General features: G+C 45.9%; 114 protein-coding genes and 1 riboswitch (2 of these 115 running past the window's edge). Of the genes, 47 read left to right on the top strand and 67 right to left on the bottom strand.

Annotated features, from left to right (window positions below; translation table 11 throughout):
• A protein-coding gene (gene queC, locus DYB02_RS09275; RefSeq protein WP_017448988.1) for a 7-cyano-7-deazaguanine synthase QueC crosses the window boundary here: on the bottom strand, positions 1-52 show its start. Its footprint begins 647 nt before the window's first position; only the first 52 of its 699 coding nucleotides appear in the window; it begins with the start codon at positions 50-52; its stop codon lies off the left edge, out of view.
• 14 nt (positions 53-66) lie between these two features.
• Positions 67-717: a 7-carboxy-7-deazaguanine synthase QueE gene (queE, locus tag DYB02_RS09280; protein WP_029805835.1), complete on the bottom strand. Its 651-nt coding sequence runs from the start codon at positions 715-717 to the stop codon at positions 67-69.
• A gap of 165 nt (positions 718-882) precedes the next feature.
• Between queE and DYB02_RS09285 the strand changes: the two genes are divergently transcribed.
• Positions 883-1,692 (top strand): Cof-type HAD-IIB family hydrolase, encoded by an 810-nt coding sequence (locus tag DYB02_RS09285; RefSeq protein ID WP_021453162.1) that lies wholly within the window; start codon positions 883-885, stop codon positions 1,690-1,692.
• Positions 1,693-1,788: 96 nt separating this feature from the next.
• Here DYB02_RS09285 and DYB02_RS09290 read toward each other — a convergent pair whose 3' ends face one another.
• From DYB02_RS09290 to DYB02_RS09335, 10 genes are all read right to left on the bottom strand, one after another.
• Positions 1,789-3,252, bottom strand: a complete 1,464-nt coding sequence (locus DYB02_RS09290; RefSeq protein WP_025611082.1) for a bifunctional NUDIX hydrolase/phosphatase PAP2 family protein — start codon at positions 3,250-3,252, stop codon at positions 1,789-1,791.
• 306 nt (positions 3,253-3,558) lie between these two features.
• Positions 3,559-5,109 (bottom strand): trypsin-like serine protease, encoded by a 1,551-nt coding sequence (locus DYB02_RS09295; RefSeq protein ID WP_029804436.1) that lies wholly within the window; start codon positions 5,107-5,109, stop codon positions 3,559-3,561.
• Between the two features lie 199 nt (positions 5,110-5,308).
• Positions 5,309-5,791 carry a GNAT family N-acetyltransferase gene (locus tag DYB02_RS09300; protein ID WP_020903727.1) on the bottom strand — a complete coding sequence of 161 codons (483 nt, stop codon included), beginning with the start codon at positions 5,789-5,791 and terminating at the stop codon, positions 5,309-5,311.
• A 195-nt stretch (positions 5,792-5,986) separates the two neighbouring features.
• Positions 5,987-7,864 (bottom strand): propionyl-CoA synthetase, encoded by a 1,878-nt coding sequence (locus DYB02_RS09305; protein ID WP_025575482.1) that lies wholly within the window; start codon positions 7,862-7,864, stop codon positions 5,987-5,989.
• A gap of 57 nt (positions 7,865-7,921) precedes the next feature.
• Entirely contained in the window at positions 7,922-9,118 is a 1,197-nt protein-coding gene (prpF, locus tag DYB02_RS09310) for a 2-methylaconitate cis-trans isomerase PrpF (RefSeq protein ID WP_029804433.1), read from the bottom strand.
• A gap of 9 nt (positions 9,119-9,127) precedes the next feature.
• Positions 9,128-11,719: a Fe/S-dependent 2-methylisocitrate dehydratase AcnD gene (acnD, locus tag DYB02_RS09315; RefSeq protein ID WP_029804432.1), complete on the bottom strand. Its 2,592-nt coding sequence runs from the start codon at positions 11,717-11,719 to the stop codon at positions 9,128-9,130.
• A gap of 227 nt (positions 11,720-11,946) precedes the next feature.
• A complete protein-coding gene (prpC, locus tag DYB02_RS09320) occupies positions 11,947-13,089 on the bottom strand; it encodes a bifunctional 2-methylcitrate synthase/citrate synthase (RefSeq protein ID WP_029804430.1) in 1,143 nt (380 codons plus the stop codon).
• Positions 13,090-13,220: 131 nt separating this feature from the next.
• Positions 13,221-14,117, bottom strand: a complete 897-nt coding sequence (gene prpB, locus DYB02_RS09325; RefSeq protein ID WP_005464610.1) for a methylisocitrate lyase — start codon at positions 14,115-14,117, stop codon at positions 13,221-13,223.
• Between the two features lie 12 nt (positions 14,118-14,129).
• On the bottom strand, positions 14,130-14,843 hold the full coding sequence (locus tag DYB02_RS09330) for a GntR family transcriptional regulator (RefSeq protein WP_005464619.1): 714 nt from the start codon (positions 14,841-14,843) through the stop codon (positions 14,130-14,132).
• Between the two features lie 265 nt (positions 14,844-15,108).
• Entirely contained in the window at positions 15,109-15,507 is a 399-nt protein-coding gene (locus DYB02_RS09335) for a GFA family protein (protein ID WP_005477765.1), read from the bottom strand.
• 267 nt (positions 15,508-15,774) lie between these two features.
• Here DYB02_RS09335 and DYB02_RS09340 point away from each other — a divergent pair, with 267 nt between their 5' ends.
• The 4 genes from DYB02_RS09340 to DYB02_RS09355 all read left to right on the top strand — a co-directional run bounded on the left by DYB02_RS09340 (position 15,775) and on the right by DYB02_RS09355 (position 20,067).
• Positions 15,775-16,746 carry a tripartite tricarboxylate transporter substrate binding protein gene (locus DYB02_RS09340; protein ID WP_029804429.1) on the top strand — a complete coding sequence of 324 codons (972 nt, stop codon included), beginning with the start codon at positions 15,775-15,777 and terminating at the stop codon, positions 16,744-16,746.
• Positions 16,747-16,987: 241 nt separating this feature from the next.
• Complete coding sequence (locus DYB02_RS09345) at positions 16,988-17,482, top strand: tripartite tricarboxylate transporter TctB family protein (RefSeq protein WP_029804428.1); 495 nt, start codon at positions 16,988-16,990, stop codon at positions 17,480-17,482.
• A gap of 19 nt (positions 17,483-17,501) precedes the next feature.
• Complete coding sequence (locus DYB02_RS09350; protein WP_005464542.1) at positions 17,502-19,028, top strand: tripartite tricarboxylate transporter permease; 1,527 nt, start codon at positions 17,502-17,504, stop codon at positions 19,026-19,028.
• Positions 19,029-19,296: 268 nt separating this feature from the next.
• A complete protein-coding gene (locus DYB02_RS09355; protein WP_025509900.1) occupies positions 19,297-20,067 on the top strand; it encodes a sulfite exporter TauE/SafE family protein in 771 nt (256 codons plus the stop codon).
• A gap of 127 nt (positions 20,068-20,194) precedes the next feature.
• On the opposite strand, the gene DYB02_RS09360 is transcribed toward DYB02_RS09355, so the two are convergent.
• The 13 genes from DYB02_RS09360 to vopN all read right to left on the bottom strand — a co-directional run bounded on the left by DYB02_RS09360 (position 20,195) and on the right by vopN (position 31,054).
• Entirely contained in the window at positions 20,195-21,166 is a 972-nt protein-coding gene (locus DYB02_RS09360; protein WP_021448581.1) for a TAXI family TRAP transporter solute-binding subunit, read from the bottom strand.
• Positions 21,167-21,394: 228 nt separating this feature from the next.
• The gene (gene vopD / locus DYB02_RS09365) at positions 21,395-22,399 is read right to left on the bottom strand and encodes a type III secretion system translocon subunit VopD (protein ID WP_005464399.1); all 1,005 of its coding nucleotides are present in this window, start codon (positions 22,397-22,399) and stop codon (positions 21,395-21,397) included.
• An 11-nt stretch (positions 22,400-22,410) separates the two neighbouring features.
• On the bottom strand, positions 22,411-23,610 hold the full coding sequence (gene vopB, locus DYB02_RS09370) for a type III secretion system translocon subunit VopB (protein WP_005464635.1): 1,200 nt from the start codon (positions 23,608-23,610) through the stop codon (positions 22,411-22,413).
• A gap of 3 nt (positions 23,611-23,613) precedes the next feature.
• Positions 23,614-24,102, bottom strand: coding sequence for a SycD/LcrH family type III secretion system chaperone VcrH (gene vcrH, locus DYB02_RS09375; protein ID WP_005464462.1), 489 nt, complete (start codon positions 24,100-24,102; stop codon positions 23,614-23,616).
• 12 nt (positions 24,103-24,114) lie between these two features.
• A complete protein-coding gene (gene vcrV / locus DYB02_RS09380; protein ID WP_077345640.1) occupies positions 24,115-25,938 on the bottom strand; it encodes a type III secretion system needle tip protein VcrV in 1,824 nt (607 codons plus the stop codon).
• Between the two features lie 4 nt (positions 25,939-25,942).
• Positions 25,943-26,227, bottom strand: a complete 285-nt coding sequence (vcrG, locus tag DYB02_RS09385) for an LcrG family type III secretion system chaperone VcrG (protein ID WP_005464408.1) — start codon at positions 26,225-26,227, stop codon at positions 25,943-25,945.
• Between the two features lie 60 nt (positions 26,228-26,287).
• Positions 26,288-26,701, bottom strand: coding sequence for an LcrR family type III secretion system chaperone VcrR (gene vcrR / locus DYB02_RS09390; RefSeq protein ID WP_029845686.1), 414 nt, complete (start codon positions 26,699-26,701; stop codon positions 26,288-26,290).
• Positions 26,701-28,827 carry a SctV family type III secretion system export apparatus subunit VcrD gene (vcrD, locus tag DYB02_RS09395; protein ID WP_074534441.1) on the bottom strand — a complete coding sequence of 709 codons (2,127 nt, stop codon included), beginning with the start codon at positions 28,825-28,827 and terminating at the stop codon, positions 26,701-26,703. The genes vcrR and vcrD overlap by 1 nt, the downstream gene beginning before the upstream one ends.
• Positions 28,811-29,155: a type III secretion system chaperone VscY gene (gene vscY, locus DYB02_RS09400; RefSeq protein ID WP_005464454.1), complete on the bottom strand. Its 345-nt coding sequence runs from the start codon at positions 29,153-29,155 to the stop codon at positions 28,811-28,813. Before vscY ends, vcrD begins: the two co-directional genes overlap by 17 nt.
• A 5-nt stretch (positions 29,156-29,160) precedes the next feature.
• Positions 29,161-29,538, bottom strand: a complete 378-nt coding sequence (gene vscX / locus DYB02_RS09405; protein ID WP_005464441.1) for a type III secretion system protein VscX — start codon at positions 29,536-29,538, stop codon at positions 29,161-29,163.
• On the bottom strand, positions 29,538-29,909 hold the full coding sequence (sycN, locus tag DYB02_RS09410) for a type III secretion chaperone SycN (protein WP_017448973.1): 372 nt from the start codon (positions 29,907-29,909) through the stop codon (positions 29,538-29,540). The genes vscX and sycN overlap by 1 nt, the downstream gene beginning before the upstream one ends.
• The gene (locus DYB02_RS09415) at positions 29,896-30,180 is read right to left on the bottom strand and encodes a TyeA family type III secretion system gatekeeper subunit (RefSeq protein WP_005464474.1); all 285 of its coding nucleotides are present in this window, start codon (positions 30,178-30,180) and stop codon (positions 29,896-29,898) included. Before DYB02_RS09415 ends, sycN begins: the two co-directional genes overlap by 14 nt.
• Positions 30,161-31,054, bottom strand: a complete 894-nt coding sequence (vopN, locus tag DYB02_RS09420; RefSeq protein WP_029804584.1) for a SctW family type III secretion system gatekeeper subunit VopN — start codon at positions 31,052-31,054, stop codon at positions 30,161-30,163. The genes DYB02_RS09415 and vopN overlap by 20 nt, the downstream gene beginning before the upstream one ends.
• Positions 31,055-31,240: 186 nt before the next feature.
• Between vopN and vscN the strand changes: the two genes are divergently transcribed.
• The 8 genes from vscN to vscU are packed head-to-tail and all read left to right on the top strand — an operon-like array spanning position 31,241 to position 38,113.
• Positions 31,241-32,563, top strand: coding sequence for a SctN family type III secretion system ATPase VscN (vscN, locus tag DYB02_RS09425; RefSeq protein ID WP_029804583.1), 1,323 nt, complete (start codon positions 31,241-31,243; stop codon positions 32,561-32,563).
• Positions 32,560-33,021: a type III secretion system central stalk protein VscO gene (gene vscO, locus DYB02_RS09430; protein ID WP_029804582.1), complete on the top strand. Its 462-nt coding sequence runs from the start codon at positions 32,560-32,562 to the stop codon at positions 33,019-33,021. Before vscN ends, vscO begins: the two co-directional genes overlap by 4 nt.
• Positions 33,022-33,030: 9 nt before the next feature.
• A complete protein-coding gene (vscP, locus tag DYB02_RS09435; RefSeq protein ID WP_029853108.1) occupies positions 33,031-34,371 on the top strand; it encodes a type III secretion system needle length determinant VscP in 1,341 nt (446 codons plus the stop codon).
• Entirely contained in the window at positions 34,347-35,333 is a 987-nt protein-coding gene (gene vscQ, locus DYB02_RS09440; RefSeq protein ID WP_011105899.1) for a SctQ family type III secretion system cytoplasmic ring protein VscQ, read from the top strand. The genes vscP and vscQ overlap by 25 nt, the downstream gene beginning before the upstream one ends.
• Positions 35,330-35,980, top strand: a complete 651-nt coding sequence (gene vscR / locus DYB02_RS09445) for a SctR family type III secretion system export apparatus subunit VscR (RefSeq protein ID WP_005377232.1) — start codon at positions 35,330-35,332, stop codon at positions 35,978-35,980. The genes vscQ and vscR overlap by 4 nt, the downstream gene beginning before the upstream one ends.
• 13 nt (positions 35,981-35,993) lie before the next feature.
• On the top strand, positions 35,994-36,260 hold the full coding sequence (gene vscS, locus DYB02_RS09450) for a SctS family type III secretion system export apparatus subunit VscS (protein ID WP_005464497.1): 267 nt from the start codon (positions 35,994-35,996) through the stop codon (positions 36,258-36,260).
• Positions 36,257-37,042, top strand: a complete 786-nt coding sequence (vscT, locus tag DYB02_RS09455; RefSeq protein WP_005464642.1) for a SctT family type III secretion system export apparatus subunit VscT — start codon at positions 36,257-36,259, stop codon at positions 37,040-37,042. The genes vscS and vscT overlap by 4 nt, the downstream gene beginning before the upstream one ends.
• 15 nt (positions 37,043-37,057) lie before the next feature.
• On the top strand, positions 37,058-38,113 hold the full coding sequence (vscU, locus tag DYB02_RS09460) for a SctU family type III secretion system export apparatus subunit VscU (RefSeq protein WP_017448968.1): 1,056 nt from the start codon (positions 37,058-37,060) through the stop codon (positions 38,111-38,113).
• 110 nt (positions 38,114-38,223) lie between these two features.
• On the opposite strand, the gene DYB02_RS09465 is transcribed toward vscU, so the two are convergent.
• Positions 38,224-39,141 (bottom strand): LysR family transcriptional regulator, encoded by a 918-nt coding sequence (locus tag DYB02_RS09465; RefSeq protein WP_025605359.1) that lies wholly within the window; start codon positions 39,139-39,141, stop codon positions 38,224-38,226.
• A gap of 128 nt (positions 39,142-39,269) precedes the next feature.
• Between DYB02_RS09465 and DYB02_RS09470 the strand changes: the two genes are divergently transcribed.
• From DYB02_RS09470 to DYB02_RS09480, 3 genes are all read left to right on the top strand, one after another.
• Positions 39,270-40,184 carry an alpha/beta hydrolase gene (locus DYB02_RS09470; RefSeq protein ID WP_025605357.1) on the top strand — a complete coding sequence of 305 codons (915 nt, stop codon included), beginning with the start codon at positions 39,270-39,272 and terminating at the stop codon, positions 40,182-40,184.
• 71 nt (positions 40,185-40,255) lie between these two features.
• Positions 40,256-41,194, top strand: coding sequence for an alpha/beta hydrolase (locus DYB02_RS09475; protein WP_025605355.1), 939 nt, complete (start codon positions 40,256-40,258; stop codon positions 41,192-41,194).
• A gap of 87 nt (positions 41,195-41,281) precedes the next feature.
• Positions 41,282-41,920, top strand: a complete 639-nt coding sequence (locus DYB02_RS09480; protein WP_023584202.1) for a flavodoxin family protein — start codon at positions 41,282-41,284, stop codon at positions 41,918-41,920.
• Between the two features lie 106 nt (positions 41,921-42,026).
• On the opposite strand, the gene DYB02_RS09485 is transcribed toward DYB02_RS09480, so the two are convergent.
• Positions 42,027-43,022: a LysR family transcriptional regulator gene (locus DYB02_RS09485; RefSeq protein WP_123766437.1), complete on the bottom strand. Its 996-nt coding sequence runs from the start codon at positions 43,020-43,022 to the stop codon at positions 42,027-42,029.
• A gap of 1 nt (position 43,023) precedes the next feature.
• Between DYB02_RS09485 and DYB02_RS09490 the strand changes: the two genes are divergently transcribed.
• The gene (locus tag DYB02_RS09490; protein ID WP_021453256.1) at positions 43,024-43,941 is read left to right on the top strand and encodes a DMT family transporter; all 918 of its coding nucleotides are present in this window, start codon (positions 43,024-43,026) and stop codon (positions 43,939-43,941) included.
• 30 nt (positions 43,942-43,971) lie between these two features.
• Positions 43,972-44,463, top strand: a complete 492-nt coding sequence (locus tag DYB02_RS09495) for a GNAT family N-acetyltransferase (protein ID WP_025556889.1) — start codon at positions 43,972-43,974, stop codon at positions 44,461-44,463.
• Positions 44,464-44,522: 59 nt separating this feature from the next.
• On the opposite strand, the gene vopQ is transcribed toward DYB02_RS09495, so the two are convergent.
• The 20 genes from vopQ to DYB02_RS09605 all read right to left on the bottom strand — a co-directional run bounded on the left by vopQ (position 44,523) and on the right by DYB02_RS09605 (position 60,646).
• Complete coding sequence (gene vopQ / locus DYB02_RS09500; RefSeq protein ID WP_017448963.1) at positions 44,523-46,001, bottom strand: type III secretion system effector VopQ; 1,479 nt, start codon at positions 45,999-46,001, stop codon at positions 44,523-44,525.
• Between the two features lie 9 nt (positions 46,002-46,010).
• Positions 46,011-46,469, bottom strand: a complete 459-nt coding sequence (gene vecA, locus DYB02_RS09505; RefSeq protein ID WP_029804579.1) for a CesT family type III secretion system chaperone VecA — start codon at positions 46,467-46,469, stop codon at positions 46,011-46,013.
• 226 nt (positions 46,470-46,695) lie between these two features.
• Entirely contained in the window at positions 46,696-47,673 is a 978-nt protein-coding gene (gene vopR / locus DYB02_RS09515; protein WP_005464656.1) for a type III secretion system effector VopR, read from the bottom strand.
• A 10-nt stretch (positions 47,674-47,683) separates the two neighbouring features.
• On the bottom strand, positions 47,684-48,133 hold the full coding sequence (locus DYB02_RS09520; RefSeq protein WP_005464342.1) for a type III secretion system chaperone: 450 nt from the start codon (positions 48,131-48,133) through the stop codon (positions 47,684-47,686).
• 225 nt (positions 48,134-48,358) lie between these two features.
• Positions 48,359-49,522, bottom strand: a complete 1,164-nt coding sequence (gene vopS, locus DYB02_RS09530) for a T3SS effector adenosine monophosphate-protein transferase VopS (protein WP_041955100.1) — start codon at positions 49,520-49,522, stop codon at positions 48,359-48,361.
• Between the two features lie 3 nt (positions 49,523-49,525).
• Entirely contained in the window at positions 49,526-49,954 is a 429-nt protein-coding gene (locus DYB02_RS09535) for a CesT family type III secretion system chaperone (RefSeq protein WP_029804327.1), read from the bottom strand.
• Positions 49,955-50,166: 212 nt separating this feature from the next.
• Positions 50,167-50,805, bottom strand: coding sequence for a SctL family type III secretion system stator protein VscL (vscL, locus tag DYB02_RS09540; protein ID WP_005464499.1), 639 nt, complete (start codon positions 50,803-50,805; stop codon positions 50,167-50,169).
• A complete protein-coding gene (gene vscK / locus DYB02_RS09545) occupies positions 50,784-51,449 on the bottom strand; it encodes a SctK family type III secretion system sorting platform protein VscK (RefSeq protein ID WP_021448596.1) in 666 nt (221 codons plus the stop codon). The genes vscL and vscK overlap by 22 nt, the downstream gene beginning before the upstream one ends.
• Positions 51,442-52,188: a SctJ family type III secretion inner membrane ring lipoprotein Vsc gene (gene vscJ, locus DYB02_RS09550; protein WP_005500485.1), complete on the bottom strand. Its 747-nt coding sequence runs from the start codon at positions 52,186-52,188 to the stop codon at positions 51,442-51,444. The genes vscK and vscJ overlap by 8 nt, the downstream gene beginning before the upstream one ends.
• The gene (gene vscI / locus DYB02_RS09555; RefSeq protein ID WP_005464519.1) at positions 52,188-52,532 is read right to left on the bottom strand and encodes a SctI family type III secretion system inner rod subunit VscI; all 345 of its coding nucleotides are present in this window, start codon (positions 52,530-52,532) and stop codon (positions 52,188-52,190) included. Before vscI ends, vscJ begins: the two co-directional genes overlap by 1 nt.
• Positions 52,533-52,540: 8 nt before the next feature.
• Positions 52,541-53,167, bottom strand: a complete 627-nt coding sequence (gene vscH, locus DYB02_RS09560) for a YopR family T3SS polymerization control protein VscH (RefSeq protein WP_029804326.1) — start codon at positions 53,165-53,167, stop codon at positions 52,541-52,543.
• Entirely contained in the window at positions 53,164-53,523 is a 360-nt protein-coding gene (gene vscG, locus DYB02_RS09565) for a YscG family type III secretion system chaperone VscG (RefSeq protein WP_005477707.1), read from the bottom strand. Before vscG ends, vscH begins: the two co-directional genes overlap by 4 nt.
• Before the next feature lie 3 nt (positions 53,524-53,526).
• Positions 53,527-53,775 (bottom strand): type III secretion system needle filament protein VscF, encoded by a 249-nt coding sequence (gene vscF / locus DYB02_RS09570; RefSeq protein WP_021448600.1) that lies wholly within the window; start codon positions 53,773-53,775, stop codon positions 53,527-53,529.
• 11 nt (positions 53,776-53,786) lie between these two features.
• Positions 53,787-53,996 carry an EscE/YscE/SsaE family type III secretion system needle protein co-chaperone gene (locus DYB02_RS09575; RefSeq protein WP_005464594.1) on the bottom strand — a complete coding sequence of 70 codons (210 nt, stop codon included), beginning with the start codon at positions 53,994-53,996 and terminating at the stop codon, positions 53,787-53,789.
• Positions 53,983-55,284: a SctD family type III secretion system inner membrane ring subunit VscD gene (gene vscD, locus DYB02_RS09580; protein WP_029804324.1), complete on the bottom strand. Its 1,302-nt coding sequence runs from the start codon at positions 55,282-55,284 to the stop codon at positions 53,983-53,985. Before vscD ends, DYB02_RS09575 begins: the two co-directional genes overlap by 14 nt.
• A gap of 5 nt (positions 55,285-55,289) precedes the next feature.
• Entirely contained in the window at positions 55,290-57,134 is a 1,845-nt protein-coding gene (gene vscC, locus DYB02_RS09585) for a SctC family type III secretion system outer membrane ring subunit VscC (RefSeq protein ID WP_225878878.1), read from the bottom strand.
• Between the two features lie 41 nt (positions 57,135-57,175).
• A complete protein-coding gene (gene vscB / locus DYB02_RS09590; RefSeq protein WP_029804323.1) occupies positions 57,176-57,604 on the bottom strand; it encodes a YscB family type III secretion system chaperone VscB in 429 nt (142 codons plus the stop codon).
• 12 nt (positions 57,605-57,616) lie between these two features.
• Positions 57,617-58,615, bottom strand: a complete 999-nt coding sequence (esxD, locus tag DYB02_RS09595) for a type III secretion system regulon anti-activator ExsD (protein ID WP_074534445.1) — start codon at positions 58,613-58,615, stop codon at positions 57,617-57,619.
• Positions 58,616-58,746: 131 nt separating this feature from the next.
• Entirely contained in the window at positions 58,747-59,607 is an 861-nt protein-coding gene (gene exsA / locus DYB02_RS09600) for a type III secretion system transcriptional regulator ExsA (protein WP_005464548.1), read from the bottom strand.
• Positions 59,608-60,229: 622 nt separating this feature from the next.
• Positions 60,230-60,646, bottom strand: coding sequence for a YscW family type III secretion system pilotin (locus DYB02_RS09605; RefSeq protein WP_029804318.1), 417 nt, complete (start codon positions 60,644-60,646; stop codon positions 60,230-60,232).
• Between the two features lie 388 nt (positions 60,647-61,034).
• Here DYB02_RS09605 and exsC point away from each other — a divergent pair, with 388 nt between their 5' ends.
• Both exsC and exsE2 read left to right on the top strand, forming a co-directional pair.
• Complete coding sequence (exsC, locus tag DYB02_RS09610) at positions 61,035-61,481, top strand: type III secretion system regulatory chaperone ExsC (RefSeq protein ID WP_005464682.1); 447 nt, start codon at positions 61,035-61,037, stop codon at positions 61,479-61,481.
• A 7-nt stretch (positions 61,482-61,488) separates the two neighbouring features.
• Positions 61,489-61,800, top strand: coding sequence for a T3SS regulon translocated regulator ExsE2 (gene exsE2 / locus DYB02_RS09615; protein ID WP_021486476.1), 312 nt, complete (start codon positions 61,489-61,491; stop codon positions 61,798-61,800).
• A gap of 108 nt (positions 61,801-61,908) precedes the next feature.
• Here the strand turns inward: exsE2 and exaC are convergent, their stop codons facing one another.
• On the bottom strand, positions 61,909-63,429 hold the full coding sequence (gene exaC / locus DYB02_RS09620) for an acetaldehyde dehydrogenase ExaC (RefSeq protein ID WP_029804316.1): 1,521 nt from the start codon (positions 63,427-63,429) through the stop codon (positions 61,909-61,911).
• Between the two features lie 235 nt (positions 63,430-63,664).
• Between exaC and DYB02_RS09625 the strand changes: the two genes are divergently transcribed.
• Positions 63,665-65,425 carry a sigma-54-dependent Fis family transcriptional regulator gene (locus DYB02_RS09625; protein ID WP_029804315.1) on the top strand — a complete coding sequence of 587 codons (1,761 nt, stop codon included), beginning with the start codon at positions 63,665-63,667 and terminating at the stop codon, positions 65,423-65,425.
• A 61-nt stretch (positions 65,426-65,486) separates the two neighbouring features.
• On the opposite strand, the gene DYB02_RS25655 is transcribed toward DYB02_RS09625, so the two are convergent.
• Positions 65,487-65,624, bottom strand: coding sequence for a hypothetical protein (locus DYB02_RS25655; protein WP_005464410.1), 138 nt, complete (start codon positions 65,622-65,624; stop codon positions 65,487-65,489).
• A gap of 579 nt (positions 65,625-66,203) precedes the next feature.
• Here DYB02_RS25655 and DYB02_RS09635 point away from each other — a divergent pair.
• On the top strand, positions 66,204-66,407 hold the full coding sequence (locus tag DYB02_RS09635; RefSeq protein ID WP_005464314.1) for a hypothetical protein: 204 nt from the start codon (positions 66,204-66,206) through the stop codon (positions 66,405-66,407).
• A gap of 85 nt (positions 66,408-66,492) precedes the next feature.
• Here the strand turns inward: DYB02_RS09635 and gnd are convergent, their stop codons facing one another.
• The 5 genes from gnd to DYB02_RS09660 form a co-directional block, all read right to left on the bottom strand.
• On the bottom strand, positions 66,493-67,941 hold the full coding sequence (gene gnd, locus DYB02_RS09640; RefSeq protein WP_015296824.1) for a decarboxylating NADP(+)-dependent phosphogluconate dehydrogenase: 1,449 nt from the start codon (positions 67,939-67,941) through the stop codon (positions 66,493-66,495).
• Between the two features lie 39 nt (positions 67,942-67,980).
• Positions 67,981-68,697 (bottom strand): 6-phosphogluconolactonase, encoded by a 717-nt coding sequence (gene pgl / locus DYB02_RS09645; protein ID WP_029804314.1) that lies wholly within the window; start codon positions 68,695-68,697, stop codon positions 67,981-67,983.
• Positions 68,694-70,196: a glucose-6-phosphate dehydrogenase gene (gene zwf / locus DYB02_RS09650; protein WP_005500460.1), complete on the bottom strand. Its 1,503-nt coding sequence runs from the start codon at positions 70,194-70,196 to the stop codon at positions 68,694-68,696. Before zwf ends, pgl begins: the two co-directional genes overlap by 4 nt.
• Before the next feature lie 652 nt (positions 70,197-70,848).
• Complete coding sequence (locus DYB02_RS09655) at positions 70,849-71,535, bottom strand: response regulator (RefSeq protein WP_029804312.1); 687 nt, start codon at positions 71,533-71,535, stop codon at positions 70,849-70,851.
• Positions 71,532-73,151: an ATP-binding protein gene (locus DYB02_RS09660; RefSeq protein ID WP_025508073.1), complete on the bottom strand. Its 1,620-nt coding sequence runs from the start codon at positions 73,149-73,151 to the stop codon at positions 71,532-71,534. Before DYB02_RS09660 ends, DYB02_RS09655 begins: the two co-directional genes overlap by 4 nt.
• Positions 73,152-73,646: 495 nt before the next feature.
• Between DYB02_RS09660 and DYB02_RS09665 the strand changes: the two genes are divergently transcribed.
• The 6 genes from DYB02_RS09665 to DYB02_RS09690 all read left to right on the top strand — a co-directional run bounded on the left by DYB02_RS09665 (position 73,647) and on the right by DYB02_RS09690 (position 80,132).
• On the top strand, positions 73,647-73,874 hold the full coding sequence (locus tag DYB02_RS09665) for a hypothetical protein (protein WP_005500455.1): 228 nt from the start codon (positions 73,647-73,649) through the stop codon (positions 73,872-73,874).
• Between the two features lie 134 nt (positions 73,875-74,008).
• Positions 74,009-75,424 (top strand): TolC family protein, encoded by a 1,416-nt coding sequence (locus tag DYB02_RS09670; RefSeq protein WP_029845820.1) that lies wholly within the window; start codon positions 74,009-74,011, stop codon positions 75,422-75,424.
• A gap of 3 nt (positions 75,425-75,427) precedes the next feature.
• Positions 75,428-76,408, top strand: coding sequence for an HlyD family secretion protein (locus DYB02_RS09675; RefSeq protein ID WP_005500450.1), 981 nt, complete (start codon positions 75,428-75,430; stop codon positions 76,406-76,408).
• Positions 76,409-76,428: 20 nt separating this feature from the next.
• On the top strand, positions 76,429-77,595 hold the full coding sequence (locus DYB02_RS09680) for an ABC transporter permease (protein WP_029806508.1): 1,167 nt from the start codon (positions 76,429-76,431) through the stop codon (positions 77,593-77,595).
• Complete coding sequence (locus tag DYB02_RS09685) at positions 77,592-78,743, top strand: ABC transporter permease (RefSeq protein ID WP_029806510.1); 1,152 nt, start codon at positions 77,592-77,594, stop codon at positions 78,741-78,743. The genes DYB02_RS09680 and DYB02_RS09685 overlap by 4 nt, the downstream gene beginning before the upstream one ends.
• A 402-nt stretch (positions 78,744-79,145) precedes the next feature.
• Positions 79,146-80,132 (top strand): cytochrome-c peroxidase, encoded by a 987-nt coding sequence (locus tag DYB02_RS09690; protein WP_029806785.1) that lies wholly within the window; start codon positions 79,146-79,148, stop codon positions 80,130-80,132.
• A gap of 71 nt (positions 80,133-80,203) precedes the next feature.
• On the opposite strand, the gene DYB02_RS09695 is transcribed toward DYB02_RS09690, so the two are convergent.
• From DYB02_RS09695 to DYB02_RS09725, 7 genes are all read right to left on the bottom strand, one after another.
• Positions 80,204-81,628 (bottom strand): aspartate kinase, encoded by a 1,425-nt coding sequence (locus DYB02_RS09695; RefSeq protein WP_015296832.1) that lies wholly within the window; start codon positions 81,626-81,628, stop codon positions 80,204-80,206.
• Between the two features lie 91 nt (positions 81,629-81,719).
• The gene (locus DYB02_RS09700) at positions 81,720-82,106 is read right to left on the bottom strand and encodes an ectoine synthase (RefSeq protein WP_005464385.1); all 387 of its coding nucleotides are present in this window, start codon (positions 82,104-82,106) and stop codon (positions 81,720-81,722) included.
• Positions 82,107-82,121: 15 nt separating this feature from the next.
• The gene (gene ectB / locus DYB02_RS09705) at positions 82,122-83,387 is read right to left on the bottom strand and encodes a diaminobutyrate--2-oxoglutarate transaminase (RefSeq protein WP_029805985.1); all 1,266 of its coding nucleotides are present in this window, start codon (positions 83,385-83,387) and stop codon (positions 82,122-82,124) included.
• Positions 83,388-83,421: 34 nt separating this feature from the next.
• Entirely contained in the window at positions 83,422-83,955 is a 534-nt protein-coding gene (gene ectA, locus DYB02_RS09710) for a diaminobutyrate acetyltransferase (RefSeq protein ID WP_025505030.1), read from the bottom strand.
• 301 nt (positions 83,956-84,256) lie between these two features.
• Positions 84,257-85,918 (bottom strand): BCCT family transporter, encoded by a 1,662-nt coding sequence (locus DYB02_RS09715; protein WP_021448619.1) that lies wholly within the window; start codon positions 85,916-85,918, stop codon positions 84,257-84,259.
• A gap of 188 nt (positions 85,919-86,106) precedes the next feature.
• A complete protein-coding gene (locus DYB02_RS09720; RefSeq protein WP_029805987.1) occupies positions 86,107-86,853 on the bottom strand; it encodes a 3'-5' exonuclease in 747 nt (248 codons plus the stop codon).
• On the bottom strand, positions 86,850-88,730 hold the full coding sequence (locus DYB02_RS09725) for a DUF294 nucleotidyltransferase-like domain-containing protein (RefSeq protein ID WP_029805989.1): 1,881 nt from the start codon (positions 88,728-88,730) through the stop codon (positions 86,850-86,852). The genes DYB02_RS09720 and DYB02_RS09725 overlap by 4 nt, the downstream gene beginning before the upstream one ends.
• Positions 88,731-89,168: 438 nt before the next feature.
• Between DYB02_RS09725 and proV the strand changes: the two genes are divergently transcribed.
• The 13 genes from proV to DYB02_RS09790 all read left to right on the top strand — a co-directional run bounded on the left by proV (position 89,169) and on the right by DYB02_RS09790 (position 102,360).
• Positions 89,169-90,356, top strand: coding sequence for a glycine betaine/L-proline ABC transporter ATP-binding protein ProV (proV, locus tag DYB02_RS09730; protein WP_025521681.1), 1,188 nt, complete (start codon positions 89,169-89,171; stop codon positions 90,354-90,356).
• 3 nt (positions 90,357-90,359) lie between these two features.
• On the top strand, positions 90,360-91,445 hold the full coding sequence (proW, locus tag DYB02_RS09735) for a glycine betaine/L-proline ABC transporter permease ProW (RefSeq protein WP_021823169.1): 1,086 nt from the start codon (positions 90,360-90,362) through the stop codon (positions 91,443-91,445).
• Positions 91,438-92,445: a glycine betaine/L-proline ABC transporter substrate-binding protein ProX gene (gene proX / locus DYB02_RS09740; RefSeq protein ID WP_023584220.1), complete on the top strand. Its 1,008-nt coding sequence runs from the start codon at positions 91,438-91,440 to the stop codon at positions 92,443-92,445. Before proW ends, proX begins: the two co-directional genes overlap by 8 nt.
• Positions 92,446-92,722: 277 nt before the next feature.
• Positions 92,723-93,334, top strand: a complete 612-nt coding sequence (locus tag DYB02_RS09745; RefSeq protein ID WP_015296838.1) for a thermostable hemolysin — start codon at positions 92,723-92,725, stop codon at positions 93,332-93,334.
• An 80-nt stretch (positions 93,335-93,414) separates the two neighbouring features.
• Positions 93,415-94,974 (top strand): AMP-binding protein, encoded by a 1,560-nt coding sequence (locus tag DYB02_RS09750; protein ID WP_029805464.1) that lies wholly within the window; start codon positions 93,415-93,417, stop codon positions 94,972-94,974.
• Between the two features lie 25 nt (positions 94,975-94,999).
• On the top strand, positions 95,000-95,683 hold the full coding sequence (locus tag DYB02_RS09755; RefSeq protein WP_025524691.1) for an iron-containing redox enzyme family protein: 684 nt from the start codon (positions 95,000-95,002) through the stop codon (positions 95,681-95,683).
• An 8-nt stretch (positions 95,684-95,691) separates the two neighbouring features.
• Complete coding sequence (locus tag DYB02_RS09760; RefSeq protein ID WP_015296841.1) at positions 95,692-96,486, top strand: SDR family oxidoreductase; 795 nt, start codon at positions 95,692-95,694, stop codon at positions 96,484-96,486.
• Positions 96,487-96,500: 14 nt separating this feature from the next.
• Positions 96,501-97,136, top strand: a complete 636-nt coding sequence (locus DYB02_RS09765) for a tetratricopeptide repeat protein (protein WP_029805467.1) — start codon at positions 96,501-96,503, stop codon at positions 97,134-97,136.
• A gap of 3 nt (positions 97,137-97,139) precedes the next feature.
• Positions 97,140-97,796 carry a response regulator gene (locus DYB02_RS09770; protein WP_029805468.1) on the top strand — a complete coding sequence of 219 codons (657 nt, stop codon included), beginning with the start codon at positions 97,140-97,142 and terminating at the stop codon, positions 97,794-97,796.
• Entirely contained in the window at positions 97,786-99,198 is a 1,413-nt protein-coding gene (locus tag DYB02_RS09775) for a sensor histidine kinase (RefSeq protein WP_029805470.1), read from the top strand. The genes DYB02_RS09770 and DYB02_RS09775 overlap by 11 nt, the downstream gene beginning before the upstream one ends.
• 203 nt (positions 99,199-99,401) lie before the next feature.
• On the top strand, positions 99,402-101,351 hold the full coding sequence (locus tag DYB02_RS09780; protein ID WP_029805472.1) for an LTA synthase family protein: 1,950 nt from the start codon (positions 99,402-99,404) through the stop codon (positions 101,349-101,351).
• Between the two features lie 158 nt (positions 101,352-101,509).
• Entirely contained in the window at positions 101,510-101,875 is a 366-nt protein-coding gene (locus tag DYB02_RS09785) for a VOC family protein (protein ID WP_029805606.1), read from the top strand.
• A gap of 101 nt (positions 101,876-101,976) precedes the next feature.
• Positions 101,977-102,360, top strand: a complete 384-nt coding sequence (locus DYB02_RS09790; RefSeq protein WP_005464338.1) for a hypothetical protein — start codon at positions 101,977-101,979, stop codon at positions 102,358-102,360.
• An 81-nt stretch (positions 102,361-102,441) separates the two neighbouring features.
• On the opposite strand, the gene DYB02_RS09795 is transcribed toward DYB02_RS09790, so the two are convergent.
• Both DYB02_RS09795 and DYB02_RS09800 read right to left on the bottom strand, forming a co-directional pair.
• The gene (locus DYB02_RS09795; protein ID WP_025550837.1) at positions 102,442-103,176 is read right to left on the bottom strand and encodes a hypothetical protein; all 735 of its coding nucleotides are present in this window, start codon (positions 103,174-103,176) and stop codon (positions 102,442-102,444) included.
• Between the two features lie 31 nt (positions 103,177-103,207).
• Entirely contained in the window at positions 103,208-103,366 is a 159-nt protein-coding gene (locus DYB02_RS09800; protein WP_005477734.1) for a hypothetical protein, read from the bottom strand.
• 528 nt (positions 103,367-103,894) lie between these two features.
• Positions 103,895-103,996, top strand: a riboswitch (glycine riboswitch).
• 117 nt (positions 103,997-104,113) lie between these two features.
• Here DYB02_RS09800 and DYB02_RS09805 point away from each other — a divergent pair.
• Positions 104,114-105,490, top strand: coding sequence for an alanine/glycine:cation symporter family protein (locus tag DYB02_RS09805; protein WP_029805609.1), 1,377 nt, complete (start codon positions 104,114-104,116; stop codon positions 105,488-105,490).
• Positions 105,491-105,598: 108 nt separating this feature from the next.
• Here the strand turns inward: DYB02_RS09805 and DYB02_RS09810 are convergent, their stop codons facing one another.
• A complete protein-coding gene (locus DYB02_RS09810) occupies positions 105,599-106,165 on the bottom strand; it encodes a hypothetical protein (RefSeq protein WP_029805610.1) in 567 nt (188 codons plus the stop codon).
• The gene (locus DYB02_RS09815) at positions 106,166-106,801 is read right to left on the bottom strand and encodes a LysE family translocator (RefSeq protein ID WP_005464660.1); all 636 of its coding nucleotides are present in this window, start codon (positions 106,799-106,801) and stop codon (positions 106,166-106,168) included. It abuts the gene before it with no gap.
• A 221-nt stretch (positions 106,802-107,022) separates the two neighbouring features.
• On the opposite strand from DYB02_RS09815, the gene DYB02_RS09820 reads away from it, so the two are divergent.
• Complete coding sequence (locus tag DYB02_RS09820; RefSeq protein ID WP_029805611.1) at positions 107,023-108,495, top strand: carboxypeptidase M32; 1,473 nt, start codon at positions 107,023-107,025, stop codon at positions 108,493-108,495.
• Between the two features lie 86 nt (positions 108,496-108,581).
• Here the strand turns inward: DYB02_RS09820 and DYB02_RS09825 are convergent, their stop codons facing one another.
• Entirely contained in the window at positions 108,582-109,541 is a 960-nt protein-coding gene (locus DYB02_RS09825; protein WP_029805613.1) for an LpxL/LpxP family Kdo(2)-lipid IV(A) lauroyl/palmitoleoyl acyltransferase, read from the bottom strand.
• Positions 109,542-110,224: 683 nt separating this feature from the next.
• Here DYB02_RS09825 and DYB02_RS09835 point away from each other — a divergent pair.
• Complete coding sequence (locus tag DYB02_RS09835) at positions 110,225-111,652, top strand: APC family permease (RefSeq protein ID WP_029805615.1); 1,428 nt, start codon at positions 110,225-110,227, stop codon at positions 111,650-111,652.
• Positions 111,653-111,764: 112 nt separating this feature from the next.
• On the opposite strand, the gene DYB02_RS25660 is transcribed toward DYB02_RS09835, so the two are convergent.
• Entirely contained in the window at positions 111,765-112,124 is a 360-nt protein-coding gene (locus DYB02_RS25660) for a DUF6559 family protein (RefSeq protein ID WP_005485673.1), read from the bottom strand.
• Between the two features lie 377 nt (positions 112,125-112,501).
• On the opposite strand from DYB02_RS25660, the gene metA reads away from it, so the two are divergent.
• From metA to DYB02_RS09860, 3 genes are all read left to right on the top strand, one after another.
• Positions 112,502-113,443, top strand: a complete 942-nt coding sequence (gene metA, locus DYB02_RS09850) for a homoserine O-acetyltransferase MetA (RefSeq protein ID WP_005464332.1) — start codon at positions 112,502-112,504, stop codon at positions 113,441-113,443.
• 149 nt (positions 113,444-113,592) lie between these two features.
• The gene (gene pilW / locus DYB02_RS09855; RefSeq protein ID WP_005477819.1) at positions 113,593-114,318 is read left to right on the top strand and encodes a type IV pilus biogenesis/stability protein PilW; all 726 of its coding nucleotides are present in this window, start codon (positions 113,593-113,595) and stop codon (positions 114,316-114,318) included.
• A gap of 330 nt (positions 114,319-114,648) precedes the next feature.
• Positions 114,649-115,343, top strand: partial view of a phosphate/phosphite/phosphonate ABC transporter substrate-binding protein gene (locus DYB02_RS09860; RefSeq protein ID WP_021486610.1) — the 5' portion only. 235 nt of this gene lie beyond the right edge of the window; the window shows 695 of its 930 coding nt (coding positions 1-695); the start codon lies at positions 114,649-114,651; the stop codon falls past the right edge of the window.

Raw genomic sequence — 115,343 nt, forward strand, 5'->3', positions numbered from 1 at the left:
GACAGGTTGTCGAGTCTTGCCCGCCACTGAAAACAACAACAGCTTTTTTCATTTTACTCTCCGAGCTTAAGCAATACTTAGGTATTTATGAGTTTGAATAGATAGACGCCAATTGCGCGCGATGCACGTTTCGATACACAACTGAGTTGCGCGAGGCTTCTGGCTGATTGGTTGTAAAGCGATCACCGTTTCTGTCTTTATATCAGCGTTTGCAAGTAGTTCATCAAGATGATCGATGTCTTTTTGCGTACCGACTGGGTGCTTGATTTCATTAGCACGCTCCAAAGCACTTTTCAGTACGGGCAATTTACCTTTCATCGCCACTTTTGGTGACACTGTCACCCACGTTTTTTCAGACGTGACGACTTCTGATGTCCCACTGGTTTCAATCTGGCACTGACAGCCCATATCTTCAAACGCTTTGCTCAACGGACGCAAATCGTAAATGCACGGTTCACCACCAGTGATAACAATATGCTTCGCATTGAAGCCTTGCTGTTTGTATTGTTCTACGATGTCTTCAGCCGATGCCTTGCACCAAGTCGGAGAATCTTCCGTCTTCACCAAAATATCACCAATAGGACGCTGATCCTTTTCTTCGGCATCCCACGTTTGTTTTGTATCACACCAACTGCACCCTACTGGGCACTCTTGCAAGCGAACGAAAACGGCAGGAACACCAGTAAAGATCCCTTCCCCTTGGATGGTTTCAAACATCTCATTTAGCTTATACAACGCAGAACTCACTTAACTCATAAAACTTCGAGGCGAAGACCTTAATGGAGAGGCGTGTCTAGGTCAATTCAAACCAAAAATTAATTGTTAAAATAGCCCATTTTGTAGTTTCATACTCAGGTTCCCATTATTTTAAGGTAAGTAAAGATGTACAAACTGATCGCCCTAGACATGGACGGCACGTTATTAAACAGTGACAAAGCGATTTCAGAAGAAAACAAACACGCTATAGCGAAAGCTCGTGAAGCTGGCGTTACTGTCGTTTTGGCTTCTGGCCGCCCACTTGAAGGCATGCAGGCAAAATTGGATGAGCTGAATATTCATTCCGATAAAGATTTTGTCCTTTTCTACAATGGTTCTATGGTTAAAAATGTAGGTACAAACGAAATTATCCACCAGCAAATCATTGATGGTAAGGCAGCTAAATTAGTCGCTCATAAAGCGAAAGAACTAGGCGCTTATGTGCACGCATTCAGCCAAGTGCACGGCTTGATCACTAATGAGAACAACCCATACACTGACATCGAAGCCAACATTAATGGCTTAGACGTGACAGAGATGAATTTTGAATCGCTAGAAGATGATCATCCAATCATCAAAGCAATGATGGTTGCCGAGCCAAGTAAACTCACCGAGGTCATCGCTGCGCTTCCACCTGAAATGCGTGAAGAGTTTACTGTTGTTCAAAGTGCCCCATTCTTCCTAGAGTTTCTTAACCCAGCGAGTAACAAAGGCATCGGAGTTGCAGCGATTGCTGAGTACTTAGGAATTCAACCAGAAGAAGTGATCTGTATGGGTGATGCTGAAAATGACCACCACATGCTGAAGTACGCAGGTCTTGGTATCGCAATGGCAAATGCGATGGAAGAAACCAAGAGAATCGCAGATTACATCACTGAAAGTAACGACGACCACGGCGTAGCGAAAGCAATTGAGAAATTTGTTCTTAACGCTTAGCTCTCGCTTTATAAAAGTAGCTTTACAGAATTAAGCACCTAAAACACAAAAAGCCTCGCGAATTGCGAGGCTTTTTACTTGATACCGAAGTACTTATTATTCTGACAGTTTGAGCTCTTCTTGGTACTGATTTTGATGAGTCAATCTTCTTGCCATAAAGATGAACAACAGCATCAATATCGGATAGTGGAACGTCATAAACACCAATGACCAAAAACCGCTGGAAGAGACGCTCGTCGCAGCAAACAAATACACCTGCTGAGTCAATATCAACGCCAAAGTGACAAAAATCATCTGCTTACTGTTTAATCTCACCTGAGACTCCTTAAACGTAAGCACGAGTGCAGAAGCCGTGATCAACATCGCTAACCAGTTGCCAAACACAGGTAACGGCCAAATCACCGAAATAACGGCAGTCACTGCAGTCAACGTAAACCACACTCCTTTTGAGCTGAGGAGTTGATCAACATTGACCTCTGGATTCGTTTCCAAACGTAATACGTGCCAAGCAACCAAGATGCCCAACAAGGCACCCAGTAACATATCAAGAATAAACGCAGAACCTAGGAAGAACTTGCACAGCATGACTATTAGCGTGATAGCGGCCATCAACACCGTGGTACTGTTAAATCCAAAGCTGTGCGTTCTTTGGAACAAAAATGTCAACACACAGAACCAAACCGCAATAGGCAAGCTTGGAAAACTAAAGCCGTAACTGTTTGGAAGTTCCGCCATAGGCACGTACACATGCGGCCTTGGTAGAGAAAATCCCTGCTGTGCCACCAAAACCATTAAAGATGTCGCGGTAATGGCGAAGAACAGTCGGTACACAAAGCGACTATCAAAGCGCATCATGACGAACGGGAATAAAAACAGCAAAATAGTCGGCGTCGTCAGCTCCATCACTACGCTTGCAAACTCGTACGCGGCTTTGTAACTGTTGTCTGAAAGCTCACCAATCCAACCTTGTAGTTCCATCACCCAAGAGAGCTCGATCTGACGGAATGTAGGTGCAGACTCAATTAGCTGTGTAACGTAAGAAACCGGCTGGTTTGTTGCATTAGCAAAAAGGTTAACAACTGCTGGCCATTGAGCCGGATAGCGATATTGAGATGCCGTAAGTTCACTTGGGTTAAGCAGCATGGCAGAAGCCACTTCCACACCGTAATGAGGCGCAAACCAAGAAGGCAGCTCGTTTCCACCCAATGAGTTATTCATAGAAAAGGCGATAACTTCAGAATCAGATACGCAGTCGAACAAGATCGCAGTTGAGGTTCTACCCAACTCATTACCGACAGTTACTGCAAGCCCCGTTTCTTCCCACGTTTCTCGTTGCGCGGCAATTTCTGGAGATTCACCTTCAATAATAGTACCTCCCGGCAAGGAGATTTTGTTGGTGAGAATTTCATGAACCAGTACAAGCTTGTCGTCGGCTCGAACAACACAGAGCGCGCCTTTAATTCCATTCAATGACGAACCGGATACCGATTTTGCCATTGTCACTGAAGACGTAGAAAGCAAAGCAGAAAAGAGAGTGAGAAAAAACAACTGTCTCAGCACAAGATAAACCTTTAATGAAGAGAATAATGACCAATGCATGATGGCAGTATTACCAATATTTTTCGACATAAATTAAGTAACGAGTTATGCATATGATGCACAAGTCAAAAAAGTCATCGGAGAAAATTCTTAATGTAAATCTGACAAAAATCAGACAAAACGTGAAATATTGATCGCAATTCTGCCAGTTATATAAGCAAACTGTCAGGATAAAGTCATAGGTATTTTGTGGGTTCTCATATTTAAAACAACAAAAATGGGCTTATTATTTGAAAACAATAAACCCCATTTATGATTAGTATGACTTTATAGCTTTATCCACGCATGAGTCCATGCAGAACCTACGCCCGGCTCATAAGCGCTTGGCGTCGAACCACACCAAAGACTATTTGGCCACGGTAAACATTGATAAGACGAGCCCTGATTAGTCACAACATCGCCAGCGAGGTATTGAGATCCTGCTTGATAGATATTATCTGAAGGAACAGACACAACTGGCGGTTCAGTCGGCGGGATGACCGGATCTTGATGTGACGTACAATTTGCATCGCTCACGGCTTGCCAAACGCCCCAGGAACCCGATTCTGCTGGGTTATCGCCTTGAGTCCACCATTGCGCTTGCCACACTTTTCCATTCCACGTGACCGTATCGCCTTTATTGTAAACAGATGAGGCTTGCCATTCGTTTGCACAGCTTCCTGTTGGTGGCGACGTTACCGATTTGGCTGTTGCAGACACAACCGCTTGATATAACGTACTGGTTTTATCAACGCCAAAGTTCAACGTCACTCTAGCGTCACCCGCTTGTGATGCGCCAAACTCCACATCCACACGACAGCTCGTATTTGCAGCTAACGTTGTTTGAGAACATTGATCGTTGGCAATCAGTGCTGCATCAGTCACTCCTGAGCCGCCGATGCGTACATTTTCGACAGTGAATGCAGTATTTCCCGAATTACTAATCACAAATCCATGCTGCTTGAGTTCGCCAACATTAAACGCTGGCAACGTTTGATTAGCAGTGTAACCAACAGAAACGTTATCTTTCGGAGGCGTTGAAGTGCCGATGACGCCATCCACAAAACTGCGCAATGCTGCAATATCACTGTAAACGCCGTACATACCCGGACGTGCACACCCTATTCCCCAGCTAACCACACCAAGTTGGGTAATCGCACCGCCGCGATTAATAACGATCGGGCCACCGCTGTCACCCTGACATGAATCTATCCCACCTTGCGGAACGCCTGCACAGAATGCCACTTCCCCAACGGTGGTGTAGTTTCCACCCGCCTGACGACAAGTGGCATCCGACACTAGAGGAACATCGACTTCTTGCAATCTTGTTGGCGAACTGCCGCCTTCTGACGTTCGACCTAAACCTGCAACTGTCAACCAATCTCCAATACTGGCGTACTGCACCAAGCTGCCGTCAGCAATTTCAACTGCGGATACACCTTGAGGGACAGAATCTAGCTTTAGAACCGCAATATCATAAGAAAGCGTGGCGCGGCGATAAGACGGATGCATGTGGATTTCACTCACATTCGCTCTTACTCCATCGGTGCCGTTGTACACGACGCCACCAATTTTCACCGCGATTTGACTCGGTGAATCGCCCTCCACACAGTGAGCGGCCGTCAAGACATAACCATTGCCGATGTAACTGGCACCGCAATAGGAGCGATTGCTGTAGCGACTTACAATTTGTGTGTAGAACTTCCATTCAGTTGGATCGGCGGTAATGCCGCCCACGATTTTCGGTTGAATGATGTGGTTTTGCGTCTGTGATAAATCATCAGCACTTGCAAACATTGGCAAGACTGCCAAAGCAAGTAACGATTTTGATAGTTTCAAAGTAATATCCTCTTGTTTTTGTAAGCACGATCCTCGTGCTACTCATAAAACAAGCAGACAAATTCAATGTTACCAATGTAAGTTGAGTAGCAAATTCATAGCTTGCGAGTCACTTAAACGCAAAAGTCTATTGATGAACTGAATGATTTCAATTCCACATGGTTTCTGTCACTGAATTACCGTCAACGAGACGTATTAATTACGATGGATTTAAGGGCTTTCGCAAACAGTGAATATGATGCCCAAACCCTTGTTTTTCATACAATGCGAGTGCTTGGCGGTTAAAACTCCAAACCTCAACAAACATCTGGGTTGCGCCGTAATCGATAAAGGTAGCCTCTATCTTATCGAGCAAAGCTTGAGCCGTTCCTCGCTTTCGATATTCCGGCATCACATACAACTCATCCACACTACCCATCATCACAGGTTGGCTGACAACGGAAGTTAACTCACAAAAGTGACCAGAGACAAAACCGATAACTTCATCACCGACTTTCGCTACATATACCAAACACTCGGGATTATCGATGTAACGAGCAATGCTTTTCTCTTGCTCGATTTCTTCAGCAGTTTTAAACAATTCAGGGGATTGAACATGGTGCTCATCGTGCAAATCGAACATAAGATCGTTGAGCACTTCTAAATCATCAAAACTCGCAGCTTTGATTACAAATGCAGACATACTAAGGGTTACCAAAATTTGAGTCCGTATAGTGTGTTGCGAAAACACAGGCTTGGCAAGCCACAAAAGCACCTACTCGCGATTGTTTTCTGGAGCACCAACGCAAAAAAGCCCCTGTACAAATCAGCATACAGAGGCAGAACCAAACTACGGAGTTCGAGGATCAGGGTTTCATTTGAGTACGACGATAAATTGTTAGCGTCGTAATACTCGCTCTATTTCATTCAGGCTCGTTGGATCATCAATCGTCGATGGCACGGTGTATTGTTCACCATCAGCAATTTGGCGGATGGTTCGACGCAGAATTTTACCCGAGCGTGTTTTCGGTAAGCGATCTACAACCAGTGCGTGTTTGAAGCATGCAACCGCGCCAATCTCATTTCTCACCTTACCCACAAGTTCGCCTTCTAGCGCTAACTCATCAACCTTGACGCCATCTTTCAGCACAACGAAACCAAGTGGTAGCTGCCCTTTCAGATCATCGTGAATGCCAACTACTGCACATTCTGCGATGGCTGGGTGACCACCAACAATTTCTTCCATTTCACCAGTAGACAGACGGTGGCCAGCCACGTTAATCACGTCATCGATTCGTCCCATGATGAACAAGTAACCATCTTCATCAAGGTAGCCGCCATCGCCAGACACATAGTAACCCGGGAATTGGCTTAGGTAGCCTGTCTCAAAACGATCATGGTTTCGCCACACGGTTGGTAAGCAGCTTGGCGGTAACGGACGTTTTAGCGCAACGAAACCTTGTTGATTAGGTTTTACTGGTTCACCCAGCTCATCGAGGATTTCTACTTGATAACCCGGAATAGGCTTAGTTGAAGAGCCCGCTTTTACTGGCATCATTTCAATGCCCGTTGGGTTCCCCGCAATAGCCCAACCTGTCTCTGTTTGCCACCAGTGATCGATAACCGGTTTGTCCGTTTTACTTTGTACCCATTCCAGCGTAGGAGGATCTAAACGCTCACCAGCCATAAAGATGGTTTTCAGGTTTGACAGATCATACTGCTTTAAGAACTCGCCTTCTGGGTCTTCTTTCTTAATCGCGCGGAAAGCGGTAGGCGCAGAGAACAACGCATCCACCTTGTACTCATCACAAACACGCCAGAATGCCCCCGGATTCGGAGTTCTGACTGGCTTACCTTCAAACAGTATTGTGGTGCAACCATGAATCAATGGCGCGTAAACAATATACGAGTGACCAACTACCCAGCCCACGTCGGATGCCGCCCAGAAAACACCACCTTGCGGGATGTTGTAGATTGCACTCATTGAGTACTTCAGTGCTACCGCATGGCCACCGTTATCACGTACCACCCCTTTCGGTTTGCCCGTCGTGCCTGAGGTATAAAGGATATACAGTGGGTCTGTTGCTAATACAGGAACACAAGCATGAGGCAGCGCTTTGTTGTATTCCTGTTGCCAGTCCAAATCTCTTTCCTGATTTAACTCGGCTTCACATTCTGGACGCTGGAAAACAAACACTTTCTCAGGTTTCCAACGGCTGTCCATGATGGCTTTGTCTACTAATGGTTTATACGGAATGATTTTACTGATTTCGATGCCACACGATGCCGTCATAATGACTTTTGGCTCTGCATCTTCAATACGTACCGCCAGCTCATTAGGCGCAAAACCACCAAACACAACTGAGTGAATCGCACCCAAACGTGCACAAGCAAGCATTGCCATTGCCGCTTCTGGGATCATCGGCATGTAAACAACAACTCGGTCGCCTTTTTCAACGCCTTGGGCAGAAAGCATACCGGCAATTTTCGCAACTTGATCGCGTAGCTCTCGGTAAGTGTAAGTCTTTTTATTTCCCGTTACTGGTGAGTCATAAATTAGCGCAGTATTATCACCACGTCCTTGTTCGCAATGGTAATCCAGTGCCAACCAAGACGTATTCATCACCCCATCTGGGAACCAACGTTCGATGCCGTTCTCATCAGATTTCAAGATGGTTTTAGGAGATTCAAACCAGTCGATATTCTCCGCTTGAGCGCGCCAAAAACTCTCCGGTTCGTTTTTCGCCCATAAATATTCTTTTTCGTATGAAGACATATTGCTTCCTCCAGTATGTCCTGACATTGCTCTCGTTCTATTCAAAGACCGTTCTTTTCACTCAAAGACATCAGAGGGTACACGCACAAATCCCTCCATTAGTATTCTCGCACTTCGGCTCATGATGGCTTTTTGTACCACCCAGCCTTGTTCGGTTTGCTTCGCTTGTGCTCCGACTTTTAACGTCCCTGACGGATGACCAAAAGTCACTGACTCTTTTTCGCCTCCACCAGCAGCCAGATTGACTAATGTTCCCGGTACACACGCCGCCGAAGCAATCGCAACGGCTGCGGTTCCCATCATTGCATGGTGAAGTTTGCCCATCGACAACGCACGAACCAACACATCAATTTCCGACTCATTGACCGCTTTACCGCTTGAGGACTGGTAACTTTTCGGCTTGGATACAAACGCGACCTTTGGTGTGTGCTGGCGTGTCTGAGCTTCTTCAAGTTCAGCAATCAGACCCATTTTTAATGCGCCATGTGCGCGGATAGATTCAAACATCGCCAACGCTGCATCGTCGTTGTTGATTTGATCTTGTAGCTCCGTGCCTTGGTAACCAATCGACTCTGCATCAATAAATATGGTTGGAATACCCGCATTGATGAAGGTAGCGTTAAACGTCCCCACATCAGGCACCACCAAATCATCGACTAAGTTGCCAGTTGGGAACATGCTGCCTTCCCCATCTGCCGGATCGACGAAATCGACCTGAATCTCAGCGGCTGGAAATGTCACACCATCAAGTTCAAATTCTCCGGTCTCTTGCACGAATCCGTTCACAATCGGCACATGAACCAAGATAGTTTTACTGATGTTCACCTGCCAGACACGCACCGTCACAATGCCATTTTCTGGAAGTCGATCTTGCGGGATCAGGCCAGCATGGATAGCAAAAGGCCCAATTGCGGCAGACAAGTTGCCGCAGTTACCACTCCAGTCTACGAATGGTTTGTCGATCGACACTTGGCCAAACAAGTAATCAACATCGTGATCGTCACGGCTACTTCGAGAAACGATCACTGTTTTACTTGTACTTGACGTCGCACCTCCCATGCCATCGATTTGTTTAGCGTAAGGATCTGGGCTGCCGATAACTCGCAACAACAGTTTGTCACGCGCTTCACCTGCCACTTGAGCCTCTGATGGCAAATCTTCAAGGTTGAAAAAGACACCTTTACTTGTGCCGCCACGCATGTACGTCGCAGGCACTTTAATTTGGCTCATTTGATTCGGAGTATTGTTTTCCATAGCCACTCCTTATTGCGCCAAGAAATCTTGAGCAAAGCGTTGTAAAACACCACCTGCGTTATACACGTGCACTTCGTCAGCGGTATCTAAGCGACAAGTAACTGGAACGTCGACTTTCTCACCGTTGCTACGTGTAATAACCAAGGCTAAATCTGCACCCGGCTTGATTTCACCAACCACGTCATACAGTTCAGTACCATCCAGTTCTAATGTATTGCGGTTAACACCCGGCTTAAATTGCAGTGGTAACACGCCCATGCCAACCAAGTTAGTACGGTGAATACGCTCAAAGCCTTCTGCAACAATGGCTTCTACACCAGCCAGTCGAACGCCTTTTGCTGCCCAGTCACGAGATGAACCCTGACCATAATCTGCACCCGCGACAACAATCAGTGGCTGTTTGCGGTTCATGTAGGTCTCAATCGCTTCCCACATGCGTACAACCTGACCTTCTGGTTCGATTCGCGCCAGAGAACCCTGAACGACTTCACCGTTCTCTTTCACCATTTCGTTAAATAGTTTTGGGTTAGCAAAGGTCGCTCGTTGTGCCGTTAAGTGATCGCCACGGTGCGTTGCGTAAGAGTTGAAGTCCTCTTCCGGAACGCCCATTTTGGCAAGGTATTCACCCGCCGCGCTGCTCGCCATGATCGCGTTGGATGGTGATAAATGGTCTGTTGTGATGTTGTCACCAAGAACCGCTAACGGACGCATACCAGACAGTGTTCTTTCACCTGCAAGCGCTCCCTCCCAGTAAGGAGGACGGCGAATATAGGTACTCATCGGACGCCAATCGTAAAGCGGGTTAGAGCTTTTCTCTGCGTCATCTAATTTAAACATCTGGATGTAAACTTGATTAAACTGCTCTGGCTTAACGTGTTTGCCGACAACAGCATCGATTTCTTCATCACTTGGCCACAAATCATTTAGGTAAATTGGTTTACCGTTTTGGTCAGTACCCAATGCATCACGCTCGATATCAAAACGAATCGTACCGGCTAGCGCATAAGCAACAACCAATGGTGGTGATGCAAGGAAAGCTTGTTTTGCGTAAGGATGAATTCGGCCATCAAAGTTGCGGTTACCAGACAGAACCGCTGTCGCGTACAGGTCACGGTCGATGATCTCTTGCTGGATTTTAGGATCCAACGCACCACTCATACCGTTACATGTAGTACATGCGTAACCGACGATACCAAAACCAAGCTTCTCTAATTCTGGTAATAAGCCTGCCTCTTCAAGGTACAAACGTGCAACCTTAGAACCCGGAGCAAAAGACGATTTCACCCAAGGTTTACGTACAAGGCCAAGTTCGTTGGCTTTCTTCGCGACAAGGCCTGCAGCAACCACGTTTCTTGGGTTACTGGTGTTTGTACATGATGTGATAGCAGCAATGATAACTGCACCATCTGGCAACTCGCCTTCTTTCTCTTCCCATGCACCGGAGATACCACGTTGTGCCAATTCAGAAGTTGGCAAACGGCGGTGCGGGTTTGAAGGACCTGCCATGTTACGGCTGACTGATGACAAATCGAACTCAAGTACGCGCTCGTAAACCGCTGTATCAAGATCGTCTGCCCAAAGGCCGGTTTGCCTTGCGTATTTCTCAACTAAGTCAACTTGCTGTTCGTCACGACCAGTCAGTTTTAGGTAGTTGATGGTCTGCTCATCGATGTAGAACATACCCGCGGTTGCACCGTATTCTGGTGTCATATTGGAGATGGTTGCACGATCACCAATAGTTAGGTCGCGAGCACCTTCACCAAAGAATTCAAGATAAGAAGAAACAACACGCTCATTACGTAAGAACTCGGTAATCGCCAGAACAATATCCGTTGCGGTAATACCCGGCTGACGTTTACCAGTCAGTTTCACACCCACGATGTCTGGTAGGCGCATCATTGACGGGCGGCCAAGCATCACGGTTTCAGCTTCCAGACCACCAACGCCAATTGCTATAACGCCAAGTGCATCGACATGAGGCGTATGACTATCGGTACCAACGCAAGTATCTGGATAAGCAATGCCCTGCTTCGCCTGTACAACCGGAGACATTTTCTCCAGGTTGATTTGGTGCATGATGCCGTTACCCGCAGGAATCACGCTGACGTTTTCAAAAGCCGTTTTACACCACTCTATAAAGTGGAATCGGTCTTCGTTGCGGCGCTCTTCAATCGCACGGTTTTTCTCGAATGCGTCTGGATCAAAACCTGCGTGTTCTACCGCAAGCGAGTGGTCAACGATAAGCTGAGTTTCAACCACTGGATTCACTTTAGACGGGTCACCGCCCTGATCGGCAATCGCATCACGTAAACCGGCTAAGTCAACAAGAGCTGTCTGACCTAGAATGTCATGACAAACAACACGTGCTGGATACCATGGAAAATCAAGATCACGTTTGCGTTCGATGAGCTGCTTCAGGCTGTCTGTTAATACGCTTGGATCGCAGCGGCGTACGAGCTGTTCGGCAAGAATGCGAGAGGTATACGGGAGCGTTTCATAGGCTCCAGGAGAGATAGAGTTTACGGCTTCGCGGGCATCAAAGTAATCAAGTTGAGTCCCCGGAAGCGACTTACGGAATTGGGTATTAATAGTTGTGCTCATGGTTTGCTTCCATTCAATCTGTACATCTTGGCCTTCTCCCCATCACTCTAGAAACGCTACTCTAGCAAAGCAGTTTGGAGAACTTGATTGGAGAACTTTTTGAGATGTAGTCGCTCTAGTAATGTTTGTGACGAGAAGTCCTCCTTCTTCTGCCAAGAGAGAGTGAAAACAGAAGAAGGAGGAGATAAACCAATCAAAGCATGTAATGACTTTGACTGGCTTTCGCGCTAGCGATTCTCAATAGGCACCCACTCTTGATGATCTGGACCTGTGTAATCTGCGCTTGGGCGAATAATGCGGTTGTTCGCGCGTTGCTCGTACACGTGTGCAGCCCAACCAGTTAAACGGCTCATCACGAAAATCGGTGTGAACAGCTTGGTCGGAATGTCCATAAAGTGGTACGCCGATGCATGGAAGAAGTCCGCATTACAGAACAGACCTTTTTCGCGCTTCATCACCGATTCAACACGCTCAGATACTGCGTATAAATGCGTGTCACCCACATGCTTCGACAATTCTTCAGACCAACGTTTGATCAGTGCGTTGCGAGGGTCGCTTTCTCGATAAATCGCATGACCAAAGCCCATGATCTTGTCTTTATTCGCCAGCATTTGCATGATGTTGGCTTCGGCTTCATCCGGCGTCTGCCAGTCTTCAATCATCTCCATCGCTGCTTCGTTTGCACCGCCGTGAAGAGGGCCACGAAGCGTACCGATTGCAGCCGTGATACAAGAATGGATGTCTGACAATGTTGATGCACAAACGCGTGCTGCGAAGGTTGATGCGTTAAACTCATGCTCTGCGTAAAGAATTAATGAACAGTGCATCACTTGCTTGTGTAGCGCTGATGGCTCTTTATCTGTAAGTAATCGCAAGAAATAACCGCCGATGCAGTCTTCGGTTTGATCTTCTGTGTCGATACGAACGCCATCGTGACTAAAACGGTACCAGTAACAGATGATGGCTGGGAACAAGGCTAACATGCGCTCTGTTGCTTGCAGTTGCTCATCAAAGCTCATTTCCTGCTCTAAGTTACCCAATACAGAACAACCTGTACGCATTACGTCCATTGGGTGCACGCTTGCTGGGATCAGTTCTAAAGCTTGCTTTAGCTCGGTCGGCAAACCGCGAAGGCTCAGTAGGTGTGTCTTGTACGCATCAAGTTCTTGTTGGTTCGGCAAGTGACCGCGTAACAGAAGATGTGCAACTTCTTCAAATTGAGCATTATTGGCAAGGTCAGTAATATCGTAACCGCGATAAGTCAGACCGGTCCCCGTTTTACCGACAGTACATAAAGCTGTGCTTCCAGCGCTTTGACCACGCAGGCCAGCGCCACCTAACTCTGCTTTCTTTGCTACAGTTTGAGGCATTGTTTGAACTCCTTTTCTGTCTGGCTTTGCCCTCTTTCGGAGCGTTTTTAGCCAGACGAATTTCACGTTATTGGATTAGATAAATTCCGATTATCTTTTCTTGGGCTTCCGTCTATCTTTTCTTTTCCCCGCTATTTCCCTTCAGAGAATAGCTGGTCAAGTTTGTCTTCGTAGTCGTGGTAGTTCAGGTGTTGATACAACTCTTTGCGTGTTTGCATCGAATCAACCAGCGCTTCCTGATTGCCCACTTCTAGTAAGTGTTTGTAAACCGTTTCAGCGGCCTTGTTCATGGCACGGAACGCACTTAATGGGTAAAGCACCATGTCCACTTTCGCTTTTGCTAATTCGTCACAGCCATACAGTGGTGTTGCGCCGAATTCAGTAATGTTGGCCAGAATAGGCACATGTTTTCCGGTTGCTTGCTCTAGCGCATTTGAGAACTGTAGGTATTGATCCAGCTTGTTCATCGCTTCTGGGAAGATCATGTCCGCGCCAGCTTCCACACACGCAATGGCACGTTCAATCGCGCTGTCCATTCCTTCTACGGCAAGAGCATCTGTGCGTGCCATAATCACGAAACTTTCGTCATTACGCGCATCCACCGCCGCTTTCACGCGGTCAACCATCTCTTGCTGGCTCACAATTGCTTTGTTCGGGCGATGACCACAACGTTTTTGTGCAACTTGGTCTTCCATGTGCACCGCTGCCGCGCCCGCTTTTTCCATTTGCTTAATGGTGCGAGCGATGTTGAATGCGCCGCCAAAACCGGTATCGATGTCGACCAAGAGCGGCAAATCACACGCGTTGGTGATGCGGTCAACGTCAACCAGTACATCGTTCAATGTTGTAATGCCTAGATCAGGCAATCCGTATGAAGCGTTAGCAATACCGCCACCAGACAAGTAAATCGCTTGATGCCCCAAGTTCTTCGCCATCATGGCGCAGTACGGGTTAATGGTGCCGACAATTTGCAGCGGATTATTTTGTTCTACGGCGAGTCTGAACTTCGCCCCCGGTGTTAAGCTCATGACGAATTCCTTCTAGTCTTTGTCTAAACTTTCTGTATGTATAATTTGCGATTGGATGAGCTTTCGACTTCCTGAGATGTGTCGTCTCATCAACATTTCTGCAAGTTCTTCATCGCGATTGCGAATGGCTTCCAGAATGAATTTATGTTCAGTCAGCGCTTCATTTGGACGAGATTGCGCGCGCGGTGACTGATAGCGGTACATGCGCAGCAAGTGGTAAAGCTCGTCACACAACAGAGAAATCAGCTTGCTGTTTCGGCTTGCTTGGATGATGCGATAGTGAAAATCAAAATCACCATGCTGATGGAAGTAAGAGGCGCCTTCCACTTGATCGATGTGCTTTGAATGTGTCGACAACAGCATTTCCAAGCTTAATAACTCTTCTTGCGTAATGTGTCGTGCTGCAAGTCGTGCTGCCATGCCTTCCAGAGCTTCGCGCACCGAATACAGTTCAATCAGCTTGGCTGGAGAGAAGGTCGTGACTCTTGCACCAACATGAGGAATACGCTCAATCAATCCAAGCCCTTCCAAACGCATTAATGCTTCGCGTAGCGGACCGCGGCTGACTTGGTATTTCCTTGCTAGCTCAGGCTCCGAGATTTTGCTACCCGGTTCCACATCACCATTTACGATCACTTCAATCAATGTTTCTGTCAGCGTTTCGGACTTGGTGTGTTCTTTCTCAGAACCCAGTACTTTGTAACGAGCTTTCAACTCAGAGTTCATATTCAGGCACTCACTTAATCGACATCAAAGTGTCTACAATTTCTTAACCTGAATTTAAAATAGACGATCAAAGTGTCGACAATCAAGTAAATTGTCGACAATTTAGACTAAGGTCGTAGTTTGAAATGGACGAATTTGGGAAGATTTAATGATTTACAGAGGTTTTTTGTAATGGAAAGAAACAATTGTCGACAACTATAAACACTCTAATTTATTGATAATTAAAGAAAGACGTATAATTGCCGAGCAAAAAAATCGAGAGCCGCTACTCTTTTGGCACAAATTGGTCGTAGACTTCCTGCGCTGTCATTTTTTTAGAATGAGGATTGAGCTCGTAGTAACCCGGCTTTTCATCAGTAAAGATTTCTAGCGTCAACTTAAAATCAGGATTATCGAATAAGCCAGCAGAAAGGATGTATTCGTTGGTTGGCAAGAGATGGTAAAACAAGTTCGTCCCACACTCGCCGCAAAAACCTCGGACTGCCCAATCTGAAGACTGATAACGTTTTGGCTCTGCACCTTTAAATGTGACTTCTGGGCCACAATGCACGGCATGAAGTGCCCCACTCGACCATTTTCGACACATTGAGCAGTGACACAGACTCACTTCATTCTTGGGTTCTGCGATAACTTCGATTGCACCGCACAAACATGTTCCTTTCATTCCTCTTTCCTTATTCATTTGTTGTCGCCCTATTATGGCCTACCGATAAGCAAATCCGCGTGACCTATCCCCTGTTTCTCGTCGTGAACTTTATGAACAAAATAGCCGCAATGCTCAATATTCTCTTTATCTCCGTTTTAAAGACAGACATTTAACAGTTAATTAACCTTTACACAAAGTTCAGCCTTAACGCTTACACGGCATTAAGACGGAGCAAAATAATAAGGCTCATCAAAAAATAGAGTCGCCAACATAAGGAACGTGAACATGTTAAAGGTAATCAAACCAACGCTCGCCGCTTCAATCATCGCAGCTTCATTCTCATTCAACGCTTTTGCTGCGGATATTGAAAAAATGCACTTCTTGATCCCAGGTGGCGCTGGCGGCGGTTGGGATATGACCGCCCGTGGTACGGGTGATGTGTTAGTAAAATCAGACATCGTAGAAAACGTGTCGTTTCAAAACCTATCAGGTGGCGGCGGTGGTAAAGCCATCGCTCACTTAATTGAAACGGCAGATCGCCAAGAAGACACGCTCATGGTGAACTCAACACCAATCGTTGTGCGTTCTCTTAGCGGTATTTTTCCTCAATCCTTCCGTGACCTAACGCCTGTTGCTGCAACTGTTGCAGACTACGGCGCGATTGTTGCTTCTGCGGACTCGCCATACAACACATGGGAAGATGCTGTAAAAGCGTTTGAAGCCGATCCTCGCAAAGTGAAGATTGCTGGTGGCTCAGCGCGCGGCTCTATGGATCACCTTGTCATTGCGGCGGCATTTAAAGGCGAAGGCTTTGATGCGCGTAAAGTCCGTTACATTGGCTATGATGCGGGCGGTAAAGCGATGGCAGCCCTGCTTTCTGGCGAAACTCAATTACTTTCAACAGGTTTAGGTGAAGTACTGGAAATGTCCAAATCTGGCCAAGTGAAAGTACTTGCTATCACTGCGCCAAAACGCCTAGAAGCCGCGCCGAACATTCCAACTTTAACGGAATACGGCAACGAAACGGTATTTGCGAACTGGCGTGGATTCTTTGCTGCACCGGGCATTAGCCAAAAGAAAATCGACGAATGGAATGCCGCATTCACTAAGATGTACAACACTGACGAGTGGCAAGTCGTTCGTGACCGCAACGGTTGGATAGACAACTACAAAGCGGACAAAGCATTCTTCGCGTTCCTTGAAGATCAAGAGAAGCAAATGGGTGACCTGATGCGTGAGCTAGGCTTCCTGAAATAACCGTTATTCCGGGGCTCCCTCCGATAGCAACTTAGCGTAAAACCTGAGTTGCTATTCGCCCCAACGGCATTTGCACTCTAAGTTTCACCGTATATGGACATTGTCGACACTCGGCATACACACTCCTTTGTTTATTGATTGTTAAGCATATCGACTAGCAGCGAAATGCTTACTTGTTAATGGATTACTTTGCACATTAACGTTCATATACGGTCTTTTTTATTCTTGTTAGGAGTTGAATATGTCTCGTTCAACCAACGTTTTTACCAAAGAATATCTACTCTGTCGCGACCGTGTTGGCGCCATGATTTTCCTGCTCTTCTGCCTTTGCTACGGTTATCAAACGTCTCAAATCGCACTGTTTCCGGGCGATGAGTATGAACCGTTTACTGCGCGCACCTTGCCAACCATTATGACTTATATCGGCATCGGGCTTTCTCTCTTGCTTCTTGTGACTGGCCAACCAGACAAAAAGAGCGGCGCCGTTTTAACCTTCAACTGGAAGTTACTGATCTCGTTCTTAGTGCTGATGGCCCTTTACGGCTTGGGCCTAACCTACTTGGGCTTTGTACTCGCGACGGGTTTCTTTTTGCTTGCGGGTTTCTATCTGCTTGGAGAAAGACGCAAACCCGTTTTGTTTGGTGCCTCTTTCCCATTCGTTATCGCCTTTTATTTATTGCTCACTCAAGGTTTGGATATCTATCTCGAACCGGGTTTGATTTTCACCATCTGGTAGCCAAAGAAAGGACTGAATTATGTTAGATGGAATTCTACAAGGTTTATCCACCGCGGTGATGCCAATGAACATCATGATGGTGATTGTTGGCTGCTTCGTCGGCACATTTATCGGCATGCTGCCGGGTCTCGGCCCTATTTCGGCCATCGCGTTGATGATCCCGATTACTTATGGTTTAGAGCCTTCATCGGGCCTCATCTTGATGGCGGGTGTTTACTACGGCGCCGTATTTGGTGGTTCAACCTCTTCAATTTTGATCAACGCACCGGGTTGCTCTTCAACGGTCGTAACCGCGTTTGACGGCTACCCAATGGCGCAAAAAGGTCAAGCGGGTAAAGCGCTAGCATTAGCCGCTTACTCCTCTTTTACTGGCGGCACGCTTTCGGCCATCATGCTGCTCGTAGCTGCGCCAGCCTTGGCTAACGTGTCGTTAAGCTTTCAATCTTCTGATTACTTTGCATTGATGTTGCTCGGCTTGTCTGCCGTTGCGGCTTTTGCTGGTAAAGGTCAGGTCATTAAAGCGTGGATGATGACCATTCTTGGCTTGATGCTGTCGACAGTCGGTATCGATAAAGGCGTTGGTGTCGAGCGTTTCACCTTTGGTTTAACCGATTTGATGGACGGCTTTAGCTTCCTTCTTCTTGCAATGGCGACGTTTGCTTTGGGCGAAACCTTAATGGGGATCCTCAAACCTTCAAACGATACTCGTGATGAAGAGCAAGACAAATTGAGCAACATCGGCTCAATGAAAGTCACCAAAGAGGAAATTAAAGAAGTCGCTCCGGTATCGATCCGCTCTTCTATCCTAGGTTTCTTTACTGGCGTACTTCCGGGCGCAGGCGCAACAATCGCGGCATTCCTAAGTTACGGCTTAGAGCGCAACTTGGCTCCAAAAGAGAAAAAAGAAGAGTTCGGAAAAGGCAGCATTCGTGGTCTAGTTGCGCCAGAATCAGCGAACAATGCCGCATCAAGTGGCTCATTCGTTCCATTGTTAACGCTGGGTATTCCAGGCTCAGGCACCACCGCTATTATGCTTGGCGCGTTAATCGCCTACGGCATTCAACCTGGCCCTCGCCTGTTTGTTGAACACCCGGATGTCTTCTGGTCAGTCATCATCTCAATGTACTTTGGTAACATCGTGCTTGTGATCCTTAACTTGCCGTTGATTCCTTACATCTCGAAACTACTGGCCGTTCCAAGAACAGTGCTTCTGCCGATGATTTTGTTCTTCTCAATTACAGGTGTGTACTTAGTTTCGTTCAATACGATGGATGTGTTTGTGATGCTACTTGTGGCGATGGCTGCCATTGCACTTAGACTGGCAAACTTCCCGCTCGCACCATTGCTGCTTGGCTTCATCCTCGGCGGCTTGATGGAAGAAAACTTGCGCCGAGCTTTGATGATTTCTGACGGTGAGTTGAGCTTCTTGTGGGAGCGTCCGATTACGTTGACGTTTACTGTGCTGGCAGTATTAGTGCTGGGTAGCCCACTGTTTGTGAAGCTGTTTCAAAAGCTTAAAGCGCAACCTGTAAAAGTTGAGCAATAATCCTCGATTCCTCCTTCTTGATAGCCCCTAAAAGCCACCCTCGCGGTGGCTTTTTCTTTCTTCGATCTTTCTTTGATATAGCTACGATGAATTAATATCACGGCTAAGAGAAAAATTTCGCTAGAAAGAGGTTCACGTTATCAAAACCGCAACGGAACTGAACAATTTCGTTTTGGAGCATGTAAAGTAAATCTCATAAAAACGTTAGAACATGCGTTCTCAAAATCTAAGACTCTAATAACCTATAAGAACATAACAAGGATTGTTTATGCTGCTGGAATTGGCTCTGTTGTTTGCTGCAGGCGTGGTAGGTGGAATCATGAATTCGATAGCAGGAGGCGGAAGTTTTATCACCTTCCCCGCCCTGATGGCGGTTGGCGTGCCGCCCATCATGGCTAACGCCACCAACACTTACGCCGCATGCGCGGGATACATAAGCGGTGCCGTGGGCTTTCGTGAAGAAATTTTGAAAAACAAACAAGAACTGCTATTCACCGTTTCGTTCAGCTTAGTCGGTGGCGCGGTTGGCGCGTATCTTCTTCTCAATACGCCAGAGTCATTGTTTTTGGAAGCCATTCCTTGGCTACTTTTGTTTGCTACGGTGCTGTTTCTTACAGGTTCGCGGTTAACAATGATCATCAAATCCATCACCAGAGAACATAAACACGCTGGCGTGTTAGGCTTAATCGCATTGAGTTTGTTGTTGGTCGGCGTTTCAGCATACGGCGGATTTTTTAATGCCGGATTAGGTGTGATTGTTCTGAGTTACCTCGTTGTGGCGGGCCATCAAGACATCAACTTGATGAATGGGCTTAAACTTCTGGTTTCAACGTGTGTGTCTCTCATCGCAATCGTCATTTTTGTTGCGAACGGCTCTATCGATTGGAGTAAAGGCAGCGTGGTAATGGTCGGGACATTAGTTGGCGGCTACCTCGCCGCGCGTGTGTCTCGCCAGCTTAATCCGAGCCACGTTAAAGGCTTTGTCGCTCTCTCTTCGATTATCATCACCATTTACTTTTTTATTGACGTTTACGCCTAACCCAAACAGAAAAAGCGCCATCAACTTAATGGCGCTTTTGCGGCTCTCAATAAAGGTTTCTAAAAAGAAGTTTATTAAATAACGTGAAAAAGTGAGTTTAGAAAACCGTTTTAAGACGGAGTACCACTTACTTAATCAACCCAACTTCTTTGTAGTATTTAAGCGCACCGGGATGAAGTGGCGCAGACAAACCATCTTTCACCATTTCTTCTTTCTTCAAATTCGCAAACGCGGGATGAAGACGACGGAAATCATCGAAGTTTTCAAACACGGCCTTCACGACGTTATACACCACATCTTCTGGTACGGCAGTAGATGAAACAAACGTCGCACCAACACCGAATGTCATCACATCGTTATCCGAGCCGCGATACATGCCGCCAGGCACGGTAGCAACGCGGTAAAAACTGTTGTCGGCGATAAGCTTATCCACTTTTGGGCCAGCGACTGTCACGATGTTACTGTCGCACGAAGTGGTTGCTTCTTTAATCGCACCACTTGGGTGACCAACGGTGTAAACCATTGCGTCGATTTTATTATCACAAAGTGCTTTCGATTGTTCTGCCGCTTTCAATTCCGAAACCAGTTTGAAGTCATCGTTGCTCCAACCATATTCCTTCATCAACACTTCCATAGTGCCTCGCTGACCAGAGCCAGGATTACCAATGTTGACTCGTTTACCTTTTAAGTCATCAAACGTTTTGATATTTGAATCTTGACGAGCAACCACCGTAAACGGTTCTGGGTGAACAGAAAATACCGCGCGCAGCTCTTTAAACGGACCATTTTCAGCAAACTGGCTGGTGCCGTTGTATGCATGATATTGCCAATCTGATTGCGCAATACCCAAATCTAACTCGCCTGCGCGAATGGTGTTGATGTTGTATATCGAACCGCCCGTACTTTCGACCGAACAACGAATGCCGTGCTCTGCTCGAGATTTATTTACCAAGCGACAGATAGCCCCACCAGTGGGATAGTAAACACCTGTGACACCACCCGTACCTATGGTGACGAAAGTCTCTTCGGCGGCAACTGAATAGCCGGCAGTCAACGCTGCAAGTGACGCAGCTAGCGCGATGTGCTTAAACTTAAACATTGAACGTCCTTTTCCTTTGTTTATGACGGTGTAAGTATAGCAATCGTTAACAATTTGATAACGTTTGAGTTCTCATCCTTGAACTTTACTTCTCACACCCGATTCGAGAATGATTTATAAAACCACATAATAATCTGATATATAAAGAGTATTTTTTATTCTATCGTTTTAAACACAAAAAAAGCGTTGTATAAACAACGCTTTGTCAGTACTAAAATAAAACCGCAACTACACTGTCGGGATAGATGCGCGCCACGCTTGGTTCTGACTATCAGAGATAGAACGGAACAGCTCACGCAACTCTTTAAGCAACCCTTCTTGGAAGCCGATGTTCTCATCTGCTTTTTGCTTCGCTGCTTGAGCACGCGTCGCTTGCACTTCATCGTCCTTGCTGCGAGCTTGCGCTTTAGTTTGTTCAACGTTCGATGCTGAGTTTGCCATCTGTCCAAGAGCTTGAAGAATCGCGTTCTTCGCTTGGTTTGAGCTCATCAGTTTATCGAACTTGCGACCGCCGCTAGTCAACTGAGCCGTGGTGTCTGCAATGCTGTCTTTCGCTAGCGAATGTGCGCGTTTTACTTGATCTTGCTGAGTTTTTGACAAGTTACCGTTGTTCATCAACTCTTCTACTTGATCGAAGCCCGCCTTCTGCGTTTTCAGCACGTTGTTGCTTGCCATCTCGGTCTTAATTTCTTTACCCGCTTTGAACGAACCAAGCGCACCGATAATTGCTGTAGCACCCGCTAACACACCAGATACAACCGCCATCGCGATCATCGCGCTAGCAGAGTTGTTCAGCTCTGCCGCTTGGCTTTGCAAACTCGCAACGTTGGCTTCAACCGCAATTTCGCGTTGAAGCACTTGCTGTTCACGGCTTAGCTTCGACACTTGGTAAAGCAGCGTCAACAAAGACAGCGATTGAGAAACCGCGTCCGAAGGTGATTTGATCACTTCCTCACCGTTCAGCACTTTCGCGGTAGTACTCATCAGTAGATCAATCGTTGGTGCAAGCTCACCCATCAGGTTCGCAACCACTTGTGCTTGATTACTGATCGCAGGAGCTTTCGGCCCATCTAATTGATAGCGACCTGCACCAGAAACGTTTGACTCACCGTTGCTTTTTACTGCACCCGCTTCCAATTTGGTCTCTGGTGTTTTTTCTGCTTTGGTTGTTTTGATAGTGTCGCCCAAACCATACAGTTCACCGCGACCCGTTCCACCAATTTTATCCAACATACTTACGCTCCTTAAACCGTTGCAGGACGGCTTAACACCGTTTGCATGGTTTCACTTTTCGCCTGAATCATTTGCATGATGATGCTCATCAGCTCTTGGAAATCTTCCATCAACTTGCCAATTTCTTCTTTTAGCTTGTCGATGACTGCCTGGCTCAACGTCATTTTGGCGCGGAGATCCGTGATATCGGCTTGTATTTCCGTAACGTTCGCATTGTTGGCAGCGTGAACGCTGTCCGTTGCGCCCTTACCTATGTTAACCGTAAGGTCAACCGTTTCAGCGCCGTAGCGAATCGCTTTGGCTGTGGTTGTCGCAGCTTTAGAACCCATGTCCGCAACTTTTGCCATATTGGCTGCAGCTTTCGTGGCAATATCTGTCACTTTCTGCGCAATTTTGCTGGCACTTTTCGCGGCAAGTTTCGCGATACCACCAGCCGCCGCGCCACCAAAGGTCACGATTGCACCGATGACAGCGACAGCAATTTCTAATGCCATCACCACTTTGTTCAACACATCGACATTCACACCCGCTTCTTTTAGCGCGTCTTGAACTGCTGGTTCTTGCAGCGCCATGCTGACTGCACCCATGACGCCACCAGCGATCATAAGCGCGCCAGCTGCCGCGCCAACGCCAGTGGCAACCATGATGGCACCTACCACAATGGAGACAACCGCGCTGATCCAACCAAAGATCTTCGCCGCTAAGCCCGATTTCTGAGCCTCTTTAGCAGCAGCTTCTGATTCCTTGATTTTCTCTTGGTTCTCTGCCATTTCTTGTTCATGTTTGGCTTTTGCGACTTTCACTTCCTGAATTTTCAGCTCGTTCTGAGCACTTTTCAGTTTGTCTGTAATCGCCGCAAGCTCCACTTCAAAATCGTCCGCAGAACCTGCGATGATTTTAACTGCGATCGAACCCGTCTGATCGGCAACAGCATGTAGCGCTTTTGCGATGGTATCGACGATCTTTTGCAGTTGAGCCATGGCTTTTAGCGTCAAGTCTGTCACTTTGTCGCTCACGGCTGCATTTGGGGCATCTAGCTGAACTTTCACTCTTCCTGTGTTCAGAGTGTCAGCATCTCTACTCTTTACGTTTTCAACCGTTACAGAAGGCGTCGCAGTAGACGCCGTTTTCTGTACGTTCTCTAACGTAGTTTGGCCAGACTCAGGGATGTAAACCTGCGTCTGAGTGCGGTCAAGTGCAATAGAACTCATAGTCTAATTACTCCTTTTGTTTCTCACCGCTTCTAACATGATGCCTGCACGTTGATGCAAGTCTGCATATTGTGATTTACCGGCAGACATCTCCTTCGCGCTGTAAAACCCACTCTCTGCTTCCGTCAGTTGTTCCAATTTCAGGTGACATTCTGCAGAGTGAAAAGGTGGGCGTGGATCGTTAATGTCCACGAGCGCTGCGTAGCTGTAGGCATCAATCGCCTGCAGATACTCACCCAGTTCCTGACGAGCAGCACCAAGGCCAATGAAAAATCGCGCCTGATAATGATCCAGCATGCTAAGCAGTTGGAAAACTTTGGCGGCTTGTTCAATCTTTCCTGATTGGAAGAAGTTGTAGCCGACCGCGTAAATGTGTTCGATGGTATCTGCCGATACATCGTGCAACATTTTCAGCGTGCCTCCCTCTTCCAGAAAAGACAGCAGCTCTTCTGCTTGCATTTGAGATGGATCGGTCGCGTTTGTTTTAGTCATGGTTGGTTATCCTTAAATGGCTCGTAGGATTTCTTGTAAAATACTGTGGTACTTCTGAACAAACTTGTTCATCGCTTCAACGGTCGAGTTGTATTGCGAGCTGATATCGTTTAGCTCTGTCGTTTTGATTTGAACTTCGTCGTTGAGCAGTTTGGATTTGTCGCTGACCGAACTGGAAAAGTTGGACAGTTTCTTGGTTTTTTCTTCGTCTTTAAAACTCGCGCCGTCAGCTACCGTTACACCCTGCTTTTTTAGAAAATCCGTGTGTGTAGTAATGCCATTGTCGGTGAGGTATTTATACTCAGGCGAGTTCTGAAAATCGGTAACAGAGTTGTAGTTGAAGTCGCTCGCACTAAAAGCATTGTCATCCGGTTTGTAAGTACCATCGACACTCTGCGTAGAGTGAATTTTCGACTGAACAACACCAAAGATTTTTAGTTGCACGGTTAAATCTTGCAGTGCTTCCTTTTGCTCGTTACGTTTTTCCAAGCGATTTACGCGACGCTCGTTTAATGCAAACAGCACTTGTTCATCAAAACGGTCACCAATACTGGACTCAACGACAGCCAACAAATCGCGAGCCGTCAAAGAGTGCTCTGCGCGAACCTCAAGATCCTTTTTCTCTTGCTCGGTGATGTTGAGTAGACGATCTTTCAACGCACCTAAGTTCTTGCGTAATGTTTCGTAACGTTCGATAAACGAGGCGCCTGTCGACTCACCCTTCAGCATTTTTTCAAACTGGAAACGGATGTCTCGTTCCGTATTGTTTTTTATCAGCTCAACCTGATCCGCAGAGATTTGCGTTTTTTGGATATCGACAATCGCTTTATCGTTGTAAAAAGCATCGATTTCGGTGTGAATCAGACTTACAGCAAAATTCGCAAACAAGCTTGAAAGCGTCAAAGAATCCGAGCTTTTGATGATGGCATCTAACGCTTTTCGTAAATTTTCAGTCCCAGCGGTTTCACCGTAAGCCGCAGTAAACTGACCTTTCACTTGCGTCGCCATTTCGCTTAACGCTTCGCTAAGCTGCTGTTTAGAAATGCCTGGCGTCCACGTAATTCTTTTCGCTAATTGGTCCGCGTCATCTTTAGTTAAAGTGATACCAATCTGGTTAAAAGCGTTCTGCAATTGCGTCGAGACGTTCGTAACAAAATTCGCTTCGGTTAGCAGAAAATCAGATGCTTGGAGCTGTGCCAGATTCATCGATGGCAAATGAGCAAAAGCATTACGAAGGAACGAAGATGCACTCTCACGAACCACGCTAGAACTCATTTGACGCGCCAAATCATCAACAAATGAGGCAATATCCCCAGTCGCTGATTTCAGCTCTTCAGCGCTTAACTTTGCAATCTGCTGCGCTTGCGTGCTTTCGGTTCCAAGCTGAAATTGACTCACAAACTGAGTCGGCAATGACGAATCCACTTTGTCCGTAAGCTGGTCGGCAAACCAAGTTTGGAACTGACTTGCCAATGCATTGTTCATCTGCGTCGCAAGTTCGGCGGCGTCCACTTCACCGTTTGAACTCGCGCGTTGTAGCGACTTCATCCAAATAGATGCGCTTTCGCTGAGCGCAGCACCCGAAAATGCGCTGTTTTTCTCTTTCAATTGAGTCAGCGTATCGACGTAAAGTGCGATGCTCTGTTCGTCTGTTTGACCTTTAATAGTTGGCAAATGCGCGATCAGTGAAGCAAGCTGCTGAGTTTCCGCATCACCTAAAATTGGGGTCAATTGCTCCGTTAGGCTTTGTCCAAACGTTGGCAGTGGCGTACTGCTTGCGGCGGCGGTTGCCGCTTCGGTAGCTGAGCCCGTTGTTGTCATATCCGTCATATCCAAACCTCTAGATCACCATACCGCGCATCATGGTTGGTCGCTTTCGTCTTTTACCCTGCACGCCTTGCAACTGATGCTGTTGCTGCCTGCGGCGCTGAACTTCTTCGATGAGTTCTTGCTCGGCGTGTTGCATTAACTTCGGCGAGGCGTTTAAACCGCCAAGCAGAACTTCTCCTGCTACGGGGCCAACACCGAGTCCTTCTAATAGCTCACTAAAAATGTCATTTCTTTCATCCGCATTTCGAATCGCTAACTCTGCATTTTCAATAGCTTGGGTAAAGGGTTGCTTCATATTGATTCCTATCTTAAAGCGTGTCTTCTCATTGGCGCTGTCAGTAACAGTCGAGAGTTTTTACATTTTTCTCTTTTTCAGAGGGCGATAGTCTGCAAGCCGCAAAAAAAACCAGTCGGCTTGTTGATCGTGGCTAGCGCCACAGGCGCGTAAGTAGAATTGAGCCAGGCGTTGGCTACTCATGTTGCTACCACGCAACACATCAACGTTACCGCGGATAACCCAATCAGAAGGAAAAAGAGGGATGGCGTGCTCAGCCAAAAGAAATAGGCAAGAAAAGGGGTTACTCAACCCCAAATTCGGACTCACACGTTTGAGGAGTACAATAATGATCTCCCCTTGTTCGACACGAAATACCAGCTCCATGCCATCAACTTCCATGCGATAACCAAGTTGAATCGCACTTTTTTGCCAAAAGTACGGCGTCACTTCGATCCCCGTTTGTTCCAACGATTGTACAAGTGCGGCGTTCATTACATCCCTACCCGTCCAAGTGGCTGAATGTTGATCTGCTGAGTGAGTTCTTGAAACGACAGAACGGGCAAATCGTAATATTCGGATTCAATCAGCTTTCTGACATAACGACGCACATCCATAGAAACCACCAGAACAGGCTTGTTCGGCATACGGCTTAAATCGCCTACGGTCTGTTTTACGTCGCTAACAAATTGCTGCGTAACCGAAGGATCAAGCGCTAAGTAGCTGCCCGCCGAGGTTTGTCGAATACCGCTGCGAATGGTGTCTTCGAGGCTCTGATCGAGAAGATACGCCGGCAACATGTTCTGACCGCTCGCGTACTTGTAACAGATGTAACGCTTTAAGCTTGAACGAATGTATTCCGTCAACTGAACAACATCCTTTTCCTTTTGTCCCCATTCGACCATGGCCTCCAAAATGACACGAAGGTTACGAATCGAAATGTCCTCAGACACCAAACGTTGCAAAATCTCCGTCATTTTTTGTAGCGGGACGATGCGCTGCGCCTCTTTCACCAATTCAGAATAACTGCCTTCCATTTGTTCAAGTAGGTAGCGAGTTTCTTGAATCCCAATGAAGTCTTGCGCGTACTCTTTCAATACGTGTGATAGATGGAACGTCAAAATGCGGTCTGGTGTAAGGAAGCCGACATGGCTCGCAGTTAACTTCTCTTGATAGCTTTGTGCGACCCAAAGACTCGAGACTCCCGGGAGGAAGTCGTCATCTTGCTCAAAAGGCACACCAAGCAATTCAATCTGGTCGCTTCCTTCTGTGACCAGCAATTTGTCTTTCTCAATACGACCACGTGCAACGGGCACTTCTTGCAACTGAATCAAGTATTCGCCGTTTTTCATCCCGTCGTTAAAACGCAAGTGAATTCCAGGAAACGGTACGCCAAGATCGAGATACAACGCGCGTCTTACTCTGGCGAGTTCGTCGTTCAGTGCGACGGCTTCTAGGCTTTCTTGTAAGCTTGAATCCAGATCGATAAGCAGTGGCACTGTCATCGCGAACTCTTCTTGCTCGCCCAATTTGCCTTTGCTACCACGAGACGGCGTTGGTTTATTGGGTTTTGCGGCAGGAGAACCCGCTCCCTGCGCGACAAAGCTCGGCAGATCGCTGCTTTCAGACTCGGTTTGCTTTTTCTGTTGATAGAAGAGGTAAAAACCGCCGCCACCGACCACCAAAGCCAGCACTAGGAATGTAATTTTCGGAAAGCCAGGGATAAGAGCGAACAAGATCAGCAGCACGCCACCAATCAACAGTGCACGAGGCTGAGCCGTGACTTGCCCACCAATGTCGGAGCCCAAGTCGGCCGAGTCTTCGTGGGAAACACGCGTAACGATAATACCAGCGGTGATCGCGATAAATAGCGCAGGAATTTGCGATACCAAGCCATCGCCTACGGTCAAAATCGCAAACAGCTCAAGCGCCTCTGACGCGCTCATGCCTTTTTGCGTAACGCCAATGGTGACGCCACCCAAGATGTTCACGATGATGATCACCAAGCCCGCAATGGAGTCGCCTTTTACGAACTTCATTGCACCGTCCATCGAGCCGTACATTTGGCTCTCTTTCTCGATCAGAGAACGGCGATGACGCGCCTCGTGAACATCGATAACTCCAGCGCGCATGTCACCGTCGATACTCATCTGTTTGCCCGGCATGGCGTCAAGAGAGAATCGAGCACTAACTTCAGCAACACGCTCCGAACCTTTGGTGATCACCATAAACTGTACAATAGTGATGATCAGGAAGACCACGATACCAACGACAAGGTTGCCGCCAACGACGAAGTTACCAAAGGTGTAAACGATTTGACCCGCATCGCCTTGAAGTAGGATCAAGCGTGTCGTGGTGATAGACAGCGACAAACGAAATAGCGTCGTGATCAACAATACTGCCGGAAACGCCGAGAACTCCAGTGGCGTAGTGATGTAAATCGCCAACATCAGCAGCACGACAGCAATACTCATGTTTGCGCCGATCAGCACATCTACTAGTGCAGTTGGCAAAGGCAAAATCATCATAAAGACGATCGCCAGCAACATCACTGCGAGCATGATGTCTTTGCGTTGCCCTACCTTGTTTAGAATATCGATCAACTTATTCATGAGATTCACTATGTAAAGATTGCAGGTAGCGTCGATGCGCTTGGCGTGCGCCCTCGACGTCATTTTGTTTCCAGCGTGCTTGGCTCAAGCAAAACCAAATTCCCGCCGCTTGCACAGACTGCGATTGCGACTTCAGTAAGCCTTCACATACCGCAACAGCACGGGTGTAACGGCCAGTTTGCAAACACGCGACCGCGAGCGTGTGTAACGCATCTTCGCGTTCTGGTTCGAGTTCTAAAACGGCATCCAGTATCGCGATGGCTTGATCGGGTTGTTGGTATTGAACTTGAAGCGCAGCGTGAACCAGCAGCAGCTCAATATCTTTGGTGCTTAGCATGTGGGTTAAACCTGAATAAGAAGATTGAGCGCCATGGTGAGGTAACGCTGGTCCAGTTGTGTGCTTTGTAGCGTTTCGGCGGCTTTAGCAAGGTTCGCTGAGCCTGATTCCTGTGCGAGTTGCTGAACACGAGCTAAAGTATTGTCGAATTGCTGACGGTACTTTTCTGGACGAAGCAGTTCACAATGGTTCAGTTTTGGCTTCGCTAACGCCAACAAATATTGATCGGACGGTCTTAGGTCATACAGTTTTTCCAAATGAGTCGCGACGGCTTGCCCATCCGGCAATAACTGAAATCGTTTGGGGAAATCCGTGTCGACTTCACCATGGGAAACGTGAGTAAAGGCTTCAATGCCGACATTTAACGTACTAACTCGGGTCATCAACTTGCCACTTCATCGTGAAGACGCACTAAAAGCGCGAACGCTTGTTCGAGTGTCGGCAGCGTCACTTCATCGCCTTCAATTTTTGCGGAAAACACCAAGGTTTCGTCGTCGAGCAAACCGGTTTTCATTTCAAATGGCCAACCCTGTTCGGCATGGCACAAACGCAACGCATGCTGAATACGCTCGCTCGACTGATGCCACGACAACGCACGCGCCAACATAAGGAAAAGTCGATCATGATGTTTTTCTATGTGCAATGTGCCGCTTTGCTCAAAGCTCAACTGCACACGTCCTGCGGCAGAAAAATCCACCGCATCTAAGCCCATTCCTCGGCAAAACTCATCGACTGATGCATCAATCCAACTCATCGTCCCACGCTTCCTCTTCTTCTAAATCAATGGCTTCGTCTAGCGCCTTTTGTGCGGCTTGTATTAGGTTTTGTCTCTGTTCGTCGTCAGCAAATACATCAACGGGGATGTGTCGTATCAACTTGTGCAGCTCTCGAAAAAAATCGATTTTCTGTTCTATTGCCACCAACTCCATTGATGTTGCGATCTTCCAAATCTCTTCACTGCTGACCCAACGTTGCTCGACCAGAGCAATTACGTCAGCCATCAAATCAGAAGCCTGATAAGCCATGACTCATCCTTTCTGGTTTGAACATTTGAAATAGCCGCCCTACCTGATCTTGCAAGGTGTTTAACGTTTTGAGTTTTTGCATGTCGGACATCAGCAGTTGCAATTTGACGGAGTCAATGTTGCTGCCTTGAACGCTAAGGTCGGCGCTCATGCCTTGCAGCATGAAGTCCACCGCAGTAGAGACTTCTTGCTCACCAAAACGCTCGACAACATCCTGATATGCAGAGCCAAGCCCTTGATAGCTGTGCACCGTATCGCGGTAAAAGCCGCGCAATTGATGAAGAGAGCTGAACTCTTGCTCTTTGCTAAACTCATCAGCGAAATGAGAAACACGGATTTCGGTGTCGATTTGCGACCAAGAATCCGGGTTCTGCTCGATTTTCAAGATCGCTTGGTCAATCAGCGCCAATAAGTGTTTGCTTTCCGGATTGGCCGATAAGTATTTCTTCACCGCTTTTAGAGCTAAGTATTGGTGGCTTTTCTCTTCCGAAAACCCATTCAAATACGCTTGAAGCTGAGCGATGGTCGAAATGTTGCCACCCGCCATTTTGGCTGCGAGATCTTTGATTTTTTGGTTTTTCTCTAGATCAGGTACCTTTCTGAGGTAATCAGAAACCAGCTCATGCGCTTCGTTAACGCGAACGCCACCGTCTTTTATTTTGCGTTTGGTGAGATCTTTTTCTGCTTTTTCGGAGCCAAGTGATGTGAGCTCTTCCATCGCGTCAAAAAGCGATTGAGTGGCGTTGTGCACGCGCACGGTCTCACCTCGATAACTGCCTTTTACGGCACTGTCCGCACGAGACGAGTCCAATCCATTTCGGACCGATGCATCAAACTTGGTGTTGGTTGCTATCTGACTATTGATAATACTCATTCACTTGCACTCCTTTCGTACAATACAAGCGAATTATATGAAGTGCGTTTTTATCAGGCTGTCAAAATCAGACGTGTTTTTTTAGGGCGTTTTCAGTTTTCTAAAAACTCCCGACCAATATTCACTATAAATACCAACCCATCCTTTCTATTCTCCCAGCATCAATCATTGCGCATATTTTTTACATTGAACGATTTCTCATACATCACCGATATTCAGCAATCTGCGATCAAACAAACGCGTTTGATCCAAATTCGCGGACGCGTTACTCAAGTAACCGGCACCATCATCAAGGCTGTGGTGCCGGGCGTACGCGTTGGAGAGTTGTGTGAGCTGCGCAATCCCGATCAAACCTTATCGTTGTTGGCTGAAGTCGTCGGCTTTCAACAACATCACGCGCTGCTTACCCCACTTGGCAACATGTTTGGCATTTCATCCAATACCGAGGTGAGCCCGATGGGGAAAATGCACGAAGTCGGTGTCGGCGATCACTTGCTGGGAAAAATCCTCGACGGACTGGGCCGCCCTTTCGATGGTGCGCAAAGCCAAGAGCCAAGTGCTTGGTATCCCGTTTATCGTGATGCCCCGCCACCGATGCAGCGTAAATTGATCGAAAAACCAATTTCTCTTGGCGTTCGCTCCATAGATGGCTTGCTCACCTGCGGCGAAGGCCAACGTATGGGCATTTTCGCTGCGGCTGGCGGCGGTAAAAGTACCTTGCTTGCGAAGCTGATTCGCTCTGCGGACGTGGACGTAACCGTTCTTGCTCTGATTGGCGAACGTGGACGAGAAGTGCGAGAGTTCATCGAACACGACTTGGGCGAAGAAGGTATGGCGCGTTCAGTGCTGGTCGTTGCGACATCCGACAGACCAGCCATGGAGCGCGCAAAAGCAGCGTTCGTTGCGACTTCTATCGCCGAATATTTCCGAGACCAAGGCAAGCGCGTTTTGCTGCTGATGGACTCCGTCACGCGTTTTGCTCGTGCCCAACGTGAAATTGGCCTTGCCGCTGGCGAACCACCAACTCGACGTGGTTATCCGCCTTCTGTTTTTGCCGCACTGCCAAAACTAATGGAGCGTGCAGGCCAATCGGACAAAGGCTCTATCACTGCCCTTTACACCGTATTGGTCGAAGGTGACGACATGACCGAGCCTGTCGCAGATGAAACGCGCTCCATTCTGGATGGACACATTATCCTTTCGCGGAAATTGGCAGCGATGAACCACTACCCGGCCATCGATGTGCTCCGCTCTGCAAGTCGAGTGATGAACCAAATTGTCGAGCCGAATCATCAAGCATCTGCCGCGCATCTGCGTGAAATGTTGGCGAAATATGAAGAAGTCGAGCTGCTTATCAAAATCGGCGAGTACCAACATGGCGCTGACCCGCGTGCCGATCTGGCAATCGCGCAAAGTGACGATATTCGCGCCTTTTTACGTCAAGGTACCCATGAGCCAAGCGACCTTGAAGGTACTATCGCTCAACTGAAAGGCATCGCAGGTCAATGATCGAACGATTATTAGAAATTAAGAAAATTCGTGCAGACCGCGCCGATAAAGCCGTTCAACGCCAAGAATACCGAGTTGCCAACGTGGCGGCAGAGCTGCAAAAAGCAGAACGCTCGGTAGCGGACTATCACGTTTGGCGTCAGGAAGAGGAAGAACGCCGCTTCGCGAAAGCCAAACAGCAAACCGTGCTTCTTAAAGAGCTGGAAACGCTAAGACAAGAAATCGCCCTACTTAGAGAACGGGAAGCCGAGCTCAAGCAGCGCGTAGCAGAAATAAAAGTGACGTTAGAACAAGAGCGCACTCTGCTAAAACAAACACAACAAGAGGCCCTTCAAGCCCATAAAACCAAAGAAAAATTCGTTCAGTTGCAACAACAAGAAATCGCGGAACAATCGCGCCAACAACAGTACCAAGAAGAACTCGAGCAAGAAGAGTTTCGCACTGTCGATATTATCTAAAGGTTCATCATGCGCATTAAACCAAGTACGGATACCCCAAGTACGCAGCCTCATTCACCACAATCTCCAATGCCGATTGACGATCATGCCATGCTTCAATCGCGTTTTGAGCGTGCGCTCAAGGAAAACCCAGACCAAACCAAACCACAGCCAAATGAAACCAACAATCAAGCTGCGTTAGATGCTAAAAAACCGTTTACTGAAAATTACTCAGATCGCTCTCTTGCGTCATTGCATTCGACAAGTAGCAACCAACGTAAGACTGCTGAGAAATCTGCTTTTGTTCAAAGTGGTGACGCCGTCACAGAAAATATAAACAACGAATCAGATACGTCGTCACCTATCGCTCTGAACACCCAAGACAAAACGCCAAGCGATATGGACGCACACATGAAATCTGACATTCGAATTCCTACTACCGGTGATAAAAAACTACCAATGGAGCCTTCGAATAAGCGTGAGAAAAACGCTGACGAGCAAGACGCATTTGAACGCTTAGTCGAAGATCATGATGATTCTAAAACCGAACTTGCGACTGCTAAAACAGCAGAGTTACACGAGTCGACACAGTCGCCGAAAGATACTAAGCACATTCCTACTGCGGGAACGAAGCCGGACACAATTGAAACGGTATCCGACGCTTTAGCGTCAACATTAGCATCAACAACCGTTGCGTCTGCGGCTTCTGCGTCACTCGCCTCTCATCCTGTCACTTCAGCTGTGCACAAAACTGCAACTAAAACTGAAGTAAACAAGCATGAGGGTGACTCATCACTTGGCTTTAATTCGCGTAATTTGAAAACACCACTCCCGAATGATGAACATCCCAAAGCGAGCAAGGCTGAGCGCACATTGCTAGATAAAGCCATGCTGGATTCAGAAAAAAGCAATGACAAGCCGGCGCATCAACCAGTCACGACACCGATTACTCAAGGCGATGTGATTTTGAAAGGCATCTCGACTCCACAACCTACTCAACCAACTCGTGAAGTCAGCCAACTGATTCAGCAATTGGTGGATAAAGTGTACGTTGCCCTACCAACGGCATCGAATGAGAAAGAAGTACGATTGTTTCTAAGCGAGGGTCAACTCAAAGGTGGCGAAATCCACATCAAGTTAGATTCGCAAGGTTATAGCGTGACGATTCGACAAGAGCATGCGCTTTCCATCATCAATCAACAAGCGAGGCAAGATCTGGCAGAACGTTTAAACCGCATGGGCTTTGAACAGCCTTTGCGCGTCTCGATCAGCGAGCAGACGTCGCAACACGGTCACACACAGCAAGATCAACAACAATCACGCCAACAACGTAGCGTTTATGAAGAATGGCAACCCGAGGCGGATCAATGAAATTAACCATCCCAACAGTCGATGCCGAGAGCATTGCGCTGACCAATCAGCTCTGCGCTAAACAATGCCACTTTCAAGGACGTGACGAGCACAGCATCTCAATAACCGCATCGCAAAAACCGGAATTTTCTGGCTACCGCTTGACCACTCTGGTTGGTGGACAAACCATTCAAGTCGATTTTTGTTCCGCGCAACTGCAGCAATGGCTTCACTCAACTTTGAATGCGACAGCGTTTGAATCTCTCCCAAACTCGTTGCAGTTAGCTCTGCTCAGTACGCAGATTGAGCCTCATGCTGACGCGTTCAAACGCCTATTTGGTCAGTTACCGATCCTCAGCAAATTACAACCGCTGGAACAAAGCGAAACGCAGCGCAATACCTTAATGCTGACGCTAAACAAACCGAGCGCATCACTTTGTTTGTGGGTAAGTGAAGGTCAAAGCGTTTTAGTTGATGCGCTGCCGCCATGCTCGTCGCAACTGACTCAGCATATTGCCCTTCCTGTCTGGCTAAGCCTTGGCAAAACGCACCTGGACTTAAATCAATTCCATTCGTTAGAGCTTGGAGACGTGATCTTTTTTGACCAATGCTACATCGCCCAGCAACAAGCGATTGTTCAGGTATCCAATAAGAATCTGTGGCGTTGTCAACTTGAAGACAACACCCTCTACATCATTGAGAAAGAAACCAACATGAATGACGTAAACACATCCGAAACACTCACCGACCACCAGCAACTGCCTGTGGAACTCACGTTCGACATCGGCCACCAAACCGTCACGCTGGAACAACTCAACCAACTGCAACCTGGGTACGTTTTCGAGCTCAACCAACCGGTGTCCAAGCCCGTGACACTGCGCGCGAATGGTAAAATCATTGGTGAATGTGAACTGGTAAACGTCAACGATCATTTAGGTGTACGTGTGCTTGAATTATTCGGCGGCACTCAGGAGCCGGCATGATTCAGTTACCTGATGAGCTAAACCTCATTGTCAGCCTAGCGTTGCTGGCATTGATCCCGTTTATCGCCATGATGGCGACCTCATTTGTGAAACTCGCGGTCGTGTTTTCGCTGCTGCGAAATGCGCTTGGCGTACAACAGATTCCGCCGAATATGGCGCTGTATGGCTTGGCGATCATTTTGTCGATTTTCATCATGGCACCGGTTGGCTTTGAAACGTACGACTACGTAAAACAGCACGACATTTCTTTGGAAGACTCTGCCAGCGTTGAGGGCCTGATTGAAAGTGGTTTACAGCCGTATCGCGAGTTTTTGAAAAAGCACATCCGTGAAACCGAAGCGATATTTTTTACCGACGCAGCACGCACGCTGTGGCCACAAAAATACGTGGACCGTTTGGAATCCGACAGCTTATTGCTGTTGCTGCCTGCATTTACGGTCAGCGAGTTAACGCGGGCTTTTGAAATCGGCTTCCTACTCTACTTGCCGTTTATCGCTATCGATTTGATTGTTTCCAATATTCTGCTCGCAATGGGGATGATGATGGTGTCACCGATGACCATTTCTCTGCCCTTCAAGTTACTGCTTTTCGTTTTGCTTGATGGCTGGACAAAACTCACGCACGGCTTAGTGCTGAGTTACGGTTGATGAAGGAGAGAGAATGAATCCTGCAGAAATCATCCATTTCACAACGCAAGCACTCACTTTGGTTCTGTTCTTGTCGCTGCCGCCAATTTTAGTCGCAGCATTAGTCGGCACCTTAGTGTCGCTGATCCAAGCACTGACTCAGGTACAAGAGCAAACGTTAGGGTTTGTCGTGAAGCTCATTGCCGTGATCATCACCCTGTTCATCACAACGCAGTGGCTAGGTGCAGAACTGCACGCTTTTGCCTCACTCGCTCTGGATAAAATTCCACAAATACGATGAGTTACGACGATTTACACCAAGCTTTGTTTCTTTATAGCTTGACGCTGCCAAGGCTCATGGCGTGCTTTATCTTTCTGCCTATTTTGAGCAAACAGATGCTTGGCGGTGCAATGATCCGTAACGGCGTACTTTGCTCACTTGCGTTGTTTATTTTTCCCGTCGTAAACGAGCAAGCATTGCCCGCCGAAACTGACGGCCTTTGGTTGATTGTGATTCTAGGCAAAGAAGTCTTGCTGGGTATGCTGATTGGCTTTGTCGCAGCCATTCCTTTTTGGGCGATTGAAGCCACTGGCTTTTTGGTGGATAACCAACGCGGCGCGGCGATGGCGAGCATGTTCAACCCAACGCTGGGTTCTCAATCCACCCCAACGGCGGTATTACTCACCCAAACGTTGATCACCTTGTTCTTCTCGGGCGGTGGCTTTGTTGCATTTATCTACGCTCTGTTTAAAAGCTACACCACTTGGCCAATACTCGGCTTTTTTCCGATGGTCACGGACGCGTGGGTAAGCTTTTTCTATGATCAGTTTCAACAGTTAATGTGGCTTGGTGTCTTAATGTCGGCGCCACTTGTGCTCGCGATGTTCTTAGCCGAATTTGGCCTTGCGCTGATCAGCCGATTTGCGCCGCAACTCAACGTTTTCTTCTTGGCGATGCCCATCAAAAGTGCCATCGCAAGTGTGTTATTGATCGTCTATCTCGGATTAATGATGGATCACTTTGAAGCACTATTTTATGGCATCACTCGCTTTGGCGATCAGCTCAACACGATTTGGAAATAAAGGTTAGGATGTTCTATGAGTGGTGAAAAAACCGAACAACCCACCGCCAAAAAGCTCCGCGACGCCCGAAAAAAAGGACAAGTCGCGAAGAGCCAAGAGATCGTCTCTTCGGCGTTAATTCTGGCACTCATCGCCGTGCTGTTTGCCTTTGCCGATTACTACATGTCGCACATCTCTGCCCTACTTTTGCTTCCAAGCGAGCTCGCATATCAAGGCTTTCAAGACGCATTGATCGATGTTGCCATCGCTATCGCCAAAGAGATGGCCTACCTCCTCGCGCCAATTATTTTGGTCGCCGCGCTTATCGCTATTTTTTCTAACATGGGACAGTTTGGTTTTCTTTTTAGTGGCGAGTCCATCAAGCCCGACATTAAGAAAATCAACCCTGTCGAGGGCGCAAAGCGCATCTTCTCGCTAAAAAGCGTCATTGAATTCATCAAGTCGATACTCAAGGTATCTCTGCTTTCCTGCATCATTTGGGTTACGCTGCGGGGCAACATCAACACCTTAATGCAAATTCCAACTTGTGGATTGGAATGTGTCCCTGCGGTGACGGGAGTTATGATTAAACAATTGATGATCATTTCATCGGTTGGTTTTGTCGTGATCGCTGCGGCAGATTTTGCCTACCAGAAGTTTGACCACACGAAGAAGCTCAAAATGAGCAAGGACGAAGTGAAACGTGAATACAAAGAGATGGAAGGCAGCCCGGAAATCAAAAGTAAACGCCGTCAGCTTCATCAAGAACTTCAAGCTTCTAATCAACGCGAAAACGTTAAGCGCTCCAACGTATTAGTAACGAACCCGACTCACATCGCGGTTGGTCTGTACTACAAAAAAGGCGAAACACCGTTGCCTGTCATCACTCTGATGGAAACCGATGCGATGGCTAAACGCATGATTGCAATTGCGCGAGAAGAAGGCGTGCCAGTAATGCAAAAAGTGCCATTAGCGCGTGCGCTTTATGCCGACGGAAACGTTGACCAATACATCCCAAGCGAATTAATTGAAGCCACGGCAGAAGTGCTCCGTTGGCTGGCATCATTGGAATCTGATGGTACTCAAAGATAGTTTTATTCAAAGGGCAAAGTACGTCGCTTTGTCCTTAATAAAACTCAGGTTGATTTAACATTTCTAGCACGGATACGTCTGCAGAAAGCACGTATGATTTACTTGTAAACCTAAAGCTCAGCGCGCTTTTCAATCAGAAAATCCATAAGGACGCGGATTTTCTTGGGCATGTTTTCACGTGAAGGGATATAGAGATAAAAGCCCGGAAACGGTTTACACCAATCAACAAAAACGCGCTCCAGTTTCCCTTCTTCAAGATACTTCAATACCCATAAATCAATGTGCTTGATAAGTCCCACACCCTGAATAGCAGCTTGCAACATGCTGTAATCGTCGTTGAACACCGCATTGCCTTTCGGTTCAAATATCACAGTATGTTTATCAACATCAGGAGACGTGAGTGACCAATGGTCGAGTGTACCACTTGAGGTAAAACGGTACGCGAGGCAGTTGTGATACTCTAAGTCATTCGGCGTTTCAGGTTTGCCATATCGCTTGAAGTAATCTGGAGAACCGACTATCGCGTTTGTCAGATTTGGAGTGATTGGAATCGCGACCATGTGCTCATCCAAGCTAACACCTAAACGTATTCCTGCATCCATCCCTTCCGCAACAATATTTGTCAGACCGTCATCCATGATCAGCTCTAAACGTATTTTCGGATAACGAGATAAAAACTCCCCCAAGTGCGGTTCGATAAGAAGCCGAGCGGCTGTTCTAGAAGCGCTAATACGAATGAGCCCCGCTGGCTCGATATGTAAATCATTCAGCGAATTTAGGGCTTGCTCAATATTGGTCAATGAAGGATGAAGGGTGTCGAGCAAGCGCTGCCCTTCTTCGGTCAGAGACATGTTTCGTGTCGTGCGATTTAGCAGCCTGACTTGAAGTTGTTTTTCTAGCCCTTTCACATGCTGCGACAATGCAGCCCGCGTCACTCCCATTTCGGAGGCGGCTTTCGTAAAACTACGATGGCGCGCTACATGCGCAAACCACGTTAGTGAAGATATTAGGGAAGGTTCAATAGCCATTTGTTAAGTATAACTTAACAGTCATGTGTGTAAAACGATATTTATCTAATACAGTTCGTTCACTAGTATTAACTCAAGGCTTACGCCCCACGAGACAAAACAGTGAAACGCTACAGGAGAATTTCGTTATGTCTAAAGTTACTTTCAAAAATCTAAATGGTCTGGGCATCTCTATTGCAGCGGTGATTAACGTTCCTGAAAACTTTGATGAATCTAAACCGTATCCTGCCATTGTTGTTTCTCATCCTGGTGGCGGCGTTAAAGAGCAGACAGCGGGAACCTACGCGAAAAAACTATCAGAACATGGCTTCGTGACTATCGCATTCGACGCATCGTTTCAGGGCGAAAGTACAGGTGAGCCTCGCCAATTAGAAAACCCTCACATTCGTACCGAAGATGTGAGTGCCGTTATCGATTATCTCACCACTCTTGACTACGTAGATAACGAACGCATTGGTGCAATGGGGATTTGTGCAGGTGCCGGTTACACCGCGAACGCAGCGATTAATGACCGCCGCATTAAGGCTGTCGGTACCGTCAGCATGGTTAATATCGGTCAAATGTTCCGTAATGGTTGGGATAACAGTGTAAAAGACAGCGACGCCATCCCTTACATCGAGGCGGGATCACTCGCCAGAACTTCAGACGCGAGCGGTGCTGAATTTGTCACAATCCCAATGGCACCGTTAAAAGAAGAAGACGCACCAAACGAAGAGTTACGCCAAGCGTGGGAGTATTACCACACCGATCGCGCGGCATATTGCACAGCGCCGGGCTTTGCAACCGCACGTAGTTTGAATCAAATCATCACTTACGATGCGTTTTTCAAAGCAGAAGCGTTCTTGACTCAGCCATTGCTGACCGTTGTCGGTAGCGAGGCTGGCAGCAAATGGATGAGCGATGACCTAATGGAACGAGCGGCGAGTACGGATAAACACATGCATGTCGTTGACGGCGCAAATCACATGGATCTTTATGATGGTGAAACCCCTATAGCAGAAGCGATTGGAGCTCTAGCGCCGTTTTTCCAACGCACGCTTTAACAGATTGATTTGAGATACCAGATAGTTTGGCTCTGCGATCTCGAGCCAAATTTGAAACTAGGAACAAAGATATGAACACTCAAAAAGTAACATTCAGAAACGCAGATATGGCTTGGGATATAGCGGCACTTATTCTACTACCTGAAGGTTTTGATGAATCCAAACGTTACCCAACCATGATAAGCGTTCACCCATTTGGCAGTTGCAAAGAGCAAACGTCAAGCGCGGTATACGGAAAAGCATTAGCTGAGCTTGGTTACGTGGTGATCGCCTTTGATGCGAGTTTTCAAGGTGAATCTGGAGGGTTACCTCGTTATGTTGAAGACCCAAGCCAACGCGTTGAAGACATCAGTCGCGTTATCGACTACGCAGTAACCCTGCCGTATGTCGATGAAACTCGAATTGGTGGCTTGGGAATTTGCGGTGGCGGGGCTTATGTCATCAGTGCCGCTTTAACAGAAAAACGTTTGAAAGCGGTAGTTGGCATTACGCCAGTCAATGTGGGACGCTTATTCCGTGAAGGATTCAGCTTGTACAACCCAAACGGCACGCTGGAAGCAATGGCGGCACAGCGTACCGCTGAAGCTCGCGGCGGAGAATTACAAGTCAACGAACTTCTTCCACCAAACCTAGAGTTTGCCAAAGAAAATGGCTTAACTGAGCGCGATGTGTTTGAGGCGACTGACTACTATAAAACGCCTCGCGGACAGACTGAAGGCGGAGCCACGCGCATGTTGTTTTCTCATGCTCAGAAAACCCTAAGTTGGGATGCTTTTGCCTTCACTGAAACTTTATTAACTCAACCAGTGATGACCGTGATTGGTCAAAAAGTGGGAGCGTTTGGCGCTTATCGTGATGGTCAGGAGGTTTATGGTCGAGCTGTCGCATCAAAGGATCGCCAACTAGTTGATCTAGAAAGCTGGTCTCACTATGAGTTGTATGACCATCCACAAGCAGTTGGAATGGCAATGGAGAAAGTCTCGCCCTTCTTGGATAAGCATTTGAAGTAATCTGAAATCAAGAGTGCCACCAAACCGGTCGCACTCTTACTTCTCTGTTATTCCTATTTCCCAGTTAATAGCCATAGGTCAGTGACTATGTTTCGATGGACGCTCATCGTTCTATTTATATTGTTCGTACTTTTGATGGTGGTTGCTCTCGTCGTTACTCAAATCGAAAACTCACAATACCGCAAGCACAAACAAAAGCAGCAACATCTGCAGCACTCGTTAACCGGTGAGTCTAAAACCGCAATCGTCGTTTTCTCTCGCTCAGGGAATACCGCCACTCTGTCCGAACATATTGCCAACAAAACAAATGGGCATGTTTATGAAATTTTTGCCAAAAGCTACGCGCTCGGCATTCCAGGATGGATAAGTGCGTTGAAAGATGCCAGAAGTAATGTGGCAGAGATCGTCCCACAGCATATCGACCTCTCCTCTTACGATACGGTTTATCTCGGCTCTCCTATTTGGTTATACAGTCCAGCCCCACCTATTTGGCAATTTGTGAAAGACAACGATTTAACCAACAAACGGGTCATATTGTTTAACTCGTTCAATAGTAAATTTGAACAACACTTTATTGACGAATTTGCTGCATTAGTTCGAGCCAAAGGCGCAACAAGCTTCGAGCATCAATATGTAAAACGAGGAAGAATGGGAGACCAGTTATCTACAGACGAAATGTTAGCCGCGTTTGACCATCTCACCCCCCAATCAATAAGTTCACGTTAAACATGGCACTGTTTAAGCGGCAATATAATAGGCAAAAAGGGAGCGAATACTCCCTTTTCTGTTTAGACCTCGACTCAGGCTATACATAGGAACACATTGTCTTGTATCACCTATCTAGACGTTCAAGTAACTGATTCGATAACGTCTCTACCACTGGTTTTACTTTATCCTTTTTCCAAACGAAGCAAAGAGGCAGTTGAAGTTCGAATTTGTGTAATGGCAAGAACTGTACAAGTGCCGAAGTTCGAGCAATATGCCTGCTGTTCACAATTGCAACCCCTTGCCCTGCTGCAACCAACGCGAGCATTGAGCTTTCATGATGTGCCCAATGAAGAACATTTGGCGTAAGTCCAAGAGATTTAAACTTTTGCTCTTGCCAATCATAAAAAGTGGGATAAGAAGATCTAGGAAATCGGATAAAAGGCAAAGAATTGAGTTGCTCTACAGATATACTCTCGTTGAACTTTTCTCGCCATGATGCAGGGTACGCGAATGCCATATTATCTTTGCGTAGCTCTATCGTATTGTATGAACTATCAAGATTTTTAAATAAGTAAACGAACGCACAATCCAAATTACCATTTTCAATTTGATCCAATAACTTTACGGTATTGTCCGTCACCATTTCCATCGCAATATCTGGATTTTTTTCTCGAAAGGTACTTAGATATTTAGGGACAAGCCCCTCCCAAAGTACAGACTCTACAGATCCTAACTTCAGATTCCCAATAGAACCCAATGCCACTCTCTTAACCATTTGAGTCGTATTTTCCAAATTGTTCATCATTTCGCTCATTTGGTCTCTGTAATATTCTCCAGCCAAAGTTAGTGTTAGTCTCCTAGAAGCTCTTTCAAACAACTGCACACCTAGTTCACCTTCCAACTCACTAACCTGTCTAGAGATGGCGGGTTGAGTAACATGCAGTACTTGAGACGCCTTTCTAACCCCTCCATAATTAGCAACAGCCAAAAAATATTTAATTTGTCGAAGCTCCATCACCGCCCCAATAGTTAACCAATAAGCATCAATTGATAAAGATATATCAATATTTATTATCACCAGTCCAGCGTAGTCTTCTAAAAAACACAATTTAGAAGACACAATGAACACAAGTAGTTTAAAAACTCACAAAAAAGGCAACTTCATCAAAGGAATTGGATACGGTATTGCAACTGTGAGTTGTTGGGGAGTAATGAACGTTACAACGCATGATGCACTAAGGAGTGGCTTTTTACCAAATGACCTAACGATGCTGCGTTATTGTATTGCGGGAATGATATGCCTACCTTGGGTGCTAGTTAATCACAGCAAAGAACAAGGCCTGTTACCGTGGCTGAAAGCATCTGTATTCGCGCTATTGGCTGGGCCACTGTACGGTTGGCTGGTAAATAAAGGAATGCAACTCACTCCTTTAACTTATGCGAGCGTTATGGTGCCTACGTTTACAATGTTGATTACGATTTTGTTGCTTTTCTCAATGAAGATTGACGTTAGCAAAAATCAAGTGATTGGAACCTTCGTTATTATCTTTGGGCTATATTCTCTGATCAGTAGCAATTCTAGCCCGTCACCACAAAGCCAAATGGGTGTACTTGCGTTTTTATTGGCCGGGTTTATTTGGTCTTGCTTCACCATCTTATTGAAGAAGTGGGAACTTGAACTGGTGCCAACGATTTTCATGATGAACATCGTTTCTGGAATAGTCTACGTTCCGATTTTCCTTTCCAGTGAACAATCCGAACTGTCTAGTATACCTATTGAACATTGGGCTGAGCAGATTGTAGTTCAAAGCATACTCGCTTCAATTGTCGTAGTTTTTACTTTCGCTAAGGCTGTTGAGTATCTGGGCGCATCTATTGCTTCTACGCTACCTGCGCTGATTCCTTTAGTTTCTATTTCTCTCGCTATTTGGTTCTTTGAACAATCGATTACAACCAACGAAAAAATAGCCCTAACTGTGATTTCCATAGGGTTTGTTTTATGCACACTTTGCAAGCACACAAAAAAACAAGAGAGATGAAGACATCCCCCCTTAATAACTAAAGAAGCAATGGGAAACGAGCTCATCAGTCGTAATTTCGGAAAAAGAGACGAAAAAAAGAAGCTTCAAATAGTAACGTACAGCGAATCCAACGAACTTTTTGCTGTATTTAAACAATACATGATGCCGACTATTGATGGGGCCATAGGGTGGGATGAAGACTTTCAGTTTGACGGATTTGTAGAAAACCTCAAACGAGATTGGTTCAGATGGTTAATTGTAAGAAATGAGAAAGCAGGATTGGTTTGTTTTCGTACAATAGAATCTAGAATCCATATCCACCTTTTAATCGTGTTTCATCCATTTCAACGCCAAGGGTTAGCTCGCCAATTCTTCCGCCTGATTGAATCGAAACATAAATCAAAGTGTTTGTCATTGAGCAGCTTAAAAAACAACAAGATCGCAATATATATGTACACAAAGTATGGTTTCAAAGTGATTGCTGAAGATGAACATTTCTACAGTTTTATTAAGTTTAATACGAACAGAGAAGTACCGTAATTAAAGTACTTCAGTGTCAGCACAATTCAACAAAAAGGGAGCGAATGCTCCCTTTTCCTTTAAATCCAGCCTTCGGCTAAGTACATTAGTCGTAACTGGCTTGGTGAGCCGAGTTTATCTAATGCGTCAAGCTGGGCGTCACTTAGGTTCGGGCTCTTGTCGAGATACACACGTCCGTTTGCGGCATCCAAAGGCAGCTTGTACGTCAACTTCTCGTTGATTTTGCTCGCTTCACCTTTATCCATTGCTCGGACAGCAGGCATCAGCCAATCCCAATCTTCACTTAACAGCTTTTTAAATGCACCGTTCGCCGTAGATTCCGTCTGACTTGGCATGTCTTCATCGCTCAGTTTAAGCAGTGAGTCGACATCTGGAACAAGATGTTCACTCGGGCTTGAGCCAAGCATTTGTTTGAGTGTTAAGCGTGCGGCTTCCATCTCTTGCGCTTCTTTTGGCGCTTGAGGTGAGCTCATTGACGTATCTTCTTTAGGACCAAGATACGCCATCAGTGCGCGAACTGCCGCCGGCTCTTGCATGCTAAAAGTGAAATCGCCCTTCACGTTTGAAATTTCCAAACGTGGCAGCACACCAGACATTGGCCCTTGTTTGAGTTGGTCTTGCACTTCGTTATTTAAGCCATACGCCCCAGCTTGGCCAGCAACAAAGCCCCCGCCGCTGATAATGCCAGTGGCTAAAGCAGTTCCAATGGCTTCTTTTGCTATCGGCGTAACCCCTGCCGTCGCCACGGAGCTTACACCAAACGTACCCAAACCACCTGTCGCCATGCCAAGTGTGGCACCAACTGCGCCCTCAGCCGACAACATCGCGTGACCAATGGCTAACGTTTGTTGCATTGGCATCGATAAGCGCTGATCTCTTCCCGGCAACTGCGAGATTTGTTCGAGTTGATGATGATACGCTTCGGCATCGCCATTGACGGACGCTTTATGAAGTTCACGCCCTGTGGCGACGAGTAAGCCTACGCCGGGTAACGCCAAATTGATGGCAGCGTTAACACCCGAGCCTTTCAGCTTCTCTTTTCCCATTTCCAACAACTGCGCGCCGAAACCGTCCATTTTCCCAGGATACTGGTTTTCCAAACTGACTTGCATACGCGGATCTTTGCTGATCGAATCAAACGTATTTTTGAGCTGCTGATAGGTGTCACCGTCGACTTTTACTTCATCAAGTAGGCTCACCACTTCCAAAATTTTTCGCTCGGTTAATGGTTCTCCTCGGTAGCCTGACGGACTGACTAATGAATAAGCCAAAAGTGCGGTTTCTGGTTTTTCTTCCTTAAGCAGTGCCTGCTTCAAGTCGAGGTGCGTTTTGATGTTTTCTTGGAAGAACTTAGTGTATTTTTTTCTTAATACGCCTTCGCTAACAGAAGCAAACTTGTGGCCTTTATGGAACGTAGATGGCTCTTTGACTTCGCCTCTTTTGCTGATTACTCGGTCATCTTTTTGCGCGGCAATGGCACGAAACTGTTCCAAATCGGGTACTGGGCTTTGACTGATTTTTTGCGTTGTATTCACCATAACTCCCTCCTACACACGCAGTGGTTGAACATGACTTTGTTCATGATTTGAAGTGGCTGAAAGATCTTGATCCAACATGGCAAAACGCGCTTGCCAAAGTTCGGTCTGTTCGATGATTTCGTGGAACCAAACTGTCAAGTTGGCTGAGTTAAGATGCTCGGTAGGTTGGCGACCCGCTAAGACAAGTTGTCGACTATTCGGGGCGAGCGATAACGCCAAGTTGCCGCTGCCTACTCTTTGGTAATTTGCGCGGGCTAATAGCTCTAAGCCTCTTACGCGCAACTCTCCCGATTTTTCTAAGCCGCCAAACGCAACAGAGAGCATTAAGGCGTCATCTTCTGTGGCGGTGAAGTACAGCACGAATCGATCATCAACGAGAAGCTGACAACGATTTCCATCTTCTAAAATGAGCGGTGGTAATTCATTTAAACGACAAAACTCATCGAGCAGTGGTTGAATCGTGTTCATAATCTTTCCTCTTGTTTCCGTCACTCTATTGAACACCGATTCCCATTTTGACGATGTCGCTAATGGTTTTATTTTTGTCACTTTCACCGTTTCTTTGTGATGATGGCCTCAGATACAACCTCAATTTAACTATTTGGTTTATAAATAAAAAAGAGCAACACTCAGCTGCTCTTTTCTTACGGGTTCGATTTTCATATTCGATGTTAAATCAACATACAAACCTCGATTAACCAAGTTTGTGGCTATCGAAAATCACTTCTGTTGGGGGGAACATGTTCGATACTGGCGGGCGTTGGGCATCACCGAACATGGTCGCACCAAATGCTGACGCCGCCCAAGGATCGACGATTTTTACGTCTTTATTCCATGTCGATGGGTCTTTAATGTCGCTGCCTTCTTGTCTCCCCACCAATACATAAAGGTGCGTGCCAGAATGGCCTTTTTTAAACGCCACAACTTCTACTTTTGGCTGGTTTTCTGGTGTTCCCGACATGCCTTGAATCATTTCAGCAGCGGCAGCGAAAGCAAATGTAGTACAGCAACCTGCCTTGGCATTTTGTACATACTTAGCAATGTTCTGTAATGTACTTAGCTGCGGAGCATTGCCTCTTTGAGCGGCAGCTTGAACTGCGCTGGCAGACATGGTCGCTCTTTGGTCTTGCGCGATACGTGCTTGGTTCGCGTAAAGAGCTTTTAGCCTTGGCGCGCCTTTTGTTTCATAAAACTGCGACCCTTTTTGACCAAACGTATTTAAGTCTGTACACGCAAAATCCCCCAGCTTTTGAAGGTTGTCTTTGTGCTCGTTGATCAGCGCCACGCTGGATGAGGCTTTGCTGGTTTTGGAAGACGAGGTGTCGGTTTGTGCGGCAGGCCAATGCGAACTTGGGCCAGACGACAATCTTTCAAGATTTTTCAAATTGCCGAGCGTCAGTTTATTTTCGCCATTGAGCACGTTTTGTAGCATTTGCTTCGCCACATCTTTTGGAATGCCCTGCTTGGTGAGCAGATTCACCACAATGTCTTTCGCTTTGTTCTGATGGCTAATACGAGCGCTCACGCTTTTGTTTTTTGGCGCACCTTCTTTTACGAAAATGTCTTTGCCGTTGTGTGCTCGAATCTCTTTATCGTCCGCTTGATTCTGTGTCGCCAAATGTGACGTCAGCTGGCTCAACGACTGCATGTGTGACGTATTGATATTAACCATGTAAAAAACCTTAAACTTGAATAAACGGGTGTGAGCCAGTTTGTTGGCTAAAATCGACAACCGTGTTGTTTTGGAACAGTTGCACCCAAGTGTCACTCAACTCATTCAACTGACTGATCACGTTGGCTAATTGGCTGATCTCGGTGTCTGCCGTGATGGCGATTTGAAGCAGAATATCTTTGGTGGTTGGGTTGATGCAAAACTGCACTCCGCCCGTTTCGCGATACAAAAAGTTGTATTCCAGCAGCACTTGGAGCTTGTCGGCGGTGAGAATATCTTTCTCTACCACTAGACTTTTTGAGACAAGCACCTCGTTCTTCTCTTGCACAAATTGCACATCGATAGCGTTATCTTCGCTGAAACAGAGCGACCACATTTGATGCTCAAACTCTGTAACACGCTCAAGGTTGAGTGAATCCCCTAGCTCTGCGAGAAGAATATTGATCTTTCCGGTATCCATGTTGTTTCCTGTTAAATTCGATGACGGCTTATTGAATTAAGCGCATAAAGATGAAGGACATTTTAGGGTGAGCTTTGAAGTTGGACTTTATTTAAACGTCCGAATTTTATTGCTATTGGCCGTTTTAAAAGTCGATGAGATTGAATCGCATGAACAGCGGCAACAAAAAGAGCGGCGCTCGCCGCTCTTACCAACATACAAATACCAACACCGAAAATCACTGAGTTATTTGATACCGTGAAGGCTATTTTCGGCATTCATCGCCAGAGGATTGAACGAGTCATTACGCAGTTCAGCGATGGCATAAAGCATGCGCCCCATGCGTCCGTTGCCATCGGTAAAGCCATGATAACCAATCACACCAGCAAACAAATGTTTACCGAGGTCTTTGTCCGCAACTGGATTCTCTTTCAAAAAGCCTTCGATGTGTTGCTTCAACATGCCTTCCCCACCAATACTAGATGGTAATGTGCCACCAGAGATATTTGGCCCACGGTAATCGCGTTCTACATTTGGTACCAAACGAGCATGCAACTCTTTTAGGTTGTCCATATTCAGCAAGTCTTTACCGTTGGTCGCGTACTCTTTCAATAATGACGTGATGTTTTCCGCATCGTTCCCTTTTGAGTTTGAAGCGTTGATGATCCAAGCCGCTGCGCGTTCAACATTGTTCGTCACGCCAACTTTATTGAAAGCGTCTTCAGGAAGACCTTCTGCATACACACCTTGGTTTAAATCCGTACTTGCGAGCCCTTCAATATGTCGCTGCGCTGCTTTTAGGTGCATCACCTCCATATCAAAGACAGCTTGCATTTGGTTGATGCGTACTTCTGGATTTTTCTGAGCAGCCGCCACGCCACCGCCGTAATCTTTCACCACACGCACCGCGAGCGACTTAACGGCATCATCACCAATCAGCGCTTTGAGTTTCTTGCCAGAATCCGTCTCTAACATCACTTCTGTCATGGCTCGTTCGGCAAGTTGGCTCAGCTCAGCAGCGTGAGACTTCACCATTTTGCTGTCCAACTTCGCAAACGCATTCAGAACATCTGAAGGCGTTTTGAGGTTCGCGTCTTTAAACAACATCTGCCCATGCTCGACAGAAGACGATGTTTGCAAACGCTGAGCTTGTCCCTGTTCGTTCTCAAACACTGCTTTTGTGATCGCTTTTGCCACAGACTGCGTGCTGCCTTCACGAAATAATTTCCCAGTAGCTTCAAAGAAGCGCGCGACTGCACCACTTGTAGGGTTTGCGCGTGTAAACTCTTGAGTAGCAGCATTGATCGTATATTCCTTACCACCAATGCTGAGTTTGCCTTCATTTAGAATCTCATTACGAGCTTGTGGCATCGCCGCTTGCAATGCACTCACATTTCCAAAACTGATCATGATTTACACCCTTAATGTAGAGAATTGGTTAGCATCCATCACTGGCGCGCTTGTCTCGTCACTGATTGTTGAGTTGGTCGTGCTTTTTAACCACTCAATGAAATTGCCGAGAGATTCATCCAAAATCGCTGCATCCAACCATTGCTGACTTAGATGAACAAAGCCAACAAAACCGACTTCCTCGTCCCAGTAAACGGCTGGTGAGCCTTGAGTGAGCGACGCTTTCATGTATTGCAGCATCACGTCATGTTCTGGTTTGTCGCCAGAAATCAAGCCAATGAGCGTCAGGCGATCATCCTCAGCACGCATAGTGATTGCCGTGTCTTGGTCAATCAAAAGATGACAGCAATCGTCGCCATCAAAAACCAGTTGTTCTATTTGGCAACGGTGAGCAAAATCCGTCATCAAAGCGGTAATAAATCCATTAGCCATTTGAATGAATAATCCTATTGTGCTTGTTACGAATTCGGCGGACGAGTCATGAAAACAGAGTGACTCAGGCCGTTTTGATGCTGTTATTTTTCATCATTCGGCGCGATTAATATGCTAAAGATGGTCGGATTTTTTTCGTTTTAAGACGTTTGAAAACAACAAAGCTCAGCAATGTGCTGAGCTTTGTGTTCGATTGATTTGGCGATGATGCCCTACTCTGGTGACGTCATTTTCCGCTCACTGAGTTGTTTCACCATCGCTTGCTTTAACGCCTGAATCTGTCCATCGATACTGGCGTCAATGATGCCGACTTCGGTTTCCAGTATGCAGCCACCGTTTTTGAGGCGCGCATCGGCAACCACATCGACATAACCCACTTCAGGAAAATCACTCAAAACGCCAGCAACTTTCTCTCTCACGTCAACCACTTGCTCAGGATGAACGTGTAAGATCACTTGCTTTTGATTACTCACCAATTGCAGCGCTTCTCTGACCACGCTGATCGTGGTGTCAACGTCATCAAATGTGTCGATGATTTTACGCACCGCGTCTAAGACGACGTTCGTCATTTTGTGCTCAACTTGCAGGTAATATTCATTGCAGCGAGCCAAAGTAGCGACCATCGCTTGCGCATTTTCTATTTTCGCCTGCTCCAAACCATCTTGATAGCCGCGCTGCTTTTCGGTTTCATACGCTTGCTGCGCTTTAGCAATGATGCTGTCGGCTTTCGAATTCGCCGCTTCAACCAAATGTTGCGAATCGAGATAACTAACGTAATCCTTGGCTTTGAGCACCTTTAAACCTGGCGCTAACTGCAAGTTGTCGGTTTTTATTTCAACAAATGAAACCATTGGGGAATAACCTGTTTTGCGATTTTTTTGGTGAGTCGGTACGCGAGATCACGCTGCTCTTCAACGAGCCAAGAGGTGTTTTCTTTCACTTGGCTAAGTGATTGATCGAGCTTGAACTGCCAACGGAGCAAAATATCGTGAGAAGAGCTCGCTAAGATAAACTTCATCCATGCGTAGCCCTGTTTGAGCATATGACGTTCAACTTCGTCTTCTTTCATCATGTCTGGTAGCGCTTTTTGCCAACCTTTCGGCCATTGTGACAACAACATCGGCCCTTGCTGAATAAGAAAACGGGCGATATCCAAACCAAACACGTTGTTCAAACACTGCTTGGGCTTTTTAAGTACCACTTGGCGCATCGCAAAACTGTGCAACGCCCCGCCAATGGTGAGCATTAACGTACTGAGCGCATCAGGAGGAAGCAGAGCCAAGCTATGGTGTGGCTTGTTAAAAGCCGTTTCTGGAACAGGCGCAAGCGCCCACTCTTCTAGACACCAAAGGTTGAAGTTTGGGTTATCTCGCCAGCCATCCAGATTAAGAAGCCAAGGCTGTTTTGGCACGATCCAGTTTTGCTCTAGGTACTGGCATGGGCAGTAGTTGAACTGATGCAGTACCTGAGCCATCGGTGTTTCAGGTTTAACCACGCTTTGCGCTCCTGCGGCACCACGTGAACGTCGCGACATTCGAGCCAATCAATAGCAGTACCATAAACACTAAAATCCCGATGAGATGGTTCGCCGTTTCTTTGGTAACTTGCACCGACAAAATACTTTTAAATTGGTTGCTTTGAGTCGTCACTCGCACTTCCGAAGATGGCACCATCACGACGCTAATGCGGTCGTAATTCAGCCCTTCAATACTGTTGTTCACCAACAATTTGATTTGAGGCACGTAAGAGTCCAATGCCACATCGGCAGCATGTTTAATAAACACCGATGCCGAAGCAGGAGTCGGACGCTCGCCTGGGCGAAGATCTTGATCTTCAAGTACCACGTGGACTCGCGCCACCAGCACACCATCAATTTGCGATAGCGTTGATGACAATTCTTGCGATTTTGCGTAAACCAAACGCGCTCTTTCCGCCAATGGCGAGGAGATTAAATCGTCTTTTGGAAACACTTCTTTTAACGTCGAGAACTGCTCTCGTGGGTAGCCTTTGCGTTTTAATGCATCAACGGCGAACGCGATTTGCGAGCTATCGACCATCAATTTTACTTTGTTGTCTTTGTCCGGTTCTTTGGTCGCCACCACGCCTTCCGATAACAAGATCGACAGCATTTCGTTGCCTTCTTTTTGGCTCACATTGGTGTAAAGCTCGGTTTGGCAACCCACCAAAAACAGCGCCAATACAAGGCAAAGCGCGCGCATTTTATTCTTCATCATTACTGCGCCTTCAAAAGCGTTTCGACATTCTGTGTGGTTTTACCCACGGTTTTCGCGATCAACTCTTCTTGAAACGTGATTCGCGTTAACGCCCACTGCATTTGCAACAGTTGCGCTGGATCGTCACCGACCATTTTCATGCTGTCTTGTAGACTGCTTTTTGCATTGTCGATGGTGTTTTTTAGTTCGCTGATGTTTTCTAGCAAACCGCCTTCTAAACCGTTGTTCCCCTCCGGAATAGACATGGCTTGTTCAAAACGCTCACTCAGCCCGTCTTCGACTTGAGCATCTTGCAACTTCTCAAGGTTGGTTTGCATCACCTCGGTGTACTGTGTATTGATCATGTGTACTCCTACGACAAATCTAACTTATGGCTGTGAGTCATGATGTTCTTCACCATCGCGTTTTTTTGGATAACAAAACTCAGCTCTTCACGTACTAAATCGACTGCTGATGTCATCTCTGGCAAAGACTTTAGCTCAGCCCAACAATGCCAAAGCGCCTGTTCTTTCTGAGCGCCAAGTGGGAAGCTTTGCGCTAGCATCGCTTTTAATGCTGCTCTGTCTGTTGGCGGCTCAGCCATTAACTGGCCAGCAAAATCTCCGAGCAACTCTTGTTTCAGAACGCTCAATAATTCCGGAACGGCATCATCCGTTCCTTTGGCGCTTTTCGCCTGATGAAAGGCGTACCACAGCGCTTCTTTTTGTGTTTGAGGATCAGAAAAAACGTCCTTTAACGAAGAAAGCACGCTTTGTTTAGAAACAGTCTCTGCTTCCTTGATCGACGCATACCAATCTTTAATTGCGTTGAGTTTCTCTTCTACTTTTGTCAGCGTGTCTTTGGGAGCTGAGCGAGAAACTTCGGCCGTGGTTTCTCGCGTCATAAGCTCGCTCATTCGCTTCGCATCGTCGCGTTCATAGTGACGAACATCGGTTGAATGAGCGGGCGTTTGTCCGACAAAGCTAGGGTCGACTCTCATCCAAGATTCCTAATGTCTTGGGTGAAGCTCGCCGCAAAAGCTTGGCTTTCTTCGCTGCCTTGAGCTGCCAGTTCCATCCAACGTTCAGCTTGGCTTAGTAACCCTGCTTTTGCAGCCGCTAGCGCCGCCAAACTGATCAGGTCAGGATACGCGGTACAAAGTGGCTCAAGTAATCGATGTGCCTCTTCGTACGCGCCTTTGTTCATCAGGCTCATCGCACGAATCATTACTACGACTTCTTCAGAGTTCGAGGTCTCCTCAAGGCAATCAGCAATCGTATTGGCCTCTTGATGGCGATGCATCCCCGTCGCCATCAAAGCAATTTCAGCCAACAGCTGGCGTAATTCTCGTTCCATGCATTACACCTTCTGCAGGATCGACTGCATTACATCTTTGATCGCACGAGTGGTGGTTGCGTTGATGTTGTATACCACCGACCATTTGTTGATAGCGTGCTGAAGTTCAGCCAGCTTAGATGGGTCGTCCGCGTTGCTTTCTAGATTTTTAATTGCATCAGTGACGGATTTGTTCGCGTCTTTCGCTTGTTGCTCAAGTTTCGTTTTAACGTCATCGAGGTTTACACTGTTGGTCGCATCGTAAAATGACATAGGATTTCCCTTTATTTTTGGTTAGCTTCGTATGTTTCAATCACAACCTGTGCCGCTGTGTATGCTTCATACTGTTTTAGTAGCAATTGATACTGCTGCGGAGGACACCCCAAGTCCAACTGACGCTTTACCGCTGCCTGTGCTTGTAAGAGCTTGCTCTTAATGTTTTGCACTTCAATGCCACTTAGGTCGTTATTTAGAATCTGTTCAAGATTTGTCATGGTTTTTCTCGCCTTCGTATCCAAGTTCAATAGTGATAACGCGCCCGCCTTTCACCAGCTCAATCCCTGCTGGCGTTACGCTGGATATGCGATAACCCTGCGGAGTGCGAGCCCCTACCATGTAGCGAACGTTATCGGTAAGAATGACGTATGGCACTTGGCCAAAATTAACGCTACGAAACGGGAAGTCGATGTCCGTGCCTTTGCTGACTTTGGGAATCGATTTCAAAACCAGATACGGCTTTTCACCATACTGCTCACGAAAATCCCGAGTCACGCCGTAAAAGCGTGTGGTTTCGATGTCGTCTAATTCACCACGTACTTCAATGCGGTCACCACTTGTCACTAATTGAACTTTTTTAAGCAGCTCCGCGTTGGTGAGCAGCTCTTTTAATGTGTCCATGTATGCGCCTGCACGCTGCAGTTCGACTTTCCAAGCGACCAAACCGGGTACATCGCGTTCTAAAATTTGTTCGACTTGGTTCCATTTGCTGGCGTCATCGATGTAGCCCGTCAGCAGCAACGTGCCAGTTTCATCCCCGTTCTCGACTTTCACTTGGTGATAGCCAAGGTTACGAAGAATAAAGCGCACGCCTCGGCGGATTTCTTCCATCGTTCTTAGGTCACTTTTGTAGTTAATCCCCAGAACATCGATTCTTCCAAGCAGTTGCAGTTTCTGCGTTCTGTCTTCGACATAACCTTCTAAAACTGCTTGATGAGCAGTAGCGTTCCACTCCACACGCACATCATTGAGCCCAAGCTCATTTAAAATATTGCGTACCAACACAATCGGTTCGGCTTCTGCCACAACTTCACTGTCATTGCCATTGGCTTGGCTGTACCACATGCCAGCGAATATCGCGCTTGGTATCGCGCTGCACAGCACGGCTATCAGTGCGGTTCTTTTCCAGCTTGTGCTTTGCGCAGTAACGACTGGTGCATCTTGTTTGGTTTGAGCATCCGTAACGTTGGTGACAATCAGCTCGTCTTCAACGTAACCCAGTGCAAATTTCACCACACCAACAGAGATCACCGCGTGGCGCTCTAGCTCGATGCTAGATTCACCAACCGCTCGGTTTTCACCGTTGATGGTTACGTCCTGACATCCACGCAACATCACCGATTCACTGTCACACACTAAAGTGAAGTGATTGGCTTCTACGCCAGCATCCGATAACACAAGGTCTGCGATAAAGTCGTCGCTACCTAAAACCAATGCGCCTTCTGGCAGTGTGACTTCAACCCCGGAATGCACGCCGGATAAAATACGAATTTTCCATTGCTGCATTTCGGTTATGGCTCCTCTGAAGGGCGAACACATTCAGCCTGTGAAAGGTCACATTCCGCCACTTTGACTCGCCAGCCTACTTGCCCGGACGGCAATTGACATTGAGTTAACAGCGAGGATTTTTGCTGTGACAGTAAGTCTTGCTGGTAACGTTCTGCCTGCGTTTTTGACGTACAGCTGAATACTTCAACAACCGATTTAAATTCTGCGCTATTGTTCGAGATATTGTTGAGCTGGCCAATACTCGGGCGCAAATCATGCTCATTACCTATCAGCACGCTGTCGCCAATGCCATCAACCACGATTCTCGGCTCGATAATGAACATGCGAACTGTGCGGCGCGTTGTGTTGGTGTTACTACGGAACAAAGCGCCTAGGTATGGAATGTCGCCCAACAGTGGGACTTTACGTAGCTGATGGCTAACTTCGTCTCGGTATACGCCACCAATGAGTAAGCTTTGCCCTTGTTTTACCGTCGCTAACGTACTGATTTCGGTTTTACGTACTGATGGAAGATCATCCACACCACCATCTGGGATCTTTGCGCCATCTTCTAAGTGAAGGCTCAAGTTGATCTCTGGTCGCGTCGCGAATCTGTCGCCGACGATACGAGGCACAATGCGCAACAAGGTGCCATACGTCACTTCTTCCAAAGCCGCCGTCTCTTTGCCAACCAATTTGACGTAAAACGTGCTGCTGTTGTTTAGCACCGCTTCGACGTTTTCTTGCGTGAGCAGCGTTGGTCTGGAAACGACTTGCGCACTGCCTTTCGATTCCAATAAACGAATTTGTGCCAACAAGTAGTTCAAGTTGGTCGAATCCAACAAGGACTTGAAACTCTGACCACTGCCCAATGTGACATCACCGTTATCAACGTCGCCGGTTGTTTTGATGTCGACAATGCGGTTGTTTCCAACCGATACACCCGCGCGCCAATCCACACCGAGCTGACGTAAATCGTTTGCGCTGATGTCCACAATAGATAACGCAACCTCGATACGAGATTGTGGCTGATCGAGTTGAGCGACCAGCTTGCGATATAACGGCAGTCTTGCTTGGGTATCGCGAACGATGATCGCATTCAGCCCCGGCTCCGCTTCTACGGTTGCACCGCCGTGCACAGACGCAGTTTTGCCGCGAGGTTTTGCTGCTTCTGCGGGTAATCCGTTTACAGGCGATGTTTGTACAGACGCAGAATCCGTAATTTGAGTTTGAACACCGCCAACCACACGGCTCAATACCGAAGCAATCCCCGGAACGGTAATGCTTTGGTCGCGATACGAGATACTTCTGTCCGTCGCCGAGGCATATTTAAGCGGAATGAGTTCTACAAACAGCTCATCCGTCGAGTTGGACTTTTGCAGCAATCGGCTCTCTAACGCTTCTGCGGTTTGTACTACTAACTCAACGTAACGCGGCGGTCCAGCTAGATAGACCAGCCCTTTGTTCTCGGCAGCGCGCCAACCATAACGAGCATCCCAAACACCGGTTGAAATCAAGGTACTGCGAAGCTCGCGCGCGGTAAGCAGTTCCAATTGCAGCAATCGGGAGCGCGTTTCTGTCGCTTTGTAAACGTGCAGTACTGCGCCATCGAAGTACCACATCAAGTTATAAACTTGCGCTAGGTAGTCGAGAAACTCCGCTGGATCTTCTGGCGTGAATCGACCACTCACTCGGTCATTCACTTTGTCGCTCACAGACACCGATACTCGGTAGTTGGCACCAAAGTTGTTAAGCAGATCTTTCAGCGAATCGTTATCGGCATAGTAACGAAATGGTTGTTCTGGCCAATTGAGCTCTGTCGCTTGTACAGAAAACATCGGAACGACACACAGTGCGCACAATGTCATTTGGGCGGCAATGCGCCCTATTTTTGGCATGAGAGTTCGCATTACGGTAACCACACATGATGATTGATGGTGTGATTAACACGCTCGTGTTCAAGCAATTCCATGTAGCGTTCACACACGTTGGCATGTTGCGCAAGAAGTTCTGCAAACTGCTCATTTGAAGTGTTTTCTATCATCGCTTTGCCTTGCAAAATCAATTGTTGATCAGCGTTTGTGGTGAGCACGCTTGGCGTATCTCGAAGCGTTTTTAGTGATAGCTGCATACAACGTTTTAATGCTTGTTCTTGTTGGTAATTGAGATGTTCATTGAATCGAAGTGGTAAGGCAGTTTCCCATAAGATCCATGATGAGTGCTGTTTGATTGTCAGTGTTAACTGGTCTACTTCGATGGTGTAAGCGCCATTTTCTCCGGCAATAAAAGGCCCTATCCCTAGCGTTTCCGCTAGAGATTTCATCATTTTATCTAACATATACTGCCCTATTTAAATCTGGCTGAGATGGTTACAAGCCTGACCGCATTGGCCACTTTGAATATCAAAATAGTAGTGATCAACATCGCCAACGATCTGCATGTCTTTAAACCATTGCCACACTTTAGCAACGGCATTGAGGTCGTTATAAACCACGTCACATGCATCCCAGACTTCATTGAGATCCGGTGCTTGTAAACGAGCCTCAGAGCACCACGTTTTCCAATCAGAGATGAACATATCCGTCGTTGAAGTGTAGTCCGCCAGTTCTTTCAAGTTGCTTAACGACGGTTGCCACTTATCGACCAACGCTTTATGAGATTCAATTACTTGTGACTGCTGCTCGTTCAGTGTATTTAGCTGCGCTTTTAACTGCGTTTGCTGGCTCTCAATCAACGCAAGTTGTTGTTCGACAAAAATCGCGCTGGTGTCTTCACCCGATAACTTCGACCAGTACTCTTTTTGAATGTCCAGCTGATTCATCAGTTGTTCCACTTTGACCGAGGCGTGCAACGCACTTTGGTCGGTTTGTCGATGAATCCACTCGGTCAACGCCAAGTAACAACAAAGGATCAGCGTTTTTGGCGTGGCCAAATTAAAGCGAAAACCCAATCGAGAGTTGATGTATTCGAGCCTCTGCTCAAAGGTCGCCACTCGTTGACTGTCACTTAACTGAGCGCCAATTTCTAAAAACAGACGCATGGCAAAACGGTCAATCGATGTGCCTAGTCTCAAATACGTTTTCACCAATTGGCTGGCGCACAAACTGTCCACCACACTTCTGTCCAACAAGCGTTGCAACAACGATAACTGGTCGTCATTCAGCACACCTTCACTCAACAGCTGTCGGTGATTCACGTGGACAACATTGAGATCCTGTGATGGCTGAGACGCACTCTCATATCGTGCTCCTCTTTGCAAAACAGTGACTTTCCTTTGCGTCACAATGCTGTCAGGAAAAAGCGAACGGCGTCGCCAATGCTGCTTTTTCATTTGTGTTCTTCTCCGCATCCCTTTCGAACACTCCAGAATGAAAGGGATGTAATAAATTTGAATTATTCGTTCTTACGCTGAACATAATAGAATTTTATGTCCGTCGGTGACTTTCAAAATTAGTCAGAAAATTTTAGTCATAAGTCATTTCAATTAGCGATGGCGACTTGCTCATCACCGGAACGGACCTTACTTGGCGTAGTGCCAAAGCGACGTCGATAACTTTGAGTAAAGTAAGATTGGCTGGAAAATCCCGCTTCCATTGCCACGTCGACAATGCTCATTTTGCTCGTCAGCAAAAGCTTGTGTGCGTGCAATAAGCGACGCTCACTGATCCAAGCTCTTGGAGAGATGCCATAGTGCTCATTAAAAAGCTCTTTAAAGGTTGTGAGACTGGCACCAAATTCTTGAGCATAATCCGTCAGCTTCCACTCTTTCAAATAGTGCTGCTCCATAAAGCGGCGTAAGCGGTCTGAGGTTCGGTTAGTTTGCTGCGATAGCAAGGCATAGAGGACTTCGCCCCCTTGACTGTGCAGCAATAGAATCAGCATTTCTTCGTACTTCAAACGCATGATGGCGTCTGGGTACGACTGCTCCTCCAGCGTTTTCATGCCGGAAAGCACTTGCTCAATGAGAATGTTCAAACCAAAAGAAAACAAACCCGAGTTGAGTTTGTCCACTTTTGGCAACGTCATGAGAAGATCGCTGTGTTTTTGCAGTAATTGGCTTACTAGCTCATTGTCGAATTCAATGATAGATGAGTGATAATTCCCACCCTGTGGTGAGTACTCTAACAAGTAGTCACCTTGAGAGAGAAATACCCCACTCCCGGCAACGACATCTATGGTGCAATCGCCAGTTTGAACTCGTAATTGACCATTGTGAACGACAACAATATGAGATTGGTCTGAGTGAAATACTTCGTCATGTTTTTCGTAGTGAGAAAAACTGCGAATTTTTCGCAAGCTAGAGCCGACCGTTTCTGTGTTTAGTTGGCCTGACACATCCATTTTCTACCCTTCATAATTTTTAATTTCTCTCTTGTGTAAAAGAGAAACTGTCAAAGCACTACTTTGTTTGTTGTTATTTCCTAAGCAGTACAATTTCAATTAAAGAAGCAAAGAAAAGAGCATAGAAGTTCATATCACTTACCATACCCCCCGAAATAAATAGCGAATAGCTTAGAAACCGCCATTCCTTCGAGGAATTAAGCAGCCTAAGCTCAAATACAGGCTTCTGAATGAGTAGTTTTTTTATTTTCAGATAGCGCTTTTACTTTCTTATAAGTCTATTTTTTATTAAATAACGTTATGCTATTTAAACTCTGACTTTGTTTTTATATTAGAATAAATTAAATTACTAATATGATAATGAAAATTAGGAAAACCGCATTTCCAAAACCTTCAAATTGTTTGTTTTTTAATCCAAAACGCCAAGCCAACGTGTTCAAGGCGTAGGATATAATCATAAATCACACGCTTGTGGCAATAGTTATTAATATAATTTCCAACTGTCCCGATGACTCATTTTTCGCAATTTTATTTATAAAAACGCTCAACAATTCTTTCACATTGAATTGGCTATTTCTATTCACATTTAATAAATTAGATAGCGCTAATCAAATGTAACCGATTACTTTTTTGTTTCTATTTCTATAGGAAAAAGTCTTAAATCCACTTTCTGACTTCCCTCTCTGAATATATATTTCTGCTCATTTTGGGCGATAATTTGACCTTGAGAATAGAGTTTCCCTATCACTTTCATTTCTCCTTTCCCGGCTTGAATTGGCGCAATAAGAAAAGAATATTGAACTGGTAACTGAACACCTTGATATTGCTGAGAAGCAACAGTAAGACATTGATTTTCAAAAGCTTGACACATCTCCACCTCTATATAGGTCGAAACTGGAGGATGGTATCCTTCGACAGAAATCCACCCATATACATCCGCTTGGCTCTGAACGGAAAATGGCTGTGCAGTCCCCACGAACTGAGCGCATCCAGTCAATAACATTAAACCGATAAGACCGGCCCACTTACTGCTTTTCATTTAGGCTCCCATAAATTATTTTTATCGTCTTATTATGATTTATTTTTACACAACTTCTTATGTGTACGTTTAAATTTTCGGCTTATATTTATTCTACAGATGGACAGCAATAACGTTCCACGTACAACACGTAATTAACATAGTATTTAATTTTTGAGATAACACAATTCTAATTCTTCATCGCTTGTCGATATAAACCAAAATCTCACCATAATAGAATTTAATAACCGTTAATCTTTATATGCACCAGCACTCATTTGTAAGATTAGAAGCAAGGTGTCAATTCTGGGTTTCCGGCCAAAATATAATAACTAACAACCAAAATTGATAAACACACCCCACGATATCGAATATGTTTCCCGATAAAATTCTCAAAAGGACTGTTTCTATGTCAGCACGCCAAACTATCGATGAGGTTTTACAGAAGTTTGCTCATCAAATAGGCTTGCCTGAACTGCATTTGACGGACAATGAACTAAGCTTAGCTTTTGATGATCACTTAAAGGTTCATTTCATCTTTCATCCAGAAACGAATACGCTGCAACTGGAAGCGGAAATTGTTGGATTACAAATCGTCAATTCTGATCTTTATCGTTCTTTTTTGGCGTTCAATTACCATTGGCCAGAACACCAATTATTTTTCAGTTTAGATAATCATAGGCACGTACTGTGTTTGAATAAACTGATTGGCATCGAGCAATTGGATTATGAATATTTTGAAAATGCGTTGGCGGAATTGTTGACGCAAAGCGAGTCATGGGAGTCGTTGCTATCTGCTCACGTAGTGGCCGAAGAGACGCCTGCTATGCCTCAAAGTTTAGATCTGAGAGTTTAGGTGTCTTATGTCTAATGACATCCAATCTGCACGCAACAGCCAACCCATTCACGGATTGGAGCAAGTAGAACAACGTGAACTTGCGCCACAAGGAACGTTTCAAGGTCGCAAAGTAACCCTACTCTCTTCATCAGAAAACAAACAGGCACGCATGAGCTCAAAGCGAGAGCTGAGCGAATGTTTAAACCAGTTCGCGAGCCTTGAATCGTGCAATCAAGTGTTGGATTTTGAAAAGCCAACTGGATTTGAGAAGCAAAGCGCTGCTATCGAAAAGCTTTTTGAGCGAAAGATAGATGTGATTGCTCGAAGCGAAAAGTAAACACAAGTTATCACGCACGCACAGCTCCCTTTTGTGGTTTAATGAATGCCAATAAAAAACCCCGACAATTCGGGGTTTTGAGTTCGTATTTAACTTAAGATATCAAGCTTAGAAAAAGCCTAACGGGTCAATGCTGTAGCTAATCAGTAAGTTCTTAGTATTTTGGTAGTGATCCAGCATCATCTTGTGCGTTTCACGGCCGATACCCGATTTCTTGTAGCCACCAAACGCTGCGTGTGCAGGGTAAGCGTGGTAACAGTTGATCCAAATGCGACCAGCTTCGATATTACGGCCCATGCGATATGCCACGTTTGCATCACGCGTCCAAACGCCTGCACCTAAGCCATACTCCGTGTCGTTCGCTATTTCCAATGCTTCCGCTTCATCTTTGAACTTAGTGATAGCAATCACTGGGCCAAAGATTTCTTCTTGGAAGATTCGCATCTTGTTGTGGCCTTCCAGCATTGTTGGCTGAATGTAGTACCCTTGACTGATTGACTCTGGCTGTTCTGATACACCGCCACCAAAAACCACTTTTGCGCCTTCTTCACGGCCGATTTCTAGGTAACTTAAAATCTTATCAAACTGTTCTTGAGAAGCCTGAGCACCAACTTGAGTATCGGTATCGAGCGGGTTACCTTGCTTGATTAACTGCGCACGTTCCGTCAGTTTCTGTACGAACTTATCGTAAATCGCTTCATGAACCAGCACACGAGATGGACAGGTACAAACTTCGCCTTGGTTGAAGAAACCAAGTAACGTACCTTCAATACACTTATCGAGATACTCATCTTCGTAGTCGAAAATATCTGAGAAATAGATGTTTGGAGATTTACCACCCAACTCAACTGTCGATGGGATCAAGTTGTCTGCCGCACATTTTAGAATGTGATTGCCAACTTGTGTTGAGCCCGTAAACGCGAGTTTTGCAATGCGGTTGCTGGTTGCTAACGCTTGGCCTGCTTCTGAACCAAAACCGTTTACAACGTTGATGACGCCCGGAGGAAGAAGATCACCGATTTTTTCCATCAAAACTAGAATGGACGTTGGCGTTTGCTCTGCTGGCTTCAATACCACACAACAACCCGCCGCAAGTGCCGGTGCCAGTTTCCACGCAGCCATCAGCATTGGGAAGTTCCAAGGGATGATTTGACCAACTACGCCAATCGGCTCTGGGAAGTGATAGCTTGCCGTGTGCTCATCTAACTCCGCCGCACTGCCTTCTTGTGCGCGAATACAACCCGCAAAGTAACGGAAATGATCCACCACTAAAGGCAAGTCCGCCGCCAAGGTTTCACGAACTGGTTTGCCGTTTTCCCATGTTTCTGCAACCGCAAGTTCTTCTAAATGCTGTTCAATACGGTCTGCGATTTTCAGCAAGATGTTCGAACGTTCGGTCACACTGGTTTTCGCCCACTTTGCTTTGATGTTGTGTGCTGCATCCAATGCTAAGTTGATATCTGCCTCGCCAGAACGGGCAACTTTACAATACACCTGCCCGTTTATTGGTGAGATATTGTCAAAGTACTCACCACCCGTTGGTTTTACCCATTCCCCACCGATAAAATTATCGTAATGCGATTTGAAATTAACGATGGCATTTTCACTACCTGGCTGTGCATAGATCATAACTCTTCCTTTTGTTTCTCGTTCATTAACGACAGTGTCGTATCGCACTGTTCACAAAGAGCATTACGCAAGTCACACGCCAACTACGCCACACTTGTTGTTAATTAAATGTAAAACTATGATTACCAAGCGATAACAAACCAAGTGAGCGATGTTTGAGCGGATGTATGGTGTGAACACCAATGTTCAAGTGTTCCAAAATGGCACACCCTCACTGTGACAAAATGGTACAGTCATGGAACTTCAACACATTAGCGATAACAACTGGCTTTCTACGTCATGGATCCGAAGTGAACAGGCGGGTTTAAAACAGCGCCGACGCCCTGAAGATATTCGAGTGACACCAGCGACACTTCAAGATAGGCGTCATCAACTCAACTTCTTATTGGAAACCGTCACCCAGTTTGCTCTCCCGCTGTTTAATCAGCTTTTTGCTCACAGTGACAGCCGCTTAATTCTGACGGATGCCGACGGCGTCATCATCGGCAGTTGGGGACAACCTAAGTTCCGCGAAAAGTTGACCGAAATAGCGCTGAGTTCGGGGGCGTGTTGGCAAGAAAAGGTCAAAGGCACCAACGCGATTGGGACTGCGATAATTGAAGCAAAACCGGTCTCTGTCATCGGCGATCAACACTTTATCCAACACCATCGTTTTATTAGCTGCTCGGCCAATCCTATTTTCGATCATCTTGGTCATTTGATTGGCGTATTAGATATCACCAGCGAGCAAAAGAAACATGACTTCTCAACGCAGGTACTGGTGCAAAACATGGTGCTGCAGGTTGAAAATCAATTACTTAACTTGATTCCACAAGGGCATATTCGTGTGGATTTGGCGTGTGAGAAAGGCTTACTGAACAGTGGGTGGCAAGGGATTATCATCGCCAATGAAGATGGACAGATCCTTGCGCACAACCAAGTTGCTTCTCAACTCCTCGCGCAACAAAACGTCATCGGGCAATCGCTCGACGACATTCTTTCGATCCAGAGTGCCGACCATCCTTTCGTGTTCAAAACAAAGCCGCTGACCGACAAAAAAGTGAAGTCTCGTTCCGTTACCGCTTCCAATGATCTTCATTATGGTGATTCCACTGTCGAGCATTGCTGGCAACAAGCCAATCGCGTTATCGATAAAGACATCAGTTTACTGATTCTCGGAGAGACTGGGGTCGGTAAAAATGAGTTCGTGAAAGCACTCCATAAAAACAGCCAGAGAAAAACTGGCCCTTTGGTTTCCGTCAACTGTGGCGCACTACCGAAAGATTTGGTTGAGTCCGAATTGTTTGGCTACGTAGCTGGTGCATTTACTGGCGCAAACAGCAAAGGCTATCAGGGAAAAATTCGCCAAGCACACAAAGGGATTTTGTTTCTGGATGAAATCGCCGACTTACCGCTAGAAGCTCAAAGCCGATTGCTTCATGTGCTTCAAGATAAGACCGTACTTCCCGTTGGTTCAAACCAAAGTGTTCAAGTCGATACGCAAATCATCGCGGCCACGCATAAGGATCTCGATAGCTTGGTTAGCGAAGGATTGTTCCGTCAAGATTTATACTATCGTCTCAATGGTTTGATCATCGAATTGCCTCGCTTTGAAGAACGAGATGATAAGCAACAACTGATCGAGAATATCCATCGACGTCATGCTGAATCTGAACAACAACTCTGCCCTCACCTACTTTCTCTGCTGCTTTCTTACTCTTGGCCAGGAAACCTGCGAGAACTCGATAGTTTAATCAAAGTATCCGCGTTAATGGCGCAAGGTGAAGAAACGTTGGAGCTCGCTCACGTACCGACTCACCTGAGTAAGAAGCTCAGCCAAGCTCAAGACGTAACAACCGCTGCAGAGCCAACATTAAAACTGCGTGCAACCGTCGAAGACAAACTGCTTAAAACATATCAAGCAAATCAGGGCAACATAAGTAAAACCTCTCGTATGCTTGGCGTGAGTCGAAATACGATTTATAGAAAGCTGAAAAGCCTCGGCATATTGGGTTAATCCATAACCTCAGATACAAAAAGAGCACCTTTGCGGTGCTCTTTCTATTTTGAAACCTAGCTTACAGGCCGCCTTGTTGTTGCGCCTGTTTTACTAATGCCTGACGTTGAGTTTCCTTCTCAGAGATCACTTGGTTGTCCTTGTGTATTTCCTGATCCAATTCTGCCGGAATGAAAACAAAGTACTTGTTAAGAGTCATCTTAGAACCTCAATTTGTTGTGTTAATCACCTTCTTGGTCAACATAAACAACACCAGAAAAACACGTTTTACTGGATCCTTGTTGCTGGTTTCAAAAAATAAAGGATGTTCATTTATTAAACATCCTCCATGTGGGCGCTAATTATAGGCGTAGTTCAAAGGCTTACCTAGCACTCTTTTTCGCCTTTCTTGCAACCTTAGTTTCATTCTCAAAACTGATGCAATCACACATATTCAATAAAGTATTGTTAAACAAAGAAAAGTGATTTTTGATTCTATAAATCAACAGGATGAGAAGCACTTCCCATGCACCTTATAAAATTAAGGTAGGCGACGTTTCAAATTACAAATTCATGCAAAACAGTCACTGGCCTGTGCAGTAAAATTCTTTTGACGTGATAATCAAATAAGCTCATATCGCTGCAACTTCATCCACAAATTTGTCTACCAGTTCAATATTTCACCTTTTTTGAGAAATCTTTAGCCACTTTTTTGGGTGAAAATGCCAAGAAAGGAAGACAATCTAAGTGTGGAATATGACCACTCTTGTCTATCCCCACTCAGCTTTGGGAGGCGTTTATGAAAAGTAACAAACTTGGCCATGTGATGTCTTTCAGCAGAATGTTTTCCTTCATTGCGTTTTTGACGGCCACATTCGCATGGATTCTCAGCATGTATGCCCTATTCACTGTTTCTGTAGTGGCTCTTGTGGTCAGCGCAATTCTCTACCTCAAAGACAGATTCTATCAAAACAAGAAAACGACCACAGAAAAGAGCGCCTAGGCGCTCTTTATGTTTCCTAAAGCCAGACACAAAAAAGGATGCCACTGGGGCATCCTTTTATATTCAGTCGGTTTACTTAAAACGATTACACGTCGTAAGTTGTAGACGCTGTGTTGCCGCCTGTACCCGTCCAGTTAGTGTGGAAGAATTCACCACGCTCACGGTCGATACGCTCGTAAGTGTGAGCACCGAAGTAGTCACGTTGAGCTTGCAGTAGGTTCGCAGGTAGACGAGCTGTTGTGTAACCGTCGAGGAAAGTCAGTGCAGAAGTCGTACAAGGCATTGGGATGCCTGCTTCCAGAGACTTAGCTGCAACTTTACGCCATGCTACTAGGCTGTTTTGTAGGATACCTTTGAAGTAATCATCAGAGCCTAGGAATGCTAGTTCTGGGTTTGCTTCATATGCATCACGGATGTTGCCTAGGAACGCAGAACGGATGATACAACCACCACGCCACATAAGAGCAACGTTACCGTAGTTTAGATCCCAGCCATTCTCGTTTGATGCTTCGCGCATTAGCATAAAGCCTTGAGCGTAAGAGATGATCTTAGACGCTAGAAGCGCTTGACGTAGTGCGTCAACCCACTCTTGCTTGTCACCTTCTACTGGCGTGATTGTCTTGCCGAACAGTTTCTCAGCTTCAACACGTTGATCTTTTAGTGCAGATAGGCAACGAGAGAATACTGACTCAGAGATAAGCGTTAGTGGAATACCTAGGTCTAGTGCGTTGATACCCGTCCATTTACCTGTACCTTTTTGGCCAGCAGTGTCTAGGATTTTTTCAACTAGAGGTTCACCATCTTCGTCTTTGTAGCCAAGGATGTCAGCCGTGATTTCAACTAGGTAGCTATTTAGCTCAGTGTTGTTCCACTCAGCGAATACCGCTTGCATTTCATCTGCAGACATACCAAGACCGTCTTTCATGAACTGGTAAGCTTCAGTGATCAGCTGCATGTCGCCGTATTCGATGCCGTTGTGAACCATCTTAACGAAGTGACCTGCACCATCGTTACCAACCCAATCACAACAAGGCTCGCCAGCGTCAGTTTTCGCAGAAATACCTTGGAAGATAGGCTTAACCGCTTCCCAAGCTTCTGGAGCGCCGCCAGGCATGATAGATGGGCCAAAACGGGCACCTTCTTCACCACCAGATACGCCAGTACCGATGAAGTGGATGCCTTTTTCGCGTAGTGCTGCAACGCGACGGTTTGTATCTGGGTAGTTCGTGTTACCACCGTCGATGATGATGTCGCCTTTGTCTAGTAGAGGGACTAGAGCGTCGATGAATTTATCGACAACGTCACCTGCGCGAACCATTAGCATCACTTTACGTGGCGTTTCTAGCTTCTCTACTAGTTCTTCTAGAGAGTATGCACCGATGATGTTCGTGCCTTTCGCTGGTCCTTCCAGAAACTCGTCTACTTTGGCAGCAGTACGGTTGTGAGCTACCACTTTAAAACCGTGGTCGTTCATGTTTAGGATAAGGTTTTGACCCATTACTGCTAGGCCAATTACACCGATATCACCTTTCATTGTTTCTCTCCAATTGTCTTTCATTGACGAGCAAGCGCATTAAGCGATTTTTGCTGCTGCGTCCAAATCTAAATACCATTCCGTCAGACCCGATTTTGCATGGATCTTCGCCGCCGGATATGGAAGTACGTTAGCTGGTGAACTGTTGATTTCTTCAACAATGTCCGCTTTACCCGCGCCAAGTACTAAATAACTAATGCGTTTCGCTGCTTCTAATACGCGTGCGGTTTTCGACACACGAAGTTGACCCGACTCAGGATGCGCAGCTACAAGAGACAGGTTCGCATCATCATAATTCGTTTGGCCAGGGAACAGAGAAGCTGTGTGACCATCTGCACCAACGCCTAATAAGATCCAGTCAAACACAGGTGTTCCGTTTTCATTCGGGATCCCCTCTGCCATCTCTTTTGCAAAGCGCTCTGCTTCTACTTTAGGCTCATCTTCGCCGCGGATACGGTGAATGTTTTCCGCAGGAATATTTACTTGGCTAAACAGCAATGTGTTTGCTTCACCGTAGTTGCTTTCTGCATCATCAGGTGCCACGCAGCGTTCATCACCCCACCAGAAGTGAAGGTTTTGCCACTGAATCGAAGTTGCGTAAGCCTCAGAAGCCAACAGTTTAAACAGCATTTTTGGAGTGCTGCCGCCAGAAAGAGAGATGTGAACAGGTCGGCCCATTTCGCTGAACGCTTTCATGTCGTTAGCTAGGCTTTCTACTACCTGCTCCGCAGTTTGATAGATCTTATGGTTGATCATAGTTCACAGTAGTCCGTATCTGTTAGGTTTTTACATGGGAAACGCCAAGCGCGGTTGTCACGCTGAAGCAAGTCATCAGACTCTTTAGGACCCCATGTACCACATGCGTATCCGAAGAGTGATTGAGGATCTTGTTTGAAGTCTAAAATTGGCTGAACGTACTGCCAACATGCTTCAACTGCATCGCTACGTGCAAATAGCGTCGCATCGCCATTTAGAGCATCAAGTAGAAGACGCTCGTACGCAGTTAGCATTTGAGTCTCTTGCAGATCTGCGTAGTGGAAGTTCATTTTCACTTCCTTCGCTTTAAAGCCTGCACCTGGTTCTTTCAAACCGAAGCTCATCTGGATGCCTTCGTCTGGCTGAATACGAATGATCAGTTTGTTTTCCGGCGCATTTTGGCCAAACACTGGGTGCGGTGTTTGTTTAAAGTGAATAACCACTTCAGTAACTCGAGTCGGAAGACGCTTGCCAGTGCGCACATAGAAAGGTACACCATTCCAACGCCAGTTGTTGATGTAAGCTTTTAGACCAATGTACGTCTCAGTACGAGAATCGTCCGCTACGCCGTTTTCTTCACGGTAACCCGGAAGGTGTTGGCCGCGCACGTCTGATGCAGTGTACTGACCAAGTACAAGATCGTTACGTAGTGCTGTTTCATCCAGTGGTTTTAGGCATTGAAGCACTTTCACCACTTCATCACGCATTGAATCTGCGTTGATTTGTGCTGGTGGTTCCATACCGACCATTGCCAATACTTGTAGCAAGTGGTTTTGGAACATGTCGCGCACAGCGCCAGAGTTGTCGTAGTAGCCACCACGCTCTTCTACGCCTAGGAATTCAGCGCCTGTGATTTCCACGTAATCAATGAAGTTACGGTTCCAAAGCGGCTCAAACATCGCGTTAGAGAAACGGAAAACAAGCAGGTTTTGAACCGTCTCTTTACCTAGATAATGGTCGATACGGTAGATTTGATGCTCTTGGAAGTGCTCGTGAATTTCTTTATCCAACGTGCGTGCTGACTCAAGGTCGTAACCGAACGGTTTCTCGATGATCAGACGTTTCCAGCCATCTTCCTCATTGTTCAAACCATGTGCTGCAAGGCTTGCAGGGATCACACTGTATAGGCTTGGAGGTGTAGCTAGGTAGAAAAGCGTATTACGTTGTTCGAATTGATATTCGTCGGCAAGTTGGTCTAAACGTGTTGCCAGCTTGCTGTAATCTTGCGTGTCAGAAGTGTTAATTGCTTGGTAATGCAGATGGTTGATAAATGCATCAAGCGTTTCTGGCTCGGTTTTTTCCATTTCTTGAAGCGATTTTTTCAGCTTCTCGCGGTAGGACTCGTCACTGTATTCAGTACGACTTACGCCAAGAATGGCAAAACTCTCTGGAAGCTGCTTGTTCGCATAAAGGTGGTATAAAGCAGGAATGAGCTTACGATATGTAAGGTCACCTGAAGCACCAAAAATAACGATGCTGCTGTTTTCTGGTATTACCATCATCTTTCCCTTAAAAACGAGGTACTTATTGTGTGCCCGGATACGGCTAAAGGATGAGCCAACCCTATCAATGACACTCAAAAATAGAAAATTGGTCTTACCTATTACGTTGATAGGTAAAGTCTATAGGCCCAAAGAACCTCAAGAAGTTGCGCTCCTAATCATCAGAAACACGACGTTTTGAGGCCATTTAGGTCACTTATGTCTCAAGAGCACAACCTTGCGCTCAGTGGAGGAAAGTCCGACACGGGGCAGTATTGTCTACGACTATTTGATTTACATCAACACTTGGCTGTGCAAACGTTTAAATAACTTACTTAAAACGTCATAAATGTTTGTATTTTATGGATAAAAAAAGTAACACTTAAGTTAGTTAAAATTTAAGCAAAAACTCTAATTCGGACAAAACTTACCCACACTTGCAATCCATTACATAATAAGTGTGAAATAAGCCAAATCTATTTCCTCTGTGCAAATGTGTTAATCCGATTTGTTTTCATGGGACGAATCACTACTACGCCCTCATCTGTCAAAAACAACTTCATCAACCTTTTCTTTTAAAGATTATTTTTAGCTGATACAAAAAAGCGGTGACTAAAAATCACCGCTTTAACTGTTTTACACTCAAAATACGATCTGGGTTCGCGTTTTGTTACCGTATCACTTTTTTATAACAACGTTCCGGACGCCCAACCGTGCCGTAGTTTAGATCCGCTTCTAGTTCACCCGAGCTGATCAAATATTCTAAATAACGTCTTGCCGTGGTTCGGCTAGCGCCAATCTTTTCTCCTGCTTCATCAGCCGTTAGCGCGGCTTCCCCAACAAACAAGTCGCGAATTTTATCGAGCGTTACGCTATCTATCCCTTTAGGCAAGCGTTTAGGGCAACTGTCCGTTCTTGTATTTGATTGCAACATGCGGTCAACCAAACCTTGATCGAGGCTTTCCGCGACATCCAGCTGTTGGCGCTGAGTGATGTATTTTTTAAGTGCCGCTTCCAAGCGTGGGAACATGACGGGTTTCAACAGATAATCCACCACACCTCCGCGCATCGCTTGCTGTAGTGTGTCGACATCCCGAGCCGCGGTAATCAAAATTACATCACAAATTTGATTGTTTGAGCGCAGCGTATTCAGTATCTCCAACCCTGTACCATCCGGCAGATAAACATCCATCAAAAGCAGATCTGGCTTGAGCACTTCGAGCTGCATTTCCGCTTCTAATCGCGTCGTTGCAATGCCAACCACATCCAACCCTGCCAATTGGCTCAGGTATTTGTGGTGTAATTCAGCAATGGCAATGTCATCTTCAATGATCATCACTCGCGTTGCCATGTTCATACTTGTTCTTCCTTTGGCAAATACACGGTTATTCGCGTTCCATGTTCTGTGTTTGGTAGCATTTCAACATGCCCGTGATAGCGGGTCGCTAATTGGTTCACTAGGTGCAGACCTACCCCTCTATTTTGTCGAGATTTTGTCGAAATGCCTTTTTTGAAAAGGGTTTGAGGTTCAATGTTCTCTGGCAACCCACATCCGTGATCGCTGACTTCTAAAATCACTTCGTTGCCGTAATCGCTAACCGAGACTTCGATGTTTCGACGCTCTGATGCAACGTTGGATTCATTGCGAATAACGCTCAAAGTCGCATCAAACGCATTGTCGATCAAGTTGCCTAAAATGGTGACCAGATCTTCCGAATTTAACCATTCAGAAAGCGGCTCCAAGCGACTGCCCTCCTCGACCACCAGCTGCAAACCCAGTTCTCGTGCTCGCTCTGTTTTGCCCAACAACATACCCGCAATAAGCGGATCTTTTATGGTATCTCGCAAAAACTCAATCATGGCTTGATAATGGGCGGTTTCTTGCCCGATGAGCTTTTGTACAGCCTCAAGCTCACCCATTTGTACTAAGCCACTGATCGTATTGAGCTTGTTTCTATGCTCGTGAGTTTGAGAACGCAACAAGTCTGCATATTCTTTGGTTTGCGAGAGCTGCTCCGTAAGCTCATTGATCTCGTCGCGCAAACGAAAACTTGATACTGCCCCGACAATCTTTCCTTCCACAAAGATGGGTGAGCGGTTCGCAATTAACCGCTTATGATTAAGGAAAATTTCAATGTCGTGATCTTCTTGACCCGTTTCAAGAACGGTATATAAGTCGCTGTCGCGTAATGTATCCGTAAGCGGTTTGTTGAGCGCCTTATCTCTGTCAATGCCGAGAATCTGGCAAGCACTGCGGTTGATGGAACGAAGCACACCTTGTGCGTCAATGCTGAGTACACCTTCTTTGATAGTGCTCATGGTGACTTCCAGTTCACCATACAGACGGCCGATCTCTTCTGGTTCGAAGCCTAAAATCGCGCGCTGGAATTTTCGAGACGCGTAATTGGACACCACGGCATTTGCCACCACTACGACGACAACCATCAAAATTAAAAAAGCGAGGAATGGCTCAATGCGATCTTGGAGCCTGTCGAGCAAATACCCCACCGACACCACACCAATGATGTTACCTTGTGCGTCGAATATCGCCGCTTTACCGCGGACGGAATAGCCCAAAGAACCGCGCGCTGTAGACACATAGGATTGACCTTCGACGAGAGCTCGTTGGTTGTCTCCCCCTTTCATAGGCTTACCAATTCGCTCATCTACCGGATGAATTAAGCGCACGCCTTGGTTATCCCCAATCACAATAAAGGCCGCACCAATCGCTTTAGTGAGTGCGCGAAAGGACTCTTGATAAGGTTCTGGCTGCTGAGCTTCCACCATCTCAATGACGATTTCAGACTCTGCAAGGAAACGGGCAACACCGAGTGCCTTTTCACCCATTTCGTGTTCTTGATTGACTTTAAGGTAGGTAAAACCTGCGGCGACGAGCAGAAGTAACTCGATCAAGCCCGAGAGCGTCATAATGACCAGCATGCGCTTTCTAAAGCTGATGGTTCTCCAACTCATGGTACATCCTTACCGTTAACCCACTTCCACGTCACTGTGGTGTTGTTCTAAGTTAACATCGAGTTAACAGCAAGGCTTAGATCAGATGATAAATCTGTGAACACGGCAAACAAAGCGTGACTTTTATGGTGAATTAATAGGCGGCGTGAAACATAAAATTACATCCATTCATCAGGCACAATATTCCTTGCTGATATTCAATGGCATACATAAATTGCCCTTTAAAGCATGATTACGATCACACCAAATTTAGCGGTTTTTGAGGCACATTTAGACTTTCCATCGTATAATTTTTAGTCAAGAAGCCACAAAGAGCATCTTATAAGAAAGCAGTGAAGCTGGAAGTCTATTATTAGCTCAACATTGAAGTCAGGCAATTTGGAAATAACTTAATAAAAATACAAATACTGGCTATATGACAAACACTTAGACACCATCTGCAAACTGGAAAACTATAAACAGAGGTGAATTTATAGTTTAGAAGGAACACCAAACATGGAACGCGATACATTTGGAATTTGCCTGAATAAGGCTATGCTGTCAGAGAATATGTATTCAACTTTTACACACGTCAGGGCTTATGAAAAAAACGGAGGTAATGCTTCGGATCTCAAGGTGTTACTCTCGTTTCCTCAAATGAGCGGTAAAGATTTGTTGAACACGATGCGTGGTTCTCGCCAACTAGAATGGCGAGCGGAATTCCACTGCCCTCGTATGAAATAAACTCTTAACAACCTCGCGCTCAGTGATTGGCGATGCTGAGCGCTGATTTACCCTTAATTCTTCCTTTCAACCACTTAACAGCGTGAGTTGATTACTTTATATTAGAGCCAATACTCTACAACAAAGTAGCCATTATGAAACAAACTGGAAAGTTTTGGGTATTGGGCCTTATTAGTAGCTCCATTTCTCTTGCCTGCCATTCAGCACCGATCACGTTTGACACTGCGTGGCAGTTGTTACTAGAAAACAACTATTCTCTTAAAGCTCAACGTGCAAATGTTGAGAACTATCAATATCAAGAAAGCGCAACCAGCAACCTTAATCTGCCTCAAGTAAGCATTGGTGCTAACTACACACGCTTGGACACCGACGTTACTCTTTCAGGAAAACAGATCCTAGATAGCACTGGAACACACATTAATGTGCCACCTGCTTTTCAACCCATTTTTGGTGCCTTAGCGAACACCACTTCAACCATTACTGAGCGCGATATTTTCTCTTCTTCTATCCGTGCGATTTGGCCTATCTTTACTGGTGGCCGAATCTCAGCTGCGCAATCTGCCGCGGCGGGTAAAACCGATGAAGCGAAAAGTCAGTTAGCCATGGAGCAACAGGCTCGCTTTGAAGACCTTTCTAAATACTACTTCTCAGTTGTACTTGCCAAAGAAGTGCTCGCTACGCGCCAAACAGTAGAACAAGGTTTGAAAAAGCACCGAGATTTTGCCATCAAGCTGGAAGAGCAAGGACAGATCGCTCGCGTTGAACGCCTACAAGCTGAAGCCTCATTAGACAAAGCCAAAGTAGAAACACGCAAAGCCGCCAGTGACTTGAGTATTGCACAAGCTGCTCTTGGAAAACTTCTCGCGCAAGAGGATTCTGTTGAACCAGCAGAAACCTTGTTCATTAACGATAACCTACCACCACTGAGTGCATTTATCGATCAGACCTTGCTCACCTACCCTGGGCTCGACATTTTGGATGCCAAGCACAAACAGGCATCGAGCTTAATTAAGGCAGAGAAAGGAAAATACTACCCAGAAGTTTACTTATATGGCGATTACAGCCTGTACGAAGACGATTCGTTGGCGAGCCAAATGAAACCGGATTGGCTCGTAGGGGTTGGCGTTAACATTCCATTGATTGAATCCACAGGTCGAAGCGAAAAAGTCAAAGCTGCACAAAGCGTTGTATCTCAAGTTGATGCTCTTAAATCTCAAGCCAAACAAGACTTGTCTTTACTTGTGCAGAAAACGTATCTAGAAGCGCAGCAAGCGATTGATGAAGTGCAAGGCTTAGAATCCAGCATCGCACTAGCCAATGAAAACCTGCTTCTGCGAGAGAAGGCATTCACTCAAGGTCTTTCTTCTTCTCTTGATGTGGTTGACGCTCAGCTTTATGTCGCCAGTATCGAAACTCAACGTTCGGCGGCGCGCTTCCGCTATCTGATTTCACTAACCAAACTATTAGCATTAAGCAGTGAAATGAACAGCTTCGAACAATATCAAAATACCGCTTACGCCCCAGCGAAAATATCCAAAGAGGTTAAATAAGTCATGGCAGCAAAATCTTTAAAACCCGTTCTACTTTCACTTTGCGCCTTGGGTGTGGCTTCTTGGGTTGGCTATCAGTTTTACCAAGCTTATCAGCCAGAACCAGTTCGCTTGCAAGGTTTGATTGAAGCTCAGCAATACAGCATTTCATCAAAAGTCCCAGGTCGCATCGACGAAGTGATGGTTCGCAAAGGCGATGATGTTGAAAAAGGCCAGTTAATTTTTACGCTTCACAGCCCAGAAATCGAAGCGAAACTGGAACAAGCAAAAGCTGGTGAAAAAGCGGCAGATGCACTAGCGCAAGAAGCAGAGAAAGGTGCACGTGAGCAACAAATTCAAGCCGCGAAAGACCAATGGCTAAAAGCGAAAGCCGCAGCGGATTTGATGGAAAAAACCTATAACCGCGTGAACAACCTGTATAAAGATGGTGTGGTTGCCGAGCAAAAACGCGATGAAGCGTTAACCCAATGGCAAGCTTCTAAATACACCGAAAGTGCCGCTTTCCAGATGTATGAGATGGCGAAAGAAGGGGCTCGTAGCGAAACCAAAGTGGCCGCGGCGGAGAAAGCTCGTATGGCGTCTGGCGCAGTTGCTGAAGTGGAAGCCTATGCGAAAGATACTCAAATCTACAGTTGGTTTGACGGTGAAGTATCTCAAGTACTTTTACAAAGCGGTGAGCTTGCACCGCAGGGCTTCCCTGTCGTGACCGTCATCGACACTGAAGATGCATGGGCAACACTGAACGTGCGCGAGGATCTGCTTAAACACTTCACTAAAGACACCACATTTAACGCATACCTGCCAGCATTAGATAAAAGTGTCGAGTTTAAAGTCACGCACGTTGCAGTAATGGGCGATTTCGCAACTTGGCGAGCGACCGATGCAGCACAAGGTTTCGATCTGCGTACCTTTGAAGTAGAAGCTCGCCCTACTCAACCAGAACCAGAACTGCGCATGGGTATGAGCGTTGTGGTTGAGCTGTAATCGCTCAAGGTAAAAAATCTATGACGATTAAGGTTTCACAACGGCATGTGTTACGGCGCGACAAGTGGTTACTGTCGTGCTTAACTTGGGTGCCTATTTTGCTTTCGCTTACCATTTGGGGCGTGTTTTCTGCGGGGATTGCGAGAGACCTGCCGATTGGCGTGGTCGATTTACAACATTCGCAACTCTCTCGTAAGTTGATCCAAACGTTAGATGCCTCTTCAACGCTTTCTGTGGATTATCACTACACCAGTGCGAATGAAGCCAAGAATGCCATGATTGAAGGCGATATTTACGCTTTTACCGTCATTCCATCTAAGTTTGACCAAGACATTTTGCTGCATCGCCAACCGCAGCTTTCAGTGTTTTTTAACAGCCAATATATTTTGGTGGCAAAGTTAATTAATTCAGCCGTGGCACAAGCTCAAGGGTACTTTGATGCTCAGGTGCAAGTGATGGGCAATCTCGCCAAAGGCAATACAACGACGTTGTCCGCGCTCGGCCAAGCTGTGCCAGTGTCGACCCAAATCACCGCGCTGTTTAATCGCAACACTAACTACGCGCAGTTTTTGGTCACCGCTATCGTGCCTGCGATTTGGCAAATTTGTATCGTTGTGAGTACGATTTTGATCCTTGCGGCGCACTTTCGCATTTATGGGGGCAAAAATGGCTTTGAGTTTTTGGGTAATAAACCATACACAAAACTCAGCGCAATTTTGAGCCAATACATCCCAGTGTTTATGTTGCAAGGTGCCTTGTTCCTCTACTGGTTTTATGTGTTATTGGACTGGCCGATGGAAGGCAGTCTCGTAGTCATGTTACTGGCTCAATTGGTCACCGTTGTTGCCTGTATCATTATGGGCGCACTGTTTTTCTTTTTATCGATGGACCCTGCCCGCGCAATGAGTTTTGCTGGTGCGTTTACTGCGCCAAGTTTTGCTTTTATGGGGATTACGTTTCCAGTTTCCGACATGAACACGCTCGCTCATGCTTGGCGCTCACTATTACCTATCACCCATTACATCGAAGTTCAGGTTGGTCAGGCAAGCTACGGAGCCTCAGCCGCTCAATCGTTTAGTGCTTTGTGGCCAATGATCTGGTATGTGGTGCCACTCTTACTGACAGCCGCATTCATTCATAAATACCGAGCGGCAGCACTGTCGACTCAGCAAAGGGAGGCAGCATGACACTCTGGCAACTGATTAAAGCAGAGATTCGCTCTGTGCTGACCAACCCCGTCGTCACATTAACTGTTTTTGGTGGCGTGGTTTTTTATTCGTTTTTGTATCCGCTGCCATACGCACAACAAACCCCTAGAGAGCAGCCAATTGCGGTCGTAAACCTAGACGGAAGCCAAACCAGCCTAAAGCTAGAGCGTATGGTCGATGCGACACCTCAAGTCAAAATCGTCTCGCGTTTACATACAGTTGAGGATGCAAAACAAGCGTTTTTAAATCGCGAAGTTACGGGTTTCTTAGTGATCCCTGAGCACTTCTACAAAGACGTAATGTTAGGTAAAAGCCCGACTCTTGCGTACGCCGCAGACGCCTCTTACTTCTTAGTTTACGGCACGGTCGTTGAAGGTTTAGCTCAAGCAGGCGGTACATTAGGCGCACAAGTTAAAGTCAGTAAAATGGTGATTGAAGGCGTACCCCTTAGTTTGGCGAGCCACAATTACTCTGCTATCAAGCTGAACATGAAACCGACCTTCAACCCAACGATGGGCTATATCGAATACGTGGTTCCTGCTGTCTTTGTGCTGATTTTACAGCAAACACTTATTATGGCAGTTGGCTTGCAAACCGGTTCGCAGCGTCATGGCCGAGGCTACTGGTCTCAGGTATCAACCGGGTCATTGTTATTGGTAAGAACGTTGGTGTTTATTGCCATTTATTACTTACTGAGCGCGTATTACTTTGGTTTTAGCTTCGAACGTCTGAGTGTGAATCACATTGCCAAAGCAGGTGAGCTCTTAACCATGCTTTTCCCGTTCTTGCTGGGTTGTTGTGGGTTAGGCTTTTGGCTTGGCTATCTACTACCAAGAAGAGAACTGGTCACCTTAGTGGTTCTAGTCAGTTCAATGCCTCTCATCTTTTTAGCGGGCTTCATTTGGCCAGTTGAATCGATACCGGCTCCACTGCTTTGGATAGCCGATTTGAGCCCGAGTACTTGGGCAATAAAAGGCTTCTTGGCGCTTAACCAAATGGGCGCGACATGGCAGCAAGTTGCCAAACATTGGACAGCATTGTGGTTGCTTGTTGCGCTATGGGGTGGTGTGGCGTATTGGATAGCAAAACGTAACAACAAACCCGTTGTTACCGAAAGCCTAAGTTAATTTTTCTCTGCAGCTCAAAGAGATAAGTTGACAGAAATCACAATTCCATGACCAGATGAACAACAAAGGGGGCGAACTATCGCCCCCTTTGTTGTATTTGAACGCCTCACAACCTCAGATTGAAATTGACTTTAATCAAGGATTCGTCCGATAAATAACTTTAAACATTTGTGACAAATTTGTAACCAACACTCACAATAGCCTGCTCCAGCTTGACGTACAAAAATTCATCACTTTTAACATCGTTTTTTGCCATAAAAACCATCGAATTTTTGCATTTTATCGAATAACACCTTTCCTATACCGTAATTTTCGAGCGCACCAACGACTGTTTTATCAGCGGTTTCACAAGAAGTGCGCCGCTCTAGTGAGAGTCGAAAATCACGTCAAAAGGAAGTTATTATGAAAACTCTTATCGCAGTGAGTGTTTTATCTATATTGTCTTTCGGTGCCCATGCTGAACGTCAATCCAACGAACCCATCAAGGTCATCGAACCCATTTCTGGGCTCGACAGTAAAAAGATTGAATTGGGTAAAACGCTGTGGTTTGAACCGAGACTGTCGGCGTCGAACACCATTTCTTGTAATTCTTGCCATAACATCGCTAAAGGTGGCGTTGATAACTTACCAAGCTCAATTGGTCACAAATGGTCAATTGGTCCAATCAACTCACCTACGGTGTTTAATTCAGATTTGAATTTCGTTCAATTTTGGAATGGGCGAGCGAAAGATCTGCAAGAGCAAGCCGCAGGCCCTATCGAAAACCCATTGGAAATGGCATTTACCCACCAACTCGCGGTCGACACTCTTCAATCTATCCCTCAATACCGCGAGTGGTTTCTACAAGCTTATGGCAGCGACAACATCACCATTGATAACGTGACCGATGCTATCGCAACATTTGAACAAACGCTGCGTACGCCAAACTCTCCATTCGATTTATGGTTGAAAGGTAACGACGACGCACTCACTACTGCACAAGTGGAAGGCTATCAACTGTTTAAAGACAAAGGCTGTACTGCTTGTCACAGCGGGCCATTAGCGGGCGGACAAATGTATCAAAAAATGGGGTTAGTGAAGCCATTTGCGACAGACAACCCAGATGTTGGCCGCAAAGCCATTACCGGAAGTGATTTCGATAAGTTCGTCTTCAAAGTCCCAACCTTACGTAACGTAGAATTAACCTACCCGTACTTCCATGACGGGTCTGTTTGGGATCTTCAAGAAGCGGTAGAAATGATGGCCGATCTGCAACTTGGTCAAAAGCTAACGAAAGAAGAGTCCACCAAAATCACTGAATTCTTACGTTCTCTGACAGGCGAGCAACCACAAGTCACCTTGCCTCACTTACCACCATCAACTCATGAAACCGCAAGGCCAAATATTTAAAATTTAGTTGGCACTAAACAGAACAAAGGAGCCGAAGGGCTCCTTTTGTAACGTCTAAATCGATGAATCAATTAAGCCACATGCTCCATTGCGTTCGAGCCTTCGACAGGCGTAAAAAACTCATCGTGTAATGCACAAATGGCGCGTTGATATTCTTTGTCACTGACGACAAATTGCACGTTTACATTACGCAGTGACGAGTGCAACGCCACCGGTGTGACACCACTGTTCATGAGAGAAAGTACGCCTTTCGCTAACGTTTTGTTAGTGTCGATGTGTGAACCGATGGCTGAAATTAGCGCAACCATTCGCCCTTTAATGGAGGCATTCGGGTAACGTTTTTCGGCCTTGTATAACACTTTGTTTAAGCTGTCCGAGCTACCGCCAAGGTAATACGTAATCGAGTTAGCGTTCATCTCTTTACCGATCAAGCTGACACGTGCATCAGAGATGATTTCCATCAATTCGTAGCTCACGTTGTCAACCTTGCCGACTATCGCTTGATCGAACAAGTGCAGTGCGAAGACCTTTTCTTTACCAGCGATGATTTCCACTTTGTCTTCTTCTGGGCGATACCCTGAAGATATCAACGTACCTTCATGTTCTGGCTCAAACGTGTTTTTGATTTGCAGCTCAATCCCACTTTCGCGCAAACCAGCGGCAGCATTGGGATGAATCGCCTCCATGCCCAAGTTAGCAAGTTGATCCGCTACATCGTAGTTCGTGCTTCCAATTGGCAACACTTTCTCTGGGCCGACCACGCGCGGGTCCGCTGAGCTCAAATGGTATTCTTTATGGATGATGGCTAGGTCTGCTTTGGTGATAGCGGCAATACGACTGAACGTCATTTCACTGTAGCCTCGGTCATAAGTGTGCATCAAACCTTCTTTGCAGTATGCATAACCCGTGACGATAGGCAGTTCTTTGGTCACATCGATATCAGCAAACGCGTCGCGAATGGAATCATCGAGACTTCTTGGTTCCTGATTATCCCAACCAGAGAGATCCACAAACCTCGCATTGATGCCCATGTTTTTCAGCTTAAGCGCTGTATTATACGCACTGTGCGCTTCACCAATCGACGATAGAAACTCGCGAATTTGTGGCAGATAGTGACGCAGAGAAAACTGTCCGTATTGGCAGGTTTCTAGAATATTAGCGATACAATTTTTCGCCTCTGCAATGCGTGAACGAATGAACTTATCCGCTCGAATGCGGTTCATTGGATCCGCAAAGATGTTTTCGTTAGTAAGCAGCATGCGGCTTTCCACATACGCTAAGGCGTCTTGCCACTGATCGTCACGTTTAGCAATTAACTGATAGACGCCTGCTTTGCTGGTTTTTTTACATTCTAATAGCGCGTCGGTCATGCCACCGTATGCTGACACAACAAAAATGCGGTTGTATGGCGTTTTAGGACGAAGAATAATATTGTCGAGAACAGCATCAAATGCTGTCATTGAAGTACCGCCGATTTTTTCTACGGTAAAAGTCATGATAAGCCTTTTTTGATTGGTAACGTTAAGTGAAATAGAGAAAAAGAAAGCGCGTAGAAATGTGAGGCGACGTGCGCCTCACACTTAGCTTTTAGTCAACGAGCGGGTAAACGCCGTTTTCATCGTGCACTTCGGCACCTGTGATTGGGGGATTGAAAACGCACGCCATGACCATTTCTTTGTTTTTGTATGCTCTTAGGTAATGCTCGTCGTGCTTGTCCAGAATGTACAATGTGCCCGGTTTGATTGGGTAAGTTTCGCCCCCCACCACTTCGATTTCACCTTCGCCGCTCATGCAGAAAACGGACTCTAGGTGATTTTGGTAATGAATATGCGTTTCCGTTCCTTCATAAATCGTGGTGATGTGGAAAGAAAATCCCATGTTGTCATCTTTCAACAACATACGTACGCTTTCCCAGTTATCCGCGACTACGCGACGTTCACTATTTCGACACTCGTCAAGTGTTCTTACGATCATAATTGATAATCCTTATTAAGATGCTTGTTTGAAGTGTTTTGCAGCAATCGTTTCCACTGCACGTTCAAAGATGCTTAATCCTTGGTTCAGCTCAGATTCACTGATGGTCAATGGACAGAAGAACTTCACCACCTCATCGTCTGGGCCTGCGGTTTCAATCACCATGCCGTCGTCAAAACATGCTTTAGCGATTTCTGCTGCCAAGTCACCGTGAATACACTCGATGCCAATCATCATGCCGCGTCCCTTTTTCTGAACAAACATTTGCGGGAAACGACGCACGCAGCGATCAATCACTTCACTCACATTTTGCGAACATTGCTTAATGTGCGTTTCGAAATCGTCATTTGACCAGTAGATTTCTAGTGCTTTTGCCGCAGTAATAAATGCGTGGTTGTTACCACGGAACGTGCCGTTGTGCTCGCCTGGTTTCCATTGGTCAAGTTCTGGTTTCAGCAGTACAACCGCCATTGGCAGACCGTAACCACCGATCGATTTCGATAGCGTCACAATATCGGGTTCAATACCTGATGGCTCAAAACTGAAGAATGTCCCAGTTCGGCCACAACCAGCTTGAATGTCATCGACAATCAATAGAATGTCGTTGGCTTTACATATTTTACTCAAGCGCTGTAGCCACTCATTGGAGGCGGCGTTTAAACCACCCTCGCCTTGTACCGTTTCCAGCAATACGGCTGCTGGTTTGTCCATACCTGCAGAGTTGTCATTCAGCATAGTTTCGAACAGCGCCAAACCATCAACGCCAGCGTAACCTTCGAACGGAATGCGCGTTACGTTTGTAAGGCTTGAGCCGTTACCTTGTCGATGATGCTGATTACCTGTAGCCGCCAGCGCGCCTGCGGTACAACCGTGGAAACCGTTAGTGAATGCAACAACGCTGCTTCTGCCTTTCACTTTTTTCGCCAACTTGAGTGCCGCTTCCACCGCATTCGTACCAGTTGGGCCGGTGAATTGAACTTTGTAGTCCAGTTTTCTTGGTTTTAAGATGTAGTTATCCAGTGCGGCGAGAAAGCCCGCTTTCGCTTCTGAATGCATATCCAAACCGTGAGTGATGCCATCCATTTCGATGTATTCAAGCAGTGCTTGCTTCAATACAGGATTGTTATGGCCATAATTTAGGGATCCCGCTCCAGCGAGGAAGTCTAAGTAGCGTTCACCTTGTTCTGTTTCTAGCCAGCAACCTTTCGCTTTGCGAAATACCACTGGAAAATGGTTTGAATATGAGCGTACGTTGGATTCCTGCTTTTTGAAAATATCCATGATGAGACCGTTTTTGATTCCTATTGTTTGAGGATTATTTGAGAGGAATGCGATACAAAAACTCTGTATCGTGCTTGCCTTTAAAATGGGCTTTTTCATCCAAAAAGGTGCTGACTTGGCCATGATTGCCGTTCATCGCATCTAACTTTTTGAACAACGCCCAAGAGGCTTGGTTGTCTTCCGTGATGGTCGTTTCTACCGATTTAACCTCGCTCAGCACTTCCCTTTCGAGAAGCTCCTTGAGCATACGAAATGCTAAACCGTTACCTCTGAATCGAGGTGATACAGCGACTTGCCAAATGAATAATACGTCTTGTTCATCAGGCTTCTGATAACCCGAGATGAAGCCAGCGATGTCGCCTTTGTGCTCAACCAAAATACTGGTTTTGCTGAAATGCGTTGACTGTAGAAAATTGCAGTAAGAAGAATTCATGTCCAACGGAGGACAATCTGCAATTAAGCTGTAAATGCCGTCACCATCAGAGATTTTAGGTTCACGAAAAATCCATTTTTTGCTTGGGTCTTCTCCAATTTCAGGATAAAGCACCCAAGGTGCTGATGTGATCATTTTGAAATACATATCCTTTGACGTCTAATTAAATTTCGTATTTATTATGGACATTCTTTACGGTTGAAAATCAAATAATTGGCGTTTTAATCTGGATTTATGTGACCAAAATCACACAAAAACAACATTTAACCTAAAATTAAAATAGTTTGAACTCTAATTTATTAAAGCATCATTTAATACGAAACAACTCAACATGAGTCAGAATGCAGCGGGGTTTCAAAGAGAGGACTTAAGGTCTTTTACATAAAAAAACGGCACACTTTCGCATGCCGTTTTAAGGTTAGTTTTGTCGTCGTGGCTATTTATCTTTTTTGACTACCTTGGTACTTGGACGAGGCTCATCCATTAGACCTTTAATCAAAGAAACTGTCGCAACAAGCAATACGATGGTAAATGGTAAGCCTGTAGTTACTGCCATCGCTTGAGCCGCTGCCAGTCCGCCACCGAGCATCAGTGCGATGGCGACTAAGCCTTCAAACGTACACCAGAAAACACGTTGTGGTGTTGGCGCATCGACTTTACCACCAGCTGCAATCGTATCGATCACAAGAGAGCCTGAATCCGACGACGTGATAAAGAACACAACCACCAGAATGATACCTACTACCGATGTGATTTCTGCAAACGGCATTACGTCTAACATGGCGAACAGTTTAAGCGGCAGCTCAGCATTGAATACGGCTTCGTAACCGTCATTCACGTACTGGCTGATCGCTGTGCCACCAAAAGCGGTCATCCAAAGCACACAAACCGTCGAAGGAATCAAAATAACGCAGATGATAAATTCACGAACCGAACGTCCACGTGAAACACGTGCGATAAACATGCCCACGAATGGTGACCAAGAAATCCACCAAGCCCAGTAGAATGCCGTCCAACCTTGAGAGTAATTTACGTCTTCACGTTCAAACGGCATAGACAATGCAGGAATGTTAGTGATGTAAGACGCAATGTTGTCGAAAAAGCCCGTCAGAATCGCCATTGTTGGGCCAACGATGATCACAAAGAACAGCAACATCGCCGCCAGAATCATGTTGATTTCAGACAGACGTTTTACCCCACTATCAAGGCCTGCAACCACCGAGATCAGCGCCAATGCCGTGATCACTACAATCAACACGACTTGAGTTGTGTCGGTCATTGGCACACCAAACAAGAAGTTCAAACCTGTTGCTGCTTGTGAAGCGCCATAGCCGAGCGATGTCGCCAGACCAAATACCGTCGCAACAACCGCAAGAATATCAATGATGTGCCCTACCCAGCCCCAAACTCGTTCGCCAAACAGCGGGTAGAAGATGGAACGCATGGTCAGTGGCAACCCTTTGTTGAACGAAAAAATCGCTAAGCCAAGGGCCAACAACGCATAAATAGACCAAGGGTGAAGTGCCCAGTGGTAAATGGTCGCAGCCATACCAAGCGCGGATGCTGCATCTGTATCACCAACCGCACCACCAAGTGGTGCCCAGTCGGTGCGCACACCATTTTCAATGTTCACGCCGCCAAGTGCAGAGCTGAAGTGCGACATTGGCTCAGACACACCAAAGAACACTAATCCGATGCCCATACCGGCTGCGAACAACATCGCTAGCCAGCCTGCATAAGAGTAATCTGGTGTCGCTTCAGTACCACCAATTCGAACTCGACCAAGCGGTGTCACAATCAAGACCAAGCAGACAATGACAAATACGTTGCCAGAAGCAAGAAAGAACCAGTCAAGATTGGATACTAGCCAAGCACGTAAGCCAGCGAAAAAGGGTTCAACTTGTTGGCGAAAAGTTAGCGTTGCCACAACAAAGAGGACGATAGCCATCCCAGAAATTGCGAAAACTCGGTTGTGAATGTCTAAGCCGAATGGGCCGACTTTTAACGCAACGTTATCCTGACCAATCTGATAGTCAGTATCTATCGCGTTTACCTTTCCATCGGGACGTTTAATCCCACCATTATTGTCGGTGCTCACGAATAATCTCCTTAACAATACGTGACCAAATTTAAATACTTTGTAGGAGTTTGAGTGATGATTAGTTCACATCACCAAGCACAAGTTTAAGTATATGTATTTTCTTAAAGTAGTAGCTCTCATTAGCATCTTAAAAGGAAACACCTCCATCGATCATTTGATGTTTTTGTGTTTAAGGTAAATAACCTTTATTGCCAAATAGCAGAAATTGGCATGTCTCGGTTAAAGTGATATTGCAACTGAGCTTGAAACAACTCTGCCGTCGCCAATGCATCCGTTAATGCGTGATGCGGTTGATAAGCAGGCAGACCATATCGTTCCCGAGCATGCCCTAACCTCACTGACCCTGGCTTCTTACCTTTTAACTTATTCCAAATGCCTGAACATTCTCGGCGTTGAAGTGCGTACTCGATATCCAATGTATCGACGACGGGAAACTGAATCCCTTCGCCAATGGTGTTTAAAAGCGCATTATAAAAAAACTGCCGCTCGATATTCTTGTAGTGCACCAGCACCACCTTGCCAGCGAGTGCATCCAAAATCTCACCTAGTATTTGCGTTAATTGGGGCGCGTTTTTCACTTCAGAATCCGTAATGCCATGAATAACGACAGACTCCTCATTAAGCTCTCGGTTCGGATTTACAATCCAATGCGCTGAACCACTGCACTGCACTCGGTCAATCGTAAACGGCACAAGACCAATGGTAAGAATGGCATCCTCTTCTGCATTTAAGCCCGTCGTTTCAAAATCTACCGAGACAAACGGCACCTCTTTTAATGGCGTATCCCCATTCACCATCGGGGTCGAATAGTAACGCTTCAACCGTTGATCTTGCGCTTGCTTTGCCAACTGCTCAAACAATACTGACCACTCCGGCGTTTGCGAAGTATCGAGCAGCGGTGTACTCGCCTTACTTTTTGCCAACCACATCATTTACTGCTTCTTTGGTAGCGGAACTTAATGAAGTTCTGCGCATTGCTTAGAATTTGGAATGCCGCTTTCAGATTACGACGTTCGAAATCGGACATGTTTTCTGGCTCGATGTTGTTATCTGGCTCGTCGCCATTTTCAATATCCAAGGCTTGGTGACGGATTCGAACCATGTAGATAAGCTCCATCGCATCTCGCAAGTCCATTCCTCGCCCTTTTGGCAGAATCCCGGCGTCATTGATATCGTCTAATCGATCAAACGAGTTTTGCGAGCGCGAACCAATCGCCAACGCATGCACTCGAATCAAATCTGCCAGCGGCGCGGTACCGCGTCGTTTAAGGTTGATCGAATTTCGATGACGCCCATCTTTCTCCATCACGAAATCTTTAAAAAATCCTAACGGCGGGGTTCTTCGAATTGCGTTGTAAGCCATACAAGCCAAAAATCGATTGTTCTTTTTGGCTCGTCTGACGATAAAGCTGCTCAGTTGCTCTGCCCATTTCACCCGGCCATGAATCCCTAGCAAATCGAAGAAAATATTACTGTTTAGCAACCTCTCTGGCGTCGGATGATCGATCCAATCGCCAAAGCACTCTTCCCATTGCGATTTGGTTTTTCGCCATTCAGGATTGGTAGCCATAATGTCGCCCGAACAATAGGTATAGCCGCATGCCGCCAATCCATCACATACAAATTTCGCAAACTGCGCGAAATATTCGCCGTGCTTGTCAGGATCGTAACTGTCATCAAGAATCAGCGCGTTATCTTGGTCAGTGACAATGAGCTGCTCATCTCGCGCCATCGATCCCATCGCAACCAGACAGTATGGAATTGGAGCAGGACCAAGCTCTTGCTCGGCGATTTCCGCTAATCGTTGCTTAAAGCTGCTGCCAATCACCGACATTGCTCGTCCAATCATGTGTGCGTTGGCGTCTTCATTGACCATGCGAACAAAACAATCTTTCACTTGTAGGGAAACTTGTTTGAGATCCTCCACACTGGTCTGTTGGAAAATCGAGCTCACCAGCAACAAGCTGTTTTGAGATTCGTAACGGACAATGTCCGTCATACCGATGATGCCTATTGGCTTTTTGTCTTTGAGAATCGGCAGATGATGCACGTTGTAGCGAAGCATGGTCAGCATCGCTTCAAACACATACGCGTTGTAATCAAGCGATACCACGTCGTAACTCATGACCTCGCTCACCGAGATATTGGTATCAATCCCCTGCGCCAAAACCCGTATACATAAATCGCGGTCAGTAAGAATGCCAAGCAGTTGGTCATCATCCTCTTCGGTCAGTTCTTCAGTTGGGCGGACGATGAGCAAGGCGGTGACGTTCTCTTCTGCCATTAGGCTTGCAGCTTCTTGAATAGAAGCGGTCGCTTCGAGTGTCACAGGGTCACGAGTCAGGATTTTACGCGCTTTTGCGGTTGTTAAATCATTGCCATCGGAGCGACTAGAGATCGCATTGCGAAGCCGAGCGCTATCTTCGAGCTCCATAAAATCCGCGAAGTTTTCAAACTCGTCGCAAAGTTCGTTGAAGATGTTCTCAGGAATGCAATACACCAAGGTGTCTTCTATCGCTTTTGCTGGCATACGAACTCGGTTGTTCATGAGCAACCCCATTTGCCCGAACAGGCCACCAGCATCAATACGGTTATAAAGTTCACCTTTGCGTCGATAAATCTCTACCGCTCCACTGCGTACCATATACAAGTCGCGAATCGTATCGCCAAATTTGAGGATGTCGGTACCTTGACGGAAATACGCCACTTCTGCATGAATGGCGATTTTTTTTAACTGCTCTTCTGGCAGTTCATCGAAAGGAGGATGTTGGCTAATGAAATTGAGTACTTCTAACTGCTCGGCTTCCATTCTTTATTCCATGCGTTGCCTAAAGTAACCAGATCAATATCATCTCGATTTAGCATAAGCAACAGATAACGCTAAGACTTCTGCTTACCTCATCATGTTATGTTTGCTTCTTCCAAACACAAATTTGAACTCTAATCATTTCACTGTTCTTTCTGCCTCTAAATACTGAGCAATAAATATGCAACCCTACTGTGCTGACATGTATTAAAAACTTAAAAATAAATTCAACGTCGTATTTATCGCCTAAAAACACAAATGAACACACTCATAACTAAATGTTTTAAAAAGATTTATCAATAAAACAACGAAAGTTCATTACTACGAAAAATATGACCACAGAACACCAATAAGCCAAGCCAATCATTTGAAAACTTTTATCAATTTAATTAGAGTACAAAACGTTAACTCGTGATAAACACATAACAAAGGACAATTAACATGGATCCCATACTGGAAGTTAAGGGACTTTATAAAGTGTTTGGAGAAGCTCCGGAGCGAGCATTCTCACTCATCGAAAAAGGCGTTGATAAAGACGATATTTTTGAACAAACTGGCTTAACCGTTGGCGTCAACGATGTATCTCTGACCATCAATGAAGGCGAGATTTTTGTCATTATGGGTCTCTCTGGCTCAGGAAAATCCACTCTCGTTCGACTTCTCAATCGACTCATTGAACCCACCAAAGGCAGTGTTTACCTCAAAGGGAAAGACATTGCTCACATCTCCGAAGAAGAACTGCGCGAAGTTCGTCGGAACAACATTTCAATGGTTTTTCAAAATTTTGCGCTCATGCCCCACATGTCGGTGATAGAAAATGCCGCTTTCGGCCTGGAACTCGCAGGCGTCGATGTGACTGCTCGCCACGAAAGTGCATTATCAGCGTTGCAGAGAGTTGGATTAGATACCTACGCTGAATCGTTTCCTGATGAACTATCAGGTGGTATGAAGCAGCGTGTCGGTCTTGCCCGCGCCCTAGCTTGCGACCCCGATATTTTGCTGATGGATGAAGCGTTCTCAGCGCTCGATCCTTTGATTCGTTCTGAAATGCAGGATGAATTGATTCGTCTGCAAAATGACGATAAACGCACCATCGTATTCATTTCGCACGACTTGGACGAAGCCATGCGCATCGGTGACCGAATTGCCATCATGCAAAACGGCGAAGTTGTGCAAGTCGGCACACCAGATGAAATTCTTCATAACCCCGCCAATGATTATGTCGAGGCGTTTTTCCGCGGCGTTAATGTCGCCAGCGTGCTAACCGTCAAAGATATTGCGCGCAAGAAGCCCGCTGCGGTATTCAAGAAATCCGAACACGACGGCCCTGGCTCTGCCATGCAAATCTTGATGGATCACGACCGTGATTACGGCATCGTCGTAGATAAATCTAGCCGATATTCCGGCATCGTTTCTCTCGACTCCTTACGCTTAGCCCACAAGGAAAATCGCTCCTTGGCCAGCGCACAATTAGAAGATGACGTGACCCTTCAGCCCGACCAGTCTGTGAATGACATTCTCGGCATCGTAGCGAGCGTTCCTTATGCTGTGCCAGTAGTCGATGAGCAAGGAACCTATTTTGGTGTCGTGACGAAGTCGCGTCTTCTGCAAACACTCGATAAGGATTAAACGATGTCTACAGAGCAAACAAATAACGATCCTTGGTCGCAAACCGCACCAACACAAGAAGACCCGTGGTCACAAGGTAGTGAGGCCGCAACTAACAACGATTGGTTGAACAGCGAAGCCGTGCAAGAGACACCTTTCGATATCATGAACCCATTTCAAGATGCCGTTCTCCCACTCGATAATTGGGTAGAATCTGGGTTGAATTGGCTCGTTGAACATGGTCGCCCTGTTTTTCAAGCCATACGAGTTCCGATCGATTTTATCTTGTCCTCATTCGAAACCGCGTTAGTCTCTACGCCGTCACCGATTATGGTGCTGATCCTATTTTTACTCGCGTGGCAGTTTTCTAACTTCAAACTTGGTTTATCAACGCTAGTATCGCTAGTGTTCATTGGCTTGATCGGCGCTTGGTCTCAAGCCATGACCACGCTCGCTTTGGTGCTCACTTCGGTGTTTTTCTGCTTGTTGATTGGCTTACCCATGGGGATCTGGCTAGCCAGAAGCCAAACCGCCGCCAAGTTTGTAAGACCAATATTGGATGCGATGCAGACCACCCCGGCGTTCGTCTATCTTGTTCCTATCGTGATGCTGTTTGGTATTGGTAACGTACCGGGCGTTGTCGTGACGATCATTTTCGCGCTACCGCCAGTGGTTCGATTGACCATTCTTGGGATTCAACAAGTACCGGAAGAGCTTATCGAAGCAGGTCACTCTTTTGGCGCAAACAAAAAGCAAATGCTGTATCGCATTCAATTGCCACTTGCGCTGCCAACGATCATGGCGGGCGTCAACCAAACCTTAATGCTTTCTCTGTCGATGGTGGTTATCGCCTCGATGATCGCCGTGGGCGGTTTGGGTCAGATGGTGTTACGAGGCATCGGACGACTGGACATGGGTCTGGCCGCTGTCGGCGGTTTAGGCATTGTGATCCTCGCTATTTTGTTGGATCGCATTACACAAGAGCTTGGCGTCAACGCCGGCAATACCAAACTTCGCTGGTACCATACCGGCCCTATCTCTTATCTGCTCAAATTTAAAACCAACAAGAACCAAAACGACCTAAAACTTAGGAGAAATACGAATGAATAATTCATGGAAGAAAGCGCTGTCTGTCGGCGCGCTAAGCGCAATCGCATTTTCGACTTACGGCTTTGCCGGAGAGTTACCGGGTGAAGGCGTCACGGTTCAACCTGTACAGTCCACTGTCGCTGAAGAGACGTTCCAAACGTTGATCGTAAATCGTGCTCTGGAAGCTTTGGGTTACGATGTCCAACCAACCAAAGAAGTGGATTACAACGTCGGTTACACCTCGATAGCAAAAGGTGATGCAACGTTCTTAGCGGTTGGCTGGTTCCCGCTCCATGCAGACAAATACACCATGTCAGGTGGTGATGATAAGTTTTTCCGAGAAGGCCAATACGTCAGTGGCGCAGCGCAAGGCTACCTCATCGATAAGAAAACCGCCGAGAAATACGGCATTACGAACATTGGTCAGTTAAAAGATCCAAAATTGGCGAAGTTATTCGACGCAAATGGCGATGGCAAAGCCGATCTTACCGGCTGTAACCCAGGTTGGGGGTGTGAAATGGTGGTAGAGCATCAGTTGGACGCGTTCAAACTTCGTGACACTGTCACTCACAACCAAGGTAACTACGCCGCAATCATTGCTGATACAATCTCCCGCTACAAAAAAGGCGACCCAATTCTTTACTACACATGGACACCGTATTGGGTAAGTGGCGTACTTGTTCCGGGTAAAGACGTCGTTTGGCTAGAGGTGCCATTCTCGTCTCTTCCTGGTGAACGTAAAGACATCGACACCACACTGAAAAACGGCAAAAACTACGGTTTTGAAATGAACTCTATGCGCATCGTCGCGAACAAAGAGTTCACAGAGAAGAACCCATCGGCAGCGAAACTGTTCGAAATCATCAAACTGAATATCAATGATGTCAGCGCTCAAAACATGATGATGAGCCAAGGTAAAAATAGCGCGGCAGACATCGAAGCGCACGTAAATGGCTGGATTAAAGCCAACCAAACAACCTTTGATGGTTGGATTGAAGAAGCGAAGAAAGCGGCAATGTAACGCCCAAAAACCTTAAGAAACCGCTAAAGCTTTAGCGTATCTTTGGTTCCTCAGTGAGAAAATGAAAAGCCAGTCGATTATTTAGACTGGCTTTTTTATTTAGATTACTCAAGAAAACATCGTATTAATATCAACCACATACCAGCACAAAACCCCAAAAGGCACTGCCATTTAAGCCTTCCTGTCGTTAAATAATTTATCAAAATTTCATTCCTTAAGAATTTCTTAAGTTTCGCGTTTTATTTTGTTGATAACTACTCAAACAAAGGAAGCGCTCATGAAACACCATGCACAAACTTCTGCAGATGGCTTTACTTTAGACATCGTTTATCCAATGCATCCGCTTTGGAGCCAAGTTATCGAGCATGTTTCTCAGCGTTATCAAGAAGCATTCTTTGCCGAGCTAAAACAATTTATGCCGGCGTATTTAACCCTCATTGAAGGCGGCCAAATTATTTCCGTATGCGGCTTTCGCATCGCCGAAGATGAGCCCTTGTTCCTTGAACAGTATTTAGAAGACGACGCCCAAAAGCTGGTTTCTAACGTATTTAACTGCGACGTAAAACGTTCGAACTTAGTGGAATTCGGTCACTTGGCATCTTTCGCTAAGGGCATGTCATCTCTTCACTTCTACCTCATCGCAGAAATGCTGGTCAACCTCGGTTTTGAATGGTGCATCTTCACCGCGACAGACCCACTTCACGCCATGATGGCGCGCTTAGGATTGGAGCCTCATATCATCGCGCAGGCCGATCAAAACAAAGTCCCCGATGCCGAGTCCACTTGGGGGTCATACTACGAACATCAACCGCGTGTGTTAGCTGGCAATTTGCAAAAAGGACTAGAGCGTCTTCGATTAGTCCAAGAAAGAAAACGCAAACAAGCCTAGATAGAAAAGTAAACGTCGTTAAAACCGCAAACACAACCAGAACAACTTGGTTAAACACAACGCCAGAATATAGGTGATGTATGAATATTCTCCTCGATGCCATTACAAAATGGGCAAAAACGACACCAGATCGAGTAGCACTTGTCGGCTACGAAGCGAATCAAACGGTTGAACTGACTTACTCTGAATTGTTAAACAAGATCGAACTCGTTGCCGCCGAGCTTATTACACAGAACATCAAAGCACTCGCGCTACGCGCAGAAAACAGCATTGATTGGGCCATTGTTGATTTGGCGGCGATGACGGCAGACATAGTCGTCGTGCCTATTCCGACTTTTTTCTCTGATGCACAAGTTGAACATACATTAGAGCAATCAGGCGTCGATGCTTTAGTTGGCGATTGGCAAGCATGGTTGGCTTCTCATCCTAAGCAAAGCTTTAACCAGCAAGACCATCCGTTTTCCATTGCAAATTTGCCTTTGCTGCGTCGTAACCAGTTGGGAGATGAAGATACACAGGTAGCTTATCTACCAGAAACCGGAAAAATCACATTTACGTCGGGCTCGACTGGTCAGCCTAAAGGCGTGTGTTTAAGCAATGATCATTTGTGTTTGGTGGCGAAATCGCTCGCCGACGCAGTAAACGGCACGGCGCACTCACACTTAGTGCTGCTTCCGTTATCGACGCTTCTCGAGAACATAACCGGCGTTTATGTTCCACTCATGTTGGGCGTGACGTCATATATTTTACCCGGAGAGCAAACTGGCTTACTCGGTTCAAGCCAATTCGAACCGCGTCTGTTTGCACAAGCATTAGCGACCATCAAACCAGAAAGCTTAGTGCTAACACCGGCTTTATTGCTTTCGCTCATTCATATCGCGAAACAGCAGCCCTCTCTTGTGGGTTCTCTAAAATTTGTCGCCGTTGGCGGCGCAAGAGTGTCGTCGCAACTGATTAATACCGCGCATGCGCTGAACATCCCTGCGTTTGAAGGTTATGGCTTGTCTGAATGTGGATCCGTCGTTTGTTTGAATACACCAGCCACATTTAAAGCAGGAACGTGTGGCAAACCACTTCCCCACGCTCAGATTCGTATCGCAGAAGATGGTGAACTGCTCGTCAAAGGCAACGTTGCTCTTGGCTATTTGAATGAGCCGTTTACTCAAGAATGGTTAGCGACTGGCGACTTAGCCCAAATTGACGCGCAAGGTTTTGTCACTCTCTCAGGACGCAAGAAGAACCTTATCGTCACCGCATACGGCAGAAATGTCTCACCGGAGTGGATTGAATCAGAAGCGTTGGCGTTTTTGCCGATGACGCCACTGATCGTTACAGGTGATAGCCAACAAACATTATGTGCAGTCATTGCCAATAGCGAAGACGTCGAAGCAAAGGTTCATGCATTAAACCGAACCCTACCCGATTATGCTCAAATCCGAACCTTATTGCTGCTGGACAACCCACGAGCCATCTCTGGTTGGTACACGGATAACGGCAAGCTCAAACGAAATCAAATTGAACATGATGTGGCTCAGTTATTAGCGTGCACAACGCCTGAATTAACGCTGCAAGCGCAAAAGATCCAACGCATCGATTTGCCCTTTCAGCAACACATTACGTCTTTCCAAACTGCATCTTAGTTAACGGCTTCTTAAGGAGAAGGTTATGACTTTATTTTTCGAACAACTCAAAAAAAGCACTGCCGCTGCTCAACAAGCGATGTTAACTGCGCCAGTCATCGCAGACGTTCAACAAGGCAACATTTCCAAAGATATGTATATCGCCTTTCTAACCCAAGCTTACCATCACGTTAAGCACACCGTTCCCTTGCTGATGGCGTGTGGAGGCCGACTATCTGGCGAATACGAATGGGTACGAGACGCCATTGCCGAATACATCGAGGAAGAGAAAGGCCATCAAGAATGGATTTTAAATGACATTAAAGCATGTGGCGGTGATGCCGAAGCAGTGCGCAACAACAAAGATGTAGGTCAAGTCGGTGCGCCGATTGAATTGATGGTTTCCTACCTTTACCACAACATTGACCGCCACAACCCACTCGCGCTGTTTGGCATGGTGTGGGTATTAGAAGGCACCAGCGTCGGTATTGGTGGCCAAATGGCAGAAAAAATCCAGTCAACGCTAAGCCTACCGCCTTCAGCAATGACTTACCTAGTTTCACACAGCGTGTTAGACCAAGATCATCTGCAATTTTTTGAATCACTGATGAACAAAATCACCAAAGTGGAAGATCAACAAGTCATCATCGACTCCGCAAAAATGGTGTTCGCATTGTACGGACAAATGCTGCGCTCTTTGCCTTCCTTCTCAACCCAACAAGCGGCGTGAGGTGAAGCATGATCATTAACAACAGCACCATTCTCCTGACAGGCGCAACGGGCGGAATTGGGCAAGCCATCGCGCAAGAGTTAGCAAAACGCGGTGCTAGCCTCATTCTTGTTGGGCGAAACGAAGAGAGCTTGCAAACACTACAGCGTGAACTGTCAAATCCAGAACGTCATGACGTAGTCGTTGCAGACATCACCTCATCAGAAGGATTAACAGCGATTAAAGATCGAGCGCGCCAACATCAAAAAGTGGACGCCCTGATTAACAATGCGGGCAGCAACGATTTCTCGTTGTTAAGCCACAAACGACCAACGCAGATTGCAGACGAAATCCAACTCAATCTCGTTGCGCCGATGCTGCTATGCCAGTCGGCGTTAACGTGGTTAAAACAGCCTGGGGTGATTCTCAATATAGGTTCAACATTCGGCTCAATTGGCTACCCAGGCTATACCTCCTATTGCGCGGCAAAAGCGGGGTTGCACCGTTTCACCGAATCGCTCGACAGAGAGCTGTTCGCAACCGGAATCCGTGCGCTGTATTTGGCACCAAGAGCGACAGAAACCTCACTCAATAGCGATGCCGTCAATGAAATGAATCGACAGCTGGGTAACAAAACGGACTCGCCGCAAGTTGTAGCCGATCACGTTGTCACCATGTTGGAAAAAGAAATTTCCGCGAAATGGATTGGTTGGCCAGAAAAGCTTTTTGCACGCATCAATCAACTGCTTCCAAGCGTGGTTTCTTCTGCGATTCGTAAGCAACAAGAAACCATTCACCAATACGTAAACCGAGTCAGTCATTGAAGAGGACATGGACGATGAATACCAAACAACTACTTTGCGCTTTAACGGTTTGTTCAACGTTAGCTTCGACCGCTGCGTTGGCAGGTAATGATCCACTGCAACAGATTCAAAAGAAATGGGCGGAATGTCAGTACAGCACGCCCGATGGTGACGAAAAGGAACAATGCTTCCATCGTGCGATTGCCAAAACCAGTATTTATCTCGACAGAGAACCCGGCAATCCCGAACTCACTGTTTGGCTGGCAATCAATAAAGCATCGCTGGCTGGTGCTCAAGGTGGCTTAGGTGCCCTATCACTAGCCAAAGAAGCCAAATCTTTACTCGAAGGGGTAATTGCAACGTCACCGCAAACGCTTGATGGCTCTGCATACACCAGTTTAGGTTCTTTGTATTACAAAGTTCCGGGGTGGCCAATTGGCTTTGGTGATGACGATAAAGCCGAAAAAATGTTGAAAAAAGCGTTAGAGATCAATCCAAAAGGCATCGATCCGAACTATTTTTATGGAGACTTCCTTGCAGAAGAAGGTCGAGACAAAGAAGCGAAAGTGTATTTGACTCGCGCAATGCAGGCGTCACCTCGCCCTGACCGACCATTGGCGGACAAAGGCCGAAAACTGGAAATTGAAGCGACTCTTGGGAGATTGAAATAATCTATGCGCTTATTACTCGTAGAAGATGACAAACTACTCGGTCAATCCATGGTGACTTCATTAAGTCGCCATGGGTACACCGTAGATTGGGTGGAAAAAGGGTCTGGCGTGACTAGCGCACTCAAAACAGAAGCGTTCACTGCCGTAATTTTGGATCTCACTCTACCCGATATCGATGGATTGGAAGTTCTGCGTAATATTCGCAAAGGCGGATTTAAGCTCCCAGTGATGATACTTACCGCACGAGATGACATTCGCGATCGCGTTCAAGGCCTTGATGGCGGCGCAGATGATTACCTCGGAAAACCGTTTGCACTCGAAGAGTTGCTCGCTCGCTTGCGTGTGTTGATTCGCCGTCAATCCGGTAGTGCAGAAGAAATCATTCAAGTTGGTCAGTTATCTCTATCCTTATCGGAACAAAGCATTTGCTACGATGACGCGCCGCTTAAACTCACTCGCAATGAATTTAAAATTCTCACCAGTTTGATGACGAACGCCGGACGCGTGCAAAGTAAGGAACAATTGCAACAATCACTACACGGCTGGGATGAAGGTTCAAGCGACAACGCGATAGAAGTTCACATTCATAACCTGCGTAAAAAAGCCCCCAACGTCGCCATCAAGAACATTCGTGGTGTGGGGTACATTCTTGAAAAATAAAAAACCTTACTCCATTAAACGCCAACTGACGCTCTCGGTTGGCTTGTTAGTCAGTGCGCTTTTGCTTATTTCTTTGTACTTCAGCTTTCAATCAGCCAAACACGAAGTCGAAGAAGTTTATGACGCTAGACTTGGGCAATCCGCTAAGCTGATGCTGCTGACGCTGTCCATTTCAACCGAAACGGACACTCTCGCCAACCACAGAGAGCTATTCAACCAGTGGATGAAGAACATCGATTCTTTGGCAAAAAGCGACGAAGACAAAGCCACCAAGTTTGGTCACCCCTACGAGCAGAATCTCGTTTTTCAATTCTACCGTGACAACAAGTTAATCTGGAGTTCCACTCCGAATCTGCGCTCTCTTTCTTCTTCTTTTGACAACAACGGCTACGCCGACATTACCAAAGACGGCGTGCAGTGGCGCACTTTCCAACTCTCATTACCACAAACTGAGCATGAGAACGAATACGTGGTCGTTGCTGAAAAGCAAAAGATACGGAAAGAGATCATCCACGAAATCGCTCTGTCGACGTCCATCGAACAGTTACTACTATTGCCGACTTTGCTGCTGTTGCTGTTCTGGCTGATAGACAGGTATTTCAGACCGATTAACGATCTACGCACGGCAATCACGCAACGAAACGTGCACCGCTTAGACCGCATTCATGTTACCGACAACACAACCGAGCTTGCTCCGTTGGTGGAAGCACTCAATTCATTGCTTTCTGAACTTGAACAAGCGTGGCAGAGAGAGAAGCGCTTTACGCGAGCCGCCGCACACGAGCTCAAAACACCGCTGACAATCCTGCGCCTAAACGTAGAAAACGCTCTTGAAAGTAATGACCCAGAGCAGTTACGCGGAGACTTACACAACATCCTTCAAGGCATTGAAAGAACCGACCGTCTCATCCACCAACTGCTTACACTTGCTAAAGTAGACAGTTTATCTGAACGCGTCTTTGACAACGTCGAACTAACCCCATTGCTGCAAACCGTCGTCGCCGATTTAGCGCCACTTGCTTTAAGACAAGATCAAGACATCAGCCTCTCACCAGCGGAAGTCTCGCTTTCTGGCGACAAAATGTTGTTAGAGGTATTGTTCCGTAACCTTGTAGACAACGCCATTCGCTATTCAGGCGCACACAGCGAAATCCAAGTTAATGTGCAAGAAAATAGAAATGCCATCAAACTCTTGGTTTCCGACACTGGCCCCGAAATTCCACAAGAAACGCGAGAAAGGATCTTTGAACAATTCTACCGAGGTCACTCAGAAAAAGGCGATGGTGCGGGGTTGGGAATGTCTATTTGCAAAGATATCGCCACGCTACACAGCGCAACGATAGAGCTGATTCCGAGAGAAAATAGCAAGAACACGTTTGTCGTCGCATTCCCAAAGTACTAGCGAAAAAAGACGACTAAAAAGGCGATATGGAGCACACTTCTATCGCCTTGTTTCGCACCAAGCATGAGACGCCTCCCACTCTTACATAGACATACGAATACTTACAATTTAGTCCATAGATTTTCATTATAATTCACGTTTATTTCACGCTCGCTTTGCTAGAAACGACACAACATCACGACTAAGTCCATCACAAAATAAATATGAAAAGTTCGTCTAAGAGACCCATGTTTGGGCCATTGCAGCCTCTCGCTGTTTTTTCTTTGTTTTCACTTGCATTTTTGTCCATATCACGCATTTTACTCGCCTTTTGGCAGTTTGATCGTATTGAATCCTTCAACGACTTCCTTTACATCCTAGGCCAAGGCGTGCGTGTTGATATCGCAACGTTATGCTGGTTGTTCATCCTCCCTGCTCTGCTTTCTTCTTTCATGCCACTAAAAGGCAAGGTCGGAGAATGCTGGAAATGGGTATTGCGCCTTTGGATGGTCGCAGGGCTATGGATTCTTGTGTACATGGAATTGGCAACGGCGCCATTCATTCAAGAATATGACCTGCGTCCAAACCGCCTGTTTGTTGAATACCTCATCTACCCGAAAGAAGTGATGAGCATGCTTTGGACTGGCTACAAACTAGAACTGTTTATTGGTGCAATCGGCACCGCTTTGACGCTAGTTTTAGGCTGGAAATGGAGCAAAAAACTGACCGATAGCGCGCAACAAATCAATTGGAAGTGGCGCCCTCTTTTGGCGATTTTCGTTGTGCTTCTTTGTGTTGCAGGCGCTCGTTCGTCTTTGGGTCACCGTCCACTGAACCCTGCTATGGTGGCGTTTTCGAACGATCCACTGCTTAACGACTTAGCACTGAATTCGTCTTACTCATTGCTATTTGCTGTCAACAATATGAAGTCAGAAAAGAGCGCTGAGCAGTTCTACGGCAAGATGGACAATCAAAAAATGTTGGATCTCGTTCGCGCTTCATCAACGAAGGTCGACTTTGATCCTACATTGCTACCAACCATGAACAGCAACCCAGCGACGTACCAAGGCAAGCGTAAAAACTTGGTTATCTTGTTACAAGAGAGCTTGGGCGCACAGTTTGTGGGCTCTTTGGGTGGTCTGCCTCTTACACCAAACCTTGATGAACTAATGCAAGAAGGCTGGCAGTTCACACAAATGTACGCAACGGGCACTCGTTCAGTTCGTGGTATCGAAGCGGTAACAACAGGCTTCCCGCCATCGCCTTCTCGCGCGGTTGTAAAACTGAGTAAGAGCCAAACGGGTTTCTTTACTATTGCTGATTTGCTGAAAGAACAAGGCTACCACACACAGTTCATTTACGGCGGTGAAGCAAACTTCGATAACATGAAGACCTTCTTCTTCGGCAATGGCTTCGACCAAATTGTTGAAGAGAAAAACTATACGAACCCAGGCTTTGTTGGCTCTTGGGGAGTGAGTGACGAAGATCTTTACAATAAAGCAGATGAAGAGTTTGAGCGCCTTTCAAAAGGCGACAAACCTTTCTTCAGCCTTGTGTTCACATCAAGCAACCACAGTCCTTATGAGTACCCAGAAGGTAAAATCGAACAATACGATTCTGAGCACATGACGCGTAACAACGCGGTGAAATACTCAGATTACGCTTTGGGAACGTTCTTCGACAAAGCGAAAAAATCATCATACTGGGATGACACGATTTTCATCGTAATTGCGGACCACGATGCTCGTGTATTTGGTGCAAACCTTGTTCCTGTTAAGCACTTCCACATCCCTGCTTTGATCATTGGTAAAGACATTCAACCACGTAAAGATGACCGCATCGCCAACAACATTGATATGCCGCCAACGCTGCTGTCTCTTATTGGTGTGGACGCAAAAACACCGATGATTGGCCGTGACTTAACTAAGCCACTGGCTCACGAAGATGAACGCGCAATGATGCAGTACGACAAAAACTTCGGTTACTTAACCCGAGATAACTTGGTTGTACTTTCTCCTGGCGAAAAAGTGTCGACCATGGAATACGACTTTGAAAGCCAAACGATGAAACCGCTAGAGGTCGATGAATCCGTTATTGACCGAGCAAAAGCAAACGCGCTGTTTGCATCTAAAGCGTATCAAAACAACTGGTACTCTTCGAAACGTACCAACTAATATCCGCTGATTCAGTTAGGAAAAAAGGAGCCAAATGGCTCCTTTTCTTTGTTTTAGAGCGACTAGATTTTTAACGTGAAAATTCACTACTGACAACACCTGTCATGCTCTTTCGGTAAATTCAGCCTCATCTATTTAACAAAGTTGAGGAATAATCCATGCTGACTATCAATTCATTCGTTCTCTATGTAGAAAACATTCACGTGAGCCAAACATTTTACTCGAGACTGTTTGATTGCGAGGTCACGCTTTTATCTCCTACATTTGCTTCTATGCCACTTTCCCATGGCGTCAAACTTACGCTCAAACAAAGTAATGCGCTTACTCCAGTCAGCACGATGAAAGGTGGAGGAACCGAGTTATCGCTGTCTGTAGCAGACGGCCATCAACTGGAACTGGTTTACAACAAGTGGAAAGAGATGGGCGTAGACTTTATTCAGCCACCAATAACCTCGGTGTATGGGTTAAATTTTGTAGCGACCGATCCTGATAAGCATCGCATTCGCGTGTTCATTAGTGAATAAAAATGCGTTAAAAATGCTTTTTACCATTCCCAACTAGACTTCAATAAATTAGACTCAGGGGACATTTATAAGCTGCGTTGTATATAACTAAAGGAATGCCCATGAGCTCAAGTATGATCCTTAGCGAATCCCTAATTGAAAGTGGACGTGATATCCCACTAAAAGAACTGCTTTATGCAAAGCGCGTGTTAGACAACTACATGGCGGTAGCAAAAGACACAAGCCCGCTTGAGCTATTAACAGAAATGAAAGCTGCAGCTAAACAAGTAGAATACTTCACTACAGATAACAATCCGTGTGAAGCGCGCAATGTCATTAGCAGTATGATTGATGAGATCGACAGTGCAGAAACGTTTGCTGCTTTCAAAACTCTCGCAGGAAAGCCATCTCAAGCTTTGAACGAATTAATTGAAGATCGCGCTCAACTCATTAGGTATGAACGAGAACTTTTGCTTGCATCAGGTTATGATGCCTCTCGTATCTAACGAGTTTTAGCTTGACATAGGTAAAGGAAAAGGAGCTCAGTGAGCTCCTTTTTATATGAACAATCGAGTGTATTGTTGAGCTTATAAACCCATATCCGATGTGATTTCTTTGATCTGTTTGAGATCCATTTTGTAGACTTCAATTAGTTGATCGATTTGGCTAAGTCGAGAATTTGCTTCATCGTGCTTATCGCAAGCATCGGATTTTACATCCCACGACTTCCCTTCTAAGAACACATCACATTCTTTCTTCAGCTTGTCGATTTTCGGCAGTAGCTTCTCGCGCTCTTTCTCTAACGCGTCTAGATCTTGCGAGATTTTGAGTTCTTTCTGGAACACTTCACGAGAGCGTTCAAACATGGTTGCTTGCATATCCGCTTGGCGAGTGAGCTTTTCATTCTCTGTCTTGCTCGAGCTCAACTTGTCATTCTGTTGCTTCACTTGAGATTCCAACGACAAGTTAACCTTCTCGACCTCGGTAAGCTGAGCTTGTAATTTTTTCAGCGCTTTCTGATGTGCGGCGTCCTTTTCTGCGAGCAGTGCATCCACTTTCTCTTGGATTTCTTTGTCTAGCGACTCTTCACGAGTTTTAACTTGAGAAACTAACGCGGTTTTATCTTGCGCAAGCGCTTGATATTTATCTTCTAAAACTTGGTAAGTAGATTCCCATTTATTCGCCGTCAAAACAGAGCCAGCCAAGCCCCCAAATGCCAAGCCTAGTACCGCTGCAATTGCGATATATATGTGTGTGCGTTTGTCACGTTCCTCAATGACAACCACTTCATCTTGTTCTTCAATATTTTTTTGAGAAGTCACCGTATATTACTCCAAGGACTCTTCTATCTTGCTAGCGAATCAGTTCCGCAATCACAATGGATGCGGTATAAATCAGGAATGCGCCAATCAATGTTATGACGGTCGCTTTTTGGACTTTTTCATTGGTTCGATAACGGAATAGCACAAACGCTACAACTATCAATACCGCAATGGCTAACAATCTGGTCATACAGCCTCCTTGTCCAATCGCGTAAAACTGACTAACTCCTGAGACAGTTTCACAAAAGTTTATTGTAACTCATTTCTACGTTACGCAAGGTCAACTTAGCGTAGATTTTCATCCGCGTGCGCTAGATTGGATCAATTTTGTGCTCTTAATTGAATAACTTACCTAAGGCCCACTGGCGATGCATTACCAAAGATTATGTTGGTAAGTGAGAATATTACCAATAGAAATAGTATCAATTCCCTACGCTACTCAACAAACCTATATCCAGTACGCCATAAAAATACCTTTTGTTCAAAAATGTGTTGAAAATAAATCGTCCAAGGGTGTTGAAATGGTCAAGAAACATGATAGAGTTCACACGTTAATGGTGACCAGCATCATTAACTAACCTTTACTCATTTGATTGAGTAAATGTTCCGATGAAGACTGCAGGAGAGTGGTTATTAACCAAACTTTAACATTTGGTTAGATTAACTCGCCGAAGAATTAACTATTTCAGGTGCTACCTTGGTAGCGGGGACTGTAGTTGGAGGAACCTCTGGAGAGAACCGTTAAATCGGTCGCCGAAGGAGCAAGTCCTGCACATGTGTGCGGGGTGAAACTCTCAGGCAAAAGGACAGAGGAGTGGAAAGTTACAACCTAACTATTTGGCGTTCCCGCCTTCTTTAAATAGCTTAGTTCTATTAGAGATCCTTGATCTCGTCCTTTCCCTCTTCTCCTTATTAGTTGTTTTATTAAGGGGAAATCATGAACGACCTACAATCTTTACTACAAACCATTGATAACTTTGTCTGGGGTCCACCACTGCTTATTTTGCTTGTGGGAACCGGTGTTTACTTCACTTTTAGCCTAGGCTTGATCCAGTTTAAGCACCTACCAACCGCGTTAGCGGTGGTATTCAGTAAAGATAAGTCATCTGATAAACAGGGTGACGTTTCTAGCTTCGCAGCACTTTGTACTGCACTTTCTGCAACTATCGGTACTGGTAACATTGTCGGCGTTGCAACCGCAATCAAACTTGGTGGCCCTGGCGCCCTATTCTGGATGTGGCTTGCTGCCCTATTCGGAATGGCGACGAAATACGCTGAGTGTCTGCTTGCTGTTAAATACCGACGCGTTGACGACAATGGCCAAATGATTGGTGGCCCAATGTACTACCTACAATATGGTGTTGGCTCTAAAGCACTAGCCATCATGTTTGCGGTATTCTCACTTGGGGTTGCTTGTTTTGGTATCGGTACGTTCCCGCAAGTAAATGCGATTCTTGATGCAAGTGAAATCTCTCTAGGTGTAAACCGTGAGCTTGCAGCTTTCATCCTGACGCTTTTGGTTGCATTTGTAACTCTAGGTGGCATCAAATCTATCGCAAGTGTCGCAGGTAAAGTGGTTCCAGCAATGGCGCTGTTTTATGTGTTGGCGTGTCTTAGCGTGATCATCATGAACGCAGATCAACTACTAAATGCTGTTGAACTTGTGTTGGTATCTGCTTTCACGTCTACCGCAGCAACGGGCGGTTTCCTAGGTGCTAGCATCATGTTGGCAATCCAATCTGGTATTGCGCGTGGTGTATTCTCCAACGAATCGGGTTTGGGTAGCGCGCCAATGGCCGCAGCAGCAGCGAAAACAGACTCTTGTGTTAAACAAGGTTTGATTTCGATGACAGGTACCTTCTTCGATACCATCATCATTTGTACCATGACAGGTCTAGCCCTGATCCTAACTGGCGCTTGGCAAAGTGACTTGTCAGGTGCCGCGATGACAACACATGCCTTTGCTGTTGGTCTCAACACAGAAACATTTGGCCCAATGCTGGTGTCTATCGGTCTGATGTTCTTTGCGTTTACAACGATCCTTGGTTGGAACTACTACGGTGAGCGTTGTGTGGTGTTCCTAATGGGCACAAAAGCGGTTCTGCCTTACAAGATTATCTTCCTTGCTCTAGTGGCTTCAGGCGCGTTCCTGCATCTAGACATGATTTGGATTCTGGCAGATATCGTAAACGGTTTGATGGCGATCCCTAACCTTATTGGTTTGATTGCGCTTCGTCATGTTGTACTAGCAGAAACTAAATTGTTCTTTAACCCTTCAGTTCAATCTGATGATCTTGATGCGGTAAAAGCATAGCTCTACAAAGAACCGTTAAGCCTGCACTTAAACGAGTTAGAAACCTTAAAACACAAAGCCCGCTCATGTTTAGCGGGCTTTATTTTTATCTAGATTCAGATGACAGCGTTAATCACGTAACCACTGATGTTCAACCTTCTCTCCACGCTGTTCAAAAAACTTAGCGTTTTGCTGTTTGAACTGATCAACTTTAATATCCGCGATTGGCCAATGGGCAAAATCTTCCGTAATGAAAGACTCATCAACACCAAATTCCAGCGAATCTAAATGCTTACCTATGTAACGGTAAAAATAACTCTGTCCGACTCTATCACACACCATTGGCACATGCGCCATTCGCTGGCGATTCACTGATACGGATGCCCAAGTTGTGGTGTTCGGTTTGCAAGTTTTCTCCTGCACAACATCGATTTCAAACTTGTTGTCTAACGTCGTAGATACAAAAACGACGATCGCATCGTCAAGGTAAACTCGTCTTAACAATAGCTGTTTGGTGTCGTGCGTTCGCGCCTTTTGGATACCATTAGAAAACGGCTCAAAGTGCGCCCAGTGCCACCCCCACTCCATCCCCCGAGGTGAAAACTTGATTTGTGGTAATGTCATCCAAGCAACAGCACTCGCAAACCCCAACAAAAACAGCGTCAACATTAAAGCAAGTCGGTATAAATTGCGCATTTAAAGTGGTTCTTCAATCAGTAACTTAATTCCTAGCGCAACAAGCACAGCACCTGTTACTCCTTCCATCCATTTCATAAAGCTGGCATTTTTGAGCAAGTTCTTTGCTGAGTTTAAAGCCCCCGCCAAGCCACATTGCCAAACCATTGCGATAACAAAATGGATAGCGGCCATCGTCATAGATTGCAACAATGGTGAGCCTTCCGGATTAACGAATTGCGGTAAAAATGCCAAGTAAAACACTGCCGTTTTTGGGTTTAATACATTTGAGAGAAAGCCCTCTCTAAACGAACGTTTTCCACTGTATACCTGCTGAATTTGTTCAGCGACAGTAATGCCTCCGTCTGAAGCCATTAGCGCTTTCAAACTGCTGATACCAAGCCAAATGAGGTACGCGGCTCCAATCATTTTAACGATTTGGAATAGCTCAGCGGATTGTGCAAGGATGGCAGAAATGCCCACGGCAGAGAAAAACGCATGTACAAACAAGCCAAAACAAATGCCTAAACTTGTTGTACACCCATCTTTTAAGCCCGAACGACTTGTATTACGAAGAACTAATGCGGTATCCAGCCCCGGCGTCAGCGTTAAAATCGTGATAGCGATAAGAAACGCTTCAAAATTTAGTATGTCCATATTGTTGTGATAATTAATGGGTAATGCATCATCAATACCGCCAATCAACTCGATTCGCAAGCTTCTTTTTTAAGAGCGCTATACAACCGGATGAATTTGTGGACAATGAGACGTCATTAAATGTTAATTATTAGTAAATTAACTTCAGTTGCTTAGCGCGACTTGATGTGAAGGACCCTTTTCGGGTGTTTAGGGAAAGAACAAAAATAAGAGTAGTCACAATGAATGCATTTACAAAACTCGTCGAACATTCAAAAAAAGTCGCCAACTTTGGCCATTTATTAGAAATTGTAGGCTGGGATCAAGCTGCTGTGATGCCATCAGGCGGTGCTGAAGCACGCTCCAACGCAATGGCTGAACTTGAAGTACACATCCACTCACTCATGACTCAGCCGCATCTTGAGGATCTATTTGCACAAGCAGAAGAAGAAACCCTCGCCACGCAAGAGCGAGCCATGTTACGTGAAATGAAACGCGAATGGCAGCTTGCAAACCTTCTTCCAGAATCATTAGTTCAAGCAAGTTCTCTTGCCGGTTCGAAGTGTGAGCACGCTTGGCGCACACAGCGTTCTAATAATGACTGGGCCGGTTTTGAGAAGAACTGGGCAGAAGTTGTAAAGCTATCCCAAGAAGAGGCTCAAATTCGTGCAGACGCAAATGGCACAACGCCATACGATGCGATGCTGAATGTTTACGAGCCAGGCACGACGTCGGCTTCTTTAGATACACTGTTTTCTGACGTCAAAACATGGTTGCCTTCTTTAATTGACGAAGCAATTGAAAAGCAAAAATCAAATAACATTCTGCTTCCTAACGGCCATTACCCTGCTGAAAAACAAAAAGCACTGGGCTTGCAAGTGATGAAGCTGCTCCAGTTCGATTTCAAGCATGGTCGACTCGATGAGAGTGTCCACCCGTTCTGTGGCGGCGTTCCTACCGATGTGCGTATCACAACTCGTTACGATGAGAGTGAGTTTATGCAATCATTAATGGGAATCGTGCACGAAACTGGTCACGCTCGTTATGAACAAGGCTTACCTAAGGAATTGGCTGGCACACCAGCGGATGAAGCGCGCTCGATGGGCATTCATGAGTCACAATCTCTATTCTTCGAGATGCAAATTGGCCGCAACAACGCCTTTATCGATCATCTTGCTCGCTTGGCTTCAAATCATTTCTCTGGTAACGAGTTCGCGAAGGACAATCTAGCGAAGATATACACGCGAGTAGAAAAAGGCTTCATCCGAGTTGATGCAGATGAACTGACCTACCCTGCGCACGTTATCCTTCGCTACGAGATTGAACGAGATCTCATGAACGGTGTGATTAAACACACTGACGTCCCTGAATTGTGGAACGAGAAAATGAAAGCGTATCTGGGTCTATCTACAGAGGGCAACTTCAAAAATGGTTGTATGCAAGACATCCATTGGACTGACGGCTCTTTTGGTTATTTCCCATCGTACACACTAGGAGCCATGTACGCGGCACAATTTATGGCAGCGATGAAGAAGACTATCGACGTTGATGGCGTAATTCAAAGTGGTGACCTTTCACCCATCTTTACTTGGTTATCAGACAATATCTGGAGCAAAGGCAGTTTGTTAACGACCGATGAGCTCGTAAAACAAGCGACAGGTGAAACGCTTAATGCTCAACACTTCCAAGCCCACTTAAAAAGTCGTTACCTATAACTGCTGAACTTAATAAAACGTTAAGACCCACGAGTTAAGACTCAAGAAAGTAAATGCCCAAGGAACCTCCTTGGGCATTTTTCTTTTTAAATACTGATATCCATTGCAGGGACAAGTCTTGGTTTATACAAGCAGTCTTCCCCTTCTGGCCTGGTTTTAAAACGTCGGTGGAGCCACATGTATTGGCTTGGACTTGCCATGATAGATGTTTCAACGATTTTATTAACGAAAGCCGCAGCACTATCGGGATCGTCTTTTGGAAAACCATCCACTGGCGCATCAATCGTCAAGGTATAATGCCCATCTTCGCCTCTGACCATCGTAAATGGGACAATTGCGCAATTTGTATTATCGACTAGCAAGCTAGTGCCCGTTGTTGTACAGGCATTTTTAACCGCGAACAACGGAGCAAACGTCGAACGTCTGTTTCCGTAATCATGATCCGGCGCATACCAAACACGCTCGCCAGAGTTGAGCGCTTCAAGCATGGCTTTGACATTTTTACGATCGATCAACGTACGGTTAGAACGAGAACGACCTTTGTATTGGAAATAGTCGAAACACGGATTGTTGTTTGGTCGATAGACACCCGTCCCAGATTTTTGAATGCCAAATGCGCGAGCACCTAATTCCAAGTTCATTGAATGGACGGCCAACATTAAGGCACCTTTACCGGACTTTTCTAACGCTTCTAAATGCTCCATTCCTTTAATCGTAACGTGCTTACTGACTCTTTTATCTGACCAAAACCATGCCATCGCTGTTTCGAAGAGCGCGATACCGGAGTTGTCGATATTATCTTTTAAAATCGCCTCGCGTTGATATTCGCCCATGTGAGGAAAACAAAGCTCAAGATTGCGCCGTATCGTCACTTGACGCTTTTTCATTATTCGCATGGCTAAACGGCCAATACCGCGTCCTAGCGCTAATTGAACATTAAAAGGAAGAAGGCTCAATGAGTACATCACGCCGATGAGAATTAACGTACCCCAATAACGAGGTAAAAGAAATTTAGCCTTAAATTCAGGCTTTTTGTATTTATTCATGTGTGAAATGTCAGATGCGGGCATCTATAAGTGGGAGAAACAATGATAATAAAAAGCACTTTTATCATTGATAACGCTAATAACATAAATTAAAGCGCGCGGATTCTATGGTTCTTCGACACACTACACAATAAGAACTTTACAAGAATATGTTGGGCGTGCAAAAACACCAAAGACGAGCTCGGACATTACCATCTACTGATGAAATGAATCCACCCGCCTTTCATAAAGTTTGGATAAACATAACCGTGTATTTACAATACCTTGGATTGCGTATTACCCCCAAAGAGCGGCGATCAGAAAAATAGCCGCAAACAATCCAGCGATAACTAAAATTAAGTATGATAGTTTGCCTGTTCCACCTTTTGGCGCTTGATTACAACACCCCATTTGTCTTCTCCTTAACTGTTTTCGTTCCCTTCAACTTAACGCTTACCCTTGGGTGAAGGTCAACCTGTGGCAGTTTGTTGTGTCTCTTTTACTTTTTGCGCGCCAATACACTAACGCAAACGTTTATATTGCTTATAAATAAATCACTGAGTTTTCGGTTCATTTTTGGGTAAATACATACCATTTTTCGCTATATACCCGCCGTTTATAACAACCCTACAATACGCGCGTCTTACTTGTAGCACGCGGGTTTTCCAACCATGAATTCGTGGCTCGTTTATTAAAGGTATCGAATGAGCAATATCGCCAAGTCCGCTGTTAAACTCAGTGTTTTCTCTGTGATCATGATTACGGTTACATCCGTTGATAGCATCAGAAACATACCGGGTGCCGCCTTATTTGGTAGTCATGCCATCTCTTTCTTTTTACTTGCTGGTTTATGCTTTTTCGTTCCCACGGCTTTAGTGTGTGCCGAGCTAAGCACGACTTACCCTCAACAGGGTGGCGTCTATCTTTGGGGAAAAGAAACGATTGGACCTAACTTCGGCTTTGCGACCGTTTGGTATCAATATGCGGAAAATATCGTTTATTACCCGCCGCTGATCTCTTTCATTGTCGCTACAGGTGCCTACCCATTTTTCCCTGAACTGGCGCAGAATAATATTTTCATGTTAATCATGATTAACGTGATTTTTTGGGCGCTAACATTGGTAAATATATTCGGCTTACGTTTGTCATCGATGATCACAAACGTGTTTGGCACTCTAGGGCTCATTTTCCCAATTTTGCTGATCATTGGCTTGGGTGGTTACTGGGCATATACCAATCCGGGTGAGTCTCATATCTCCCTTAGTCATGTCTCTGACTGGCTACCCGATTTCTCTCAAGATGGAATTGGGGCAGGTTTCACCGCAGTCGTGCTTTCATTGACTGGTTTAGAAATTACCACCTCATATGCGAGTGAAGTAGAAAATCCACAAAAGGCGTATCCAAAAGCACTCTTGGCTTCTACGGCGCTGATTTTGGTTTCTTTAACAGCTTGCTCGCTGTCAATTTCATCGGTGGTATCAAGCGATCACGCCAGCTTAAGCGAAGGTGTGATCTTGGCGTTCAAAACCTTCTTTGATGATTTGAACCTCTCGTTCATGCTGCCTGTGATAGCTTTGGCGATTGTGTTTGGCACGCTAGCAAGCTTGAACAACTGGATTATTGCACCGACAAAGAGCCTGCATGTGGCGGCGAAAGACCAGTTTATGCCAATCGCACTGTCGAAAGAAAATCAAAACCAAGCACCTGTCGCCCTACTCTTATTACAAGGGGCTATCGTTAGCGTGTTGTCCTTAGTATTTATTCTGGTTCCAAACGTTAACCAAGGTATGTGGCTGCTGAACATCTTAATGACTCAGTTATACATGGTGATGTACGTGTGTATCTTTGTTAGCTTTTTGGTGTCACGACGCAAACACGCAAACATCGAACGACCATTTCGTGTCCCTGGCGGCAAAGTGGGAATGAGCTTGGTGGCAGGTTTAGGATTAATTAGCTGTATGATCACTATCGTGGTGTCGTTCGACGTACCAGCAGGTATCAGCGCAGAAACGGGCGCGTATGCACTCGTATTGGGGTTCATCGCATTCAGTTTGCCAGCTATCGCGGCGGTGATGTATCGCAATCGAAAAGTTCGCTCTCAAGCTCAACTAATCGAAGCTTTAGCAAGCTAATTTTTCCGAAATACGCAATAGATTAAAGCCGCGGCAGTTACCTGTCGCGGCTTTTTATTTTTACATATTTTGTCTAAAAGTCATGCAAAGCATTCTTGCAACCCCACGCGCTCTAGTGGGTATTTCGTTTGCCTTCTTTTTGGTACTGTTGAGAAATTTCGAAGTAGATATGCATGTCTATTGGCTCAGGTGTGTTCAAAAGCATTTTGCCGACTTCACGCTGAAAATGGCCGTAGTTCCCAAGCTCATCGGTTAGGCCTAGTTGCTCGTAACATGATTCGCTTGCGAACATGCCATACGCGTAATAATGATGATTTAGATCTTTTTGTTTGTCATAGCCAAGCTCTTGAAGTGCCTGATCAATTTCATCGGGAACGTAAGTGTTTTTATCGCCAAACGAACGCAACAACACGCTTGGAACCTCTTGAGCAATGCTCTGAATTTTCGTTTTTTTCTTAAAAATACCGAACATAATGTCCTCCACTGACGATGTCTCCAAATACCACACACAACGTGGGTTGAGCGAGCGAATAGTTTTTAGTATGGCTCACGATTTAAAGACTAAGTTACATTCAAGTCACGTTTGTATACTAACTTGATCGCATAATGCGCATCAAATAATAGTCACCTCGTTTCAACCTCGTCTCATCAGAAACCCTGTTTTAATCACAATTGCTGGCTGCTTTGCTGTGCCTTTCCCATACTATCTAATAGGCGTCGCTATCTTCTGCTATCAGTGTTTTGAAATAACCTTGGCTAAAGTCACATTTCATATCGACATCCATTTTAATTTAAGTTAGCTTTAGAAGTATAGACGTCTAGATTGACTAAGCTTAGGGAGAGAAAGTCGTGCCAATTAGAATTCCAGATCAACTACCTGCTTCAGATGTACTTAGGACAGAGAACATCTTTGTAATGAGCGAAACTCGTGCCGCGAGTCAAGAGATACGTCCTTTGCGAGTACTGATTCTGAATTTGATGCCCAAGAAAATCGAAACAGAAACGCAGTTTCTTCGCCTTCTTTCAAACAGTCCATTGCAAGTAAACGTCGAGCTACTGCGCATCGATAATCGACCAAGCAAAAACACACCAACCGAGCATTTAGATACGTTTTACCGTCAGTTTGAGATGGTAAAAGGGAAGAATTTCGACGGTCTTATCATCACTGGTGCGCCACTTGGTCTGGTGCAATTTGAAGATGTGATCTATTGGGATCATTTAAAAACCATCATGGAATGGGCAAAAGACCATGTTACCTCGACGTTGTATGTGTGTTGGGCGGCGCAAGCAGGCTTAAAGTTGTTGTATGACTTGCCGAAAAAAACGCGTAAAGAAAAGCTTTCCGGTGTATATCATCACCAAATTCATAATCCATTCCACCCTATTTTACGTGGGTTTGATGATACGTTTTTAGCGCCCCATTCGCGTTATGCCGATTTTTCGCCACACTTTTTAGAAGAACATACCGACTTAGATATTCTCGCCACATCCGATGTGGCGGGCGTATATCTGGCAACGACCAAAGACAAGCGAAACGTGTTTGTTACCGGCCATCCAGAATATGACTCACACACTCTTCACAATGAGTACATTCGGGATTTGGGTGAAGGGATGGAGCCAGCAATTCCGGTCAATTACTACCCGAACAACAACCCAGATAACCCTCCCATTGCGAGTTGGCGAAGCCACGGACACTTGCTGTTCTTGAACTGGCTCAACTACTGCGTATACCAACAAACGCCTTACGATCTGGATCACTTCAGCGAAGATGCTTTCACTAAAGACGATTAAATCAACGAATTAAGTTTGTGAACCGAGCCGCCATCTGGCGGCTTTTTCATATCAGTTTGCAAACCTGATCGCATAGTGCTTTTTCCTCAATGGGCTTTTGCTACGTAATTCATATCATGCTGTCAGATTCAGGGATGTGGGGAAGAAGAATGAAAACCGTAACGCTCAGTGCACTAATGTTGATGACTCAGTTTGCACTCGTAGGCTGTGTTACCGTAAAAGAAAACGGCGCTCCTATCGTGAAGGCCGATCCTGTTGCTATGGCAGAATCTCGCATCGCTCTTGGGCTTGGTTATCTCGAAGGTGGCAATATGATCCGAGCGCACGACAATTTGCAACAAGCATTGAGCCACGCCCCACAATACTATCGCGCACAGCTTTCTATGGCACACTACTACGAAACTGTTGGTGAAGATGCGAAAGCAGAAGACATGTACAAACGCTCTTTACGCCAACACACCAAAAACGGCAACGTGCTCAATAACTACGGAACATTTCTATGTAAACGAGGTGATTTCCAACAAGCCGACCAAATGTTTAACCGCGCAATTGAACAACCTTATTACTACCTCATCCCTGCAAGCTACGAAAACGCCGCTTTCTGCGCATTGAAATCACAAGATAAAGACAAAGCAAAATACTACTTTACGCGAGCTATCGATCACGACCCACACCGCCCAAAATCGATTCTCCAACTTGCTAAACTCGAAATAGAAAGTGGCAACTTTACCGATGCAAGAATTCGACTGATGCGATTTAATCAAATGTACGGTGTAAAAAAACCGTCACTGCAACTTATGATCGAGTTAGAACGTGCGGCAGGAAATGAAGCGCTAGAGCAAAAATACGTAAAACAGTTAGAACGCATGTCATAACTAGCCACACTGATAGCCCAAACAGCATAAGTCTTTGCTTAACCTCTCATTTTATTTTTAGGCTCACTTACACCGTTCAAGTTAAGTGAGCCTTGTTTCTCAGAACGCCGACAAATCCCCTGTTTCACTTGTGTTTCAGTCACTGAAAGAGCGACATTACTCCTGTACTTAACATTCAAAATCGGTACTATTTGAAAGATACGTGACCGAGTCACTTTTTGAGTTCTAACTCAATAATTACTGAATGATTGTGCGCTTCGTTGAAGTGCAATTTGCTTTTATTATGAATCTTGTCGTTCAAGAACACATACCCAAGGATGTTGACGCCGGATGAAACCTGCCTGCACACTCTTACTGCTTGCTTCTTTAAGCTCCCCCTTTCTTGCTAGTGCTCAACCCGTCAATGACCTCGTATTTACCGTAGGTATCGTTTCCGACAAAGCAAAAAGTAAAATCAAAAAGGCGACACCCTTTGCTCAATATGTGTCCGGAAGGCTGAATCACCTCGGTTATACCTCTGGGTCGGTACAAGTCTTCAACAACTATGGACAACTTGCAGTTGCTCTCAAAAATGGCAGCGTTCAAATTGCAACAGCCACACCGTTTAACGCCGTAACCCTAGAACGAGAATCTAACAGCCAAGTGCTCGCCGTAAGGTGGAAAAAGGGACTCGAAAAATACCACTCTGTATTTTTCACCCATCAAGACAGTGGCATTCATTCCTTGGCCGATCTGCGCGGCAAAACGCTCATTTTCGAGAGTCGCAACTCCACCAGCAGCTTTTACTTACCTGCCATTACATTGCTCAACCAAGGCGAAAAATTAGAATACCTTCGTTCTATAGATGATCACCCAACGAAAGGCCGTATCGGCTATTTGTTTTTGGATGAACATTTGGAACAATCCAACGAAATCAACCTATCCGTTTGGGTGTATAAACAGCGCGTTGCCGCCGGGGCGTTCAGTAATTTCAACTGGAACAACCCAAAAGATTTGCCAGAAAACATGAAGGAAAAACTGACCAT

This window comes from Vibrio parahaemolyticus (assembly GCF_900460535.1).
Lineage (GTDB): Bacteria > Pseudomonadota > Gammaproteobacteria > Enterobacterales > Vibrionaceae > Vibrio > Vibrio parahaemolyticus.

Coding starts and splice junctions, on each gene's coding strand:
- queE (WP_029805835.1), bottom strand. CDS start 717: ATGTTTGAAACCATCCAAGGGGAAGGGATCTTTACTGGTGTTCCTGCC.
- DYB02_RS09285 (WP_021453162.1), top strand. CDS start 883: ATGTACAAACTGATCGCCCTAGACATGGACGGCACGTTATTAAACAGT.
- DYB02_RS09300 (WP_020903727.1), bottom strand. CDS start 5,791: ATGTCTGCATTTGTAATCAAAGCTGCGAGTTTTGATGATTTAGAAGTG.
- DYB02_RS09305 (WP_025575482.1), bottom strand. CDS start 7,864: ATGTCTTCATACGAAAAAGAATATTTATGGGCGAAAAACGAACCGGAG.
- prpF (WP_029804433.1), bottom strand. CDS start 9,118: ATGGAAAACAATACTCCGAATCAAATGAGCCAAATTAAAGTGCCTGCG.
- acnD (WP_029804432.1), bottom strand. CDS start 11,719: ATGAGCACAACTATTAATACCCAATTCCGTAAGTCGCTTCCGGGGACT.
- prpC (WP_029804430.1), bottom strand. CDS start 13,089: ATGCCTCAAACTGTAGCAAAGAAAGCAGAGTTAGGTGGCGCTGGCCTG.
- prpB (WP_005464610.1), bottom strand. CDS start 14,117: ATGAGCTTAACACCGGGGGCGAAGTTCAGACTCGCCGTAGAACAAAAT.
- DYB02_RS09330 (WP_005464619.1), bottom strand. CDS start 14,843: ATGAACTCTGAGTTGAAAGCTCGTTACAAAGTACTGGGTTCTGAGAAA.
- DYB02_RS09335 (WP_005477765.1), bottom strand. CDS start 15,507: ATGAAAGGAACATGTTTGTGCGGTGCAATCGAAGTTATCGCAGAACCC.
- DYB02_RS09340 (WP_029804429.1), top strand. CDS start 15,775: ATGTTAAAGGTAATCAAACCAACGCTCGCCGCTTCAATCATCGCAGCT.
- DYB02_RS09345 (WP_029804428.1), top strand. CDS start 16,988: ATGTCTCGTTCAACCAACGTTTTTACCAAAGAATATCTACTCTGTCGC.
- DYB02_RS09350 (WP_005464542.1), top strand. CDS start 17,502: ATGTTAGATGGAATTCTACAAGGTTTATCCACCGCGGTGATGCCAATG.
- DYB02_RS09355 (WP_025509900.1), top strand. CDS start 19,297: ATGCTGCTGGAATTGGCTCTGTTGTTTGCTGCAGGCGTGGTAGGTGGA.
- DYB02_RS09360 (WP_021448581.1), bottom strand. CDS start 21,166: ATGTTTAAGTTTAAGCACATCGCGCTAGCTGCGTCACTTGCAGCGTTG.
- vopD (WP_005464399.1), bottom strand. CDS start 22,399: ATGTTGGATAAAATTGGTGGAACGGGTCGCGGTGAACTGTATGGTTTG.
- vopB (WP_005464635.1), bottom strand. CDS start 23,610: ATGAGTTCTATTGCACTTGACCGCACTCAGACGCAGGTTTACATCCCT.
- vcrH (WP_005464462.1), bottom strand. CDS start 24,102: ATGACTAAAACAAACGCGACCGATCCATCTCAAATGCAAGCAGAAGAG.
- vcrG (WP_005464408.1), bottom strand. CDS start 26,227: ATGAAGCAACCCTTTACCCAAGCTATTGAAAATGCAGAGTTAGCGATT.
- vcrR (WP_029845686.1), bottom strand. CDS start 26,701: ATGAACGCCGCACTTGTACAATCGTTGGAACAAACGGGGATCGAAGTG.
- vscY (WP_005464454.1), bottom strand. CDS start 29,155: ATGCTAAGCACCAAAGATATTGAGCTGCTGCTGGTTCACGCTGCGCTT.
- vscX (WP_005464441.1), bottom strand. CDS start 29,538: ATGACCCGAGTTAGTACGTTAAATGTCGGCATTGAAGCCTTTACTCAC.
- sycN (WP_017448973.1), bottom strand. CDS start 29,909: ATGAGTTGGATTGATGCATCAGTCGATGAGTTTTGCCGAGGAATGGGC.
- DYB02_RS09415 (WP_005464474.1), bottom strand. CDS start 30,180: ATGGCTTATCAGGCTTCTGATTTGATGGCTGACGTAATTGCTCTGGTC.
- vopN (WP_029804584.1), bottom strand. CDS start 31,054: ATGAGTATTATCAATAGTCAGATAGCAACCAACACCAAGTTTGATGCA.
- vscO (WP_029804582.1), top strand. CDS start 32,560: ATGATCGAACGATTATTAGAAATTAAGAAAATTCGTGCAGACCGCGCC.
- vscP (WP_029853108.1), top strand. CDS start 33,031: ATGCGCATTAAACCAAGTACGGATACCCCAAGTACGCAGCCTCATTCA.
- vscQ (WP_011105899.1), top strand. CDS start 34,347: ATGGCAACCCGAGGCGGATCAATGAAATTAACCATCCCAACAGTCGAT.
- vscR (WP_005377232.1), top strand. CDS start 35,330: ATGATTCAGTTACCTGATGAGCTAAACCTCATTGTCAGCCTAGCGTTG.
- vscS (WP_005464497.1), top strand. CDS start 35,994: ATGAATCCTGCAGAAATCATCCATTTCACAACGCAAGCACTCACTTTG.
- vscT (WP_005464642.1), top strand. CDS start 36,257: ATGAGTTACGACGATTTACACCAAGCTTTGTTTCTTTATAGCTTGACG.
- vscU (WP_017448968.1), top strand. CDS start 37,058: ATGAGTGGTGAAAAAACCGAACAACCCACCGCCAAAAAGCTCCGCGAC.
- DYB02_RS09465 (WP_025605359.1), bottom strand. CDS start 39,141: ATGGCTATTGAACCTTCCCTAATATCTTCACTAACGTGGTTTGCGCAT.
- DYB02_RS09470 (WP_025605357.1), top strand. CDS start 39,270: ATGTCTAAAGTTACTTTCAAAAATCTAAATGGTCTGGGCATCTCTATT.
- DYB02_RS09475 (WP_025605355.1), top strand. CDS start 40,256: ATGAACACTCAAAAAGTAACATTCAGAAACGCAGATATGGCTTGGGAT.
- DYB02_RS09480 (WP_023584202.1), top strand. CDS start 41,282: ATGTTTCGATGGACGCTCATCGTTCTATTTATATTGTTCGTACTTTTG.
- DYB02_RS09490 (WP_021453256.1), top strand. CDS start 43,024: ATGAACACAAGTAGTTTAAAAACTCACAAAAAAGGCAACTTCATCAAA.
- DYB02_RS09495 (WP_025556889.1), top strand. CDS start 43,972: ATGGGAAACGAGCTCATCAGTCGTAATTTCGGAAAAAGAGACGAAAAA.
- vopQ (WP_017448963.1), bottom strand. CDS start 46,001: ATGGTGAATACAACGCAAAAAATCAGTCAAAGCCCAGTACCCGATTTG.
- vecA (WP_029804579.1), bottom strand. CDS start 46,469: ATGAACACGATTCAACCACTGCTCGATGAGTTTTGTCGTTTAAATGAA.
- vopR (WP_005464656.1), bottom strand. CDS start 47,673: ATGGTTAATATCAATACGTCACACATGCAGTCGTTGAGCCAGCTGACG.
- DYB02_RS09520 (WP_005464342.1), bottom strand. CDS start 48,133: ATGGATACCGGAAAGATCAATATTCTTCTCGCAGAGCTAGGGGATTCA.
- vopS (WP_041955100.1), bottom strand. CDS start 49,522: ATGATCAGTTTTGGAAATGTGAGTGCATTGCAAGCGGCGATGCCACAA.
- DYB02_RS09535 (WP_029804327.1), bottom strand. CDS start 49,954: ATGGCTAATGGATTTATTACCGCTTTGATGACGGATTTTGCTCACCGT.
- vscL (WP_005464499.1), bottom strand. CDS start 50,805: ATGGTTTCATTTGTTGAAATAAAAACCGACAACTTGCAGTTAGCGCCA.
- vscJ (WP_005500485.1), bottom strand. CDS start 52,188: ATGATGAAGAATAAAATGCGCGCGCTTTGCCTTGTATTGGCGCTGTTT.
- vscI (WP_005464519.1), bottom strand. CDS start 52,532: ATGATCAATACACAGTACACCGAGGTGATGCAAACCAACCTTGAGAAG.
- vscH (WP_029804326.1), bottom strand. CDS start 53,167: ATGAGAGTCGACCCTAGCTTTGTCGGACAAACGCCCGCTCATTCAACC.
- vscG (WP_005477707.1), bottom strand. CDS start 53,523: ATGGAACGAGAATTACGCCAGCTGTTGGCTGAAATTGCTTTGATGGCG.
- vscF (WP_021448600.1), bottom strand. CDS start 53,775: ATGTCATTTTACGATGCGACCAACAGTGTAAACCTCGATGACGTTAAA.
- DYB02_RS09575 (WP_005464594.1), bottom strand. CDS start 53,996: ATGACAAATCTTGAACAGATTCTAAATAACGACCTAAGTGGCATTGAA.
- vscD (WP_029804324.1), bottom strand. CDS start 55,284: ATGCAGCAATGGAAAATTCGTATTTTATCCGGCGTGCATTCCGGGGTT.
- vscC (WP_225878878.1), bottom strand. CDS start 57,134: ATGACATTGTGCGCACTGTGTGTCGTTCCGATGTTTTCTGTACAAGCG.
- vscB (WP_029804323.1), bottom strand. CDS start 57,604: ATGTTAGATAAAATGATGAAATCTCTAGCGGAAACGCTAGGGATAGGG.
- esxD (WP_074534445.1), bottom strand. CDS start 58,615: ATGCGGAGAAGAACACAAATGAAAAAGCAGCATTGGCGACGCCGTTCG.
- exsA (WP_005464548.1), bottom strand. CDS start 59,607: ATGGATGTGTCAGGCCAACTAAACACAGAAACGGTCGGCTCTAGCTTG.
- DYB02_RS09605 (WP_029804318.1), bottom strand. CDS start 60,646: ATGAAAAGCAGTAAGTGGGCCGGTCTTATCGGTTTAATGTTATTGACT.
- exsC (WP_005464682.1), top strand. CDS start 61,035: ATGTCAGCACGCCAAACTATCGATGAGGTTTTACAGAAGTTTGCTCAT.
- exsE2 (WP_021486476.1), top strand. CDS start 61,489: ATGTCTAATGACATCCAATCTGCACGCAACAGCCAACCCATTCACGGA.
- exaC (WP_029804316.1), bottom strand. CDS start 63,429: ATGATCTATGCACAGCCAGGTAGTGAAAATGCCATCGTTAATTTCAAA.
- DYB02_RS09625 (WP_029804315.1), top strand. CDS start 63,665: ATGGAACTTCAACACATTAGCGATAACAACTGGCTTTCTACGTCATGG.
- DYB02_RS25655 (WP_005464410.1), bottom strand. CDS start 65,624: ATGACTCTTAACAAGTACTTTGTTTTCATTCCGGCAGAATTGGATCAG.
- DYB02_RS09635 (WP_005464314.1), top strand. CDS start 66,204: ATGAAAAGTAACAAACTTGGCCATGTGATGTCTTTCAGCAGAATGTTT.
- gnd (WP_015296824.1), bottom strand. CDS start 67,941: ATGAAAGGTGATATCGGTGTAATTGGCCTAGCAGTAATGGGTCAAAAC.
- pgl (WP_029804314.1), bottom strand. CDS start 68,697: ATGATCAACCATAAGATCTATCAAACTGCGGAGCAGGTAGTAGAAAGC.
- zwf (WP_005500460.1), bottom strand. CDS start 70,196: ATGGTAATACCAGAAAACAGCAGCATCGTTATTTTTGGTGCTTCAGGT.
- DYB02_RS09655 (WP_029804312.1), bottom strand. CDS start 71,535: ATGAACATGGCAACGCGAGTGATGATCATTGAAGATGACATTGCCATT.
- DYB02_RS09660 (WP_025508073.1), bottom strand. CDS start 73,151: ATGAGTTGGAGAACCATCAGCTTTAGAAAGCGCATGCTGGTCATTATG.
- DYB02_RS09665 (WP_005500455.1), top strand. CDS start 73,647: ATGGAACGCGATACATTTGGAATTTGCCTGAATAAGGCTATGCTGTCA.
- DYB02_RS09670 (WP_029845820.1), top strand. CDS start 74,009: ATGAAACAAACTGGAAAGTTTTGGGTATTGGGCCTTATTAGTAGCTCC.
- DYB02_RS09675 (WP_005500450.1), top strand. CDS start 75,428: ATGGCAGCAAAATCTTTAAAACCCGTTCTACTTTCACTTTGCGCCTTG.
- DYB02_RS09680 (WP_029806508.1), top strand. CDS start 76,429: ATGACGATTAAGGTTTCACAACGGCATGTGTTACGGCGCGACAAGTGG.
- DYB02_RS09685 (WP_029806510.1), top strand. CDS start 77,592: ATGACACTCTGGCAACTGATTAAAGCAGAGATTCGCTCTGTGCTGACC.
- DYB02_RS09690 (WP_029806785.1), top strand. CDS start 79,146: ATGAAAACTCTTATCGCAGTGAGTGTTTTATCTATATTGTCTTTCGGT.
- DYB02_RS09695 (WP_015296832.1), bottom strand. CDS start 81,628: ATGACTTTTACCGTAGAAAAAATCGGCGGTACTTCAATGACAGCATTT.
- DYB02_RS09700 (WP_005464385.1), bottom strand. CDS start 82,106: ATGATCGTAAGAACACTTGACGAGTGTCGAAATAGTGAACGTCGCGTA.
- ectB (WP_029805985.1), bottom strand. CDS start 83,387: ATGGATATTTTCAAAAAGCAGGAATCCAACGTACGCTCATATTCAAAC.
- ectA (WP_025505030.1), bottom strand. CDS start 83,955: ATGATCACATCAGCACCTTGGGTGCTTTATCCTGAAATTGGAGAAGAC.
- DYB02_RS09720 (WP_029805987.1), bottom strand. CDS start 86,853: ATGATGTGGTTGGCAAAAAGTAAGGCGAGTACACCGCTGCTCGATACT.
- DYB02_RS09725 (WP_029805989.1), bottom strand. CDS start 88,730: ATGGAAGCCGAGCAGTTAGAAGTACTCAATTTCATTAGCCAACATCCT.
- proV (WP_025521681.1), top strand. CDS start 89,169: ATGGATCCCATACTGGAAGTTAAGGGACTTTATAAAGTGTTTGGAGAA.
- proW (WP_021823169.1), top strand. CDS start 90,360: ATGTCTACAGAGCAAACAAATAACGATCCTTGGTCGCAAACCGCACCA.
- proX (WP_023584220.1), top strand. CDS start 91,438: ATGAATAATTCATGGAAGAAAGCGCTGTCTGTCGGCGCGCTAAGCGCA.
- DYB02_RS09745 (WP_015296838.1), top strand. CDS start 92,723: ATGAAACACCATGCACAAACTTCTGCAGATGGCTTTACTTTAGACATC.
- DYB02_RS09750 (WP_029805464.1), top strand. CDS start 93,415: ATGAATATTCTCCTCGATGCCATTACAAAATGGGCAAAAACGACACCA.
- DYB02_RS09755 (WP_025524691.1), top strand. CDS start 95,000: ATGACTTTATTTTTCGAACAACTCAAAAAAAGCACTGCCGCTGCTCAA.
- DYB02_RS09760 (WP_015296841.1), top strand. CDS start 95,692: ATGATCATTAACAACAGCACCATTCTCCTGACAGGCGCAACGGGCGGA.
- DYB02_RS09765 (WP_029805467.1), top strand. CDS start 96,501: ATGAATACCAAACAACTACTTTGCGCTTTAACGGTTTGTTCAACGTTA.
- DYB02_RS09770 (WP_029805468.1), top strand. CDS start 97,140: ATGCGCTTATTACTCGTAGAAGATGACAAACTACTCGGTCAATCCATG.
- DYB02_RS09780 (WP_029805472.1), top strand. CDS start 99,402: ATGAAAAGTTCGTCTAAGAGACCCATGTTTGGGCCATTGCAGCCTCTC.
- DYB02_RS09785 (WP_029805606.1), top strand. CDS start 101,510: ATGCTGACTATCAATTCATTCGTTCTCTATGTAGAAAACATTCACGTG.
- DYB02_RS09790 (WP_005464338.1), top strand. CDS start 101,977: ATGAGCTCAAGTATGATCCTTAGCGAATCCCTAATTGAAAGTGGACGT.
- DYB02_RS09800 (WP_005477734.1), bottom strand. CDS start 103,366: ATGACCAGATTGTTAGCCATTGCGGTATTGATAGTTGTAGCGTTTGTG.
- DYB02_RS09805 (WP_029805609.1), top strand. CDS start 104,114: ATGAACGACCTACAATCTTTACTACAAACCATTGATAACTTTGTCTGG.
- DYB02_RS09810 (WP_029805610.1), bottom strand. CDS start 106,165: ATGCGCAATTTATACCGACTTGCTTTAATGTTGACGCTGTTTTTGTTG.
- DYB02_RS09815 (WP_005464660.1), bottom strand. CDS start 106,801: ATGGACATACTAAATTTTGAAGCGTTTCTTATCGCTATCACGATTTTA.
- DYB02_RS09820 (WP_029805611.1), top strand. CDS start 107,023: ATGAATGCATTTACAAAACTCGTCGAACATTCAAAAAAAGTCGCCAAC.
- DYB02_RS09825 (WP_029805613.1), bottom strand. CDS start 109,541: ATGAATAAATACAAAAAGCCTGAATTTAAGGCTAAATTTCTTTTACCT.
- DYB02_RS09835 (WP_029805615.1), top strand. CDS start 110,225: ATGAGCAATATCGCCAAGTCCGCTGTTAAACTCAGTGTTTTCTCTGTG.
- DYB02_RS25660 (WP_005485673.1), bottom strand. CDS start 112,124: ATGTTCGGTATTTTTAAGAAAAAAACGAAAATTCAGAGCATTGCTCAA.
- pilW (WP_005477819.1), top strand. CDS start 113,593: ATGAAAACCGTAACGCTCAGTGCACTAATGTTGATGACTCAGTTTGCA.